We start from the raw sequence: 112,405 nt of genomic DNA on the forward strand, positions 1-112,405 counted from the left end.
CCTGGGCGCCAGCACGTGGAACCGCTACCGTCTCGTGGTGCTGCCCATCGCCCGTCCGGGCATCGCCGCCGGTGCCTTCTTCGCCTTCAACATCTCGTTCGACGATGCTGTCATCGCCCTCTTCCTGCGCACCCCGCAGCTGGAGACGCTGCCCATCGCCATCTACGGCCAGCTGGAGTTCAGCACGTCGCCCACCGTGGCGGCCGTCTCGACCCTCATGGTCCTGCTCACCGTCGTCCTCATGATCGTCCTCGAACGCATCATCGGCCTGGGAAGGTTGTTCGTCTGATGACAACGCTCACCATCACTGCTCTCACCAAGGACTTCAAGGGGACGAAGGTGCTCAAGGGCATCGACCTCTCTATGCGGTCCGGCGAGTTCGTCTCGCTCCTGGGCCCTTCGGGCTGCGGGAAAACGACGCTGCTGCGCTGCATCGCCGGTCTCGAGTCGCCCACGAGCGGCACGATCGAGATCGCGGGGCAGGATGTCACGAAGCTGCCGCCGGAGAAGCGTCATCTCGGCATGATGTTCCAGAGCTACGCCCTCTTCCCGCACATGAGCGTGGTCGAGAACGTGCGCTTCGGTCTGCGCATGTCCGGCGAGAAGCCGAAGGCGGAGCAGAAGGAGCTCGCCGTCCGGGCGCTGGAGCGCGTGCAGATGGGCCATCTCGCCGACCGGATGCCGGCGCAGCTGTCGGGTGGCCAGCAGCAGCGTGTGGCCCTGGCGCGGGCGATCGCGTTCGAGCCGCGTGTGCTCCTCCTCGACGAGCCGCTGTCGAACCTCGATGCCCGCCTCCGCGAGGACATGCAGGTCGAGCTGAAGGAGCTGCACCGCACGCTCGGCCTCACCACCGTCTTCGTCACCCACGACCAGGAGGAGGCGATGAGCCTCTCCGACCGCATCGTGCTCATGAACGGCGGGGTGATCGAGCAGGAGGGCGCCCCGGCGGAGCTCTACAGTGCGCCGCGCACCCCGTTCGCCGCCGACTTCATCGGGGCAGCGAACCTCCTCCCCGCGACGCGGTCCGGTGCGGTCGCGACCATCGACGGCACGGGCGTGCAGGTGCCCCTGACGGGCGCCGGCCCGGACGGTTCGGGTGAGGTCGTGCTGCGGCAGGAGGATCTGCACCTGTCGGCCGTCGCCGGCCCGGATGCGCCGGTTCCGGTCGAGGTCATCGCGCACGTGTACCGGGGCGCGGACGTGGTCTACATCGTCGAACTCGCCGGGCGCCGGCTCCGGGTGGTGCGCCCTCGGCACGAGGATGCCCTGCCGGAAGGGACCGCCGGGCTCGGCTGGCGCGACGGCGCCGTCCTCTGGATCTCGGCCGCGTGAACACCGGAGGGCCCGGTCGGCAGTGCCGGCCGGGCCCTCCCCTGTCGGGATCAGCCCGCGGTGATGACGTTCGCGTCCCACGCGAGCCAGCTGCGGCCGCCCTCGGTCGGCTGCACGGTCACCGAGTTGTTGAGGTTGCCGAGGGTCGACCTGATCTTCGCCTCCACGGGGATCGTGACCGTCTCCCCGGCGGGCACGACGACCGTTCCCGTCGCGCCCGTGGCGGTGGCGGTGAGGCCACCCGCGTCGACGACCGTGGCACGGTCGGACTGCAGGAAGGCCTGCTTCACCGCGACCGTCTCGGCCTGCGCGCCGTCGTTGCGGACCACGATCGAGAACTCGTACGAGGAGCCGGATGGCACCGTGACGGTGCCGTCGACGATGCGCGCCGACACCTGGTGCGCGACGGTGGTGGAGGCCGTCTCGGCGGCCTGGGCAGCCGGCGCGAGGGCGACGACAGCGGTGGCGGCGAGGCCGGCGGCAGCAATGGACAGGAACTTCTTCTTCATCATTTCCCACTTTCTTTGGATGGTGCGGACGGCCACGGTACGTCCGGCGTGCGGCGTCCGTCCGTGATCTGGCTCACACGGGACGAGATCGTCCGGCCGTCAGGCGACGAGGCCGGTGCTGCGGTGGTCGGCCGCCCGCTCGAGCTCGCGGGCGTGGGCGGCCAGCAGACGCCGGTCGAGCACGATGACGCTTCCCCGCCGGATGAGGAGCCCGGATGAGGCGAACTGAGCCAGGATCCGGCTCACGCTCTCCCTCGTCGCCCCGAGCAGATCGGCGAGCTGCGACTGGGTGAGGCGGACCAACGTCCTGTCGCCGCGCCGGTGATCGCCCGCCTCGATGAGCGCGTCCGCGATCCGCGCGGCGAGGGGTCGGAAGGAGACGTCGGCTAACCGGGTCTCGAGTCCCTCGATCCGCTGGCTCAGGAGCGTGACGATCCGGAGGGCGATCCGTCCGTCCGACAGCAGGAGTCTGCGCACATGGGCGGTGTCGAGCACGCAGACTTCCGCCGCCTCCAGGGTCTCGGCCCCACTTCCGCCCATGTGCTGCCCGAGCAGCGACATGTCGCCGAAGATCGCCCCCGCCCCGAGAATCGCGATGGTGAGTTCTCGTCCGTGCTCCGACCGTCGGAAGATGCGTACGCGCCCGCTCCGGACGATGAAGAGGGCCTGCATCACCTGCCCTTGACCGGTCACCGTCTCCTGGGGCAGGTACTTCCGCGCGTGGAGTCGCCGGTGGAGGTCGGCGAGTTCCGTTCCGGACAGCTCCGCAAAGAGGTCCACATCCTGGAGACAGTCGAATCCACAATCGCTCATGATCTCTCCCTCTGGGCGCCGCGGAAGATGCGGTCACCACCGTGAGAGACGCGGAGATTGTGGCATCTCTGACTGGGACCTCTTCACTCACAACACTGCGTACGCGATGGCCTACGCATCCGAAGAGCTGATCGAGCACTGGGCGCGCCACCCGCGGCCGACGTTCGCCGCGTACGAGAGGCAGATGCTCGACTGCTAGCCCTTGCCCCGGTTGCTCTGTCGTCTGATCTCTCGGCGGCGCTTGAGCTTCCGATACTTCCAACGCACGAAGTCCCACGGCGGGATATGTCGTCGCAAGTAGTGCGCTCCAAGGAAGTACCCCGCGCGTTCGTCGCGGTCCACCCGTAGATACTTTCGTTGGTTCGACGGATCGTCGAACTGCCCCTCGACGCGATACCAGAACTTAATGCGCCGTTTGCGTCCGTCTGGCTCCATCCAGGAGATCCGAATGAAGCGCCACTCGCGGCAATCGCTGACGAGCTGCTGGGTCAGTTCTACCGTGGCCCCGGGCGCAAGCGGCATAGGGATACTGTCCCCGAGGTGATGGTCGAAGTCGTAGGTTGCCACCAGCGGCGAGGCTGGGCCGCGATTGTATGCGTAGAGATGGATCATCGGCCGGTAGTCATCATCGCCACCAAACGCCGACACTGACGTGTTCACGATCGCATCCATGTTGCAGCGCTCTCGGCGTCGGGAGTGCCTGATGCTGACGAATGCTGCAAGAGCGGCAGCCGCGGTGAAGACCGCGCTGAGGATGGCAGCCAACGCACCTATCGCCCCACTGTTGGCGTTGAGCCACGCGATCACTTCCGAGAGCATGCTGTCACTGTAGCGAGGGCGATCGATGAAAGCTGTCGCCCGTCAGTCGCGCGTAATGGCGATCCGGCCGGATTCGATTCCGAGGGCGAGGCTGCGGTGGTGGACGCTCATGCGGTTCTCGCGGAAGGCTCGCTGATTGGCAATCTTCGACCGGGCGGGGGCGGCGCGGCGCATCGGCTAAGACCTACGAACGATCTATCAATGGGAGCAGCGCGGCGAGTTGCGGTTCGTGCTCGATCGGATCCGCGAGGCCGATCTGCTCGAAGCCGATAAGCGCATGCGCTCGCGTCGCGGGCGTCCGCGGAAAGTCATCGAGTGATGTCAGCCGGGGTGGCCGATATGGTTACCTCGTGCTGCATCGTCGCGTAGAGAGAATCCGCCTTCGTCGAACATCGACGCCTGACATGGTGCTGCTGCCGTCGCTGGTCACTGATCTTGAAACGCTCTTGGACGTGTTGGATGTCACCGGCAAGCGGTGGCAGGGGTCGCAGCCGTTCGGCGGCACCAACCTGTTGCCGATCGACTACTCCTTCCAGGTAACAAGCGGGGAGGTGACGCGGGAAGAGCTCTCCGCGTTGAGCGTGCACGAGCGCAACTCGCTGAGCGCGTCCGTTCGGGTAGCCGACAGAAGCCTCAACTTGTACTGCCCCGCAGGACACCTGAGCGTCTCACCGGAGAACACGCCCGACGTTGCGGTAACTGAATCCGAGGCGATTCGCATTCTGTTGCAGGGCAGTGCGTGGCGGCCAACGTGGCATCGGTGGCGTGCCAAGCTCCCGCTGGCACCCGCGCTGCTCGTCCTCATCGGTAGTGTCTGGCTGATCGCGAGTTCGTACCTGCCGGCGGCGGCGGTTGTCGCGTTGGTCGGAGGCTGCGCCCTGCTGGTGGCCTTTGCTGTCCAATGGAGCCGAGAGCTGAGCCGAGCCAGCCGATTCCGCGGAGGTGCAGTCAAATTCCGTGCGCAGTCCCGGCAAGAGTTGTACGCCTCGAGGGCGGATCGGTGGGCGAACCTCAAAGTTGCCTTGATCACCGCTCCGGTGTCGATCTTGGCGGCTCTCTTCATTGCCTGGGCGACGGGGTTCATCTCGCCTTGATGGCTCGACGCTCAAAATGTGTCAAATGTGTCATGGGAATGTGTTAGGCTAGCGCAAGCGCGATCAGACTCGGAAGACCTCACGGAGGTTCCGGGTCTTTTTTCTTGCGCTCATGCGGCGGGGCGTTGCCCCCGTCCCGCCGCTCTCATCTCTTCCCCGCCGCAGCTCGCCCTCACTATAGGCGCGCACTGCATCGGACTGACCGCGAGTACCGCGGCGACCATGAGCACGGACTGCAAGGCAGCGTGCCGGGTGCCGCCCGAAACCGGCGACTCGATCTCGTGACCGACTGGCGCATGGGCGGCGGGGCAATCGTGAAAGGACGATCCATGTCTCTGAAGGATCAGCTACTCACCGGCCCGACGCCGCGTGAGTACCCCGACAAGGTGCGCTCGTGGCGCTCCACCCTCGATGACGAAACGCGCGAGGCGTTCGACGCCGCCGTGAACGATCCGCGCTGGTCGGATTCCGCGCTCGCCCGGATGCTCACGGGTTCCGGGTTCAAGGTGTCCGAGCCGACGATCAAGCGCTACCGCGACAACCAGCGGGTGACGCCTTGACGCTGGCTGAAGACCTCGGCAATCCGCCGGAGCCGGAGAGCACGCCCACTGAGTCGGCGGATATCCACTACGGTGACGACGGCGCTCCCGATGGTGGCACGTTCGAAGGCATCCGCTCCGACGAGCCGCTGACCGACTGGACGCACGTCTTCAAGCAGTTCAAGCTCAACCCCAGCGATTATGACGCGAAGGGCGGTATTCCGCAGCCGCCGCGGCACTCGGCCCCCGCCAGGACGGGGCACTTCCCCACGAGATCGCAGGGATTCCGGGAACCCGTGCGGCCCCGGTGCGAATCTGCGACCGCGCGCCGGGGCCTCAGTCCTCGCGGGTGAACGTGACGTGGGTGACGCCGGACTCCGCGACCTCGCTGGTCACGCGATAGCCGGCCTCGAGGCCGCGGAGGTCGTCCCAGAGCCGGATGCCGCTGCCGGTGAGGATCGGGGTGATGCCCACGTGCAGGTCGTCGACGAGCCCCGCGCGCAGGAATTCCCGGACCGTGGTCGCACCGCCGCCGACGCGGACGTCACGCCCTCCGGCCGCGGCCACGGCTTCCCGCAGCGCCTCCTCCGCGGTCGCGGAGAGGAAGCGGAAGCTCGTACCGTTCGCGAACTCGATCGGCGGGCGTGGCGTGTGGGTGAGGACGAACACCGGAACCTCGAACGGCGGCTCCTCGCCCCACCAGCCGCGCCACTCCGGGTCGTCGGGGTTCGCGTGCAGCCCGAACATCCCGGCACCCATGATCTCCGCGCCGACGCCCTGGAAGTACCGGGCCGCGTACTTCTCGTCGACTCCTGCCGTACCCGCGCCGCTCGTGTCGTGGAGGACGCGCTCCTGGAACGTCCGGGTCGCGGTGTAGGCCGCGGTCAGCCGCCCCCAGTCCTCGCCGAAGGGGTTCTCCGGGGTCTGATCGGTCGTCGTGGCGAAGCCGTCGAGAGTGATGTTGAGGTCGACGCGCACGCGGGTCATGGTGCCTCCGATGCGGTGGGGACGGGCGCCGGTCGGCGCACCGTCCCCAGAGTCGAGGGTGCCGGAGCCGCTGTCAAGAGCGGAGCACGGCGTCGGAAGCCGACTCAGGCCACGGGGTCGCCCTGGACGGGACCCTCCGTGTTCGGCTTCCACCCCAGCGCCGGGGCGACGTGTTCCGCGAACGCCTCGAGCACGTGCAGGTTGTACTCCGGTCCGAGCTGGTTCGGAATCGTCAGCATGAGGGTGTCCGCGGCCATGACGGCCTCGTCCTGGCGGAGCTGCTCGATGAGCACATCGGGCTCCGCGGCGTAGGTCTTGCCGAACGTGGAGCGGAAGCCGTCGATGATGCCGATCTGGTCGGCGTTCTCCTCGCTGCGCAGTCCGAAGTAGGCGCGGTCCATGTCCGACACGAGCGGGAACACGCTCCGGCTGACCGACACCCGCGGCGACCCGGTGTGGCCGGCGTCACGGTAGGCGGAGCGGAACAGCTCGATCTGCTCGCGCTGCAGCTCGTGGAACGGCTGGCCGGTGGCCTCCGTCACGAGCGTGGAGCTCATCATGTTGAGCCCCTTGCGACCGGTCTCCTCGGCCGTGGCGCGCGAACCTGAGCCCCACCAGATGTGGTCGCGCAGCGTGGGCGACTGCGGTTCGATGGCGAGATACTGTCCCGCACCCACCATCCGGGGGTCGCCGGGAGCCAGGCGCTCCCCGTCGATGGCGCGGAGGAAGATGTCGAACTTCTCCCGCGCGAGCACGCTCCCGCGCTCCGGGTCCTCCTCGTCACGGAAGCCGAACGTCTCGTAACCACGCAGTGCGGTCTCGGGTGACCCACGGCTGACGCCGAGCGCGACGCGGCCGTCGGCGATGAGGTCGAGGGCGGCCGCCTCCTCCGCGAACTGGAACGGGTTCTCGTAGCGCATGTCGATCACGCCGGTCCCCACCTCGATGCGCTCGGTCCGCGCGGCCATGGCGGTCAGCAGCGGCATCGGGGAGGCGGCCTGGCGTGCCCAATGGTGGACACGGACGTACGCCCCGTTGACACCGAGTTCGTCCGCACCTTCCGCGATCTCGATGGTCTGCTTCAGCATGTCACCGGCCGTGCGGGTGGCCGACCCTGGCACGTCGGCGTAGTGCCCGAACGAGAGGAATCCGAAAGCCTTCATGGTGTATTCGAACGCATAGAAGCGTCCACTATTCCCCCGGCAGCAGGAAGCCGTCGAGCACGAGCCCCCGGATCCGCGGCTCGAGCTCCGCCCACAGCTGCGGGAAGGGCACCTCGAAAAGGTCGGCGAGGGCGGGGGCGATCTGCAGCACCTGCAGTTCACCGTCGCACGCGCCCACGAATCCGGCCAGCGCCGGATCCACCGCGACCGTCCGCGCGAACCCGCCGCCCTGCCGCAGCTCGATCACGCTCGGGTCATCGTTGCCCGGAAGGAGATGACGGGCCTCCGTCACATCGGCCGCGACGACAAGCGTGTCCGGCAGTCCCGCGGCGAGCGCATCGTGGGCGGCGAGTCCGAGCCCGAGCGCCGCACCCACGTTCGCCACCGGCTGCGACACCCGCTCCGACCGCCTGAGCGGCTCTCCCTGGCCGCGACGCAGCAGCACATACCCGAAGCCGACCGCGGTCACGCCGCGCGCCGCGAAATCGTCGAGCCAGGCGGTGAGCAGCGGCGTGAAGGCCGGGTCGCGCGGTGTGATGCCGCCGTCCCTGATCCACAGCTCCGCGTAGGCGAGGGGCGAGAGCTCCTCGCGCTCCACCACCCAGAGGTCGAGGTCGGAGGGAACCCACGCGTCGAGGCGCGCCAGGCCCGTGACCCCCGTGCGCGACTCCCAGTTGCCGAGCAGCTGGGCGATGCCGCCCGGGGTGAGGTGCGACGGCACGGTGCGTACGAACTGCTCGACGAGCGCGTCGCCGACCAGTCCCCCGTCGCGGTACTCGTAGGCCGGGACGCCCTCGGTGCGCGGGGTGATGACGAACGGCGGGTTCGAGACGATCAGGTCGAAGGCCTCCCCCGCGACCGGGTCGAACATGCTCCCGTGCCGGAGGTCGATGTTGGTGACCCCGTTGAGCCGCGCGTTCAGTTCCGCGTAGGCCAGAGCCCGGCGGGAGATGTCGGTGGCCACGACGGTACCGGCCCGCCGCGCCACGAGCAGGGCCTGGATGCCGCAGCCGGTGCCGAGGTCGAGGGCGCGGTCCACCGCGAGCGGCACCACCGTCTCGGCGAGCGTGCGGGAGGCCCCACCCACTCCGAGGACGTGGTCGGCGGGCAACGGTCCGTCGAGGGCGACCTCGTCGAGATCGCTGGCGATCCACCACTCCCCGACTCCGTCCTCGTCGACGAAGGACTGCGGGCGCAGCAGCGCCACCGGGGTCACGGTGTCGTCGTCGACCGTCGCCAGGCCCAGGTCCGCCAGGCCCTCGACGCCCAGAGCCGGGAGCGCACGCTCGACCGCCGCTCGAGGTTGCGGAAGGCCGAGCACCAGGAGACGTCCGAGTGTGGCGAGCACCCCCTCGTCCCCCGCGATCGCCCGGAGGATGGGCTCGCGGAGGCCGCGGCCCAGGGCGTCGTCTGCCTCTTCGCCCCAGAGGCGCCGCAGCGGCTCGGATCGGAGGTCTGCGGCATCGAGGTCCGCGGCGAGCGCGGCACTGCGGAGGGGATCGGGGCGGGGGGGCGGGGGTGGCGGACACGGCCGTCACTCTACGCGTCTTCAGGGTTCTCCTCCCTCCGGCCTCCTAGAATCACAGGGTCAGTACTCACGATCCGCCTCCTCCCCGGCGTTCGAGGAAGACCTTCATGACCGCGACCACTCCCGACACGGGCCTCCGCGCGCGCGTGCGCCGGCTCGCGGCGTTCGCGGTCGCCGCGGGCGTCTGCGCCCTGGGCGTGCCCGGTCCCGCGATGGCGGCGGGCCAGACCGCGGCGGACGACGATCAGCGCGTCGAGCTGCACGTGTCGGCCGGGCTTCGTGGCACGGTCGCCCCCGGCACGTCGACGTCGGCCGTGGTCACGATCGACAACGACACCGACACCGAGCTCTCCCCCGGCCGGGTCGAGATCGAGCTGGGGAGCACACCGCTCGCCGACGACGATGCCGTCACCGACTGGCTCGACGACGCCCGCGCCGCCGGGTCCTTCCTCCCGCTCGGCGATGAGACGACGAAGACGGCCGAGGCGGGCGGAACGGCCACCACCACGGTGTTCGTGCCGCAGGAGACGCTGGCCGGCCTCACGCCGGGTGTGTACCCCCTGCGGGCCGCTCTGAGCGACGCCAGCACGGCGGACACGGAGGGGCAGCGCGCAACCACCTGGGACACGACCGCCACGAGCGTCCTCGTCGTCACGTCCAGCCCGACGAGCCCCGTCGGCGTCCTCGTACCGATCACCGCCACCCCCGCCGGCGGCGCCTTGCTGAGTGCCGAGGAGCTCACCGAGCTCACCGCCCCGGACGGCGACCTCACCGCGCAGCTCGACGGAGTGGCCGGGACGACCGCGGTGCTCGCGATCGACCCCGCCATCCTCGCCTCCATCCGTGCTCTGGGCACCGCGGCGCCGTCCTCGGCGACGGACTGGATCGCGCGGCTCGACGAGCTCCCCAACGCCCGCTTCGCTCTGCAGTTCGGAGACGCCGACCTCACCGTGCAGGCGCAGGCCGGTCTCACCGAGGCACTGGCGCCGCTGCCCCTGTCATCCCTGCTCGATCCCGCGGCCTTCCCGCAGCAGCGCGCCGTCACGCCGACGACGGCACCGAACGCCACGGCTCTTCCCTCGCCGACGCCGACCGACGGTCCGGCCCTGCCGACGGACGACGAGCTGGCGGAGATCGATGGCGCGCTCCCCGGCATCGTGTGGCCCGAGAGCGACCTGTCGCAGGCCGACCTCACGGCGTTCTCGGGCTACCTCGGGCGGAACGCCACGACGGTGGTGTCCTCCGAGACGGTCGGCGGACAGAGTGCCGCCCATGCGACGGCCGGGGGTCAGGATCTGCTGGTCACCGATGCCGCGACCTCCGCGGCGCTGACCGCCGCAGCGGCCGAATCCAGGTCCGCCGCCCGCCAAGGGCTCCTGGCGGAAGCGTCGGCGCGCCTCTTCCTCGCCGGCGCGCGGGCACCCGGTGCGCCGCTGCTCATCGGCCTGGACCGTGATGAGAACCGCTCCGCCGAGGCCCTCCGCGATGCGATCTCGGCGGCGGACTCGGTCGGGTTCGAACTCTCCACCGTCCGCGCCACGAAGGCCGTCTCGGTCACGGTGCCGGAGACGGCCGCCGCGACGCGCGCGCCCGACCTCGCCAACCTCCTCACGGACGAGCGCTCCCTCACCGCGTTCTCGACCATCCTCAGCGAGCCTCTCGTGCTGCTGAGCCCGGAGCGGATCCGGATCCTGCGCACCGTCGCGGTCGGCTCGTCCGCGACAGCGTTCACCGAGAAGGTGGCGAACCACCGCGCACGGACCACCGAGACCCTGAACGCCGTCAGCATCCCGGCGTCGAGCACCATCCAACTGCTCACCGCCAACGCCGACCTGCCCATCGGGGTGCGCAACGACCTCCCCTGGCCGGTGACCGTCCGTCTGTTCGCCTCCCCCAGCGATCCTCGTCTCGAGGTCACCCCCGTCATCGATGTGGCCGTGCAGGCGAACTCGACCACGAGGGCCAAGGTGCCGGTATCGGCGCGCGTCGGCAGCGGTGAGCTCGACCTTCGACTCAGCCTGACCAGCCCGACCGGGGTGCCTATCCAGTCGGAGCAGACCGTCCGAGTCGCGGTGCGGGCGGAGTGGGAGACCATCGGCCTCGTCGTCTTCGGCGGTCTCGCCGTCCTCCTCATCGCTCTCGGGGTCGTCCGCACCGTGCGCCGGAAGCGTCGGGAGGCGATCGAGGAGCACGCCGTGGAAGCCGCGGTCGAGGAGCTGATCGAGGAGAAGGAGGCGGAGGCCGCCGTGCAGGAGCACCTCGAAGGCCCGGACGCCCCGTCGACGAAGGAGTCGCGTGAGTAGTCTCGGGCGCGCCAGCGCGATCATCGGCGCCGGCACCATGGTGTCTCGCGTGACCGGGCTGCTGCGCAGCATCGTCCTCGTCGGCGTCCTCGGTGCCGTCGGCTCCGAGGCCGCGGATGCCTTCACATTCGCCAACACGCTGCCGAACAGCGTGTTCTCACTCATCTCGGTGGGAGTGCTGACGGCCGTGATCGTGCCGCAGATCGTCAAGGCGACGGCCGATGCCGACGGCGGCAACGCGTTCATCTCCAAGCTCTTCACCCTGGGCACGGTGGTCCTCGTCGCCACCACCGCCGTGGCGACGCTGGCCGCGCCGTGGCTCGTCGTGCTGGTCGCCGGACGTGCTCCTCTCGAAGCGCAGGCCCTGGCGACGGCCCTCGCCTACTGGTGCCTCCCCCAGATCCTGTTCTACGGTCTGTACGCCCTGCTCGGCGAGGCTCTGAACGCCCGGCGCATCTTCGGGCCGTTCACCTGGGCGCCCGTGGTCAACAACATCGTGTCGATCATCGGCTTCCTCGTCCTGGGGGCCGTGTTCGCGCCGGTTCCGACCCAGGCGGAGGAATGGACGCCGGCCATGATCGCGACGCTGGGCGGCACCGCGACTCTCGGCATCGCGTTGCAGGCCCTCGTGCTGCTCGTCTTCTGGCGCCGTACCGGGCTTGCTCTGAAGCCGGACTTCCGGTGGCGCGGCGTCGGTCTCGGTGCCGTGGGCAAGCTCGCGGGGTGGACGTTCCTGATGGCCTTCGCCAGCCTGGCGGCGGGAGTGCTGCAGGGCAACATCGTCAGCGCGGCCTCGGGTTCCGGCGCCTCCGCGACGGTCACGGCCAACGCCTGGCTGATCTTCATGCTCCCGTACTCGGTCATCGTGCTGTCGATCGGCACCCCGTACTTCACCCAGATCAGCGAGCACGCGGCCGCAGGGCGCGACGACGAGGTGCGCGGCGACATCTCCCGGAGCATCCGCACGCTGCTGTTCTTCATCGTCGCCGCGGTCGCCGCGGTCGCCGCCGCCGCGATCCCCGCCTCGCGCGTGTTCACCAGCTCGGCGGAGGACGCCGAGGCCGCCGCACTGGTGCTCCTCTGCTACCTGCTCAGCCTCATCCCCCTCACGATCCTGTTCATCGTCCAGCGCACCTTCTACGCCTACGACGACACACGCACCCCGTTCTGGTTCACGATCTTCCAGTGCGTCCTGATCGTCGCCACCGCGCTCCTCGCCGGCGGGCTGCTGCAGGCGGAGGTGATCCCGATCACCGGCCTCGCGGCCGCCGTCGCCCTGGGCCAGTCGGTCGCCAGCACGCTCCAGACGATCGTGGCGACCTGGCTGCTGCACCGCCGCCTCGGAGGTCTCGGACTGCGGTCCTGGGCGAGCGCGACCGGGCGGTTCCTCGTCGCCGCCGTCCCCGCCGGTCTAGCGGGCTGGGGCGTCTTCCTCCTCTTCGGCGGTACCGAGGGCTGGGCCGCGTCGGACAAGATCCAGGGCGCACTCGGCACCGCTGTCATCGGCGCCGTCGTGGTCCTCGTCTACGTCGCGATCCTCGCGCTGTTCCGCGCCCCGGAGCTCAGGGCCGCGAGCGGGCTCGTCCGCCGCTTCCTGCCAGGCCGCTGACCCCGGGAATGCCCCGCGGTTACCATGGGTTGAAGCAGTCGGACGTCTTTCGACGGCACCGCCTTTCTAACGGAGATCACATGCGTCAGGTCATCATCATCGGCTCCGGCCCCGCCGGATTCACGGCTGCCATCTACGCGGCGCGCGCGAACCTCGAGCCGCTGCTCATCGCCAGCTCGGTCGAGGTCGGCGGAGAGCTCATGAACACGACCGAGGTGGAGAACTACCCCGGCTTCCCGGAGGGCATCCAGGGCCCGGAGCTCATGGCGAAGTTCCAGGAGCAGGCCGAGAAGTTCGGCACCGAGGTGCTGTACGACGACGTGACCGAGCTCGACGTCGCCGGCCCGGTCAAGAAGGTCACGCTCGGCTCGGGCGCGAGCCACGAGGCGAAGACGATCATCTACGCCACCGGTTCCGCCTACCGGAAGCTCGGCATCGAGGGCGAAGAGCGCCTCTCCGGCTTCGGTGTCTCGTGGTGCGCCACCTGTGACGGCTTCTTCTTCCGTCAGAAGACCATTGCGGTGGTCGGCGGCGGCGACTCGGCGATGGAGGAGGCGACCTTCCTCACGCGCTTCGCGGACAAGGTCTACGTGATCCACCGCAAGGACACGCTGCGAGCCTCCAAGATCATGCAGGAGCGCGCGTTCGCGAACGAGAAGATCGAGTTCGTCTGGAACAGCGAGGTCGTCGAGATCCTCGGCGACAACGCCGTCTCCGGCGTGCAGCTGCGCTCCACCGAGGACGGCTCACTGCGTGACCTCCCGCTCGACGGCCTGTTCATCGCCATCGGCAACGACCCGCGCACGCACCTCGTGCACGAGAAGCTCGAGCTCACGCCCGAGGGCACCATCTGGGTGGATGGCCGCTCCTCGCGCACGTCCGTCCCCGGTGTCTTCGCGGCCGGCGACGTGATCGACCCGACCTACCGGCAGGCCATCACGGCGGCGGGGACGGGCACGATCGCCGCCCTCGACGCCGAGCACTTCCTCGCCGACCTCGAAGACCAGTCGGTCGAGGTCCCCGCGGCCGAGGCCGCCGAGGTCATCACGGCCTGACCGGCCGGGAACACTTTCCCCTCGCCCGTTGTTGCAACAGGCGAACCTCGAACAAGGAGAACTCTGATGAGTGCAAAGGCAACGAGCCAGGCGACCTGGGAGCAGGACGTGCTGCAGGCCGACGGTCCCGTGCTGGTGGACTTCTGGGCCGAGTGGTGCGGTCCGTGTCGTATGGTCGCGCCGGTGCTGGACGAGATCCAGTCCGACAACCCCGACAAGATCACCATCCTCAAGCTCAACGTGGACGAGAACCCGGAGCTGGCCATGAAGTACCAGATCACGTCGATTCCGGCGATGAAGGTCTTCCAGGGCGGAGAGGTCAAGACGACGATCATCGGCGCCAAGCCGAAGTTCGCCCTCGAGCAGGATCTCGCCGCTTTCCTCGGCTGATCCCCCACGACGACCAAGGGCCGCACCTCCGGGTGCGGCCCTTTTCGCATGCCCCGGCCCGCCTGCGCCGGGTCAGCGCTTGTCGTACACGTCCGAGGGCTCAGGCCGCGCGCTGCCCGCGCTCTGTCGACGATCTCCTGGATGACCGCGGTCTTTCCCGCGTTGTAGGCTACGCCGCCGGTCGCCGCCGCGCGCGGCGTCGTGCTTGGCGTGTTCGTACCGCTCCACATCGGCCGGATGCGCGCGCAACCAGTCACGCAGCAGGCGTTGCGGGGCGAGGTCCCACTCCGCGGCACCGAAGAAGTGCGCGATGGCGAGGCGCTCCCCCGCCGATTCCCAGAGCATCACCGGATGCGTGCGAATCCCGCTGCCGACGTGCCATCCTGCGGCCTCCAGTCCGGCTCGGTGCGCGTCGAACTGCTGATGTTCCTCGATACGCACCGCGAGGTCGATGATCGGTTTCGCGCTGATCCCGGGAACGGCCGTCGAGCCGATGTGCTCGACGATCCAGCCCTCCGCCCCCGCCGTCCGGATGGATGCAGCGAACTCCTCGAATCGTTGCGGCCATGACGGGTCGTACGGGACGAGGATCATCGGCGTCAGGAGGCGTCGGCGATGCGCGGGTCCCAACGACGGTGGCGCTGCTTCTCGTCCAGAAGCCCCCACACCGCGGGCGTGAGCTCCGGGTACTCGAGTGCGATCTGCCGCAGCACGCGATAGTGCCGTGCAGCGTTGGGACGCACGCCGTCGTTCGCAGCGATGTTGTCCGCGCGAAGCAGGTAGACGACGAGTTCGTCGACGCTGGGGAGCTCCTCCATGAACTCCCACGGATCCTCGCCGCCGAGGAGACGCTCCTGCACGAGGACGGCGAGTTCGTCCGACGCCTCGGCGCGCAGCACTTCCAGGCTGGCACGGCGGGGCACGGACTCGGTCATCCCTCCAGCCTACGCGCGTGCGCGGCGGGGTCGGCGCTCCACCTTTGCGTCCTCGCTCATGTCCTCGAGCTCGCGTCCCTTGGTCTCCGGCACCTTGAAGAACACGAAGAAGAACGACAGCAGTGCGAAGAAGGCGTAGAAGCCGTACGCGAAGGTGAGTCCGATCTCCGCGAAAGCGGGGAACGTCGTGGAGATGAAGAAGTTCGCCACCCACTGCGCGGCGGCCGCGACGGCGAGGGCGCCGGCACGGATGGAGTTCGGGAAGATCTCGCCGAGGAGGACCCACACGAGCGGTCCCCAGCTCGCCCCGAAGAACACGACGAAGCCGTTGGCGCAGATGAGCGCCACGGTCGCCCAGGGGTCGGGGAGCGTGGCCGTCCCCGAGGAGTCGAGGGTGCCGAACGAGAAGGCGAGGGCCATGAGGCCGAGCGTCACCGTCATGCCGACGGAGCCGACGAGCAACATGATCCGGCGGCCCACCCGGTCGACGAGCAGGATCGCGACGATCGTGACGACGATGTTCGTCACCGACGTGATGACCGAGGTGAGGAGAGCGCTGGACTCGTCGAAGCCCACGGACTGCCACAGCGTCGTCGAGTAGTAGAAGATCACGTTGATTCCGACGAACTGCTGGAAGACCGACAGCAGGATGCCCACCCACACGATCGGCTTGAGGCCCAGGCGGCTCCCGCGGAGGTCGCGCAGCGACTCAGAGCGCTCCGTATCGATCGTGCCGGTGATCTCCTTGATCTTGGCTTCGGTGTCGATCGTCCCCGTGACGGTCTCCAACACCTCTGCGGCGCGTTTCATCTCGCCCTTGCGGACCAGATAGCGCGGAGACTCCGGGAGCCGCAGCGAGACGAGGCCGTAGACGAGCGCCGGGATCGCCGCGACCATGAACATCCACCGCCAGGCCGTCAGGCCCCAGAGTGGCTGGTCGGCCTCCCCCGCGATACCCGCGAGGAGGGCGTCGGACAGGAGGGCGGCGAAGATGCCGAGCACGATGGCGAGCTGCTGGAGTGATCCCAGACGGCCACGGATCGCGGCGGGCGAGACCTCCGCGATATAGGCCGGTGCGATGACCGAGGCCGCGCCGACGCCGAGGCCGCCGATGACACGCCAGATGATGAGGTCCACGACACTGAAGGCGAGGCCCGAGCCGATCGCGGAGGCGAAGAACATGGCCGCAGCGGCCACCATGACCGGGATGCGGCCGAACTTGTTGGACACCGGACCCGCGAACCAGGCGCCCACCGCGCACCCGATGAGTGCGGACGAGACGGCGAAGCCTTTGAGCCCGGTACCGAGGTCGAAGCCGGAGACGTCTCCTGCCAGCGCGTCGACCGCTCCGTTGATCACCGCGGTGTCGAACCCGAAGAGGAATCCGCCCAGAGCCGCCGCGATACTGACGGCGATCACGCGACGCTTGATACTCGCTGGATCAGCTGTTCTGGACATGACATCCCCTCGCATCGTCAAGATGACGAGTCTATGTCACCCCCGCCTGGCGGCGGCGTCACCGCGCGGAGCCGTACCCTTCTTCGCCGAGCTCCTCGAGAATGCGGTTGAGGTCCTGAATGGACGCGAAATCAATCGTGACCTGGCCTTTTCGAGCTCCGAGCGAGATACGGACACGAGTGTTGAGCCGGTCGCCGAGCTTTCCGGCCACCTCGTCCAGGTAGGCCCGGCGGGCGCCAGGGGTCGGCTTCGGCGTCTTCCCCGCGGAGGGCTGCGACTTGGCGGCCTCCTCCGTGGCGCGGACCGAGAGATCTTCGTTCACCACCTTGTCCGCCAGCCGCTGCATCGACTCCGGAGAGTCGAGGCTGAGGATCGCACGCGCGTGGCCCGCGGTGAGGACACCCGCGGCCACACGCTGCTGCACCGGAACCGGGAGCTTCAGCAGGCGGATGGTGTTGCTGATCTGCGGCCGGGAACGGCCGATGCGCACGGCCAGCTCCTCCTGCGTGATGCCGAAGTCATCCAGAAGTTGCTGATACGCGGACGCCTCCTCCAAGGGGTTCAGCTCCGAGCGATGGAGGTTCTCCAGCAGCGCATCGCGCAGCAGGTCCTCGTCGGCCGTGTCACGGACGATCGCGGGGATCGATTCGAGTCCGGCCTCTCGAGCGGCCCTCGTGCGTCGCTCGCCCATGATGAGTTCGTAGTCGCCGTCGCCGTTCTTCCGCACGACGACGGGCTGCAGCACGCCGAACTCCCGGACGCTGTGCACCAACTCCGCCAGATCCTCTGGGTTGAAGTGCGTCCGGGGCTGACGGGGGTTGGGGACGATCGCGTGCGGGTCGACCTGGATCAGCTGGATCCCGGGCACCGCCTCGAGTTCGGCCACCGGGGTCCCCGCGGCCTCGTCCGGTGCCGCATCGGAGGTCGGCGCGATCTTCGCGCCGGGGAAGAACACATCGACGGGGCGTTCGGTCTGTTCGGCGGTCGGGATGAGGGCTCCGATGCCCCGGCCGAGTCCGGTGCGCTTCGCCATTATTTCTCCTTGCTCTGCGTCTGACGGGACGCGATCTCGACGGCGGCCTCACGGTAGGCGATCGCCCCGGCCGACTGGCCGTCGTAGGCGATGACCGTCTGGCCGAAACTGGGGGCTTCCGACACACGGACGGACCGCGGGATCACGGTATCGAGCACTTGTGACGGGAAATGAGAACGCACTTCCTCCGCCACCTGCTGCGCGAGGCGTGTTCGTCCGTCGAACATGGTCAAGAGGATCGTGGACAGGTGGAGTGCAGGGTTCAGATGCTTCTGGATCATCTGAATGCTCCCGAGCAGCTGGCTGAGGCCCTCCAGTGCGTAGTACTCGCACTGGATCGGGATGAAGACCTCATTCGCCGCGGTGAAGGCGTTGATCGTCAGAAGCCCGAGAGACGGCGGGCAGTCGATGATGACGAAATCGACCGGATTCTCCGCAAGGTAATCCTCCAGCGCACGCCGGAGGCGATGTTCGCGGGCCACTTGGGCGACGAGTTCGATCTCGGCGCCCGCGAGATGGATGGTGCTCGGTGCGCAGAAGAGGTTCGGGTTCTCCGGGCTCGGCTGGATGATCTCGGCGAGGGGGAATTCGTCGATGAGAACGTCGTAGACGCTGGGTGTATCCGCGTTGTGCGGAACCCCGAGGGCGGTGGACGCGTTCCCCTGCGGATCCAGGTCGATGACGAGGACCTTGGCGCCCAGTCCCGCGAGAGCGGAAGCGATGTTCACAGCGCTGGTGGTCTTCCCGACGCCGCCCTTCTGGTTCGACACCGTCAGGATGCGCGTGTCCCCGCTGAACTCCACGCTCACCTTGTCGAGCGCGCGCCGCCGAACGGAGAGATCCGCGAGTTCTCGCGCGAGGGGGGTATCCATTCCGAACGAATCGTTCGACGATGCCTTCTCGGACTGTTTCACGTGAAACATCCACTCCTTTCGGGGCCGCGTTCCACTCTAATCGCAGGGACCGACCTCGGCTTGCCAGCACCGCGATTCGCGCAGGATTGGACCCCTCGACATCGCGTACCACGCGTGCCCACGCCGATCGCTGCTGGAGCAGCGACGGCGCGACGACCGTTTCACGTGAAACCTGGGGCTCTGTGACTGCGCTCGACCGGCACGAGATGCCCGCTTTTCTCCACCCCCATCACCACGTCGAGCCGGCGCCGCGCCTACCTCGGCACAGCTCATGCAGAATCGGCCTCTTGGACCTCGCCCACCAAGCCCCGAACGCCGACCCCTGCGGGAGTGAAAGACGACGCGGCCGGCCGTTTCACGTGAAACGTGGACCTCCAGGACTGCGCCCAGCGAGCACGGTCTGCCCGCTCTTCTCCACCCATTGCGACGTGGGCCGGGCCCGTGCTTTCGCCAAGCTGACAGGTCTCTTCCCTTGCGATTCCCCGTCCCTTCGGGAGGGGCTGACCGGCCGGCAGAGGCGACGCTCACGCAAGCCACGTTGGCACCGCTCTCCCCCGTCCGCGGCGGCGCTCCAGGCCGTGCGCCCGACGGGGGCTCCGCTGCTCCCCGGTCGCCGCCGAGCGAACGGCGCTCCGTCCGGGCCGTCCGTTCTCCGCGCGCTGCATCGCACCCCTCGCCGCATTCGTCTCCGGTGACCGTCCCCGCACCCGCGCGTGCCGAGGACAATTGTTCCGCGCGTCCTTCCGTGTGACAGAACGGCCGGACACCACCGGGATCGGATCCCGGAGAGCCGCCAGCTCGACCGCTCATCGAGCCCGGCTCCGAGCGCCTGCCCACCCCGCGAGGAGCGTGAGCGGCGTTGACCTCACGGCTGTCGCCTCCCCTCCACTCGGAACTGCGTCCAGGGGGCCTCCAGCGCCGGCGATGCTCGGCCCGTCTCACAGGCCTCGGTGGGTGCGCGTCCGCATCCGGAGTCGAGCGCCCTCAGGTCGATGGCGCGCTCACCCTCCGACCGACTCCTGTCGGGGCGATGCTCGGCGCCTCGACGGCACGCACAGGTCGCCGCGTGTCCGTTCACCCCTGCCCCTTCGCATCCTCCGCCGTCTCGTCGAGCGGCGTCGATCTCGGACAGCGATCTCGCCCCCGTCGAATACCACCTCTCGGCCGACCGCGTCGATCACAGCAGGGAGGGACGACGGCCAAGCGGTCATTTTCCTGCGGACGCCACTGCTCTCCAGCGGTGCCCTCTCCACCGCACGAGAACGCCCGCAGCGACCGGGACGGGTGGGCGCAACGGGAAGATCTGGCCCCTCCGTCCGCTACGCCGGACCGGAGCCCGATGCGCAGACCCGCCCTCCCTCGGAGAGGTCTGTGTTCGTGTCGGAGGCTCGTCCTCGCGTCGAGAGCTGGCTCTGACGTTTCACGTGAAACCACCGGTCACCAGAGCGGCGGTGCCGGAGAGTGAACGGATCGTAGCCTTCGTCGCGAGGAGGCGAGCCGTCGTCCTCTTGGTGCCTTCGCGCCGCGTACAGCGTGGTCACCCCCTAGCCGGCCCCGACCCCGTGCCCGCGCGCCCGCATTCACATCCGGGTCGAGTACGCGGCCGCGCACCCCGGAGCCCTCCTGCTCCCTGACACGCGGTAGGACTGCCTCCGCGACGGTTGACGCCAATCTGGGGAGAGCGGCACTGTTTCACGTGAAACGGCCACCTTCAGCACCACCGCACGGCGGAACGGACCCAGCCGCCGCTCTGAGCCGGACACCACCGCGCGCGAAGCGCTCACGTTTCACGTGAAACGCTGGTCAAATCGGGACCATGATCGGTTACTTCTTCTGCAGCACCCACCAGCCGAGCACGGTAGTCCCCCTCGTCAACCGGCCCGTCGACGCCTGCCACAGCATGGATAGTACGGGCACCCGTTCGTTGATGTTCCCCAGGCCATCTCCCCGCAGCGCTGGCCCTATCCGCCCGTTGGAAACGATGGGCAAAGGTCAGGAGTGGATTCCAGCGTCGGACGTCGCATCGCATCGCATCGCATGGGCATCGCCGAGATGCTGCCGCCTCGATCACTGATCCGATCGGGAACGTCGACGACAACCCCACGACCGATGGACGGCAGGGCCGCGAACTCGTTGGTGGCCGTTGCCGGCTTATCAGCTTCTTGACCTCGCCCACAGCCCTATGAGGCCGCGTGTGGGTCTTGGGGAGACACAGGTGGCCTACGGTCGAGCGGACCCGAGCTGTCACCGTTTCACGTGAAACACACAAACCAGGCAGAGGGGCGCCACCCGTACGACCTCGAGCTCGCACCCAAGAACCGGCGCATCGCGGGGATAGGCGCTCATCCTGCGCCCCCGGCGCGCATGAGAGGCATGTTTCACGTGAAACACACGTGACGGGCCGGGTTAGCGGACGCGTGCCCGGACGACACGCGTCGTCTCGGGGAGGACTCCCTCTCCAAGAATCTCAACCCGCACGTCTGAAAGACGGAACTTTGCTATCTGCTTACGCGCCGCCTCGATCTCATTCGCCGCGTTCGCGCCCTTGAGGAGCGTCAGCTCTCCCCCATCCCGGACCAGGGGTGCGGTGAGAGGGATCAACGTCCGTAGCGCACTCACGGCGCGCGCCGTCACCACATCGAACGCACCTCGCGCCCGCACATCCTCCGCGCGCGAGCGGAGGATGGTGACGTTCGAGAGCCTTAGGTCAGCGACCTGCTCCGTCAGCCAGATGATGCGTCGCTCCATCGGCTCGATGAGAGTCCACGACACATCCGGCCGCGCGATCGCGAGAACCAGGCCAGGGAGTCCGGCACCGGACCCGATGTCCGCCACCGATCCATGGAAGAGCGGTGCGGCGATCGCGCTGTTGAGGATATGACGGGTCCACAGGCGCGGAAGCTCGAGCGGTCCGATCAGGCCCCGCTCCTCCCCCTCTCTCGCGAGGGAATCCGTGAATCGACGAGCGAGGTCGATGCGCTCCCCGAAAAGCTGGGCGGCGACAGCCGGTTCCTGCTCTACGGCCTTGTCACCCGAATCCATCGTTTGGGACACGCGCCGGCACCCGACTGCGGGTCAGTGACGACGCAGAACCGTGTGACGGTCCGCGCCCTCGCCATACGACTCGGAGACCAGGCCACGCTCGGCCGCGATGTCGTGCACCAGCTTGCGCTCGTAGCTCGACATGGCAGGAAGCGACGCCTGCGACGACCCCTCATCGAGCTTGGCGGCCGCGGCTTCGACGAGCGTCTCGAGCTGCCGACGACGCGCGTCACGGGAGCCGCCGATATCGAGGATCAGGCGCGAGAACGAGCCGGTCTTGTTCTGGACGGCAAGACGGGTGAGCTCCTGCAGTGCCTGCACGGTGTCGGGCGCCGACAGGAGCGCGAGGCCGTCTCCCTCGGCCTCCACCGAGACGTATGCCCTCCCCTGACGGACGTCGAGGTTCAGGTCGCCATCGATGTCGGCGATGTCGAGCAGCTCTTCGAGGTAGTCGGCGGCCACGTCACCCTCGTGCTCGAGATCCGCCACGGTCGGCTCGGTGTTTCCGGTCACGACCTCGCTCATGACGCGTTCCCCTTCTTCTTCGCGCGCTTCTTGCCGACCGGCTGCTGCCGCTTCGGCGCTTCGGCCTTGGCCTTCTCGGCCTGCTCCAGCAGACGCTGCTGCTCGGCCTCGTACACGGAGATCGGGACGACCTTGCCGGAGGAGTCGATCGCCTTGCCCTTGCGCGCCAGGCGCTCCTCACGGGCCTTGGCCGCCTCGGAGCCCGGCGTCGGCATCTCGCGGATGACGAGGAACTGCTGCCCCATGGTCCAGAGGTTCGAGATGAACCAGTAGACGACCACGCCGAGCGGGAAGAAGATGCCCGAGAAGATGAAGCCCAGCGGCAGCACGTAGAGCATGATCTTCTGCATCTGGTACGCCTGACCGGTCTTGGCTTCCGGCGACAGGTTCTTCGAGATGATCTGCAGCTGCGTGATGAACTGCGACGCGATCATGAGCACGACGAGAGTGATCAGGATGATGATCGCCGTGACGTTCTGCGCGTCGATGGCGTTGCCGAGCGTCTCGTGCAGGGACGCCACTCCGAAGAGCTTCGCGTCGTAGAACTCCTTCGTGAGCTCCGGGCTCAACAGTCCGACGCCACCCACGTTGTCCCGGGCGTGCTTGCTGACGTCGCTCAGCACGCTGTAGAGGGAGAAGAAGATCGGCATCTGCACGAGCAGCGGCAGACAGCTCGACATCGGCGTGGTGCCGTGCTTCTTGTACAGCGCCATCGTCTCGCGGCTCATCGCCTCACGAGAGAGCTGGTCCTTCTTGCCGCGGTACTTCTCCTGAACTTTTCGCAGTTCAGGCGCGATTTCCATCATCTTTCGCTGGCTCTTGATCTGCTTCACGAACAGCGGGATGAGCGCCGCGCGAACCACGATGACCAGACCCACGATCGAGAGGACCCAGGTGATGCCGGAGGCCGCGGGAAGCCCCACGGCGGTGAGCAGCCAGTGCCAGGCGACGAGGATGAGCTCGACGACCCACTTCAGCGGCCAGAGGATCGTGCCGAGCAGGTCGAATCCGCCGGATGCCGGTTCCGGGCTGGGGGTGGCACTGGCGAACAGAAGGTCAAGACCCACCGATCAGTCCTTTCGGGAGGGGACGACGAAACCGTGTGCGGTCAGGTCGTAGCGGAAGTGTCGATGCGGTGTGACGTCGTCGACGCCTCCGCGAGACCAGGGATTGCAGCGGAGGATGCGCCAGGCGGAGAGCAGAGTCCCCCGCACGGCGCCGTGCTGCTGCACCGCACCTACAGCGTAGGCGGAACAAGAGGGGTAGTACGCGCACACGTCTCCGTACATCGGAGAGATGACCTTGCGGTATCCCGCCAGAAACGCGAGGACGGCATTGCGCGGGAGGAGCGGGATGCTCCGGAGCGCATCGCGGCCGTGCCACGACCCCGTACCCACCGACGAAGCCGGCAACGCGGTCATGATGCGGCCTCGACCGGCGTGAGCCGTCCCAGGCAACGGTGCACGTCATTGCGGAGTTCCGCATACGACGCTGCCGCGGACGCAGGAAGGGCACGGATGACGACATCCGTGCCCTGTGGAACACCGGGAAGCGCCTCCGCACAGACGGCCTTGAGTCGCCGACGCACGGTGTTGCGCACCACAGCGGTACCCACCTGCTTGCTGATGATGAAACCGAACCTCGCGGCCCTGCTCTCGCCCGTCGACAGCATCGAGGTGACGACGCGCGCCCCGCCACAACGCGATCCGCGTCGAACGACCAGTCGGTAGTCGCTCCCGCGGGTCAGACGGAACGGGCGGGCGAGCACAGCTACTTACGCGGAGAGCTCGGTACGGCCCTTCGCGCGGCGTGCCGAGAGGATGGCACGGCCGGCGCGGGTGCGCATGCGGGCACGGAAACCGTGCTTCTTGGCGCGACGACGGTTGTTGGGCTGGAAGGTGCGCTTGCTCATGAGATCACTCCGGGAATGCTGCCACCGGATTCACTTCGACCGGAGACATGGGGAACTGCCATACAGGCATAAGTCAACCGACTAAGGGTACGTCCTGGCGGCGCACAGGGCAAATCTGCCACCTGTAGCGCTGCTCATCCCTCGCGTACCGCACAGCCATTATCCACAACCGGGAAGAGCCCGACAGTTTCGACACGCGCGCGTGTTTCCAAGGGCAGGTTGCCGTTCGGACGGCGTGTGACTACCGTGGCATCCGAAGTTATCCACAGGGGATCAGCATGTCGACCCCGACCCGATCCGTCGTCCGGAGCACCATGTCCTCACCTGCCCAGCCCGACGTCCCCATCTGGACCACGGTGCAGGAGCTGCTGGAAGCCGACGACCGGGTCACTCCGCAGCTCCAGGGCTTCCTGAGCCTCGCAGTGCCGGCGGGCGTGATGTCGGCGACCCTCTACCTCGAGGTGCCCAATGACCTCACCGCGGCGCAGATCAACAAGCGCCTCCGCCTGCCCATCATGGAGGCCCTGGCCCACGTCGGGGAAGAGGTCACCTCGTACCGTGTGGTCGTGAACCACGAGCTGGCCGAACAGCCCACCGCACCGATCGCCGTCGCGGACTTCGGTCGGCAGGAGCCGGTCCGCGCCGAATCGCCGATGGAGCAGCCGACCCCGCTGCGGCACGAATCGCGTCTCAACCCCAAATACACCTTCGACAACTTCGTCATCGGTCAGTCCAACCGGTTCGCCCATGCGGCGGCGGTGGCCGTGGCCGAAGCGCCGGCGAAGGCCTACAACCCGCTCTTCATCTACGGCGACTCCGGACTGGGCAAGACCCACCTCCTCCACGCCATCGGCGACTATGCCCAGTCGCTCTACGCCGGGGTGAAGGTGCGTTACGTGTCGAGTGAGGAGTTCACGAACGACTTCATCAACTCGATCGCCAACAACCGGGGTGCCGCCTTCCAGGCCCGGTACCGCGACGTGGACATCCTCCTCATCGACGACATCCAGTTCCTGCAAGGACGCGCGGAGACGCAGGAGGCGTTCTTCCACACGTTCAACACTCTGCACGACCACAACAAGCAGGTCGTCATCACCAGTGATGTCGCGCCGAAGCACCTGACCGGCTTCGAAGACCGTATGCGCAGCCGGTTCGAGTGGGGCCTCATCACCGACGTGCAGGCACCCGACCTCGAGACCCGGATCGCGATCCTCCGCAAGAAGGCGCAGAGCGAAGCGCTCCACATCCCCGACGAGGTGCTCGAGTACATCGCCACCGTCGTGTCCTCGAACATCCGCGAGCTGGAGGGGGCGCTCATCCGCGTCTCGGCGTTCGCGAGCCTGAACCGGTCGGCCCTCGACATCTCTCTCGCGCAGACCGTGCTGCGGGACATCATCGACACGGCCGAGGACAACATCATCTCGCCGACCGACATCATCACGGCGACCGCGCAGTACTTCAAACTCACCGTCGACGATCTCTACGGCTCGAGCCGTTCGCAGCAGATCGCGACCGCTCGCCAGATCGCCATGTATCTCTGCCGCGAGCGGACGAGTCTCTCCCTGCCCAAGATCGGGCAGCTCTTCGGCAACCGCGACCACACCACGGTGATGTACGCCTACAAGAAGATCAGCGAGCTCATGAAGGAGCGGCGCTCGATCTACAACCAGGTGACCGAGATCACCACTCAGCTCGGCCGTCGCTGACCGCCACGACGCCCGGAGGGACGCCGCATCCGACACCGGACGGCGTCCCTTCTGGGTTTGACAGGCGCATGACGCGTCCGATAGATGCGTCTATGCACATGTGGATAACTTGTGGATGACCGTGGAACTCGCCGTCGCGGATGTGTGCCAATCGGGGAAACCTGTGGATAACCCGGGGAGGGCGAAACGGTGGGCGACCCTCGTCCACCCGCGGATTCCTCAGGGTCTCCACAAGTGACAAGTGTGTAGTTCCCTACTCACGCTTGCTTTCCACCGACTTATCCACAGTATCCACAGGTGTTAACACCGTTAAGGAGTTAAGTCATTCAAGGTGCGATCCGATCACCAGACGGTGGGGAGAGCCGGCCGGAGCACGACACCTCCTCCGGCGTAGGGAACCGCAGGACTGTGGGGCTAGCATGGGAAGCCCTGCAGTGGCAGGACCCGACGACGACCCGTCATGTTCGACGACAAGGGAGCACCCGTGAGGTTTCAGGTCAACCGCGATGTCTTCAGCGAGGCTGTGTCCTTCGTCGTCAAGCTCCTCCCCCAGCGCAATCCTCAGCCGATCCTCGCGGGCGTCCTGATCGAAGCCGACGGTGCCGGGCTCACGCTCTCCGCGTTCGACTACGAGGCGTCCGCACGCACGACGATCGAGGCGACCGTCGAGACACCCGGCACGATCCTCGTCCACGGTCGTCTGCTGTCCGACATCGCGAGCCGTCTTCCCAACGCGCCGATCGAGATCGCCGTCGAGGATGACGGCGGCATCGCCGTGACCTGCGGCTCGGCCCGCTTCACGCTCGCGGCCATGCCGGTCGAGGAATACCCGTCGATCCCCGAGGTGTCCGGGTCTTCAGGCGTCGTCCCGGCCGACGAATTCGGCACCGCGATCGCACAGGTCGGATTCGCGGCGTCCCGCGACGACGTCACCCCCGTGCTCACCGGCGTTCAGCTCGAGGTCACGGGCCAGACCCTCAGCCTCGTGGCGACCGACCGGTACCGCGTGTCCCTCCGTGACGTGCCGTGGGACGGCGAGGCCGTCGAGGCCACCGCCCTGGTCCCGGCGCGCACGCTCGTCGAGGTCGGCAAGACGTTCGGTCACGCCGGCACGATCCAGATCGCGTTCTCCGGCGCGGGAGACCGAGAGATCATCGCCTTCACGGCGGGCAACAAGACCGTGACGTCGCTGCTCATCAAGGGCAACTTCCCGCCGGTCCGCCGCCTGTTCCCGGAGCAGACCGACCACTACGCGGTCGTCAACACGGCCGACCTCATCGAGGCCGTCCGGCGTGTGTCCCTCGTCCTGGACCGCGCGGCGCCGCTGCGCTTCACGTTCTCGACCGACAGCGTCACCATGGACGCGTCCGGCAGCGAGCACGCCCGCGCCTCCGAGTCGGTCGACGCGATCCTCTCCGGTGGCGACGACGTCACGCTGGGCCTCAACCCGCAGTACCTGATCGAAGCCCTCGGCGCCGTGAAGAGCGAGTTCGTGCGGGTCACCTTCACATCCAGCGACAACGCCAACAAGCTGAGCCCGGTCCTCATCACGAGCCAGACCTCGGTCGACCAGGCCGGCCTGGACTCGTTCAAGTACCTCCTCCAGCCCAACCTCCTCCTGCGCTGAGCATCGCTTCTCGCCCCGAAGGAGTGTCCGAGCCGACGGGTAGGCTGACTCCGTGATTGTGGAGCACCTCAGCCTGGTCGATTTCCGCAATTACGCGACCGCAGAACTCGCGCTGCATCGCGGGCCGAACGTGCTCGTGGGGCGGAACGGACAGGGAAAGACGAACCTCGCCGAGGCCGTCGTGTTCCTCGCGACCCTCGGCTCGCATCGGGTCTCCTCCGACGCACCGATGGTGCGCGACGGCCAGGAGTTCGCCGTCATCCGCGCCCGGCTGTCGCACGGTGAGCGGCGTGTGCTCGTCGAGGTCCAGCTCAACCGACAGGGATCGAACAAGGCGAGGATCAACGGCTCCCCGTCGAAGACCAATGAGCTCCCCCGCTACGCGCACGTGGTGTTGTTCGCCCCGGAAGACCTTCAGATCGTCCGCGGGGATCCCGCCGCCCGCCGCCGATTCGCCGATCAGCTCCTCATCCAGCGCACTCCGCGACTGGCCGCCGTGCTGGGCGACTACGACCGGGTGCTCAAACAGCGCAACGCGCTCCTCAAGTCGGCGAGGGCACGCGGCATCCGCGGCGAAGCGCTGAGTACCCTCGACGTCTGGGACGACAAGCTCGTCTCCCTCGGCTCGGAGATCATCACCGCGCGCCAGCGGCTGGCCGCCGATCTGCAGCAACCGGTGGCCGATGCGTACGCGGCGATCGCCGGAGCCGACCACCGTCCCCGTCTGGACTGGGCGCTGTCGGTGGCGGGCAGCGACCCGGAGGACGATGAGGACCGCGACGGCGCAGACGGCGCGACCGCGGCGGATGACCTGCGCGGGGATGCCCGGCGCATCGCGGAGATGTTCCGGGCTTCCCTCGCTGCGAAGAGGTCGAACGAACTCGACCGGGGCCTCACCCTCACCGGACCTCACCGCGACGATCTGGTCCTGCGTGTCCGCGACCTCCCGGTGAAGGGTTACGCCTCGCACGGCGAGTCGTGGTCCGTCGCGCTCGCTCTGCGGCTGGCGTCGGCCGAGCTGCTCCGCAGCGAATCACCGGCCGGCGACCCGGTGCTGATCCTCGACGACGTCTTCGCCGAACTCGATGCGGATCGGCGACAGAGGCTGGCGGCGCTCACCGCCGGCTACGAGCAGGTGGTGGTCACGGCGGCGGTGGAGGAGGATATCCCGGACGTGCTCCATGCCCATGTCGTCCGGATCGCCGCGGGCACGATCACCGACGAGCGGGACGGTCCGCAGGGAGAGAAGGGTGCGCAGGATGACTGATGTCGTCGCCGAGAGCGCGGCCCCGACGGAGGCGCCGGAGACGGTCGCCACGTACCTGCGGCTGCGTGGGCTCAAGCCGAGCGCCAAGAACTGGAAGCGCAAGCGACGGATCTCGGTCGATGACGACAACGCTCCGTTCACGCCCGGGCGCGACCCGGGAACGCTCGGCGCGGTCCTCGACACCCTGAGCCGCGAGGCCGGGTGGGAGACGACACTCGCCCGCGAGGACCTCGTCCGGCAATGGGCGGATCTCGCCGGTGCCGACACCGCGAGGCACTCGGAACCGGTGTCGCTCGAGCGCGGTCTGCTCACCGTGAAGTGCGATTCCACGGCGTGGGCGAAGAACCTCCAGTTCATGCGAGCGACCATCCTCACAGAGATCGGGCGCCGGTATCCGGAGGCGGGGGTGGAGAACCTTCGCTTCATCGGACCGGACGTCCCCTCGTGGAAATGGGGCCCCAGAGCCGTTCCAGGGCGGGGCCCGCGCGATACCTACGGGTAGGGCACCACGCAAGGGGTCAGAAACGCTCAGAGGCCCACACGCGGCCGTTGAGCGGCATTTCGCCTCGAAACCCGGCTAGACTGGGAGTTCGAGATATCGATCTGGAGACTGCCCTCTGATGACGCCTGAATCCCCTGTTGACGAGACGGAACCGAACAACGACGCTTCGTCGGGCTCACAGGCCGGAGGATCGGGAGCACCCGCAGCGAAGAAGCAGCAGCCCGGCGAGTACGGTGCCGACTCGATCCAGATCCTCGAAGGACTCGAGGCCGTCCGCAAGCGCCCGGGTATGTACATCGGCTCGACCGGTCCGCGCGGTCTGCACCACCTCGTCTACGAGATCGTCGACAACTCCGTGGACGAGGCGCTGGCCGGCTACGCCGACACGATCCTCGTCACCCTCCTCGCCGACGGCGGCGTCCGCGTCGTCGACAACGGCCGCGGCATCCCGGTCGACCCGCACTCCTCCGACCCGACGAAGTCGACCGTCGAGGTCGTCCTCACGATCCTGCACGCCGGTGGCAAGTTCGGCGGCGGCGCCTATGCCGTCTCCGGCGGTCTGCACGGTGTCGGGTCGTCGGTCGTGAACGCGCTGTCGACGCGCTTCGACGTGGAGGTCAAGCAGAAGGGCTTCGTGTGGCGGCACAGCTTCGCCGACGGCGGCGTCCCGCAGCAGAAGCTCGAGAAGGGCGAGGCCACCGAAGAGACCGGGACGAGCATCACGTTCTGGCCCGACGCCGCGATCTTCCAGGAGACGGTCGAGTTCGACTACGACACGCTCCGCACCCGTTTCCAGCAGATGGCGTTCCTCAACAAGGGACTGCGCATCGAGCTGTCCGACGAGCGGCCGGAGTCCGCGTATGAGACCGAGGAGGACGGGCAGGCGGTCACGAAGCAGCCGAGCGACGTCTTCTTCTACGAGCGCGGTCTCGTCGACTACGTCGAGTATCTGAACAAGGTCCGTCACGCCGAGGTCGTGAACGAGGAGATCATCGCGTTCGAGTCGGAGGACACCGCCCGCAAGATCTCGCTCGAGGTCGCGATGCAGTGGACCACGTCGTACACGGAGAATGTGTTCACCTACGCGAACACGATCAACACGCACGAGGGTGGTACGCACGAGGAGGGTTTCCGGGCGGCGCTCACCACGCTCGTCAACCGGTACGCGCGGGCGAACAACCTCCTCAAGGAGAAGGACGACAACCTCTCCGGCGACGATGTGCGCGAGGGGCTCACGGCCGTCATCTCCATCAAGCTCGGCGAACCCCAGTTCGAAGGTCAGACCAAGACCAAGCTCGGCAACACCGAGGCGAAGGCCTTCGTGCAGAAGGTCGTCGGCGACCAGCTCGGTGACTGGTTCGACCGCAACCCGAACCAGGCGAAGAACGTGATCCGGAAGGCGATCGATGCGGCAACCGCGCGTCTCGCCGCGCGCAAGGCCCGCGAGACCGCCCGGCGCAAGAGTGTCTTCGAGTCGGCGGCGATGCCGGACAAGCTCAAGGACTGCACGAGCAAGGACCCGTCGATCAGCGAGATCTTCCTCGTGGAGGGCGACTCGGCCGGTGGCTCGGCCGTGCAGGGGCGCGACCCGCACACGCAGGCGATCCTGGCGCTCCGTGGAAAGATCCTCAACGTCGAGCGCGCGCGCCTCGACAAGGCGCTCGGCAACAAGGAAGTCCAGGCGATGATCCAGGCCTTCGGGACCGGCATCGGCGAGGAGTTCGACATCGAGAAGGCCCGCTATCACAAGATCGTGCTGATGGCCGATGCCGACGTCGACGGTCAGCACATCACCACCCTGCTGCTGACCCTGCTGTTCCGGTACATGCGCGGGCTCATCGAGGCCGGGTTCGTGTACCTCGCGATGCCGCCGCTCTACCGCCTGAAGTGGTCCAACGCCGCGCACGAGTACGTGTTCAGCGACGCCGAGCGCGACGCCCTGCTGGCCTACGGGCTGGAGAACGGCAAGCGCATCCCGAAGGACGCGGGCATCCAGCGCTACAAGGGTCTCGGCGAGATGAACGCCAAGGAGCTGTGGGAGACGACGATGGACCACACCACGCGGACGCTCCGCCAGGTGACCATCGAGGATGCCGCTGCGGCGGACGAGATCTTCAGCGTGCTGATGGGCGAGGACGTGGAGTCGCGCCGGAGCTTCATCCAGCGCAACGCCAAGGACGTCCGCTTCCTCGACATCTGATGACCACGGGTCCCTTCGCTCGTCGTCGGGAACCCGGATGCTTCGACAAGCTCAGCCAACCAGGAAAGACACATGACTGACGAAGAACGCCCCGACATCACCGAGGGCCACGAGCACGGCAAGATCGACCAGGTCGATCTGCAGTCGGAGATGCAGCGCAGCTATCTCGACTACGCCATGGCGGTCATCGTCGGCCGCGCGCTTCCCGACGTCCGCGACGGTCTCAAGCCGGTGCACCGCCGCGTGATCTACGGCATGTACGACGGCGGCTTCCGTCCCGACAAGTCGTTCTCGAAGTGCGCCCGCGTCGTCGGCGAGGTGATGGGTCAGTATCACCCCCACGGCGACTCCGCGATCTACGATGCCCTCGTCCGGCTCGTGCAGCCGTGGTCGCTGCGCTACCCGCTCGCGCTAGGTCAGGGCAACTTCGGCTCCCCCGGCAACATGGGCGCGGCTGCACCGCGGTACACCGAGACGAAGATGGCCCCGCTCGCGCTCGAGATGGTGCGCGACATCGAAGAGGACACGGTCGACTTCGCCGACAACTACGACGGCCAGACCCAGGAGCCGACGGTACTCCCGTCGCGATTCCCGAACCTCCTCGTCAACGGCTCCGTCGGCATCGCGGTCGGCATGGCGACGAACATCCCCCCGCACAACCTGCGTGAGATCTCCGACGCCGCGCTCTGGGCGCTGGACAATCCGGATCTCCCCCGCGAGCAGCTGCTCGACGGCCTGATCCAGCGCATCCCCGGCCCCGACTTCCCGACCGGCGCGCAGATCCTCGGCACCAAGGGGATCCACGAGGCGTACCGGACGGGCCGCGGCTCCATCACGATGCGCGCGGTCGTCAACGTCGAGGAGATCCAGGGCCGCACGTGCCTGGTCATCACCGAGCTTCCGTACCAGGTGAACCCGGACAACGTCGCGGTCAAGATCGGCGACCTCGCGCGCGACGGCAAGATCACCGGCATCGCCGACATCCGTGACGAGTCCTCCGACCGCACGGGTCAGCGTCTCGTCGTCGTGCTCAAGCGCGACGCCGTGGCGAAGGTCGTGCTGAACAACCTGTACAAGCACACGCAGCTGCAGGAGAACTTCGGCGCGAACATGCTCGCGATCGTCGACGGCGTTCCGCGCACCCTGGCGATCGACGGCTTCATCACGAACTGGATCGCACACCAGATCGACGTCATCGTGCGACGGACGCAGTTCCGCCTGAACGAGGCCGAGAAGCGGATGCACATCCTCCGCGGCTATCTGAAGGCGCTCGACGCGCTCGACGAGGTCATCGCGCTCATCCGTCGGTCCCAGACGACCCAGGATGCGAACGAGGGTCTGCAGAAGCTGCTCGACATCGACGAGATCCAGGCCGACGCGATCCTGCAGATGCAGCTCCGTCGCCTCGCCGCCCTCGAGCGTCAGAAGATCATCGACCAGGCGAACGAGCTCGAAGCGCTCATCGCGGACTACAAGGCGATCCTCGCCGACGAGGGCCGGCAGCGGACCATCATCCGCGAGGAGCTCACCGCGATCGTCGACCGGTTCGGTGACGAGCGGCGCACGCACATCCTGCACGGCTTCGACGGCGACGTCTCGATGGAAGACCTCATCGCCGAAGAGGAGATGGTCGTCACCGTCACGCGTGAGGGCTACATCAAGCGGACCCGTAGCGACAACTACCGCTCACAGCACCGCGGTGGCAAGGGCGTGAAGGGTGCGCAACTCCGCGCCGACGACATCGTGGAGCACTTCTTCGTCACGACGACGCACCACTGGCTGCTGTTCTTCACCGACAAGGGCCGCGTCTACCGCGCGAAGACCTACGAGGTGCCGGAGGCCGGGCGCGACGCGAAGGGGACCCATGTCGCGAACCTCCTCGCGCTGCAGCCGGACGAGAGTATCGCCCAGGTGCTCGACATCCGCGACTACGCGGTGGCCGACTATCTCGTCCTCGCCACGCGGGACGGTCTCGTCAAGAAGACCCGTCTGGACAACTACGACACCAACCGCCAGGGCGGTGTGATCGCGATCCGGCTGAACGACGAGGACGAGCTCGTCAGCGCCCTGCTCGTCAACGCCGAGGACGACATCCTGCTCATCAGCTGCAAGGGCATGTCGGTGCGGTTCCAGGCCACCGATGACGCCCTGCGCCCGATGGGTCGCGCCACCGCCGGCGTGAAGGGCATGAAGTTCCGCGAGGGCGACAGCCTGCTCTCGGCTTCGGTGGCCGCACCGGGAAAGTACGTGTTCGTCGTGACCGATGGGGGCTACGCGAAGCGCACCGCCGTCGAGGAATACCGTGTCCAGGGACGCGGCGGATACGGCATCAAGGTCGCCAAGTTGAACGACGATCGGGGCACGCTCGCGGGCGGTCTGATCGTCTCCGAGGACGACGAGGTCTTGGTGGTTCTGTCCAGCGGCAAGGTGGTACGCTCTGCCGTGGCCGAGGTCCCCGCCAAGGGTCGCGACACCATGGGAGTGGTGTTCGCCCGCACGACGGAGGCCGACCGCATCCTCGCCATCGCCCGGAACGGCGAGCGTGGTCTCACCGAAGAGGAGACCGAGGCGGATGCCGAAGCCGCGGCCCCCGACACGACTGAGACACCCGAGGATACAGACGCATGAGCACAGTGGCCGACAAGCTGGCGAAGAAGTCGACACGGAAGACCAGCGGCAAGCAGGTCCGCCTGCGTCTCGTCTACGTCGACTTCTGGTCCGCGGTGAAGCTGTCGTTCCTCGGAGCGGTCGCCCTCGCCGTGGTCACCATGGTGTCGTTCTTCCTCATCTTCCTCGTCCTGCAGGCCACGAGCATCATGTCCACCGCGGATGAGTTCGTCCGCAGCTTCACCGACGGTGCCATCCCGCTGTCCGAGCTGGTGGGCCTGCCGCAGGTCATGGCGTTCGCGGCCGTCGTCGCGATCCTCAACCTCATCGTGTTCACGGTGCTCGGCGCCGTCGTCGCGGGCATCTACAACCTGGCGGTGAAGGTCACCGGCGGGCTGCTCGTCGGCTTCATGTCGAACTGACCCGAGACCCCGTCTTTCCGCCGAGACCCCGCCCCGCACACCGATGCAGGCCGGGGTCTCGGCGATAGGGCGGGGTTTCGGCGTACCGGGGTAGGGAAAACCCGAACGGTAGTGTCCGGCTGACTCGGTGGGCGGCATCGCGGCACGGCCCTACCGTGGAAGCATGACCACACAGACTGCGACCCCGGGCACCGCCTCCGCGGCGAAACCGCCGTTGCGTATCCCGCTCACGATCCTGCATCTCGCCGGCGTCGGCGTGCTCGGCGGGGCCCTCTTCGGGATGCTCGCCGGACTCCTCGGCACCGGACTCGGCCTCCTCTTCGTCTTCGGCATCGGGATCGTCGTCCTCGTCGGGCTGGTGTACGCGCTGTTCGGCATCGGCTGGTTCGAGATCGCTCGGGTCGCCGCACTGTATCGGGTACCGAACACCCCGCTGCGGCTGCAGCCGCGCGACCGCCCCGGCTTCGGCGGCTGGCTCCGCGCGCTCGGTCGACAGGCGATCGACGGACGCATGTGGCGCGCGGTCGCGAACGTCGCGATCACCGCGGTCCTCGGCTTCGTGGTGCTCCGGCTGTTCTGGGCGCTCCTCTGGTCGATCATCATCGCATTCGCCCCGCTGACGCCTGCCGAGACGATCGTCGGACCGTTCGGCGGCGGACAGATCCCGGTCTCCTGGGCGCCGCTGATCGGCATCCTCGGTGCCCTGGTCTCGGCAGCCGGCATCATCGGTCTCGCCCTCCTGGGCCGCACGCTCGCCCTCGCGATCGTCGCCCGCGCACGAGAGGTGGAACTCACCGCCCGAGTGCAGGCGTCCACGGCCCAGCGCGAGGGTGCCGTCCGCGCGGCGGACGTGGAGCGTACGCGGATCGAGCGTGATCTGCACGACGGCGTCCAGCCCCGGCTCGTGTCCGTCGGCATGACGCTCGGCCTCGCCCAGCAGAAGATCGACACGGACCCTGCCGCTGCGAAGGAGCTCATCACCGAGGCGCACACATCGACGAAGGCGGCGATCACCGAGCTGCGTCAGCTCGCCCGCGGGATCCACGCCTCCGTACTCGACGACCGCGGACTGGATGCGGCACTGTCCGCGCTGGCCAGCCGCTCCCCCATCCCGGTGCAGTTGGACGTGCGGATGGACCCGTCGACGAGCTCAGGGACCCAGGGTGGTGGCTCCGCGAGCCCGCGGGCAGGGCGCACCGCGGAGGCGGCGGTGTACTTCGCGATCGCCGAATCGTTGACGAATGCGGCGAAGCACTCTCGCGCCAGCGAAGCACGGGTCACCGTCCGCCTCCGTGAGGGGAACACGCTCTGGGCGCGGGTCGAGGACAACGGTATGGGCGGCGCGCAGGTGCTCCCGGGCGGCGGCCTCGACGGTATCGCCAACCGGATCCTCGCCGCCGGCGGGACCTTCCGTCTCGACAGCCCGCAGGGCGGTCCGACCAGCCTGGAGGTGAATGTGCCATGCGCATCCTGATCTGCGAAGACTCCGTCCTGCTGCGCGAGGGCCTCGCGCGACTGCTCGAGGACGCCGGCCACGAGGTGGTCGCCGCTCTCACCGACACGGCCGGACTCCGCGAGTCCGTGGCGTCCGCGACACCGGACCTCTGCATCCTGGATGTGCGGCTGCCCCCGACGTACACCGACGAGGGCATCCGGGCGGCGCTCGACCTCCGGGTGGTGCACCCGTCGCTCGCGATCCTCGTGCTGTCGCAGTATGTGGAGGAGCGTTACGCTTCCGACCTCATCGCCGCACAGGGCGGACCCCTGGGCTACCTGCTCAAGGACAGGGTGGCCGATGTCGCCGAGTTCGTCGATTCGGTGCAGCGCATCGCCGACGGCGCGACCGTGCTCGACCCGGAGGTCGTCGCGCAGCTGCTCACCCGACGCAACCGCGACGACCGCATGATGCGGCTCACCGAGCGGGAGCGCACGGTGCTCGCCCTCATCGCCGAGGGCAAGTCGAACCAGGCGATCGCCGGTCTCCTCTTCCTCTCGGAGGCGAGCGTCGAGAAGCACATCACCTCCATCTTCCAGAAGCTGGGCTTCGAGCAGGACGAATCCGGCAACCGCCGGGTCCTCGCCGCTCTCGCTCACCTCGAGAACAGGGGCGGCACGACGCCGTCGAACGGCCAGACAGGAGCCTCACGATGACCACCGAGAACACCGGAGCGCACGGCGGGCACACCCCGCTGACGCCCCCGCCGTCGCAGCCCACGTCGCCTGCGCCGACAGCGGCGCCGGGCGCCCCCGAGCCCGCGCGCTCGCCCGGGGCAACCGCCATCCTGGTCGTCACCGCCGTCGTCGGTGGAATCGCGCTTCTGGGCGCCGGCGGCACGGCGGCCGTGGCGGCGACGGGTAACCTCCTGTCGTCGAGCCGTCCGGACTCCATGCAGACCGTGGACGTGGACGGCGTCGACACGATCGATCTCGACGCTGACGCGAGCATGGTGCGCATCGAGTTCGGAGACGTCGACGAGGCCGAGCTCTCCGTGACGAACGGGCGGGACACCGCCTGGACGTTCGAGCGCGAGGGCGACGAGCTCGTCGTCCGAAGCCCTCGGCCCGTCTTCGGGTGGTGGTTCGGCAACTGGTTCGGCGAGGAGGAACGGGTCGTCCTGACTCTGCCCGAAGAGCTGGGTGGGTCCGGTCTGGATGCGAACCTGACGCTCGATGCGGGTTCCCTCGACGTCTCCGGTGACTTCGGCACCCTGGAGGTGCAGGTGAATGCCGGGTCGCTCGACGTCGAGGGCGCGGCTGTCACCCTGGACGTGCAGATGAACGCCGGCCGTGCGGATGTGCTCCTCGACGGGGTCACCGAGTCGGATCTCGGCATCGCCGCGGGCGATCTGACGGTCGAGCTCACCGGCGAAGGCCCGACGGCGACGACCATCGACGTGAGCGCGGGCTCGCTGGATCTCACTCTTCCCGATGTCGAATACCGGATCACCCAGGATGTGAACGCCGGCTCGCTGGATGCGCGCGTGGACGAGTCCTCCAGCGCTCGCCGGACGATCGACGTCTCGCTGTCGGCCGGAAGCGTGAACATCGAGCCCGGGCGGTGAACCGGCGAGGGCGGGGGCCCGTACCGGGTCTCCGCCCTCGATTCGGATTTTCGCCGAATCTCCGGTAAAGTTCTGGAGGTTGACGGGGCTATAGCTCAGGCGGTTAGAGCGCTTCACTGATAATGAAGAGGTCCCAGGTTCAAGTCCTGGTAGCCCCACCCTTTCAATTCAAGAATTCCCTCACGGGGCCTTAGCTCAGTTGGTAGAGCGCCTGCTTTGCAAGCAGGATGTCAGGAGTTCGAATCTCCTAGGCTCCACCCTCCTCTCCCCTGCCTCACCGGCCGGATGCCGTGAGCTCGTGCGGTGCCGTGTTGAGGCGCTCGGCGCCGTCGGCGGTCACGACCACGATGTCCTCGATGCGCGCGCCCCACTCACCGGCGAAGTAGATCCCCGGCTCGATGCTGAACGCCATGCCCTCGCGCAACACGAGGTCGTTGCCGGGGGCGATGTAGGGCTCCTCATGCACGGAGACGCCGATGCCGTGACCGGTGCGGTGCAGGAAGGCCTCGCCGAGCCCGGAGTCCGTCAGTACCGAGCGGGCAGCCGCGTCGACCTCTGCCGCCGTGACACCGGGGCGCACCGCGTCGACCGCCGCCTGCTGTGCCCGCACGAGCGTGGCGATGCGGTCCGCGGCAGTCGGATCAGGCGTACCCACGACGTACGTCCTCGTGCTGTCCGAGTTGTAGCCGCTCGGGACGGCGCCACCGATGTCGACGACCACGATATCGCCGTCCTCGATCACGCGGTCGGACACCTCATGGTGCGGGTCCGCCCCGTTCGGCCCCGAGCCGACGATCACGAACTCGACGGTCCGATGGCCCTCCGCCACGATCGCCTCGGCGATGTCGGCGGCGACCTCGCGCTCGGTGCGTCCGGCGCGCAGCCACGAGGGCACGCGTCGGTGCACGGCATCGATCGCCGCGCCCGCTCGGCGCAGCTCGGCGATCTCGTTGGCATCCTTGATCATCCGTCCCTCGCGGAGAACGGGCGTCGCGAGCTCGAGCCGCACCCCGAGCCGCTCGCCGATCGGCACGACGTGCAGGGCCGGGAGCGCGTCCGACACGCCGACGCGGGACACGGCTCCGGCGGCGTCCGCGAGCAGGGCATACGGGTCTTCGCCGTCGACCCAGTCCGCGAGGTCGAGGCTCAGCTCTCCGACAGCCGTGTCGCGCACCTTCGCGAGTTCCATCCGCGGGACCACGACCGTCGCCGCACCGTCGGCCGGAACCACGAGGGCGGTCAGCCGCTCGATGGTGTCCCCTTGGACGCCGGTGAGGTACTGGAGGTCGGGACCCGGGCCGACGATGACCGCGTCGAGACCCGCTTCCCTCGCGAGGTCCCGTGCGCGATCGAGGCGGATGGCGTATACGGAGGCGGGGAAGGGAGGGGTGCTCACAGCACCACGCTAGTCCGCGAGCCCCCTGCCTGTCCCGTCCGTCTCCGGATCAGCTGATCGCCTGACGGATGCGACCGGCGAGGAAGTCGAGGTCCTTCTCGGTGAGGTCGGTCACCGCGTACGCGGTCGGCCAGACGGTGCCGTCGTCGAGGTTGGAGATCGGCTCGAACCCGAAGGTGCCGTAGCGGACCTTGAACTTGCTGGCCGGCTGGAAGAAGCACAGCACCTTCCCGTCACGACCCCACGCGGGCATGCCGTAGTACGTGCGCGGCACGAGGTCGGGAGCCACCTCGGAGACCAGCGCGTGCAGCTTCTCAGCGAGGGCCCTGTCCTCGTCGGTGAGCTTGGCGACCGCCTCCTTGAGGTCCGCCTCTCCGGCTGCCCGCAGTTCCTCCGGCGATTTCTTCGCGCGGGAGCGGCGGGTGCGCGCCTCCTTCGCGGCGGCCTGCATGGCCTCGCGTTCCTCGGCGGTGAAGTTCTTCTCAGTGTCGGCCATGATGGTCCTCTCGTGCGGCCTCGATGATGCTCCCAGCGTAGGGACGCCAAGCGACGTGGTGCTTCTCGATTCGTGATCGATCGGCGGTGACGCTCGCGGGGCGAGACGCCCGCCGAGACCCGGATAGGGTGTGACCCATGGACCTGCGCGTCGCGGCATACGGGGTCGTCACCGACGAGGGTGGACGTCTCCTGCTGGCGCGATGGACGGAGGGGCGACGGCTGGCCTGGACCCTGCCCGGTGGCGGGCTGGAGCCGGGCGAGGCGCCCGAGGACGCGGTGCGGCGGGAGATCCGTGAGGAGACCGGCTACACGGTCCGCGTCGGGGAGCTTCTCGGCATCCACTCGCGGGTGATCCCGGCCGGACGGCGGGTGCAGAAGGCGTCCGAACCCCTGCACACCCTGCGCGTCGTGTACCGCGCCGAGGTGACCGGCGGGAAACTGCGGTACGAGACCGAGGGGTCCACCGACCGCGCCGAGTGGTTCTCGCTCCCCGCTGTGGCCGAACTGCAGCGGGTACGACTGGTCGACATCGCCCTGCGGATGGCCGGCATCCTCTGAGGACGCGACGGGAAGGAGCTCAGCGCTCCTCCGGCACGGAGATGTCCGCCACCGTAGCGTCGTACGCGGCGATGAGGTCGTCCGCGTCGACAAACAGGCTGTACCCGTGCGTGCCGGCGCCCATCGCCACGCGTTGACCGACGATGGACTCGTCCGCGTAGACGGGCCAGTCGGTCGTGCTGCCGATCGGGACGATGGTGCCGCGCTCGTAGCCGGTCGCGGCGAGAGCCAGTTCGGGCTCCGGCAGGCGCAGCTTGTTCACGCCGACGAGGGCGCGCAGCTTGGGCCACGAGATGGCCCGTCCGCCGGGGACGAGCGCGAACAGGTAGGTGTCGTCCGCCCGCTTCACCACGAGGGTCTTCACGATGCCGGATGGTGGGATGCCGAGGATCTCGGCGGCCTCGACCAGGCTACGCGCCTGCGGCCGCTCGCGGATCTCGATGTCGAGTCCGCGGGCGGCCGCAGCATCCCTCACCCGCGCGTGCGGGTCGGGAGCGGTCACGCGTCGGGAGCCGACAGCGGGTCGTCGGCAACCCACAGCTCGTCATCGGCACGCAGCGCCTGCCAGGCGGCGTAGAGCACGCCCACCGCGGCGGCGGCACCGAGGACGATGGCGATGACAGACCCGAGACCCGGGCCCTTCTTCTGCGGGGTGGCCTTGCGCGCCTTGTAGGCGACACCGTGACGCTTCGCGTTCGCGACGTCCCAGGCGGTCAGTGCGGTGCCCACGACACCACCGACGATCGGGACGACCTTGTCGTCCACGACGTGCTTGCCCATCTTCACCGAGCGGTCCACGACCGGCGCGACGCGACGGTTGTAGGTGTCCTGAACCACCGGCACGATCTGCTCGCGGTTGAAGTTGCCGAGCTGCCGGCCCGCCTCACGCGCGACGTCGGCGGCGTGACCGACGAGCACCTGCTGGTCTTCCCAGAGCTGGTTCGCGTCCTTCTGAAGACGACGAAGCTGCTTCTTCCGCTTGCGGCTGAGGCTCACGATGCTCTCCTGTCCATTGGAGTACGGGTTCCCCATCTTGCCACGAGAGGCTGGATGCGGCGAGGGAATCGCCCGCCCCTTGCACGATCGGCCCAGGGGATGTACGCACCCGGCCCGCTCCCCGGAAGCTCTGCGAGAATGAACGCATGGTTCACGCTTCCCACGTCGCAACTCTGCACACCAACCACGGTGACATCGTCATCAACCTCTTCGGCGACCACGCCCCGAAGACGGTCAAGAACTTCGTCGGTCTCGCCGACGGCTCCCAGGAGTGGACGCACCCCGCCACCGGCAAGCCGGGCGAGGGTCCTCTCTACAAGGACGTCATCTTCCACCGCATCATCCCGAACTTCATGATCCAGGGCGGCGACCCGCTCGGCCAGGGCGTCGGCGGCCCCGGCTACAACTTCGACGACGAGATCAACAACGAGCTCAACTTCAACGAGCCCTACATCCTGGCGATGGCCAACGCGGGTCTCCGCCGCAACGCCATCACCGGCAAGGTCGAGGGCACCAACGGCTCGCAGTTCTTCATCACGACCGACCCGACCCCGTGGCTGCAGGGCAAGCACACGATCTTCGGCGAGGTCGCCGACGAGGCGTCCCGCAAGGTCGTCGACGCGATCTCCGCGGTCCCGACGGCGGCGGGCGACCGTCCCATCGAGCCCGTTGTGCTGCAGTCGATCGACATCGTCGCCGCCTGACGACAGCGACGGCCGATCCGGATGACGACGCCCGAGTTCACGAACAATCGTGAGAACTTCTGCTACCGGCATCCGGATCGGCAGAGCTTCGTGCTCTGCCAGCGGTGCCTGCGCACCATCTGTCCCGAGTGCCAGACGCCGGCCCCGGTCGGCGTCATCTGCCCGGAGTGCATGAACGCGGAGCGCAAGAACCGCACCCCGGCGCAGAAGAAGGCTGCGCGACGGTGGCGCGGCGGCGGTGCCACGACCATGGGCACCGTGCGCAGCGGCAAGCCCGTCGTCACCTACGTGCTGCTGGCGATGACGTCGTTCATCGGGTTGGTGCAGCTGATCCCCGGGCTCAACGCACCGATCATCCAGGCCCTCGGGTTCTATGCCCCGTTCCTGTACCCGAACCTCTCCCTCCTGCCGTTCGAACCGTGGCGACTTCTGACCGTGCTGTTCGTGCACGGGAGCTTCGTGCATCTCGCCCTGAACATGCTCGCCCTGTGGATGCTCGGACAAAGCCTCGAACCGATGCTCGGTCGCGTCCGGTATCTCGCGCTGTACCTCATCAGCGGCCTGGGCGGATCCGTCGCGGTGGCCCTCCTCGCGCCCACCACGTGGACGGTCGGCGCCTCGGGCGCGATCTTCGGGCTCCTGGCATCGCTGCTGATCATCGGGCGCCATATCGGGGCGAACGTCACCGGCATCCTCGTGATCCTCGGCATCAACTTCGCCTTCGGATTCTTCGCCGGCGGCATCTCGTGGCAGGCCCACCTCGGCGGAGCGATCACGGGTGCTCTCGTGGCCCTGATCTACGTCCGCACGAAGCGTCGGGATCAGCGGACCTGGCAGATCGTCGCCCTCGCGGCGCTGGTGATCCTGTTGATCGTCGTCGTGGCGGTGGTTCCCCCCGTGCTCCTTTTGGCCTGATCCCGAGTTGTTAACAGGGTTGTTAACCCCTGTGAATAACATCGGTGTAATTCTCCCCAGTGTGGGGATAACCTGTGGATAACTGTGTCTTCCCGCAGAGACGAAGAACCCCTCACCGGCAGGTGAGGGGTTCTTGTGTCGTGAGGTGGTCAGCGCCAGCGGGTGGTCATGAGGAACCCGATGAGGGCGATGCCCAGGCCGATGGCCAGGTTCCAGTTGTCGAGCCCGGGGATGGGGAACTGCATGCCCGAGATGTAGAAGACGAGGATCCACGCGAGGCCGAGCAGCATGAAGCCGATCATCACCGGCTTGAACCATACGGCGTTGGGAGCGGCGTCGCCTTCGGCGCGCTCGACGGCGGGTTCTTCGGTCTTGCGGTCACGTGCCATGCCGTCATTGTACCCGGCAGACCCTGGCGGCGACGAGGCGCGGGCGGTTCCCCGACCCGTGCCGCACAGACTGGGCCGCTATGATCGCGCCCATGACTGCATCTGTCGTGCCTGGGGGGCGACGCGGACGGCGGCAGCGACCACGGTCGCGGGCCACGTTCGCGAGCGTGCTCGGCGAACTCCTGCTGACGGCCGGCGTGGTCGTCCTCCTCTTCGTCGCCTGGCAGATGTGGATCGGCGACATCATCATCGCCGCGCAGAAGAACGAAGAGGGCGCGGCCATTTCTCAGCGGCTCGCCGCGGCCGAGGCTCCCGAGCCGCCGCCGCTGGTCGAGACGGACGATGGCGAGACGGTCTATCAGGCACCCGTCCCCACCGCTCCCGGCGACGGCGAGTGGTTCGGCCAGATGCACATCCCGCGCTTCGGGGATGACTACAACTTCGGTATCTACGGAGGGACGAGCCGTGCGCGCACCCTCGACCAGAAGGGGATCGGCGTCTACACACAGTCGAAGATGCCCGGAGAGGTGGGCAACTTCTCGCTCGCCGGTCACCGCACCACCTGGGGAAAGCCGTTCAACCAGCTCGACAAACTGCACGTGGGCGACGCGATCGTCGTGGAGACCCCCGACGGCTGGTACACCTATCGTTTCCGGACATTGGAGTACGTGAAGCCGAGCCAGACCGACGTGCTCGCCGACGTGCCGCAGATGCCGGCGCAACAGACAGGGGAGCAGTACATCACGCTGACGGCGTGCTCGCCGCTGTACTCGCTCGCCGAGCGCATCGTCGCGTACGGGGTGTTCGAGAGCTTCCAACCGCGGGCCGAGGGTCCTCCGTCCGCCCTCACCGATCCGCCACCGCCGCCGGCCGCGCCGTCCGTGTGACCCGCCTCCAGGAGAGAGAAGACCCATGTACGCCGCACTCTGGCGCCTGCTCCCCGGTCCGTGGTGGCTGCGGGTGATCATCCTGCTCGTGCTGCTCGCCGCCGTGCTCTACGCGCTGTTCTGGTTCGTGTTCCCCTGGGTGAGCCCGATCATCGCCCCGGGTGAGGTCGACGTCGAATGACACGCGTGCTCGTCGTGGACAATCACGACAGTTTCGTGCACACCCTCGTCGGTTACCTCCAGGAACTGGGTGCCGCCACCACGCTGGTGGAATCGGACGCCACGAGCCCTGCCGAGATCGAGCGGCTGCTGCACACGCATGACGCGCTCCTCCTCTCGCCAGGACCCGGGGCGCCCGCGGATGCCGGAGTCTCCGTCGAGGCTGTCGGGATCGCGATGCGGCGGGGCGTGCCGACCCTCGGCGTGTGCCTCGGTCATCAGGTCATCGGCGCGGCGCTCGGCACCGTCGTCGGGCCGGCCCCCGAGGTGATGCACGGAATGGTCTCTCCGGTCCGCCACGACGGGTCTGCGCTGTTCGAGGGCATCCCTTCGCCCTTCCAGGTCGGCCGCTATCACTCGCTCGCCCTGGCTGCGGGCGACCTCCCCGCCGAACTCACCGTCACCGCGGTCACTCCCGAGGGCACCGTCATGGCCCTCGCGCACCGGACGCTTCCGCTGCTCGGAGTGCAGTTCCACCCGGAGAGCGTTCTCACACAGCAGGGGTACCGGCTGCTCGCGAACTGGCTTGTGCTCTGCGGCGACGAGGAAGCCGTGACCCGATCCACGCACCTCGACCCCCTGGCGCGCTGAGCCGCAGGTGGGCGTCGCGCGTCAGGATCCGCTGCAGTAACGGAGCTCGACGGACGAGCCGACGGGCACATCGCCCGGAGCCACCGACATCGAGTGGACGGTCGCCGGATCCGTCGCCGGGCATTCCGGTGCCTCCGTCGGCACCGGCGTGAGCCCGAGGTCCTCGAGCGCCTGTGTCGCCGAGTCCATCGACCAGCCGACGACGTTGTTGAGCGTCACCTTGCCGCTGGCGACCTCCAGGTTCACCACGGTGCCCGGCGCGACCTCGGCGTCCGCCTCCTCGCTCGCCAGCATGACCGTGTTGGCGGCGAGACCCTTGTCGTTGCGCTGTGTGACCGTGCCGAGTTCCAGCCCCGCGGTCTTCAGCGCCTTGGTGGCCGCATCCAAGGACATGCCTTCGAGCTTCGGGACCACCACGGTCTCCTCGCCCGACGACACGTAGAGCGTGACGGTCGAGCCCTGCTCCACGGACACTCCTCCCTCGGGGTCGGTGCGGATGACGTTGCCCTCAGCGATGGTGGGACTGGACTCGATGACGATCTTGGAGGAGAGGTCGAGTTCCGCGAGGTCGTCCTGGGCGCGCTCGGAGGCGACGTTGGTCAGATCGGGGACCACCCGCGAGGTGCTGGGCACGTCGGACGGCCGCATGCTGATCGTCCAGACCCAGAACAGTACGGAAGCCAGGAGCACCGCCAGCAGCGCGACGCCTGCCCAGATCCAGGCCACCGGCGGCCCTGACTGCGTGCGAGCCATCGTGGTGTCGGTGCTGAGCTGTCGGAGCGACCGCGCGGTCTCCTGCGCCTGGCGCGGGCTTGGGCCGTAGAGCTCGCTGGTCAGGGCCCCGATCTGCTTGCGCGTGGGCGCGGCGCCGGTCACCGCGGTGTCGAGGGCGGCGCGGAAGTGCGCGGCATCCGGATACCGCTGGTACGGGTCCTTCGCCAGGGCGCGCAGCACGATCGGGTCGAGAGCGGCGGGCGATGCCTCGTTGACCTCGGACGGCGGCACCGGTGTCTCGCTGACGTGCTGGTACGCGACGGCCACGGGGGACTCGCCGCGGAACGGCTGCCGTCCCGTCAGGAGCTCGTAGAGCACGACTCCGGTGGAGTACAGGTCGGCACGCGCGTCGACCGGTTCACCCTTGGCCTGCTCGGGGGAGAAGTACGCCGCCGTGCCGATGATCTGCGTGGTCTCGGCGACGGTCGAGGATGAGTCGGACACGGCACGCGCGATGCCGAAGTCCATGACCTTCACCTGGCCCTTGTCGGTGACCATGACGTTGCCGGGCTTGATGTCACGGTGCACCACGCCCGCGCGGTGCGAGTAGTCCAGCGCTTCGAGGATCCCGTCGACGTAGCGGACGGCGTCTTCGACGGGAACGGGCCCGTCGGCGATGATCTTCTTGAGGAGCGTGCCCTTGACCAGCTCCATCACGATGTACGGCGGTTCGGCCGAGGAGCTGTCGACCGTGGAGGGGTCGCCGGCGTCGTACACGCGGACGATCGACGGGTGGGACATGCGCGACGCCGCTTGCGCCTCCAGCCGGAACCGCGTCCGGAAGCTGGTGTCCCGCGCGAGCTCCGGGTCGAGGATCTTGATCGCGATCTCGCGGCCCAGAGTCAGGTCGTACCCGCGGTAGACCTTCGCCATCCCGCCGTGCCCGATGAGCTCGTCGACGCGGTACCGGCCCGCGATGACTTGTGGCTCTGTGGACACGGATGACCCCCTGGAAAACGACTGTGGCTGAACTGGAACTTCAGGCTACCCTTCGGTGCCCTCTCCGCCGTCACCCTCGCCGTCCTGCGGAGCGACGATGGTGACCGACAGCGGCGGGGAGGCGTTCGACGTGCGCTGGTCGCCCCCGGAGCACAGGCCCTGGTAGGTGGCGATGAGCTGCTGCCCGACCGCGTCGCCGACGACGACCTGCGCATTGCGCTGGGTCGGCTGGAAGTTCGGGCCACCCGAGGCGAACGTGCCGTTCTGCAGCGAGACGACGTATCCGGAGAGGGTCGTGCCGCTGGGGCAGGTGAAGCCGGTACCCCAGGAGATCGTCACCGTGCTTCCCGCGATCGGGTCGCCGGTGATCGTCGGCTGATCGGTGGGCGTGGGAAGCGGCGTGCGGCCGGCGTAGACGGTGAGCGCGATCGGGGTGGTCGTCTCGACGTTGCCCGTGGGCTGCACCCGGTAGACCTTGCCGACGTCGCCGTCGGTCGGCGCGGGGTCACCGTCGCCGCACGTGATGTCGCTGAACCCGGCGTCCTTGAGTGTGGTCGTCGCCGTGGCGCAGTCCATCCCGTTCAGGTTGAGCGCCGTCACGTCGACGCGTGTCTCCTCCGGGGTGGGCTCCTGGGAGGGTGTCTGCGTCTGGGTCTGCGTGGGCGTACGGGTCGCCGATCCCGTGGGGGCCGGGTCGGCGTCCTTGCCCTGGTTGCCGAACAGCGCCCACAGCGTGCCGGCGACGACGATGAGCAGCAGCACGAGCAGGGCGATGAGCGGCCACGTCCACGCGCTGCGCTTCTTCTTCTTCTTCTCCTCCTCTTCCGCGGCCGCCGCGTCGGTGGGCAGCTGTGCGGTGGTGGGAAGGATGCGGGTCGTGCCGTCGTCTCCCGTGGAGGTGAGCATCCGGGTGGCGTCGTCGTCGCCGGCGATGCCCCCGGTCGCGATGGCGGGCACGGCGATGGCGGCGGAGTTGAGGTCGCCGCGGCGCAGCGCTTGGGCCGCGCGCGCCACCGTGGCCGACGAGGACGGACGGTCCGCCGGCTTCTTGGCGATCATCGCCATGACGAGGTTCTGCACGGGGATCGGGACCGTCGGCGGCAGCGGCGGCGGCTGCTCGTTGATCTGCGCCATCGCGATCGCGACCTGCGACTCGCCGGTGAAGGGACGCTTGCCCGCCAGGCACTCGTACGCGACGATGCCGAGCGAGTACGTGTCGGTCGCGGGGGAGGCCGGGTGACCTGACGCCTGCTCCGGCGACAGGTACTGGACGGTTCCCATCACCTGACCGGTCGCGGTGAGCGGCACCTGGTCGGCGATGCGAGCGATGCCGAAGTCGGTGATCTTCACACGGCCGTCGGGGGTGATCAGGAGGTTGCCCGGCTTGATGTCGCGGTGTACGAGGCCCGCCGCGTGAGCGGCCTGGAGGGCGGAGGCGGTCTGCGCGACGATGTCGAGGGTCTTGTCGGCGCTCAGCGAGCCGTCGCGCTCCAGGATCGTCGAGAGCGCCTCGCCGGGAACGAGCTCCATGACGAGGTAGGCGCTGCCGTTCTCCTCGCCGTAATCGAACACGCTGGCGATGCCCTCGTGGTTGACGAGCGCGGCGTGACGCGCCTCCGCACGGAAGCGCTCGAGGAACCCGGGGTCCCCCATGTACTCGTCCTTGAGGATCTTGATGGCGACCGTGCGTCCGATGACGTGATCCGTCGCCTCCCACACTTCGCCCATGCCGCCGATCGCAATCCGCGACTGCAGCTCGTAGCGACCACCGAACGACACACCCTGCGTCGGTCTCATCTGCCCAGCACCGCCTCTATGACCTTCTTCGCAATCGGAGCGGCGATGGTGTCCCCGCTTCCTGATTGACCCTGTCCGCCGCCGTTCTCGACGACGACCGCTACTGCGACCGCGGGGTCGTCCGCGGGGGCGAACCCCGTGAACCACAGCGTGTGCGGCCTGTTTCCGTTCTCCGCCGTTCCCGTCTTACCGGCCACGTCGACCCCGTCTATTCTTGCACCCTGTGCTGCGCCGTTTGAGACGCTGGCGACCATGGCGGAGGTGACCTCGTCGGCCACGTCGGCCTCCATCGCGCGGCCGAACTCGGTGCTCTCGAACGACCGGACCACCGAGAGGTCGTTGCCGATCACGGCGTCCACCATCTGCGGGTTCATGACCACGCCGTCGTTGGCGATTCCCGCCGACACCATGGCGATCTGGAGCGGCGTCGCGGTGACCTGACCCTGCCCGAACCCGGTGAGGGCGGTCTGCGCGTCGTCGAGACCCTGGGGGTAGCTCGACGGCGTCGAGGTGAGCGGCGTGTCGAAGCTGCGGTTGAACCCGAACTTCTCCGCCATCTCCCGAATCCTGTCGTCGCCGAGCTCGACCGCGAGCTCGGCCATGGGGATGTTGCAGCTCAGGCGGATGGCCTCGGCGATCGTGACCGTCGGGCCGGAGCCGCAAGTGCCGCCCCACGCGTTCGAGACGCGGCTCGAGGATCCGGGGAGCGTGTACGAGGCCGGGTTCGGCAGGGTGGACTCCGGGGTCCACTCGCCGCTCGCGTACGCGGCCGCCGCCACGACGAGCTTGAACGTCGAGCCCGGCGGGTTGAGGTCACCGGCGATCGCGCGGTTCGACAGCGGCTTGCCGGGATCCGCGACGAGCTGATCGTACGTGGCGTTGGCCGCGTTCGCGTCGTGGGTGGCCATGAGGTTGGTGTCGAAGCCGGGCGTGGAGGCCATCGCGAGAATGCGCCCGGTCTTCGGGTCCATCGCGACGACGGCACCCTGCAGCCCGTCCAGCGCCTCGGTGGCAGCGCGCTGCGCAGCGGTGTCCAGGGACAGCTCGACGCTGAACCCGCGCTGGGGCTGACCGGAGAGGATGCGCTCGATCTCCGCGAAGAAGGCGTTGGAGCCGGTGCCGGACAGGTCGGCGTTCATCGCCTCCTCGATCCCGGTGCTGGAGCCGAGTGCGGGGTTGAAGTAGCCGGTGACGGGCTCCCACATCGCCGGGTCGGTGTAGACGCGCTGGAACCGGTACGTGTCGTCGCTCGGGACCGAGCTGGCGATCGCGTTGCCGTCCACGATGATCGCGCCGCGCTGGATCTCGTAGCTGTCCAGCCGCGTGCGCTTGTTGTGGGGGTTCTGGGCCAGCCCGTCCGTCTCGACGACCTGGATCCAGCTCGTCGCGGCGAACAGCGCGATGAACATGAACAGCATGACGATGCTGAGTCTGCGGAGCTCTTTGGTCATGTCAGCCGATCACCACCCGGGGCTGACGGCGGACGCCGTCGGAGATGCGGAGCAGGAGCGCGACGATGAGCCAGTTCGCGACGAGGGAGGACCCTCCCGCGGCGAGGAACGGCGTGGTCAGACCCGTCAGCGGGATGAGCCGCGTGACGCCCCCGACCATGATGAACACCTGCAGGGCGATCGTGAACGACAGGCCCGTCGCGAGCAGCTTGCCGAAGTCGTCCTGGCCGGCGAGGCCGATGCGGACTCCGCGGCTGACGAACACCATGTAGAGACAGAGGATGGCGAAGAGGCCGATGAGGCCGAGCTCCTCGCCGAGGCTCGTGATGATGTAGTCGCTGTGCGCGAGGGGGGTGATCTCGGGGCGGCCCTGACCCCAGCCCGTGCCGATGAGGCCGCCACGGGCGAGGCCGAACAGACCCTGCATGGGCTGATAGCCGGGTCCGTCCGGGTCGACCTGCGAGGAGTCGAACAGGAACAGCCAGTTGACGAACCGCCCCTGGACGTAGCTGAGGACCTGGGTCGCCGCCGCGACACCGGCCACCACCAGGCCGAGACCGATGAGCACCCAGCTCGTCTTGCCGGTGGCGACGTAGAGCATGGCGACGAACATGCCGAAGATCAGTGTTCCGGTGCCGAGGTCGCGCTGGAAGACGATGATGCCGAGCGAGACGAGCCACACGACGAGGACCGGTCCCAGTTCGCGCATGCGCGGCCAGGTGATGCCGAGCACCCGCTTGCCGACCGAGGTGAGGCTCTCCCGCGTGCGGACGAGGTAACCGGCGAAGAAGATCGCGAGGCAGATCTTGGCGAGCTCGCCCGGCTGGAAGGCGAACATACCGCCGAGGGACACCCAGACCTGGGCGTTCGCGTCCGGGATCCGCAGTCCGGGAACGAACGGCAGCAGAAGCAGGAGGATTCCGGCGAGGCCGAAGATGTAGGTGTACCGGAAGAGGATCCGATAGTTGCGCAGCAGGATGACCACGGTGATCGCCCCGGCCAGCGAGATGGCCGTCCAGGCGAGCTGCTTGGTGGAGTACGCGTTCCACCCCGTGTTCCCGTAGGCGATGTCGATCCGGTAGATCATCGCCACGCCCAGTCCGGTGAGCAGCGTGGCGATCGGCACGACGAAGGGGTCGGCGTCGGCGGCGACGAAACGGAGCACGATGTGCAGGGCGAAGGCGAGAGCAGCGAGTCCGCCGCCGATCGCCAGGATCATGGGGTCGATCGTGCCCAGGGCGCCCAGTTGGACGAGGGTGAGGGCCGCGCCGCTGATCGCGCAGGCGAACAGCAGCAGCCAGAACTCGCGGTTGCGCTGCGTCTGCGGCATCCGCAAGCGCCGCAGTGCCTTGATGACGGTGGTGTCCGCCTGCACATCGGTGCTCATCCGGCACCTCCCGACGGTGTGGCGCTCGGGGAGGGGAGCGGTGTGGGCAGCGGGGTCTGCTCGATGACGTTGGCCTCCGCGCCGGTGCGGAGGCGGTCCACGATGGCCATCGCGTCCGAGAGCGACCGGGCGCTGATCGTGCGCTCGACCGATGCCCGCTGGTACGGCGGGAGGTCGGCGAGGAGGATGTCGGTGTCCTCGACCGGGGTGGACAGGGTGATCGGACCGATGTTCTGCTGCACGCCCTGGAAGATCACGACGCTGTCCTCGTCGGCGCCGATGAAGTACCGCGTCTGCGTCCAGCTGTAGGCGGCGAACGCGGCGAAGCCCAGCATCGCGAGCACGACGAGGGTTCCGGCGATCCAGCCGAGCCGGCGGCGCTTGGCGCGACGCCGGTCCTCTTCGATCAGCTCTTCGAGGTATTCCGGCGCCGGCTCGAAGTGGCTCGGCTCGTTCGCGGCCTGTCGCACCGGGTGCAGCCAGTTGCTGCGCGGCGCCCGGACCGGCGGCACGTAGACGCCGGACGGGTTCGACGCGGCGCCGACGATCGTCGCGGTGCCGGAGTGGACGGGGTGCTGGCCGCCGACGTCGACGATGACGATCGTCACGTTGTCGGGGGCGCCGCCGTCGAGAGCCTGCTTGAGGAGGTTGTCTGCCGTGCGGCCAGGGGCGAGCCCGAGTTGCATGGTCTTGAGGATGCGCGCCTCGTCCACGACACCGGACAGGCCGTCCGAGCACAGCAGCCACCGGTCGCCCGGCTGCGCGTGCATGACGAACATGTCGAGCTCGGGGTCGGCGTCCATGTCGCTCAGCACTCGCATGAGCACGGAGCGGCGGGGGTGGTAGCGGGCCTCTTCGGGCGTGATCCGGCCGGAGTCGACGAGCCGCTGCACGAAGGTGTGGTCCGCGGTGATCTGCGTGAGGGCGTCGTCGCGGTAGAGGTAGATGCGCGAGTCGCCGATGTGCCCGATGACCGCGTACTCGTCGACCATGATGATGGCGCTGAGCGTGGTGCCGAGGCCGGCGAGCTCCGGCCGGTCCTTGGCGGCGCGGATGAGGTCGCCGGCGGCGGTCGTGGCGGCCGCCTGGAGCGCGGCCTGCGCGTCTTCCGTGGAGGAGTAGGGGTGGTCCAGCGGCTCCATGCGCTGGATCGCGAGGCTCGAGGCGACGTCGCCGCCCGCGTGACCGCCCATGCCGTCGGCGACGACGAACAGGTTCGCCCCGGAGTACCCGGAGTCCTGGTTGTTGGAGCGGACCTTCCCGGTGTGGGAGATCGCGGCGCTCGAGCCTTCGAAGACCATGCCGGCGTCAGGCCCTCAACTCGAACGTCGTGGCGCCCACCTTGACCGGGGTCCCGAGGCTGAGGGACACAGGGCCGCCGGTCACGCGCTGGCCGGCCACGAACGTGCCGTTCGTCGAGTCGAGGTCCTGGATCGCCCATGTGTCGCCGCGGAGCAGGAGCCGGGCGTGATGGCTGGACGTGTAGTCGTCGCGGATCACGAGAGCCGATTCGCTCGAGCGGCCGATCGTCATCGCCTCCGACCCGAGGGGGAGCTCGAGACCCGCCTTCGGCCCGGACGTGATCACGAGGCGCTTCGCGGTGGCGACGGTCGCCGGGCCGGACGACGGCCGTGACGACGAGGGGCGCGGGGGCGCGGCCGGTGCCGCTGCGGCAGCCGGCGCTCCGGCGGTGGCCTCGACCGGAAGCTTGCGCGCGCGGACGCCGAACAGGTCGGCGCGGAGGGAGTAGACGACGCCGAAGACGAAGAACCACATCAGCACGAGGAAGCCGATGCGGAGCAGGAGCAGGACCAGTTCACTCATCCGAGGGCTCCGAACGCGCGGGTCGCGTCGTCGCCAGGGCGCGAAGACCGGGACGGGGTGGCGACGGGGACGATGCGGAACACGAGGTCGGTGCGACCGATCGTGATCGTGGTGTCGGAGGGGAGGGCGGCCTCGCGGAGCTTCTGCCCGTCGACCTTCGTACCGTTGGTGGAGCCCATGTCCCGGAGCATGGCGCGCTCGCCGTCCCAAAGGATCTCGGCGTGGCGCCGGCTCGACCCCGCATCGGCGATGGTGATGTCGGCGTCCGACCCGCGACCGATGACGGTGCGCGCACGGGTCAGCGCGTGCCGGCGTCCGTCGACGTCGACCACGGCCTGCCAGTTCACCCGTCCCTCGACGGCGCCCGACGTGACACGCACGGTTCCGGTGGCGACCTTCTCATCCGCGTCGAGCGTGATCGACAGCGGTCCGGCGAAGCTGTATCCCTGCGACTTCGCGTGCTTCGTGACGAGGGCATGCAGTTCGTCCGTCAGTGCGCCACCGAGCCCGCGCATGCGCTCCGCGTCGTCGGGGCTGAGGCGCACGACGAAGTTGTTCGGCGCGATGATGCGGTCACGGCTCACCACGGCCGCCGTCGTGTCCGCCTCGCGACGCAGCGCGGAAGCGATCTCCACGGGCTGGATGCCGCTGCGGAAGGTCTTCGCGAACGCGCTGTTCACCGCGCGCTCGAGACCCTTCTCAAAGCTGTCAAGTAGTCCCACTGGGCTCCTCTGGCATGCCGACCGTTAGCGACATCGTAGCCAGGTGACCTGGGGGAACGCCGCCGACGCCCCTTCCGGGGTGTGCATCGGGGGCGAAAACGCGTGATATCCTCGGAAAGTTGAGTTCTTCGGAACGAGACACTCGCGCGAGTGGCGGAATGGTAGACGCGCTGGCTTCAGGTGCCAGTGTCCGTATGGACGTGGGGGTTCAAGTCCCCCCTCGCGCACAGCGGGGCTGTCTAGATGAAGACAGCCCGTAGTGGTCCTCGAGGGAAAAGGCCGGTCAGACATGACCGGCTTTTTTCGTTGCCGGCGTCGACCGAGGCAGCCCTCGCCGCCGTGACGAAAGTCGGCGCGCTCTAGACGAAAGTCACCCTGGTGTCCGGCTGGACCCTCCAATAATCTCTCCGGTATCTCAGTTCGGAGGGCGGGCCGACTGAGCGATGCGCGGGAGTGCTCATGCGGTTTTCACTGCGTCTGCTGTCGGACGACCGAGAAGGGGAGAAGGGCCGGAGGCGGCGGAAATCGCCATCCCGGCGCGCACCGTGGGCGGTGGCGACGATGCTCGCTCTCGTCCTCGGATCGCTCGTCGCACCGGCGATGCCGGCGGTCGCGGCTCCCGGCGACCCGGCGCAGCTCTATCTCGGACCCTCGTACGAGGGGACGACGATCGGCTCCGACAAGGACTTCAACGCCCCGACGGAGTGTCCGGCGAACTCGCTGCTCACCGGTGTGCAGACGGAGAACCGGCAGAACGTCAGTCCGACGAACGCCAACTCGATCCTCGTGCGGATGAGTCTCCAGTGCGCCACGATCACCGTCTCAAACGCCGGTGCGATCACCCCGGTCGTGAACCCCACGTGGATCACCGGGCCCACGTTCGACGAGGGGCGAGGCGACCTCCAGACCGCGGTGTGCCCGGCGAACACCTACGTCCACCGCATCACGGGCACCACCTTCGTCGGCGACGGGACCAACCGGTGGCCCTCGTCCGTGCAGATCACCTGTCGGCCGCTCGTGTTCACGGCGGCGGGCGAACTCCGCATCGACCTCTCGGCCACGCCGACGGTGCTCACGGCGGGCGAGAACCTCAACACGACCGGAGGTCTGGACACGCCTGCACCGCAGTGCGGCCCCGGAGGGACCACCGGCACGAGTGACATCCTCGTCCGCGGCTATCGGGCACAGGGCGGTGGCGAGGGCATCGACGGGTTCACTCCCTCCTGCACGACGATCGCCGACGACTTCGGTGACGCCCCGGCGAGCTATGGCTCGGTGTCTCAGGAGCTGAATGCCGCGACCTACCTCGGCTGGTCGGCCGACGCCGAGACGGCGATGCAGTCGAACGGCTCGGCCACCGGCGACGACGCCGTCGGGGGAACGGCTCCGAACCAGACCATCGACGATGAGACCGCCGTCTCCGCGTTCGGGGAGATCATCGCGGGCGTCACCGATTCCTACTCGGTCTCCGTGCTGGCCTCGAACAAGCTCTCCGGGGTTCCAGCCACCCTGGTCGGTTGGGTGGACTTCAACCGCAACGGCGTCTTCGACGCGAACGAGGGCGCATCCGTCGTGGTGCCGGCGGGGACGCCGGACGGGTCGTCGTTCACGCTGACGTGGTCGGGCATCGCTCCGCAGACGGTCGCCGGACAGACGTTCGCGCGATTCCGGATCGGCGCGGGTTCGACCCTCACGACCTCGACGCCTACCGGCACCGGCGGCCCCGGTGAGGTGGAGGACTACGCCCTCTCGATCACCGCTGCGGCGCCCGTGCTGGAGTTGACGAAGACGGCGTCCCCGACGACGATCGCCGCCGCCGGCCAGACCGTCACCTACAGCTTCGCCGTCGCCAACACGGGGAACGTGGCGATCTCGGACATCGGCATCACGGAGACGTCTTTCAGCGGCACCGGTACGCTCGGCCCGATCACCTGCGCGGCCACGGCACTCGCGGTGGGGGAGAGCACGACGTGCACGGCCACGTACGCCCCGACGCAGGCAGATGTCGACGCCGGCACCATCACGAACTCCGCGCTCGCCACGGGAACCTCCGCCGCGGGGAGCGGCGTGGAGAGCAATGTGAGCAGCGCGGTCGTCACGGCGTCGCAGTCCACCTCGCTCACCGTCGTGAAGTCCGCGACCCCGTCCGGCCCGGACGACTTCGTGGTCGGCCAGGTGATCGACTACTCCTTCGTCGTCACCAACACCGGAAACGTGACGGTGACGAACGTCTCGATCGACGAGACCGCGTTCGACGGATCGGGCTCCCTCTCACCCGCGGTGTGCCCGACGACGCCGCTCGCGCCCGGGGCGCAGGTGACCTGTACGGCCAGCTACACCCTGACCCAGGCTGACGTGGACAACGGATCGGTCAGCAACACCGCCACCGCGACCGGCGTGCCCCCCGGGTCGCTGGTCCCGCCCGTCTCCCCACCGTCGACCGTCCGCGTGCCGGTCGACCCGGCGCCGGCGATCACCCTCGCGAAGTCCGCCGACACGACGGCCATCACGGAGGCGGGACAGGTCATCGCCTACTCCTTCCTCGTGACCAACACCGGCAACGTGACGCTGACCGACGTCACCGTCGATGAGGGCGCCTTCACGGGAACCGGACCCCTTGAGGTCACGTGCCCGGCCGGTGCGGCGTCGCTGGCCCCGGGTGCGCAGGTGACCTGCACGGCGGACTACACCGTGACCGCAGCGGACTACAACACGGCCGCCCTGACGAACACGGCGACCGCCACGGGGACCCCGCCGGACGGCACGCCGCCTGTCTCCCCGCCATCGACCGTCGAGATCCCGGTCACGCCCGCTCCGGCACTGACGGTCGCGAAGACCGCCGACCGCAGCGAGATCACCACGGCAGGGCAGACCATCACGTACTCCTTCCTGCTCACCAACACGGGCAACGTGACGCTCACCGACGTCGGGGTCGACGAGGTGTCCTTCTCCGGCACGGGGACGCCGCCCGTGGTGACCTGCCCCGCGGGTGCCGCGTCGCTCGCTCCCGGTGACACGGTCACCTGCACGGCTCCGTACGTGGTGACCCAGGCCGACATCGATGCGGGACAGCTGACGAACACGGCCACGGGCACCGGCAACCCGCCTGGAGGCGGTGAACCGCCGGTGTCACCCCCGTCCACCGTCGTGGTGCCGGCCATCGAGTCGCCCGCCATCACGGTCGTGAAGTCGGCCGATCCCGCCACCGTGGCGACGGTCGGCACGCCCATCACCTACTCCTTCCTCGTGACGAACACAGGCAATGTGACGCTCACCGACGTGACCGTGACCGAGACGGCCTTCACCGGGACGGGAACGGCGCCGGCCATCACCTGTCCTGCGGGTGCGGCGTCTCTCGCGCCCTCTGCGCAGATCACCTGCACGGCGACGTACACCACCACGCAGGCTGACATCGATGCGGGCCAGATCACGAACACCGCGACCGCCACCGGCACGCCTCCCGGGGAGATCGAACCGCCGGTCTCGCCGCCGTCGACCGCGATCGTCACGGTCCCGCCCGCTCCGTCCCTGACCGTCGCCAAGACCGCCGACCGGACGGAGATCACGGCCGCCGGACAGACGATCACCTACTCCTTCCTCATCACGAACACGGGCAACGTGACCCTGACCGATGTCGGCGTCACCGAGGTGACGTTCACCGGGACGGGGACGGCACCGGTCGTGACGTGCCCGGCGGGGGCGGCGTCACTCGCTCCGGGAGCCACGGTCACGTGTACCGCCCCGTACGTGGTGACGCAGGAGGACGTGGACGCCGGTGGCGTCACGAACACCGCCACGGTGACGGGCGACCCGCCCGGTCCCGGCACGCCGCCGGTGTCGCCGCCGTCGACCGTGGTCGTGCCCTCGATCGAGTCGCCGGGCATCACGGTCGTGAAGTCGGCGTCTCCGAACACCGCGGCAGACTACGACGTGGGCCAGGAGATCACCTACTCGTTCGTGGTGACCAACACGGGCAACGTCACGCTCACCGACGTGACCGTGGACGAGACGGCGTTCTCCGGGTCCGGCGACTTGTCGCCGATCACCTGTCCTGCCGGTGCGGCGTCGCTCGCTCCGGGCGCACAGGTGACCTGCACCGCTAGCTACACGCTGACCCAGGCCGACGTGGATGCCGGGCGACTCACCAACACGGCGACGGCGACGGGCACGCCGCCGTCCGGTGAGCCCCCGGTGTCGCCCCCGTCGACGGTGGAGCTCCCTGGCGACCCGGAGCCGGGCCTGTCGGTCGTGAAGAGCGCGGATCGGGCGACGATCACCGCCGCGGGTCAGACCATCACCTACTCGTTCCTCGTGACGAACACCGGCAACGTGACGATCACGGATGCCACGGTGACGGAGACCGCCTTCACCGGGACGGGGACGCCGCCGGTGGTGGAGTGCCCCGCCGGAATCGCCTCGATGGCTCCGGGCGCGCAGGTGACCTGTACCGCCGAGTACGTGGTGACACAAGCGGACCTGGATGCCGGGCAGATCACGAACGCCGCCACCGTCACCGGCAACCCGCCGGGCGGTGGGGAGCCTCCGGTGTCGCCCCCGTCGACCGTGGTGGTCCCCGGTGAGCGGACGCCGGCGATCAGCCTGGTCAAGTCGGCGAGCCCGGACAGCCCCGACACCTACGAGGTCGGTCAGGAGGTGACGTACTCGTTCGTCGTCACGAACACGGGCAACGTCACGCTCACCGACGTCACGGTCGAGGAGGGATCCTTCTCGGGAACGGGCACGCTGTCCGCCATCGACTGCCCGGCCGGCGCGGCATCCATGACCCCGGGAGCCCAGGTCATCTGCACGGCCACATATGAACTGACCCAGGCCGACATCGATGCGGGACAGGTGACGAACACGGCCACGGCGACCGGCGTGCCACCGGGAGATCTCGAGCCGCCGGTGTCCCCGCCTGCGGAGGCCAGGGTGCCCGCACTTCCGGCTCCGGGCCTGAGCATCGTCAAGTCCGCGACGCCGGCCGCGATGACCACGGTCGGGCAGGTGTTGCAGTACAACTTCGTCGTGACCAACACGGGCAACGTCACCCTGACGGATGTCGCGATCGACGAGGGCGAGTTCTCCGGAACGGGCGACCTGTCGCCCGTGGACTGCCCGGCGGAGGCCAGCAGCATGCTCCCCGGGCAGACGGTGACCTGTACCGCGAGCTACACGACCACGCAGGCCGATGTGGACTCGGGCGCGCTCACGAACACGGCGACGGCGACCGGAGACCCGCCGGGGGAGGGAGAGCCGCCGGTATCCCCGCCGTCGACGGTGCGCGTGCCCTTCGAGGGGACGAACGGGCTGGACATCGAGAAGAGAGCCATCGCCGTCGACGTGAACGGCAACGGGCGCACGGATCTCGGTGACCGCGTGGAGTGGACGATCATCGTCACGAACATCGGGGCGCAGACCGTCGACGACATCGCCGTCACCGATCCGACCGCCGGACCCGTGACCTGCCCGGCGACGAGTCTCGCCTCCGGAGCGCAGATGACGTGCACGGTGCCTCCCCACACCATCGACGAGGACGACGTCCGCCGCGGCGGGGTTCGCAACGTCGCCACGGTCACGGGGAACACTCCCGGAGGCCCCATCGATCCGCCGTCATCGGAGGTCTTCACCCGAGTCCTTCCTCCGCCGCCGACCGGACTCGCGGTCACCGGCGGCACGCTCTCGGCAGGCGGGTTGCTCCTCGGCGGGGTCATGGTCCTCGCCGGGCTCGGCCTCGGACTCACCCGAGGCGTGCGACGACGGGACCAGGAGCAGCAGTAGTCGAGTCCGCCGTCCGTGACGAGTCCACGGCACTCGTCACGGACGGCGGCACCGAGAGGAGGACCCGTGTCTCGCAGAGCCCGGCCCCGCAGGACGGCGGCAGCACTCGTGGCGCTCGTGGCCACCGGGATCGCGCTCGCCGCCTGCACCGGGGAGCCGACCGAGCCGGAGCCCACGCCCACGATCGCCTCCGGTGCGCCGCAGATCCCCGGCGAGAAGCCCGGTGTGGTCGCCGCCACCAGCGTCCCGGACGAGGTGCCCGACAGCCCCGCGGTGCGCGCGGGCACGCAGATCACCTCGTGCGAGTCCGGCGGCGGTGCGGGAACGGCCCAGGGCGTGGTCGGCAACGCGACGGACGACGACGCCACCTATGTCGTGACGGTGTTCTTCACGACCGATGCCGCCACGGTCGTCGGCTCCGGCCAGACCACGGTCGATGTCGCCCCGGGAGAGGAGGCGGAGTGGACGGTCACCGCCGACTTCACCGCGCCGAGCACGACCCTCTGCGCCCTCCGCGGCGTCGGCCCGGCATCGTGACCCCGCCTCAGCTGAACAGGACGAGGACGTAGACCCCGAAGGTCACCAGGTGGGCGGCACCGTGCATCGCGGTGACCCGCTTCGCCGCGAAGGTGGTGACGGAGAGCAGCAGCGTCACGGCGAGCATGAGGAGGTTCGCCGGCGACTCGGCGAGCACGACCTCCTGCCCGGTGAGCATGCCGATCAGGAGGACCGCCGGGATGGTCAGGCCGACCGTCGACACGAGCGCGCCGTGGCAGAGGTTGTTCACTCGTTGCGCCTCGCCGTTCAGGGCCGCGCGGATCGAGGTGATCGACTCCGGGAGGAACACGATGCCTGCGATCAGGAGGCCCGCCAGAGCGACGGGGGCGCCGAGCCGTCCGAGACCGTCGTCGAGGAGCGCCGCCATGTCGTGCGAGAGCAGCACGATGGGGAGGACCGTCACGACGAGGAGGGCGAGGCGGGTCAGCACTTCGACACGATGGGTGGCGAGCACCTGCCGGACGGGGACCCGCGGCTCCGCTGTCGCGGTCGGACGGCCCGCGGACCGCAGCCGCTCGTCGACCTCGGTGAAGTCATCGGCCTGCGGACCCATCTGGCGGATGAGGAAGAACGCGTACAGCGCGAGCGTGAGGACGATGATCGGGATCTCCTGGCCGACCGTGTACGCACCCGCGTCGCCGATGAGCCCAGGGAGCCCGAACGCCAGAGCGACGAGGACCACGAGCATCGACAGGTACGCCGACGTGCCGGTACGGTTGTGCGCCATTCCGCGATGGCGCAGGCCGCCGAGGAGGAGGGCCAGACCGATGACGAGGTTGAGGATGATCATCGACACGGCCATGACCGAGTCGCGCGCGATCGTGGCGTGCTCGCCCGGGCCGAGCATCACCGCCGAGATGAGGATGACCTCGATCAGCACGATCGACAGGGTCAGCACCAGCGATCCGTAGGGATCCCCGAGCCGGTGCGCGAGAGCCTCGGCCTGCTTCACGACCCCGAACGCGCACACGAGGATGACCGCGACGATCGCCGCGAGGGTGAGGACCAGCAGCGGACCGGGGACCGGGGGCGCGAGTACGGGGTGCAGGACGAGCAGGGCGACGAACGCCCCCCACCCCAGGGCCACACGCAGGAGATCGCTCGGTGCGATCAGCTGTCTCATCGACGATCCGGACATGGAGCGCTCCTCGACGATCGGGGCCGTCCCCGAATGATCCTTACGTCAGGTCGTCCTGCTCGCAGCGCTGCGCGGGTGCGCAGACTTCGATCGTACGCGCCGGGGTCTTCACGAGCTTGAGTCCGATGACGGCCGCCACGATCCCGGCGATGAACACGGCCTTGCCTGCGGAGAAGGTCTCCTCGCCGGTGAGCATCGCCCAGGAGACGGTGAGCACCGCCCCCAGGCCGACCCACACGGCATAGGCGGTGCCGATGGGGATCGTCTTCATCGCCGAGCCGAGGCCGATCATGCTCAGCGTCAGCGCCGCGAGGAAGACCACCGTCGGCAGGGGCTTCGTGAAACCGCCCGAGGCCCCCAGCGCCGTCGCCCAGACGGCTTCGAGGACGGCGCTGGTCACAAGGACCGCCCACGCCATCTCAGCTCACCACCTTGAGTCCGACCACGCTTCCGACCAGCAGCAGGAGGAGCAGGATGCGGGGGAGCGAGGCCCGCTCCGTGCCGGTCACCATGGCCCAGATGACGGTGAGCGAGGCTCCGATCCCCACCCACACCGCATAGGCGGTCCCCGTCGGCAGGTCGGTCATGGCCCACGCGAGGCCCAGCATGCTGAGGGTGAGCGCGACGACGAACAGCACCGTGGGCCGGGGCCTCTTCAGCCCCTTCGAGGCGGACAGCGCGGTGGCCCACACCGCCTCGAGGACGCCGGATGCGACGAGGATCACCCAGGACATGACGACTCCTTCTGAGTCAGTCGTCGTGTGCGGGTACTGCTCCCTCGTCCGCTGCTCCGGGGGCCGGAGTACCGCCAGGCTAGCTCGTGAACCACAACATCACCTGTGCAGGCGCGCGCGGGCTGTGGCTGGCGACGGCGAAGCGCTCTCTGCTACGGTGGCCCCAGGTTCGCAATCCGAACCTGCGGACGAGGGCGCAGTACCCGCAGAGCGACAAGACTGACCAAGAAGGTCGTCTCGTGTCGCATCTCGCCGGTGGAACCGCCCCCGCAGCCTCCGCCCCTCCGTGCATGCCGGCCTTCTCGGTTTCCCGCCCTTCCGCCGACCGCATCGCCGCATCCTCGGAAGGGAGGTTCCGTGGACGCGCTCTTCGGAACGATCATCGGGCTGGCCATCCTCACCGTCATCCTCGGGCTGGCGCGTGCCTTCACGCGCGGGTACGACCACGCCGTCCGCTACGACGACCTGAGCCACGAACGGCTGCACGCGCTGACGGAGGGCGACCTGGCAGCGCTCGAGATCCGCGATGTCGATGCCTGGCTCGAGCTGCGCCGGGTGGAGCGTCGGATGACGGCCCTGCGCGCGCGGGCCGCGTCCGTGCGCAGCGAGCGCTGACGCCGCTCGAGCCGTTTCCCGACACCACCCCGACCCCGACCATCTCCTGACCGATCCCGAAGAGGACACGCATCATGGCCACGACCGGCACTCGCGACCAGACCCCGCCCGACGCCCCGCCGAAGCGGGGTGCACGCTTCGTCGGTGCCGCGTCGAACTACATCGACGAGCGCACCAGCATCTCCGGGCTCGTGAAGGAGCTGGGGCGGAAGGTGTTCCCCGATCACTGGTCGTTCATGCTGGGGGAGATCGCGCTCTGGGCGTTCGTGGTCGTCTTCATCACCGGCACGTTCCTGACCTTCTTCTTCCAGGCGTCCATGGTGCCGACCCACTACACCGGCGCCTACGCCCCGATGCGCGGCATGGAGATGACGGCCGCGTTCGACTCCGCTCTCCGGATCTCCTTCGATATCCGGGGCGGGCTGCTCGTTCGACAGATGCACCACTGGGCCGCGCTGGTCTTCGTCGCGGGCATCGGACTGCACATGCTGCGCGTGTTCTTCACGGGCGCGTTCCGCAAGCCGCGTGAGTTGAACTGGGTGATCGGCTTCGTCCTGTTCATCCTCGCGATGGCCGAGGGCTTCACCGGCTACTCGCTGCCCGATGACCTGCTCTCGGGCAACGGCCTCCGCATCATCGACGGCATGATCAAGGGCCTTCCGCTGATCGGCACCTGGACCTCGTTCCTCCTCTTCGGCGGCGAGTTCCCCGGTACCGACATCGTCGGGCGCCTGTACACCCTGCACATCCTCATCCTGCCGATGCTGGTGATCGCACTCATCGCGGTGCACATGCTCCTGATGATCGTGAACAAGCACACGCAGTTCGCGGGCCCCGGCCGCACGAACGCGAACGTTGTCGGCTACCCGATCATGCCGGTGTACGCGGCGAAGATGGGCGGGTTCTTCTTCCTCGTCTTCGGGGTGATCGCGGTGCTGGGAACCTTCTTCCAGATCCTGCCGTTCTGGATCTACGGCCCGTACGACCCGTCACCGATCTCGGCGGGGACGCAGCCGGACTGGTACATCGGGTTCGCGGACGGCGCGCTCCGTCTCGCTCCGCCGAACTGGGACATCGTGCTGTTCGATCGCACCTGGTCGTTCGGCATCATCGTCCCGGTAGCCGTGATGGGTCTCTTCATCCTCACGGTGCTCTTCTACCCGTTCATCGAGGCGTGGGTCACCGGCGACAAGCGCGAGCACCACATCGCCCAGCGTCCGCGCAACGCGGCCACGCGCACGGCGATCGGCGTCGCCGGCGTCATCTTCTACGCAGTCCTGTGGGCGGCGGCGTCGTCCGACCTCATCGCGACGCACTTCATGCTCACCATGGAAGGCGTCATCCACACGCTGCAGGCGCTGCTGTTCCTCGGGCCGATCATCGGCTACTTCGTCACGAAGCGCATCTGTATCGCACTTCAGAAGAAGGACCGTGAGATCGTCCTCCACGGCTTCGAGTCCGGGCACATCGTCCGCCTCCCCGGCGGCGAGTTCATCGAGGTGCACCAGCCGGTCGACACCTACGACCGCTGGAAGCTCATCGACGTCGACGGCTACGAGCCCCTCGTGGTGCGCCCGAACGCCAAGGGCCGAATCCCGTGGACGGAGAACCTCCGCTCGGCGATGTCGCGCTGGTTCTTCGAGGACCGTCTCGCCCCGCTCACACAGGCCGACATCGACCGCATCGATGCCGGGCACACGTCGCAGGCCCCCGAGCCGGACGGCGAGATCGAGAGGGACGGCCGGACGCATGGGTCGCTCGAGGACCGCTGAGCCTCTCGCGGGCCGCAGGGTCGGCGCGGGTGTCGGACTCGCCGTCGTCGTGGTCGCCTTCCTCCTCGCGGGGCTCCCCTGGGCCGGAGGTGCGCTCGCCGTGGCCGCGGGGATCGCCATCGTCCGCCGCTCCTCTCCGTCGCAGCGGGCGGAAGGCAGAGAGCCGACATTTCTGTTCGTCCTCGTCGCCCACGGCGATCGGCGCGCCCCCGGCTTGGTGCTGCGGCTCCCGGCAGGAGGAGGCGACGCCCGGCGGCTGCGGGCCGGCGGCTGGAGCGTGCTGGAGCCTCCGGTCAACGGTCCTCTGGCGCCGCCCGGGCGGGTGGCGGTGGAGTTCGACGGCGACGATCGCCTGCGGGTGCGCGACCTCGCGGAAGTGTGGGGCGCGCACACCGAGGCGGCGCGGGAGAACGCGGTACCGCACGGGTGGGGGAACGCGGCGGAGGAGCTCGGCTACGTCGTGCTGCTCGCGGTGCACGAGGGGGAGGAGCACCCGCTCCGGCAGGACGGGGCGGTGCGGTCCCCCACCCTCGGGGCCTACGCCATCCTCCGCGGAACGCCGTCCGGGCGTCGGCGAGGATGACCGGGCGGGCTCAGCTCCGCGGGGCGTCGTTCCAGGACCAGATGTCGTCGCCGCGCAGCACGGCATCCGCCCCGCCGTCGCAGTAGATCGTCTGGCCCGCCATGTGGGTGTTGACCGGGCTGGTCAGCCACACGAGGAGCTCGGCGATCGAGGACGCCGGCTGGTGGTAGTTGAGGGGCATGGGCACGGCGGCGTCCACCATCGCCAGGCCTTCGGGCGAGTCGAGCAGACCGGCGGTCATGGCCGTGGTGACCGTGCCGGGTGCGACGGCGTTGAGGGGGATGCCCGCGCCCGCCCACGCCGGGGTCACGCTCTCGCGACGGACCCAGCGCGACAGAGCGCGCTTGCTGGACGAGTAGTTCAGGAAGCCGGCTTCCGGCGACGCGGCCAGCCGGTCGCCGATCTCGATCGCACGCGCCTCGTCGCCGGCGAGGGCGGCCTCGACGAGTTCTGGCGAGACCGGCTGCAGCGAGGCCATCGACGACACCACGGCGGCGCGCGGCGCGTCTGCCAGGCTCAGGGTGGGCTGCAGTGCTGACAGGAACTCGGTGACGCCGAAGAAGTTGATGGACATCGTCTTGGAGATCGGGGCCGAGATGCCGGCACAGGCGATGACGGCGTCGATCCCGTCGTCGGCCATCTCGACGGCGGCGCTCGCCGCAGCCAGGCGCCCTCCGTGAGTCGACAGATCGCCCTCGACTTCGGCACCGGCGAGGTCGACGCCGATGACGGTGTGGCCCTGCGAGCGGAGCAGTTCGGTGGTGGCGGCGCCGATGCCGGATGCGGATCCGGTGACGACATAGGTGCGGGTCATGGGGTTTCCTCCTTGATGGACATCACCGGCGGCGTGCCGGACAGTGCGGTGACGAAGCGAGTGAGCTGACGACGGAAACCGTCGATCTCGTCCGGCGACCAGCCGCTGAGTGCGTCGTCGACCATGCGGTGGCCGGCATCGACGAGCCGCGAATAGGCGCGTCGGCCCGCGTCCGTCAGCCGCACCTCGACCGTGCGCCCCGAGCGCACCGGGTCGACGACACCCTGGGTCGCCATGCGGGCGACGAGCTTCGACGTGGTGGGCCGCGACAGCGTCGCATGCGTGGCCAGATCGCCGAAGCCCATCGCCCCCCCGTTCACCCCGAGGAGGTAGAGCGCGCGGATGGTGGACGGATCGAGAGCGACGTCGACGGCCTCCGCGACCTGGCGCTGCAGGTCGCTCTCGCTCCATTCCGAGACCACCCGGACGAGCGCCACGTGGATGTGGGCGACGTCTTCGCGGGTGGTCATGCCTCCAGGGTACGCCTCAAAGTTGCCTCAGGCAACAGTAGTGACGTATCCCTCGCTGGCCGTGTCCTCCGCGAGCGTGAAGAAGGGCCGGCCGCCCGCGCGCCGCGCGCGCCGCCACCGGCGCTGCTGTCCGTCGGCGTAGTCGAGCACGATCCACGCGGGCGGCGGAGTGCCCTGTGGACCGAGCACGAACGAGCATGCCCCGAGAGCGGGGGAGGCGAGCTCGGCGACGAAGCGGTCGCCTTCCGCGGCGAGCGGCGGGGTGGCATGCAGTTCCGCGGGATGCAGCCGCAGGATGGCGTCGGTCTCTGACATCGGGATTCCTCTCTCGGGGTGGGCAGGCTCGCGCGGAGGGATGAGATCCCTCGCGGTGCGCGCACCCGAACGCGGGGCGGGTGCCCCGGTTTCGGTGTGCGGTCTGCGGCGGCGCGTCTCCACGGACGTCGGTCGGAGTCCTGCGGAGTGCTCGGCCTTGCCGTGCGCTGCCCTCCGACCGTACCACGTTATTTTTAGTGATTCAAAATAACGCGGAACAGGGAACGCTCGGCGGGACCCGTCGAGCGGCGCGACCACGTACGCTTTTCCCCCGTTCAGCGGGAAATTTGACTTCTCTGTGCTTCCGGGTATGGTCGGGGGTTACGCCAGCCAGTCACAAAGGGGAAGCGCCATGTCAGGAAAGTCCACACCGGGTCGCGCAGGGAAGAAGGCGCCGCAGCTCTCGCTCAAGGAGAAGCGGGCGGCGAAGCGCGCGAAGAACGCCCCGGACGAGTTCCTCAAGCCTCGCAAGGGCGCGAAGAGCTGAGGACTCCGGCCCGGCGGGGCGGCGGTCTTCCGCTGCGCCCGCCGGTGCGCGGGACGGGGCTACCGGGGCGGCGGCGCCCTGTCAACGGGCCTTGTCCTGAGCGCGGATCCGACGCACGCTGGAGTCCTGCCACGAGAGGAGCGCGTCATGTCGAATCCCGAAGCCTTCATGTACCCGGACGAGCCGTTGGAGCCGGAGGAGCCGTTGCGGCCGGAGGAGGAGGACCTCGTCGAGTCCGGCGACGGGCCCTCCAGGCAAGGCGTCGCAGCGCATCTCGCCGAACGCGGTGGCGACGATCCGGACGGCCTGCAGGACGTGCCGGCCGGCGGTGCCGGGGCCGACGCCGGAGCCGGCAACGCCGCCCGCGTGGACCCCGCCTCGAAGAACCCTCCGGAGCCCGCGTACGAGTCGACCCACAGCCAGGAGCCGGGGATCGGTCCGCGGCACGAGGACGACTGAGGAGCCGGTCAGCGGAAGACGCGGCTGATCCCGCTGTCGATCTGGACGAGCTGGACGAACACCAACCCGCGAAGCAGGGGGAGCAGAAGTCTCCGCAGCGCACGCCGAAGCGGCCCGCGGCGACCCGTTTCCCACGTCAGCTTCGCCCGGAGCTGGGTCCCGCCCGCAGCGGGTTCCAGCGCGAGGGTGAGGAGGCGGGGGTTCGAGCGCGGCGCGTCGGGGTACTCGAAGCGCCAGGTGACGAGCGCGGATTCCTCCCGCTCCACGCACAGCACGCGCTGACGCCGGAGCACCGGCTTGTGGCGGAGAGGTCGTCCGTCGGGGGCCGTCGTCGGAGCGAACGCCTCCCAGCCGCCGGAGCCCGGCGCGGGAGCCACGGCGCCGACGCTCTGTTCCCATTCCGGTAGGCGTTCGGCGACGCTGAGCAGAGCCCAGACATCCTTCACGGCAGCCGGCACGAACATGGAGCGAGAGCCGCTGATCCCGGAGGCGCCCTTCGGTGGCTGGACGGCGGCGGCGGCTGCGACGTCGTCGAGCTGCCGCGCGAGTTCATCCGCCGTCACGGCGAGGCGGTCGAGGATGGCGGCGACGAGGCCGCTGGGCTCGGCGAGGAGCGCTCGGAGCACGGCGGCCGAGTCTCCGCGTCGCTCCCCGCTGGAGGCGGCGCGGAGCACCGCGAGGGCGCGGTCCGTCCAGTCGTAGCCCTCTGTCTCGTGGAACACGATGCGACCGGGGCCGACCGAGAGGGCGTCCACTCCCACCGTCTGAAGCTGTGCGGCGTGCTGTGCTTCGACCGCGGTCCGTGCCGCCTCGAGGTGGACACCCGCTCGCCGCAGCACCTGTCCGCCGGTATCCGCGTCCAGTGTGAGGGCGAGGAGCAGGTGGTCGATGTCCGCGTCGTGCATGCCGAGGCGCGACACCTCTTCCATCGCCGCAAGCGACAGGGTGTGCATGGTCGCGGCGGCCTGAGTGAAGCGGCTCATGCGTTCCTCCGCGGAACCGGGATGGTCGGATCGATGCGGCGACTGTGCTTCTTGTGCACGGCCTGCCGCGTGACGCCGAGCGCATCCGCGATGGTCTGCCAGCTCATCCCGGCGCGCAGCGCGGCTTCGACCTGCCGCAGTTCGAGCGCGTCGGCGAGCGTGCGCAGCGAGGCCACGGCGCGCAGTCCGGCGCGGGGATCGGCAGTATCCGCAGCGACGCGGGCGATGTCGAGGGACTCCATGCCGTCAACCTACGTTGCTATCGACGCGCTGTCAACTCAGGTTGCTCACGGAGTCCCTCGTCGCATCACGCGGCGGACGGGTGCAGCACGACCTTGATGCAGCCGTCCTTCTTCTCCTGGAACGTCCGGTACAGCTCCGGTGCGTCTTCGAGGGCGGCGTGATGCGTCGTCAAGTCCATCACGCCGAGCGGGTCGGACGGGTCCTCGACGAGCGGCAGGATGTCGTCGATCCAGTTCTTCACGTTGCACTGCCCCATCCGCAGGCTGATCTGCTTGTCGAACAGGGTCTTCATGGGCAGGATGTCGGCGTCGCCCGCATACACACCGCTCAGCGAGACGGTCCCGCCACGACGGACCGCGTCGATCGAGGCGTACACGGCCGCGAGCCGGTCGACCCCGGCCTTGTCGAGCATCTGCCGCGCGGCGGGGTCGGGAAGCAGGCCGACTGCCTTCTGCACGAACTCCACGCCGCTGTTGCCGTGTGCCTCCAGGCCCACCGCGTCCACCACGGCGTCGGCCCCCCGCCCCTCGGTAGCGTCGCGGATCTCCTCGACGGCCGTGTCCGTGAGGTCGAGAGTCTCGATCCCGTGCCGTTCTGCCATGGCACGGCGCTCCGCGACAGGCTCGACGGCGATGACACGGTGGCCGCGGTGCCGGGCGATGCGGCTCACGAACTGCCCGACGGGGCCGAGCCCCATCACCGCGAGGGTACCGCGCTCCGGAAGCTGCGCGTACTCGACGCCCTGCCACGCGGTCGGCAGGATGTCGCTGAGGAAGAGGTACCGCTCATCGGGAAGGTCCGGCGCGACCGGGATGTGGTTGTAGTCCGCCAGCGGTACGCGCAGGTACTCGGCCTGCCCGCCCGGGACCTGGCCGTAGAGCTTCGTGTAGCCGAACAGCGCCGCTCCGCTGCCGTACTTGCGCACCTGCGTCGTCTCACACTGCGACTGCAGGCCCCGGAGGCAGAAGAAGCACACCCCACAGGAGATGGTGAAGGGGATGACGACCCGGTCGCCCGGCTTCAGCTTCGTGACGTTGGCGCCGACTTCCACGACGACTCCCATCGGCTCGTGGCCGAGGATGTCCCCGCGGTCGAGGAACGGGCCGAGGAGCTCATAGAGGTGGAGGTCGGACCCGCAGATGGCCGACGACGTGATGCGGATGATGGCGTCTGCCGGCTGCTGGATGACCGGATCGGCGACCTCCTCGACCGTCACGTTCCGCTTGCCCTGCCAGGTGAGTGCCTTCATCATGTCCTCCACGTCTCGATGTCTGTCGTCCCTCCACGCTCTCCGGCGTGCGCCGGCCTGGCCACCGGGTTGACAGCTCGCGGGCGACGTGCGACCCGGTCAGTGGAAGGGGCAGCCGCGCCCCGAGCCCGCCGCGCGCACGCGTCCGCCGGAGGAGGGCTTGGTGGGAAGGCGGCGGCGGTTGACCTCGAGACCCTCATCGAGCACCGTCAGTTCCGGTTCGCTCAGTACGGCGACGGCAGCGGAGAGGCCGGCGATGACGAGCTTTTCCCCGGGGCATCGGTGCCCGGTGACCACGTCGCCTCCACCCTGGGGGATGAAGGTCACGAGCTCCTCGTAGTCGTCCACGTCGGCGAATCGCTCCGGAGCGAAGCGCTCCGGATGCGACCACGACCGCGCGTCGGTGTCGGTGCCGAGGATGTCCAGCACGACACGGCCGCCTTCCGGGACGGTGAGGCCCTCGATCTCGACCTCCGTGGTGGTCCGGCCGGGCAGCATCGGCACGAACAGCCCGGTTCGCCGGACCTCCTGAGCGAACATCGTCGCGAGCGGTCCGCCGACGAGGGCGCCACGCTCGGCCGTCTCCGCGGCGATCCGCGTACGCCACTCCGGGTGATCGTGCAGCTGCTTCGCAGCGAAGGCCACGAAGCGCGCAGCGGCGATCATCGGCCGGATGCTGTTCTGCAGCTCGACACCGGCGACCTCGGCGGGCAGCACCGCGCCGTTCTCGTCGCGGTGCGCTGCCCACAGGGCGAGAGCCGTGCCGTCGGGAGCGGTGAGGGCCCCCGAGCGGACTGCTTCGATGAGGCGCCGTGCGTGACGGTTCGAGAAGATCCGGTTCGCGAAGGCCTCGAGATAGGCGGGGGAGTACGGCGCACCGAAACCGTCGACGATCTGCGCCAGTCGGGAGGCCCAGCGCGTCTGCGCGGCGGCCGTCCCGGGGAGGCCGGCCCAGCGCATCATGGCCCGTCCGAAGGCACCGACGGCCGCGTCGTACGCGCTCCGGGTGCCACCCGCCCGCCAGGCAGTCCGTTCCGCGGCCCATTCCTCCTCGAGGTACGGAACGAGCCGCTCGACCTGTGCATCCTCGTACGCCGCTTCCACGAAGGTGGCTTTACGGTGACGGTGCGCGGCGCCGTCGAGGGCGTGCACCGAGCCGTGCCCGAACAGCGGCTCGCGGATGACTCCCGGCATGGCCCCGACCCTGGCGATGCGACTCTCGTCATAGAACAGTTCCACGCCCTCGGCGCCGCGGACGAAGACGGCCGGATGGCCCAAAAGCCGCAGCGGGGCGGCGCGGGCGCCCGGGCGAGCGCGCCGCCAGATGCGCTCGCCGAAGTCATAGCCGCGGGTCAGCAGCGAGGGCGAGTCCTCGTGGAGCACCGCGTCGACGCTGTGGGACAGTCGGGACGTCAATCGCTCAAGCATGGCTCGACCCTGTCACGGCACGGCGACGGCTCCCAAGGGGGAGGCGTGCTCCCGTGGAGTGTGCTAGCCCGAGGGCCTGCCGCCGTGTCGGGCCGTCACGGACGCCGATGTCAAGCACCTGTGCGACGGATACCGGCCCGCGGAGGATGGGCGCGGAACGGAGGAACCATGGCCACCAACACCCGCGACCTGACGTGCACCACCCATGACGTGTTCCGCGTGCTGGCGAACGGCTGGCTCTACCCCTCGTGGGTGGTCGGCGCCTCGCGAATGCGTGACGTGGACGACTCCTGGCCGGCTGCCGGCGCACGACTGCACCACTCGGTCGGTACCTGGCCCGCGCTTCTCGACGACACCACGGAGCTCCTGGAATGGCATCCGCCCCACCGCGCGGTGCTGCGGGCCCGAGGGTGGCCGGTCGGCGAAGCCCAGGTGACGATCCGAGCGCGCACGACCCCCACCGGGTGCCAGGTGCGAATCGACGAGGAACCCGTGAAGGGTCCCGCCACCGTCGTGCCCCGGTTCCTCGCCACGCCGATGCTCCGCTGGCGCAACGCCGAGACCCTGCAGCGCCTCGGTTTCCTGGCCGAGGGGCGGGCGACCTGAGCCGCCGCGCTTCAGGCTCCGGAGCGCATGAACTCCTCGGCGGCGCGCACCTGCTCCGCGGTCGGACGGATGCCGGTGTAGAGGACGAACTGCTCCAGCGCCTGCCGCGTCGCGACCTCCGCGCCTGAGATCACGGTCGCGCCGGCGGCGCGGGCGGCGGCGATGAGCGGTGTCTCCGCGGGAAGCGCGACCACGTCGAACACCACGGTCGCCGCCTGAATCGCCGTCGTGGGGAAGGCGAGCTCGTTCTCCTCTTCGCCTCCGGCCATGCCGATCGGCGTGACGTTGACGAGCACCTCCGCCGTCGATCGTCCGACGTCGGGCCGCCAGGCGAAGTCGTACAGGTCGGCGAGAGCGCGGCCCGCGGTCTCGTTGCGGGCCACGATCGTCACCTCTGCGAAGCCGGCATCGCGGAACGCCGCCGCCGTGGCCTTGGCCATGCCGCCCGAGCCGCGCAGGAGCACCGAGGAGGCGGGATCGATTCCCCTGCTCGCGATGAGCTGCGCGATCGCGGAGTAGTCCGTGTTGTACGCGGTGAGCACGCCGTCGTCGTTCACGATCGTGTTGACCGAGTCGATGGCCCGGGCGGAGGGATCCATGCGGTCGACGAGCGCGATGACATCCTCTTTGTACGGCATCGAGATCGCGCACCCGCGGATGCCGAGTCCGCGAACACCCGCGATCGCCTGCGCCAGGTCGGTCGGGGCGAAGGCCTTGTAGATCCAGTTCAGCCCGAGGGCCTGATACAGGTGATTGTGGAAGCGCGTGCCGTTGTTGCTCGGCCGGGCCGACAACGAGATGCACAGCGTCATGTCCTTGTTCAACATGGTCACGGCTTCAGGCTACCGGCGTCGCTGTCAAGGTCCATGGCGGGAGCCACCGACCTCCTCTAGGGTGAAGGTGCGTGCACAGGGGATCGATCGTCTTCGCCTCTCCCCAGGAGGCGGCGGCCCTCCCCACGGGCCAGACGATCCGTGCATGCGACTGGGCCCTCTCGAGTAGTTCAGTCCCCAATGGGCTACTCGAGGGGGCCGCTCTCTGGCCGATCGTCCGGCGATTTTCGAGATTTGTCCCCCAAAAGGGGGACAAGAAGGCTGTGGAGGGGTTAGGCTGTTCTTGACGCACCCTCCGGTCGTCTTCGGCCCTCATCGCTCCCCCCGCGGTGAGGGCCACACCATTTTCCGGACCCAGGTCCTCATGCAACATTTGGATTACCTTCTCGCGACGTCTATTCCGCGGGGGGTCCCCTCCACTAGCGTTAGCGATGTCGGTGCACCCCTGCGTCGGCTTCTACATCAGCAGAACAGGCAGTACATGAGCACCCAGGGCACGGTCAAGTGGTTCAACTCGGAGAAGGGCTTCGGCTTCATCTCCCCCGACGACGGAGGCGCTGACGTCTTCGCGCACTACTCCGCCATCCAGTCATCCGGCTACCGCTCTCTCGAAGAGAACCAGCGGGTCGAGTTCGATGTGGCGCAGGGTCCCAAGGGCCTGCAGGCAGAGAACATCCGCCCCGTCTGAGGCGGACGGAACACCGGGAACTCCCCGTCGGATTCACGCGCAGGCGCTGATCCGGCGGGGAGTTTCGTCTTCCCCTGACGGACGGAGGCCGGTCAGGGCAGCAGGAGTGCGCGCAGCTCGTCGACGCTCGCGACCCGGAACGCCGCGTCGTCGCCCTCGTGCGGATCGCTGAAGCCCCAGCCGACGAAGATCACGGGCACGCCGTTCGCGTTCCCGCCTTCGACATCGTGATGCCGGTCGCCGACGAGGACGGGGCGCGAGATATCGACGCCGAGTTCCCGGAGCCGTCGGAGCGCCTCGGCCACGATGTCCGTCTTGGAGGCGAGCGTCGCCTCGTCCGGCGTGGCGCCCACCGTCGTGAGGAACGACGGCCGCAGTCCGAAATGGTCGACCAGGGCGTCGACCTGGTTCTCCGGCTTCGAACTCGCCGTGGCCTGGGGCACCCCGGCGGCGTGCAGGTCGTGAATCAGCTCGGGGACGCCCGGGTACGTCTGCACGTCGGTCGTGTACCCGTCGGCTTTGCCGAGGGTGCGGTAGAACGCGACGGCCTCGGTCGACTGCTCCGGCGTCATCCCCGCCTGCTCCTGGAAGGACTGGAACATGGGAGGGCCGATCCAGTGCACGAGCTCCTCCCGCGTCGGCGCCGGGTGGCCGAAGTGCGTCAGGGCGATGTTCAGGCGACGCAAGATCCCGACCGAGGCGTCGACGATGGTCCCGTCGACGTCCCAGAGCACACACGAGTAAGGCGAAGAGGGCATGCTTCCAGCCTAGGCTCCCGCGAACGGGTGCCCGCCCGTGCTGCACAGGTGTGCATGGAATGGGTTTATCCACCGACCACGGGAACGCCCTTCGCGCCGATCTAGAGTCGTGACAGCAGCGGGTTCACAGGTGAGAATGGGGGCATGTACGTGTCGGTGGAAGTCATCACGATGCTGGCGACGGCCGCGACGACTCTCGTCGCGATCATCAGCGGGTTCGGCTGGATGATCGGTCGGATGGACGCGCGGTTCGCCGCGATGGAGACGAAGGTCGATGCGAGGTTCGCGATCCAGGACGCGAAGTTCGACCGGATCGAGCACGAGCTCACCGAGGTGAAGATCGCGATCGCGCGGCTGGAGGGTCCGCGGCCGCGCCTGGTCCCGACGCGCTGAGGATCAGAAGAGGCGGGGAATGCCCGACTCGATGCCCTTCATGTCGTCGTAGTCGAGCACGAGGCAGCGGATCCCGCGATCCTCGGCGAGGACGCGGGCCTGCGGCTTGATCTCCTGGGCGGCGAACACGCCCTGCACCGGGGCGAGGTGGGGGTCGCGACCCAGGAGCTCGAGGTAGCGGGTGAGCTGCTCGACGCCGTCGATGTCGCCGCGGCGCTTGACCTCGACCGCGATCGCCACGCCGTTCGCATCGCGGACGAGCAGGTCGACCGGGCCGATGGCCGTGGGGTACTCGCGACGGACGAGCGTGGCCCCGTCGGAGATGCGCTCCACCTGCTCCGCCAGGAGACGCTGCAGGTCGGCTTCGACGCCGTCCTTCTGCAGGCCGGGGTCGATGCCGAGTTCGTGGCTGGAGTCGTGGATGACCTCGTAGATCTGCACGCGGAGGGCATCGCCGGTCTTCTTGTGGGTGACGCGCCACACCTCGACGACGCCGGCGCCGGCCTCCTCCTCGCCGGGCTCCTCGGTCGAGAGGGCGCACGGCGGGCTCATCCAGTTCAGCGGCTTGTAACTGCCGCCGTCGGAGTGCACGAGCAGGCTCCCGTCACCCTTGTGCACGAGCAGGCGGGTGGCGAGCGGAAGATGGGCGTTGAGTCGGCCGGTGTAGTCGACCGAGCAGCGGGCGATGACGAGACGCACCCGACGAGCCTACTTCGTCGTCGCCGGTGCGACGGTCAGAGGAGCGCGTCGAAGAGCCCGAGCTCGGTGGCGGCCGAGCGGGCGATGAGGAAGCCGATGATGCCGATGATCCAGGCGGTGTTCTCGGCACCCGTCCGCTCCATCCAGGCGGCGAAGCGCTCCAGCGGTCGCTGCACGAGCGGGGCGGCCACGAGTCGGAGCAGGAGGAGAACGAGTGCCGGGGCGATCATGAGTGCGCAGTACCCGGCCAGCGACAGCACCCGGAGCGGCGTGTCGACGCCGGCGTCCGCGAGCATCGTCATCGCCACGATGTAGGGGAGCATGGTCGCGACCTCCACGAGGCCGGCGGCGATGGCGACGGCCATCACCGCGAACCCGCGCGTCTTCGGATCCAGTAGGCGCTCCCGCCAGCGGGTGATCCGGCCGGGGCGTGCGGCCGTCGCGGTGGTGGCGGACGGAGCGAGAGGGCGTGGCTGCGCAGCCGCCGCTGACGCGGGATCACCGCCCGGCATGCCGGGGTCGGTCGCCCCGCCCGGCGCCGCTTCCGCGGGTTTCGTCGGCATCACGAACGCGGTGATGAGCAGGGCGGCGCCGACCACGAGGCGGGTGATCATCCCCGCCGGCGAGCTCAGGAAGTCCGAGGCGACGTCGACGAGGTTTACCAGCCCCCACAGGAAGAGGAGTCCGATCACGAGATAGAAGACCGCGATCGTCGCGAGATAGAGGAGGATCCGTCCCGCGCGGACCCGTCCCGGGTGCAGCAGGAGGAAGACCGGGATGAGCAGTGTGCCGACGCTCAGGCCGTCGATGAGCGCGAGCACGGCGAGAGAGAGGGGCAGCGGCAGCCCGCCGAAGAGTTCCATGATGTCCACGATCCCGGTGCTCGACGCGGGACGGATCGGGCGAAAGTCGCGGCTGTGAGGGCGCCCTCATCCTTTCGTCGGATGCGATGCGCTCCTCGCCGTGATTGCATGAGGACATGCACGATCCGGCCGACGGAGGGCCCGCCGCCTGGTACCGGCGGCATCGGCGGTGGGCGGACCCGCTCGGGATGGCCGCCCTCGCGACGGTCATGGCGGCGCTCGGCTTCCACGGGATCTGGGGACCGTTCTCGCTGTTGCCCGAGGACGTCTCGCCGTGGTGGGCGTTGGTGCTCGCCCTCCCCGCCTGCGCGCTCGCGCTCGGCAAGCAGCGGCACCCGTGGACCGTGCTCGCCCTCGTCGCCGTGCTCTTCGTCACGGACCTCCTCACCGTCGGCGGTGTCGGGACGCTCGTGGTGCTGCTGGACGTCCTATGGACGGCGGCCTTCCTCGCCGGGCCCCGGGGGCGGCGCGTGCTGCTCGTGCTGCTCGGTGCGGCGACCGTCGCGCTGTTCTTCGCCGCGCTGCTCTTCTCGGAGGCGGAACCGCCGGTCGCGGTGCTGTTCGCTGTGCAGTTCGGGGCGATCTTCGGCACCGACTACTGGTGGGCTGTCGCGGTGTCCCAGGCGCACGAACTGGCCGAGCTGCACCGGCAACGCGCGGAAGACGCCGCGGCGACCGCCGCCAGGGAGCGGGCGAGGGCCGTGCAGACCGAACGCGAGGCGATGGCCAGGGAGCTGCACGACGTGGTGGCGGGGCACGTGATGGCGATGGCCATCAGGGCGGAGGCGGCCCTCGCCGCTCCGCCTGACCGGTCGGACGATCGCGCCGCGCTGCAAGCGGTGCGGGATGCCGGGCTGGACGCGCACGGCGCCCTGCGCACGATGATCGGAGTGCTGCGCCGCGGCGACGGCGCGCTGGCTCCGACGCCGGGGTGGGCCGACATCGACCATCTCGCCGCGGAGGCCCGTCGCTCCGGGCTCGACGTCCGGCTCATCGTCGAGGACCCGGGTGAGCTCGGGGGTGGCGGAGAGCAGGCGGTGGTGCGGGTGGTGCGGGAGGCCCTCGGCAACTGCGTTCGCCATGCGAACGGTGCTGCCGTGGACGTCACCATCGGCCGGGTGGGAGGAGCGGCCCGCGTCACGGTGCAGTCGCGGGGCGGCGTGCCGACCGCGACCGCCGGACAGGGCGGAGGGGGCTGGGGGCTGCAGATGCTGCGGGAGCGTGTCACCGCGCTGGGGGGGACTTTCGAGGCGGGGCCCGAGGCGGACGGCTGGCTCGTCGAGGCATGGCTGCCTGCGGGGGCACACGCATGACCGCGCCGACCGTGCTGCTCGCCGACGACCACGGGGCGATCAGGGCGGGCCTGCGCATCATGCTGGAAACGCACGACATCGTGGTCGTCGGCGAGGCGGCCGACGGCGATGTCGCCGTGCGCAATGCCGCAGCGCTCCGGCCGGACGTCGTGCTCATGGATCTGCGGATGCCGGGTCGCGACGGCGTCTCCGCCACCGAAGAGATCGTGCAGCGGGGGCTCGGCGACGTGCTCGTGCTGACGAGCTTCGACGAGGACGAGCTCGTGCTCGCCGCGCTTCGCGCCGGCGCCGTCGGGTTCCTCCTGAAGACCGTCGACGCGCCGACTCTCGTCCAGGCGGTGCGCGCCGTCGCCGCCGGAGACGGCGCGCTGGACCCCCGCGTCACCCGGCGTGCGCTCGCCGCGGTGGCTGCTTCCGCCCCGCAGCCGCCGTCGACCTCGTTCATGTTGCCCGAGTTGACTCCGCGGGAACGCGACGTCCTCGACGGCATCCTCCAGGGGTGGTCGAACGCCCAGCTCGCCGCGCGTCTGCGGATCTCCGTCCCGACGGTGAAGACCCACGTCTCCAACGTCCTCACCAAGCTCGGGGCGCGCAGCCGGTCGCACGCGGCGGCACTGGTCCGCGGCGTCGAGGACTGAGGTCAGCCCTCCGTCCTCGACACCGCCGGCGCCTTCTCCTCCGCGCGGAGCGGTCGGGCGGCCCCGGAGAAGAGGCCGGAGAGGACCACGAGCGCGACGAGGATGAAGAGCGTGTTGAGCAGACCGATGTGTTCGCTGATGACGCCGAGGACGGGCGGGCCGCCGAGGAACGCCACATAGCCGATCGTCGCCGCCGCACTCACCCGCGCCGCGGCCTTGGCGGGGTCGTCCGCCGCCGCCGACATGCCGAGGGGGAAGCCGAGCGAGGCGCCGATGCCCCACAGAGCGGCGCCGACGAGGACGAGCGGCAGCGTGGGAGCGAGGATGAACAGGAGGATTCCGGCGGCGGCGGTCGCGGCCAGGATGCGCAGCACGAGCACCCGGCCGAAGCGGTCGACGAGCGGGCCGCCGAAGAGCCGCACCACCGTCATGCCGACGGAGAAGACCGCGAGGGCGACGGCCCCCGAGCCCTCGGTGAAGCCGTGGCCCTGCTCGGTGCCGAGGGCGATCCAGTCGTTGGCCCCACCCTCCGCGAAGGACATGCCGAGCATGACGGTTCCGAGCAAGTACGTGCGCGGTTCCCGCCAGGCCTCGAGCGCGCTGTGCAGCCGGTCGCGGAACGGGGGCTTCTCGTGCTGCTCCGGGTCGAGCGCCCCCTCGCGCACGGGCACCTGGAAGAAGCAGACGACGGCGATCGCCGCGATGAGGATGCCCATCGAGACGGCGTGCGTACCCACGTCCACCTGAAGGGACGCCGCCAGGGCGCCGATCCCCGCGCCCAGGACGGTACCGAAGCTGAAGAAGGCGTGGAAGACCGGCAGGATCGTGCGGCCCATCTGCTGTTCGATGGCGGTCGCCTCAACGTTCATCATCACGTCGACGCAACCGTTGCCGAAGCCGAACAGCACCATGCCGACCAGCACGACGGGCACCGAACCGAACACGGTGGCCCCGAGGCCCACGAGCGCGATGCCCGTGGCGAACGTCAGCATGGCCAGGAGCATGCCGCGACGCGCGCCCGTCCGGGCCATGACCGCGGGGCTCGTGGAGATGCCGAGGATGGAGGCGACGCCCATGCCGAGGAGGATCAGCCCGACCTGCGCGTTGTCGAGGTCGAGCGCTGCTTTGATCCCCGGCACCCGGGAGGCCCAGGTCGCGATCGAGAGGCCGCTGGCGAGGAAGATCGCGAAGATCGCGGCACGCCAGCGCACGAACTGCGAGCGGGTGAGGGCGGTGTCCATGGTCGACAGCCTATCGAATCGATTCGACCTTGCGGAACCGAACCGGGCTATCCTCGGAGTATGACCAGCAGGGAGACCCCGCGCCGACCCACCATCGCGGACGTCGCGCGCGAGGCCGGGGTCGCGACGTCGACCGCCTCCGTCGTCTTCAGCGGCAAGGCCAAGGTCGCCCCCGCCACGCGCGACCGCGTCCTCGCCGCCGCGACCGACCTCGGCTACACGGGGCCGGATCCTCGCGCCGCCTCACTCCGCCGCGGACGCAGCGGCATCGTGGCGGTGGTCCTCGAAGGACACCTGCGCGCAGCCTTCCTCGACCCCGTGACCACCGCGATGATGGACGGCCTCACCGACGGTCTGGCAGAGCTGAGCGCCGGGATCCTCCTCATGCGGGACGAACCGGGCGAGGACGGCTCGGCCATCGCGAGCGCTCCGGTCGACGCGGTGGTGCTCATCGGCTGCTCCGGGCGCACCCGTGCGTCGCTGGAGATCGTGGTCGGCCGGGGGCTTCCGGTCGTCGTCATCGAGGGGGATGCGGGGCTCGACGTCCCTCGCATCACGCTCGACAACATCGCCGCCTCCGCCGACGTCGCACGCCATGTGCGCGACCTCGGCCACCGTGACGTGGCGCTCGTGACGCTCTCCCTCGACGCCGAGCGCGAGCGTGCGCTCATCACGCCGGAACGGCTGGCGAACGCCACCGTCGACGTCACGGTCGACCGCCTCGCCGGCATGCGGGAGATCTTCCCGGATGCGCCGGCGATCTCGGCATCGGGAAGCCTCATCGACGAAGGCATCCTCATGGGACGGATGCTGCTGACCGATCCCGCCACCCGACCCACCGCCGTGCTCGCGCAGAGCGATCTGCTCGCGGTCGGCGTGATCCGCGCGGCGGAGGAGCTCGGGCTCCGCGTCCCCGAAGACCTGTCGGTCGCCGGCTTCGACGGGATCCCCCTCGACGGCCTCGGCGACCTCGCTCTCACCACGAGCGTGCAGCCTGCGGTCGAGAAGGGCAGGGCGGCCGGAGAGCAGGTCGCCCGGATGTTGCGCGGCGAACCCGGCGTCACGCAGGACCTGCACTGCGTCTTCCGCGCCGGCACGACGACCGCACCCCCGCCGTCGCGGTGATCGCTCGCGCCGATCAGGAGTGGGCGGGACCGATCGGAAGCGACCCCGGGGCGTAGTCGAGGATGCGGTAGCGCCCGCACTCCACGATGGTGGTGGGTTCCGCGTCGACCGGGAGGTTCCAGGGGACGGTCTGCGCGTCGTCGACGAGGAACGACACCGCCCCCGCCGCGAAGTCGCGACGATCGACGAGCCACGCGTAACCGTGCAGCTCGTGGTCGACCTGCACGAGCCGGGCCGGATCAGCCGCGTGCAGCTTCGGGAGCCGGACCGTCCAAAACTGCCCTGCTCCGGTGCGGCCGGAGGCGTCCACCCAGTCCCTGACACAGGACAGGTCACGGTCGGGTGCGCTCGCCGCATGCACGATCCGGGGCACCGCCACGGTGCCGCCGATGGCGAGGATCGCGGCGACGGCGCCGGTCACGATCCGGACGGCGACTGCAGGCAGCGGGGCGGCGCGGGGGGGTGGCCACGAGTGCGAGGACGGGGGGGCGAAGGCGAGGGGCTGCAGGTACCGGGCAGCGTGGGTGCCCGCCGCGATGGCACCGACGAGCACGACGACCGGGAACGCCCAGGCCGTCAGCGCCACGACGCGACCGCCGGGATCCGTCGGCCGTATCGACCGGATGACGGCGAGCACGACGAGAGTCAGCCCGACGACTGTGCCGAGCGCCCCAGGGGGAGTGGACAGTCGCTCGACCGCGAGCCCGGCATAGTACTCCGCTGCGGAGAGCCACTCCGACGGCTGCACGTAGCCGGCGCCGGAGTTCGCGATCCATGCCGAGAACGGAATGCGACCAAGGAAGCCGGCGGTGCTCCCACCCAGGAGGACGGCGATCAGCAGCAGCCCGCGGCGACGGACGGACGGCACGGCCGCCACGAGGCCGCCGAGGACGAGAGCCAGAGGCACCGAGGCCCACGCGACGAACAGCGGATTGGACACGGTGGAGACGATCGCGGTCATGCCGAGGGCGACGGCAGCACCCGTGCCGCCGGCGACGCGGTCGAGGAATCGCCGGGACAGGCCGACGGCGAGGATCGTGGCGACGACCGTCGCGGAGTAGTAGGTCGTCGTGGGCAGCAACGACGCGAGCTCCAGCGCGTCGCGGGACGGAGAGGATTCCGTGACGACGAGGACCCCGAAGACCGCGAGCGCCGTGACCGACCAAGCGACGGGAGCCCCGCCGTCCCTTCGTCGTCCGGCAGCGACTCGGATCGCACCGTACAGCGCGAGCACGTTCACCACCGCGTTGACCGCCAGCAGGCCGTCCACGCCGAGGGGGAGCAGGGCATCGAGCGCCGTGAACACCGCGATCTCGGGGAGGAAGAGGACGCTGGACATCGCCCAGTCCCCGCCGCCCCCCTCCAGGAGAGACCGCGCCACGAGTACGACGATCAGCGAGTCCCCGTCGTCGAAGAGCAGGGTCGACCGCGGGGAGGCGGCGAGCTGCCCCACGACCACGAGCGCCAGTGCCAGGGCGGCCGTCCATCCCGCCAGCTCGCGCCCCCAGACCCGCCGCATGCGTCCACTCTGGCACGCCTCTAGAGACCGCCGGGGCGGACAGGCGTCCCGAGCCGGTAAACTGGACGGACATCGCCCGCCTGAGCCGCAAGGCCGACGAGCCCCCGAGGAGCCGCGTATATGCTGATGCTCCTCGCAGTGTTCCTCATCGGGTCGCTCTTGATGCCCGTTCTGGTGCGCTGGCTGGGAGCTCAGGCTTTCGCCGTCGCCGCCCTCGTCCCGGCTGCGGCGTTCATCCACGCGCTGGTGCTCACACCGCACGTGCTCGACGGTCCGGTCCCGTACGTCTCCGTGCCGTGGATCCCGCAGCTCGGCCTGAATCTGTCGATGAACATGGACGTCCTGGGGTGGGTCCTCACCCTGATCGTCACGGGCGTCGGCGCGCTGGTGCTGCTCTACTGCCGCTGGTACTTCCACGACGAGGCGGCGGGCATCGGGCAGTTCGCCGGTGTGCTCCTCGCGTTCGCGGGGGCGATGTACGGCCTCGTCCTCACCGACGACCTCGTGATGCTCGTGATGTTCTGGGAGGCCACGAGCATTCTCTCCTACCTCCTCATCGGTCACTACCGCCGCCGCGCCGCCAGCCGCCGTGCCGCCCTGCAGGCGCTCCTGGTGACCACGCTGGGCGGGCTCGTGATGTTCGTCGGCGTCGTGCTGCTCGTCGTCGACACCGGCACGTCGAGCATCCGGGAGATCCTCGCGATCGCGCCGACGGGCCCGATCGTGGACGCGGCGATCGTCATGCTCCTGATCGGTGCCATCAGCAAGTCGGCGCTGTTCCCCTTCCACTTCTGGCTTCCCGGCGCCATGGCGGCCCCGACCCCGGTCAGCGCCTACCTGCACGCGGCGGCCATGGTGAAGGCGGGGATCTACCTCATCGCGCGCTTCGCGCCGATCTTCGCGTTCAGCCCGACCTGGCGACCGATCATCCTCACCCTCGGCATCGTCACCATGCTCCTCGGCGGCATCCAGGCGCTGCGCGAGACCGACCTCAAGCGCGTGCTGGCGTTCGGCACCGTGAGCCAGCTCGGGTTCTTCGCCGTCGTCGTCGGGTACGGGACGCAGGCCGCGGCACTGGCCGGCATCGCCCTGGTGATCGGCCACGCGCTGTTCAAGTCGGCGCTGTTCCTCATCGTCGGCATCATCGACCGTCAGCTCTCCACCCGAGACGTGACCGAACTGTCCGGCGTCGGTCGGCAGGCACCCGTCATGGCCACCGCGGCATTCATCGCCGTGGCGTCGATGGCGGGAGTCGCTCCGACGATCGGGTTCGTGGCGAAGGAGTCCACCCTCACGGCACTCCTCGACGATGCGCTCGGCGGCTCCGTCTGGGGTCTCGTCGCTCTCATCGGAGTCGCCCTCGGATCCATGCTCACCGCGGCATACGGCGTCCGCTTCCTGTGGGGAGCATTCTGGACCAAGCGGGACGCCGACGGCCGACGGCAGCCGGACACGCACTGGCCCGACCCGCCGGTCGGCTTCCTGTCCGCGCCGATCATCCTCGCCGGTGTCACGATCGCCGCGGGGATCGGCGCCCCCGCCCTCGACGTCGCCCTCCAGCCCTACGCGCTCACCGCGACGCCCGGCCTCGACCACGACGGCGCGGCCGTCGAGGGCCCCGGCCACCTCGCGCTCTGGCACGGCCTCGAGCCTGCCCTCGGCATCTCGATCCTGTCGATCCTTCTGGGCATCGGTCTGTTCCTGCTGACCAGACGCACCGGGTGGGACCGTCGTCCGCGGATCCTGCCCTTCACCGCCGCCGACGCCTACTACGTCGTCGTCCGCGGGGTCGACCGGCTCTCGGTGCTGAGCACGTCTCTCACCCAGCGTGGTTCGCTGCCCGTCTACGTCGGAACGATCTTCGTCGTGTTCGTCGCCGCCGAGGTCACGGCGCTCGTCGCGAGCGACATCGACCGCTATCAGCTCTCGCTGTGGCACACGCCGGCTCAACTGGCGGTCGCGCCCATCATGGCCGTCGCGGGCGTCGTCGCCGTCCGCGCCCGCAAGCGGTACACCGGCGTGGTCCTCGCCTCGGTCACCGGTCTGGGCATGGTCGTCCTCTTCGCCACGAGCGGGGCCCCGGATCTCGCCCTCACGCAGATCCTCGTCGAGACGGTGACGATGGTGACCTTCGCCCTGGTGCTGCGCCGGCTCCCGGCGCGGATGGGCGAGCACAACGCCTCGGTGAGCCGGATCCCGCGCGCCCTCCTCGGTATCGGTGTCGGTCTGACCATGGCCTTCGTCGCCGTCGTCGCGACCCAGTCCCGCGTCGCCGACCCGATCTCGGCGATCTTCCCCGAGATCGCGTACGAGATCGGCCACGGCAAGAACGTCGTGAACGTGGCCCTGGTCGACCTCCGCGGCTGGGACACGATGGGGGAGCTGTCCGTGCTGGTGCTCGCGGCGACCGGTGTGGCCTCGCTCGTGTTCGTGACGCACCGGGCCGACCTGCTGGCCGCCACGAAGACCCTGCCACGATCGCTTCGCAAGTCCGCCCGCAGTCGACCGCTGGTGGAGACCACCGACGGCGTGCGCTTCCAGACCGCGGAGAACCGCTCGGCGCCCCGCGCCTGGCTCGTCGGCGGCCAGCGGATGAAGCCCGAGAACCGGTCGATCCTGCTCGAGGTCATCGTCCGGATCCTGTTCCACACGATCATCGTCGTATCGATCTTCCTGCTCTTCGCCGGACACAACCTCCCCGGCGGCGGCTTCGCCGGCGGGCTGGTCGCGGGCATGGCGCTCGTCATGCGCTACATCGCCGGCGGCCGCTGGGAACTCGGCGCGGCGGCCCCCACCGACGCCGGACGCCTGCTCGGCACCGGACTCATCCTCGCCGTCGGCACCGCCGTCGTCCCCCTGTTCTTCGGCATGGCTCCGCTCACCAGCACCTTCTGGGAGTGGGAGATCCCCGGCATCGGGCACATGGAATTCGTCACCTCGACGATCTTCGACATCGGCGTGTACCTCGTCGTCATCGGACTCGTCCTCGACGTGCTCCGCAGCCTCGGAGCGGAGGTCGACCGGCAGGCGGCGCTCCGCCCCGGTGAGAGCACCGCGGTCGACTTCTCCTCGCGGACCGGGGGGAACAACTGATGGACGTCTCCCTCGCCCTCATCGCGATCATGGCCGTGCTCTTCGCCTGCGGTGTGTACGCGATGCTGGAGCGCAGCCTCACGCGCGTCCTCATCGGTTTCCTGCTGCTCGGCAACGCGACGAACCTGCTGCTGCTCATCGTGATGGGCGTGCCGGGCAACGCGCCGTTCTTCGGCACCGAAGGCGACCTCAGCGACCCGCTGCCACAGGCGCTGACGCTCACCGCGATCGTCATCACGTTCGCGGTCTCCGCGTTCCTGCTCGCGCTCATCTACCGGTCGTGGCAGCTCGGTCAGGCGGACACGGTCGAGGACGACGAGGCGGACATCGCGCTGCGCGAGCGCACCGATGCCGACGAAGACCTCATGGACGACGAGTCCGAGACGGACGACGACGACGCCACGACCGACTTCGTGGGCGTACAGACCGCGCCCATCACGGTCCTGCACATGCGCGACAACCCCGCGATCCACGACGACGCCCCGTACGACGCGCCTTACGTGCCCGAAACGGAGCCCGAACCCGACCGTGCGGACGACGCCGCGGCGGACCGAGACGACGAGACCACAGACGGGGAGGGCAGGCCATGACCACGCTCGTCCCGCTCCTCGTCGCCCTGCCGCTCCTCGGTGCCGCGATCACCCTCGTCTTCGGTCGCAATCCACGACTGCAGGTGTTCGTCTCCGTCGCCACGCTCGCGGTGGTGTCGGTCATCGCCGCAGTGCTGCTCGTGGTCGTCGACGCCGGCTCACCCCTCGCGGTCTCGGTCGGCGGGTGGCCGGTACCGTTCGGCATCGTCCTGTACGTCGATCGGCTCGCCGCGCTGCTGGTTCTCGTCTCCAGCATCGTGCTGCTCGCGGTCCTCCTCTTCTCGATCGGTCAGGGCGTCGCCGACGGCGCGGACGAGACCCCGATCTCGATCTTCAACCCCTCGTACCTGATCCTCGCCGCCGGCATCTTCAACGCCTTCATCGCGGGCGACCTCTTCAACCTCTACGTCGGTTTCGAGATTCTCCTCGTGGCCTCGTACGTGCTGATCACCCTGGGCAGCACGGAGTCCCGCATCCGCACCGGCGCGGTCTACATCGTCGTCTCGCTCGTGTCGTCGATCCTGTTCCTCGCCTCGATCGCGATGATCTACGGCGCCCTCGGCACGGTCAACATGGCCCAGATCGCCGAGCGGATGTCGGAGCTCCCGCAGGACACCCAGCTCGTGCTGCACCTCATGCTCGTCGTCGCGTTCGGGATCAAGGCTGCGATCTTCCCCGTGTCCTTCTGGCTGCCGGACTCCTATCCGACAGCCCCCGCCCCGGTCACGGCCGTCTTCGCGGGCTTGCTGACCAAGGTCGGCGTCTACGCGCTGATCCGCACGGAGACGCAGCTCTTCGCCTCGAACAGCATCGACACGCTGCTGCTGATCATCGCGCTGGCGACCATGATCGTCGGCGTCCTCGGAGCCGTCGCGCAGGCCGAGCTGAAACGGATCCTGTCCTTCACCCTGGTGAGCCACGTCGGGTACATGATCTTCGGTCTGGCGATCGCGACACCCGCGGCGATCGGCGCGACGGTGTACTACATCGTCCACCACATCGTCGTGCAGACCACCCTGTTCCTCGCGGTGGGACTCATCGAACGGCGGGCGGGGAGCACGTCCATCCTGCGCGTGAAGGGCCTGCTGAAGATCGCCCCCGTCATCGCGCTGCTGTACTTCATCCCCGCGATCAACCTCGGCGGACTGCCTCCGTTCTCCGGGTTCATCGGCAAGTTCGCGCTGTTCGAGGCCGCCGCCTCCGTGGGCACACCGCTCATGATCGTGCTCATCTTCGGTGGCATCGTCACCTCGCTGCTCACCCTCTACGCCCTCATGCGGGCCTGGAACCTCGCGTTCTGGCGCGAGGAGGAGGACTCGACAGAGACCGAGGGACGCATCTCCCACCTGACCGGGGCCCCCGCCGCGGACGAGCAGCAGGAGCGGCGGCACATCCCCAAGATCATGACCGTGGCCACCGCCGGCATGGTCACGGTCACGGTGGCCCTGACGATCTTCGCCGGACCGCTGTACGCTCTGTGCGATCGCATCGGGGCGGGCCTGCTGCAGCCGGTCAACCTCGTACAGCTGGAAGACGAGGTGGCGGGATGAGACCCGAGACCAAGCGCGTCTGGCGGGACATCGGCATGCAGCTGCCCTTCCTCGCCTGGCTGATCGTGCTGTGGATGCTGCTGTGGGCACAGTTCACGGTGCTGTCGTTCCTCACGGGACTCGTCGTGGCGATCTTCGTGACGCGGGTCTTCCGTCTTCCCACGGTCGAGCTCTCCGGGCGCATCAACCTCTGGTACGGGGCGCTGTTCGTCGCGCAGTTCCTGTTCGCGATCCTGCGAGGCGCGCTCTCCGTGACCGCCCAGGTGTTCGACTTCCGCCGTCAACCGGGAACCGCCATCATCGCGGTGCCGCTCCGGTATGCCGACGACCTCGTCATGACGCACGTCGCCGTCGTGTCGTCGCTCATCCCGGGGTCGCTCGTCGTCGAGGCGGACCGCGACCGAGGAATCCTGTACCTGCACGTGATCGGCGTGCGCAACAGGGAAGACGTCGAGAAGCAGCGGCAGGGCGTCCTCGGCTGGGAGAAGCGCATCGTCCGCGCGCTGGGGAATCCCACGCAGTACCGGGCGCTCAAGGCCGACGAGCGCGCCGGCCGCATCGACCCCGCGACGATCGGCGGTGCCCGATGAACACCCTGCTCCTCATCATCCTCGCCGTGTTCGGTGTGGCCGCGATCCTCGCCGTCATCCGCATCGTCCGCGGTCCATCGATCCTCGACCGCGCCGTGGCCGCCGACGTGCTGCTGACCGAGGTCATGTGTGTGCTGGGTGCCGAGATGGCGATCAACGGCCACACCCGCAACATCCCCGTGCTCCTCATCATCGCGGCGGTCGGTGTGTTCGGGTCGATCGCGGTCGCCCGGTTCGTCGCGAGAAGGGACAACACGACACCATGAACGTGTTCGGTCTGATGATCCCGGACGCCCTCGTCGACGGGGCGGTGCTCGTGCTGATCCTGCTCGGGGCGATCCTCTGCCTCTCGGCCTCCGTCGGGCTCCTGCACTTCCGCGATGTGCCCACGCGCCTGCACGCCGCGACGAAGCCGCAGGTGCTCGGGCTGCTGCTCATCTGCCTGGCGATCGCCCTGTCGCAGCGGTCGGTCGGGGGCGTGTTGCTCGGGCTGGTGCTCGTGGCCCCCGTGGTGCTCATGCAGTTCGCGACCGCGCCCCTGTCGGCGCACATGGTCGGGCGGCAGGCGTACCGCAACGGCACCATCGAGCAGCGGGGCCTCGTCGTCGACGAGCTCGCCGAGTCCAAACAGACTCCGCCCGCCGCCGGCTGACTCCGCTCCCCGGTCAATCGCTCGGACTGCCGCTCCATAACAGCCGAGCCTTCCACGAAGGATGGGCGAGCCAGCAGCGGGACCGTGCGCGCGACATGGCGGCTGCCCGTCTCGGCTACGTCTCGGTTCGGCCGCTCGCCGCCGACATCCTCTCCGACCCGGTGGGGACGCGGGAGGCGCTCCGGGAGGTTCTGGACGTGCTCGGGCCGAAGTTCACCGGCGTTCACGGTTCACAACGCAGGAGAAACCGTCGGCAGACCGTCCTGTGACCGCCGAATCGGCCGTCCGAGCAGAGGAGTCCTGAGTTGTGAACCGCGAACGCGAGCGACTCGAATCAGGTGCGGGCGGCGAAGGCCTCGATGAGGCGCGCGGCGGGCTCGGAGTCGCTGATGAGGGTGCCGTGGCCGTGGTCCGGGATCACGGCGAGCTCGGCCCCCGGAATCGCGTCGAGGATGTCCTGGCACCAGCTCATCGGTGCCAACGGATCGTCCTCCCCGCGGAGCACGAGCACGGGGCACTCGATGCGGACGAAGGCCTTCTCGGGCTCATGCACGATGGTCGCGCGCATCTTGCGGATCAGGTGCGGGCCGCCACGGAGGTATTCGCGGGCGCCGCGCCAGATGACCAGGGGGCGCTCACCCAGGAGGTCCTGCAGGAGATACCGCGCCTGGGCGCCGATGTTCCGCTCGGCCTTGTCGACGGTGGGACCTGCCAGCACGACCCCCGCGACGAGGGAGGGGTGCCGGGCGGCGAGCTCCGCGGCGATCTGGCTCCCCATCGAGTGCCCGATCACCACGACCGGACCCGCGTCCACGTGGCGGAGGTATGCGGCCACGAGGTCGGCGTGCCGTGGCATCGTCAGGGTGCGCGTGGGCTCGGGGGCCTCGCCGAAGCCAGGGAGGTCGAGCGCGATCACCCGTCCCTGCAGGCGCTGGGTGAGGTCGAGGTAGACGCTGCGCCCCATGCCGATGCCGTGCAGCAGGAGGAAGGTGTGCGGTCCGTCGCCGAAGGTCTCGGCGATCAGGGTCGCTCCTGCGTGCTCGAACTCGAGGAGGGTGGCCGGCGTCCCCTTCGGGGCGAGGTAGCTGGTGGGCACCTGTCCACGCTAGCCGAGCACCCTCCGTGCTCCTGTCAGTCGGCGGGGGTCAGGGTGAGGGTGTCGACGGCTGCCGCCGTCACGGCCTTCGTGGTGAAGGACCACGGCCGCTGCACGCCCGTCGACCAGTCCTCCGTCTGGTCGACGTAGTGCTGGTGGAAGGCGTGGCCGGAGGCTCCGGTGAGGTGGATCCAGGTCGAGTCGTCGAAGTCGGACAGGTCGATGACCATCCGCATGGAGGGGACGGTGGTCGTCGCATACGAAACGCCGAGCTGCCAGCCGGTCGCATCGACCACCGACGCTCCGCCGCCGACGGGGTACGGGCCGCGGTTGAAGAGCGCCTCGATCGGGGCGATGCCGGACGAACCGAACGTGTCGCTGGTGAGCGTGAGCGCGTGCAGTCCGCCCCAGTTCCACCGCGCGACGTCCGTGCCCTGCAGCCCGGACAGCTCCTCGTACGCCTCCTCGGCGGACAGCGCGAGCATGTCCTCCCTGCTGTCGACGTCGAGCCGCGGGTTGCTCCACAGGGGGTCTGCGGGGTCCTCCAGCATGGCGCCGACGACCGTGAACAGCCGCCCCTGGCCGTCGATCGGCAACGGCTGCTCGCGCTCGCTGAAGATGTTCTGCACGAGGTTGGACCACAGCACGTTCGCGTACGCCGCGGCGGGCGAGGACGCGCTGTTCTGCGCGCCCCACCCTCGGAGCAGCTCGACCGCCTGCTGCGGGCCCGCGCCCTCGACCTCGATGTCGGCCATCGCGGCGGCGAGCTGCTTGCCGATCCACATCTCGCCGTCCATCTGGATCTCGCGCATGTCCTCGGAGGTCAGCGGGCCTGCGGCGGCACGGCGTTCGATGAGGTGCGCGATGCGGGCGGCACGGTAGCCCTGATCCCAGTCCCGGGAGAGGAAGTGCTCGTAGTCGTCGGTGACGATCGCGTTGTTGGCCGTGACGATGTACCCGGAGCTCGGGTTGTACGACACCGGCAGCTCCTCGAACGGGATGTAGCCGGACCAGTCGTAGCCGCTGTCCCATCCGGGCTGCGGCATCCAGCCGTCGCCCGCCCCGCGGATCGGAAGCCGACCGGGCGTCTGGTAGCCGATGTTGCCGTCGACATCCGCGTAGATGAGGTTCTGAGCCGGCACGTCGAACAGGGAGGCGGCTCGGCGGAAGTCCTCGAAGTCCTGCGCCGTGGACAGCGCGAAGATCGCGGTCGCGGTGGTGCCGGGGTCGAGCGCCGTCCATCGGAGGCTGACGGCGTACTCCGCGGCATCGGATCCGGGTGCGGCGGGGACGGACCCCTCGGCGGCGAGACCGGGGGTCGGGTTCTCCGCGATGCCGGTGAAGTCGTCGGTGAGGCCGGAGATGATCGGTCCGTGCACGGTGGAGCGGATCGTGAGCTCGATGTCGTCCCCGCCAGCGACCTCGATGGTCTCCGTGCTCTCCTCGAGCGGGACGAGCGCGCCGTCGCGCCAGTACGAGTCGCCCTCGATGCGTTCGACGTACAGGTCGGTCACGTCGGTGGTGAGGTTGGTGAAGCCCCACGCCACGCGCTGGTTGTGGCCGATGACGATACCGGGCAGCCCCGAGAACGAGAATCCGCCCACGTCGAACGGGCAGTCCTCGTCCACCGTCGAGCACTTGAGCTGCACCTGGTACCAGACCGAGGGGAGGGAGGCGCCGAGGTGCGGGTCGTTGGCCAGCAGCGGCATCCCGGACTCGGTGAGGTCGCCGGAGACGACCCAGGAGTTCGAGCCGATGCCCTCGCCGACGTCACCGACCAGCACGCTCGCCGCCTCGATCACGGAGGACGCCTCCTCCCACTCGACGGTGGTCATGGCCTGCTGCGCCTCACCGTCGTCCTCGGTCAGGGTGAAGGCGGCGGGCTCGGCGCCGGTGTCGAGCGGGGCGACGGTCGAGATCGTGGGGACGATCACGGGGTTCCGGTCGAAGGGGTAGTCCGGGTACAACGTCCCGAGAACGGACTCCACGTCCACCTCCGGATCCTCGGCGAGCTGCCCGGCGAGGAGCGCCCGCTCCGTCTCGTCCTCGACGTTGGTGCGGAGGTCCCAGGCCATCGCCTTCAGCCACGCCACCGAGTCCGCGGGCTCCCACGGCTCCGGTTCGTAGTCGGGGTTCTGCAGCCCGAGGACCGCGTACTCCAGGGACAGCTCGGCGCCGGACCGCGACGACAGGTACGCGTTGACACCGTCCGCGTAGGCCTCGTAGTAGCCGCGGGTCACGTCGTCCATCGCCTCGACCTCGGCCTCGGCGGTCTTGCGCCAGCCCAGGGTGCGGAGGAACGCGTCGGTGCCGGCCTGGGAGGCGCCGAACAGCTCGGCGACCCGGCCCGAGGTCACGTGACGACGGAAGTCCATCTCGAAGAACCGGTCCTGCGCGTGCACGAAACCCTCGGCGAAGAACAGGTCGTCCGAGGAGTCGGCGGTGATGGTGGGCACGCCGCTGGCATCGCGCTGCACCGTGACGTCGGCCGTCAGCCCCTCCAGCGCCGTCGAACCGGAGGTCTGGGGAAACGAGCGCTGGATCGTCCACGTGACGAAGAACGCGCCCGCGACGGCCACCACCACCAGGGCGGCGACCACGACGAACGCGATGCGTCCGATGCGAGCACCCAGGGAGGGGCGCGGGGGAACGGCGGACGCCGGCGAATCGGTCATCATCGTCGAGAACTCTTTCGGGTAGCCAGGTGGAACTCAGTCCCACCGAGCCCCAGTGCGCGTTTCACGGGTGCGCGCCTTCGCATCATAGCCCCCCGCGCGCACGGCGGGTGCGCGCGGGGTGTGTGGCGGCCTCAGCCGATGAGACTCGGCTGCAGATCCCGAAGGGTCCGACGATGCGTCATGCGGGTGACTCCGATCATCGCGAGCAGCAGCGCGCCGGCCAGCCAGGTGCCGAGCACGGCCAGGTCCCATCCGGCACGGGCGTAGTCACCGCCGTACATGAGCTGACGCATCGCATCGACCACGTAGCCGAGCGGCAGCACGTGGTGCAGCGCCGCGAGTGGGGCAGGCAGGGTCTGCCACGGGAAGGTGCCGCCCGCGGTGACGAGCTGCAGCACCATGAGCACGAGTCCGAGGAACTGCCCGACCGAGCCCAGCCAGACGTTGAGGGCCAGGATGATCGCGGCGAAGGTCGCCGAGGCGAACATCATCACCCCGAGCGTGCCGAGCGGGTGGTCGAACGCGAAGCCGAGGGTGAGTGCGAGGATCCCCATCAGCCCCAGCATCTGGACCGCGCCGAGCATCGCCGGGGTCAACCACCCCGCGAGCGTGATCCGGATCGGGGAGTGAAGCGCGGTGACGGCACGGCGCGAGATCGGCTTCACGATGAGGAACAGCGCGTAGATGCCGATCCAGGCCGAGAGGGCCGCGAAGAACGGGGCGAGGCCGGCGCCGTAGTCCTCGGCGGAGGCGACCTTGTCGCTGGACACCTTCACGGGGTCCGCGATGGTGTCGGCCTGCAGGGAGCGCAGGTCGGGAGTGGAGGCGGGGATGGCCTGGACGCCGTCGGCGAGGCCGTCCCGCAGCTCCGCGGTTCCGGAGGACAGGGTTTGCAGGCCGTCGCGCAGCTGGGCCGCGCCGGTGTTCGCCGCGGCGGCGCCGGTGGCGAGGGTGCCCGCGCCGCTGGCGAGCTCGCTCGCTCCGGACGCAACGGACGCGGAGCCGGCGGCGAGCTGATCGACCTTGTCGACGGCGTCCTGCACCTGCGCGTTTCCCTCCTCGATCCGAGTGCCCAGCGGATCCAGGCGGGCGAGCACCTCGTCGATCTCCTCCGGCGTGAGTCCCCGCTGCGTCAGGAGGTCGGCGATGTCCGACCGCACCTGCGGGAGAGCGTTCGTCGCCTCCTGCACCGCGGCTCCCGCGCGGTCGGCGACGTCGGCGAGCTGGCGGTTGCCTGCGCTCACCTGCTGGGCGCCGTCGGCGAGCGTCCGGGCGCCCGAGGCGAGCTGAGCCGAGCCGTCGGCCAGCTTCGCGGTCCCGTCGGCCAGGGTGGTGCTGCCGGAGGCGGCCGTGCTCGCGCCGTCGGCGAGCTGGGTGGCACCGTCGGTGGCCGAGACCAGGTTGTCCCGCACCTCGCTGAGGCCGGTCAGCAGTCGTTCCGCGGCCTCGCTGCCGACCATCTCGGCGACGGAGCTGCGGATCTTCTCGACGGCCTGCGATCCCATCGACGAGGCGAGGTAGTTGTTCGCGTCGTTGGTCTCCAGCTCGATGCGGGCCTGATGCGGATCGTCGCCCGCGGCGGACGTGAGCGCGGCGGAGAAGTCGGCGGGAATGGTCACGGTGAAGTCGACGTCGCCGTGACGCAGCGCGTCCGCCGCCTGGTCCTCGTCCATCCGCTGCCAGTCGAAGGCGTTCCCCTCGATTAGATTCTCCGCGACGTCCTCGCCGTAGTTGACGGTCTCGCCGCTTGCGGGCTCGGTTCCGGTCGTGGGGGCGGGCGCGCCCTCGTCGTCCACGACGAGGGCCACGGGGACCTCGGAGAACTTCGCATACGGGTCCTGGTTCGCCCAGAGGTAGAGGCCGCCATAGAGGATGGGCACGCAGATGAGGGCCACGAGGGCGAGGATGCCCATGCGGCTCGCGGTCAGGCGGCGGAGTTCGGCGGCGATCATGGCGGGAACCTTCATCGCACTTCTCCTTCCTCGCCGGTGCCGGCGGTTTCGTCCTGGGAGTCCTCGGAGTCCTCGGACTCCTCGGGTGCCTCGGATTCGTCGGGGTCGGCGACGTCTTCGGGGTCGGCGACGTCTTCGGGGTCGGCGTCCTCTTCGGGGTCGGCGTGAGCGGGGCGCTCGAGGACGAGCGGCTCGATCGGGCCGGAGGCGTTGATCGCGTCGAACTCGTGCATGCGCTCGAGGGCGACCGCAGCCGAGCCGCCGACGATCACGAGCATCGCGTAGCCACGGTCAGCGAACTCGGCCGCGATGCGCCACCAGCCGTCCGGGCTGCCGCCGTGGCGGTCCGGGGCGACGAGCACGATGCCGCCGACGCCCTCGCGGAGGACCGCAAGCTCACAGAGGATGCGCACGCGCGCGGCCGGGTCGACCGAGCCGATCGGCACGGCAGCGAGTTCCTCGAAGCCCATGCGGCCGAGCCAGCGGCGGGCGTGGAGCGGCGTCGCCCCGCGGCCCGCGAACATCAGCTCCTCGCCCACGACCCCCGCGAGGGTGATGTCCGGGTGCGGGTCACTGACGTCCGGGGCGTCCACGAGGGCGACGCGACGGCGCAGCTCTTTCGGGCTCGCGGCGGCGTCGATCGTGACGCGGCCGGTGTCCGGGCGCATCCGCCCGCTCGCGATGAGGCCGAGGACGGTCGGTCGCTGCTCGGTCTCCGCGAGCGCGTACCGGACGGCGCCCGAATGGAACTCGAGACTCATCGCCGGGAGCGCCTGGCCGGAGCGGCCCTTGCTCACGTCGTGCAGGGCGATCCTCATGCGGGCACCTCCTGCTCCTCGGCCACGAGGTCGGGATGGGCGGCGAGGAGGTCGTCCGCCTCCCGCCAGGAGAGCCCGGCGATGCTGAGCACGGCGCGGACGGCGATGTTCTCTGCGCCGCTGCTCTGCGCATCGGTCCGGGCGACGACGGTGCGGGCCATCTCCTCGATCAGGCGCGCGAGCGTGGGCGCCGTGAGGTCCGTGCGGAAGCTGCCGTCCTGCTGCCCCCGCCGTACGAGTGCAGCGACGCTTCGGCGCAGCGGGGCGAGGGCATCGGCGGTGTGCTGGACGTGCGTCTCATCGAGAGCGAGGGCGGCGGCAACCTGGATGTGCGCGGCCTCATCCCAGAGCCGTGCGGCGAGACGGGCGAGGGCGAGGCGGGCGTCCGGGTCGTCGATCGAGGCGGCGATGGCGTTGAAGCGCTGGGCGCCGGTGGAGACGAGCTCGCGGATCAGGGCGTCGCGATCCTCGAAGTGGCCGTAGAGGGTGCGGCGGGAGAGGCCGGCGGTCCGGGCGATCGCGTCGATCGAGGCGTGGGGGTCGGAGGCGAGGGCGGCGCGGGCCGCGGACAGGATGCCGGCGCGGTTCTCCACGGCGTCGCGACGAAGAGCACGAGGAGTCATCCCTTCATCGTAATAACCTGCACATCAATGTGCAAGATCACTCGGCAACCTCTCAGCGCCCCCGCGAGGCCCTCGGCTGCTCCACAGCCAGAAGTGTTATGTTACGCGTCGCGCTACGGCGCATTTCTCAGTGGAGAGACCGGTCCGAGCCGGGCGCTCCGGTGAGATCGGTCCAGTGATCGGCGGGGGGACGCCATGATCGAGACGAACGACGATACGCGCGCGTGCAGCGGGGCATCGGGGGACGCGAACGCACACCGCGTCCTGCAGAGCCGGCTGGCCGACGCCATCCTGACGGGCGAGCTCGCTCCGGCGGCACGTCTGGACGACGCACGGCTCGCGGCCGCTTTCGGCGCGGCGAGACCAGAGGTCCGCCGCGCGCTGGACGGGCTCGCCGCGGCCGGGCTGATCGCGGTGCGCCGAGACGGCACGCGATCGGTGACCGTGCTGGACGGCGACCGCGCGCGGGACGTGGTGGCGATGTTCGGCGACGTCTGGATCGGTTCCGTCCGACACGCGATGAGCCTGCTCCACGCCGACGATGTCGCCTATCTGCAAGAGCTCATGGACGACGTAACGCTCGCGGTCGGGGCCAGGGACGTCGCTGCCTTCGCGGCGGCGGTGCGCGTCTTCGCGGTCGCATTCGCCCGGATCGAGGGGAACACGGAGCGTGCGGAGCTGCTCGCGAGTCTGGGGGCGCTCCTCGGGTGCATCACCCGGCGCGCGGGAGGGTCCTTCGACTGGTCCGACGTGAGCGCGGCGGTCGCACGGATCGCGGCTGTCCTGCCCGACCGCGACGCCGCGGCGATGCGCGCCGCTCTCATCGCCCTGTTCGACGACGTGCTGCCGAGCATCGTCGACCACGCGGTGGCGCAGGCGCGTCCCCTCGCCGCGGCCTGACGACCGCAGAGCGCGAAACGGGCACCGGGCGCGTGCCCGAACCGTGCTCTCAGTCGGTGCCGGAGTCGAACGCGGCGCGCTCGGAGGCGGTGTCGACGGCGTCGGCGAGGTTCTCGTCGGCCTCGGAGATCGAGCCGTGGACCGACTCGGTGATCTCGGCGGACTCGCCCGCGGTCACGCGGCCGACGAGCTCGCCGGTGGCTCCGCCGACGAGGCCGAGGCCCGCGTACTGCTCCAGACGCGCGCGGGAATCGGCGATGTCGAGGTTTCGCATCGTGAGCTGACCGATCCGGTCCACCGGTCCGAACGCGGCGTCCCCGACGCGCTCCATGGACAGCTTCTCGGGTCCGTACGACAGGTTGGGGGAGACGGTGTCGAGGATCGTCCAGTCGTCACCGCGGCGCAGGCGGATCGTCACGGTGCCCGAGATCGTCGAGCCGACCCAGCGCTGGATGGACTCGCGGAGCATGAGCGACTGCGGCTCGAGCCACCGACCCTCGTACATGAGGCGGCCCAGGCGGCGCCCCTGCTCGTGATAGGTCGCGAGGGTGTCCTCGTTGAGGATGCCGTTGACGAGACGTTCGTACGCGATGAACAGCAGCGCCATGGCCGGAGCCTCGTAGATGCCGCGCGACTTGGCCTCGATGATGCGGTTCTCGATCTGGTCGCTCATGCCGAGGCCGTGCCGTCCGCCGATCGCGTTCGCCTCCTGCACCAGGGCGACCGGGTCGCTGAACTCGACGCCGTTGATCGCGACGGGACGGCCGCCCTCGAAGGTGACCGAGACGTCCTCGGTCTCGATAGCGACGGACGGATCCCAGAACTTCACGCCCATGATCGGGTCGACGGTCTCCAGCGAGACGTCGAGGTGCTCGAGCGTCTTCGCCTCGTGCGTCGCGCCCCAGATGTTCGCGTCGGTGGAGTAGGCCTTCTCGGCCGAGTCGCGGTACGGGAAGCCGTGCGCGACGAGCCACTCGCTCATCTCCTGGCGACCGCCGAGCTCTGTCACGAAGTCCGCGTCGAGCCAGGGCTTGTAGATCCGCAGCCGCGGGTTGGCAAGCAGCCCGTAGCGGTAGAACCGTTCGATGTCGTTGCCCTTGTAAGTGGAGCCGTCGCCCCAGATGTCGACGCCGTCCTCCCGCATCGCGCGCACGAGCAGCGTGCCGGTGACCGCCCGGCCCAGCGGCGTGGTGTTGAAGTACGTCTTGCCGCCGGAGCGGATGTGGAAGGCGCCGCAGGACAGGGCGACGAAGCCCTCCTCGACCAGCGCCGTCTTGCAGTCGATCAGCCGCGAGGCTTCGGCGCCGTACTCCAGCGCGCGGCCGGGGATCGACGCGATGTCGTCCTCGTCGTACTGTCCGAGGTCGCCCGTGTAGGTGAAGGGGACAGCACCCTTGTCGCGCATCCACGCGACGGCGACGGAGGTGTCGAGTCCTCCGGAGAAGGCGATGCCGACGCGCTCGCCGACGGGCAGGGACTGGAGGACCTTGGACATGGCTCTCAGTCTATCGGCGAGCGACCCGCCCCTTTTCGTGCCGTCCGGCCTCTTTCGTGCGCACGCAGGGGGTGGCTCGCACGAAAAGGGGTGGGTCGCGGGAGGATGGGGGGGTATGGGTGGAGCGATCCTGTGGGGAGCCGTCGCCGCGGCACCGCTGTTCGTGGGGGCGGTGCTTGCCCTCGTGCGCACGTGGCCGCCGCGGTGGCTGGGCATCGTGCTGGGTTTCGGTGCCGGCGCCCTGATGGCCTCCATCGCGTTCGAGCTCTGGGAGGAGGGCCTCGATCGCGGCGGCCCGGTCCCGCTCGTCACGGGCGTCGCCCTCGGAGCGCTCAGCTACTACATCGCCGCCCGGATCCTGGACGCCAGGGCCGCCAAGACGAAGGGGAAGGCCGGGGGAGGACAGCTCGCGGTGGGGGCCCTCCTCGACGGCATCCCGGAGCAGCTCGTCCTCGGCATCGGCCTCGCGTCCGGAGAACCGGTCAGCATCGCGCTCGTCGTCGCCATCCTCGTGTCGAACCTCCCCGAGTCCATCGGCTCCGCCGCCGACCTCCTCGACGACGGCATGCGGCGGTCTCGGGTTCTTCTCCTGTGGGCCGGCGTCGCCGTCCTCTGCGCCGCCGCCACCGTCGCCGGGTTCGCGCTCGCCAGCGTGACCGGAGAGGTCTTCCGCTCCGGCGCGAGCGGGTTCGCGGCCGGAGCGCTGCTCGTCATGCTCGTGGACTCGATGGTGCCAGAGGCCCAGTCGAAGGCCAAGGAGTCCACCGGCCTCGCGACCGTCCTGGGATTCGCGCTCGCCGCAGGGCTCGCGTTCGCATCCTGAGCGCCGCCGCCGTGCGACGGGTCAGACGCCGCCCTCGCGGGCGTCGCGTCGAACGCTGCGCCCCGTGATGCTCTCGATGCGGAACGACAACGGAAGGTCGCGGTCGTCCCCGGCCCACGGGTTCACGCGCGCCGCGGCGCCCGCTGCCCTGTCGTCCGCCACCCGGGCGAGGGTGCCGTGCATCAGCACGCTCCAGCCCAGACCGCCGATCGGATCGTGGTAGTCCACCTCGAACGACACCTCGGCCGGTTCGACGGAGAGAGCCGCCAGCCGGCCGTCTGCAGACGTGCGCAGGAGCAGCTCCTGACCCGAGACCGCGAAGTTCACCGGATGGATCTGCACCCGACCGCCGTCGAGGTACCCGATCCGGCCCACTGTCGTGGTCGCCAGCAGCTCGTAGGACTGTTGTTCGTCGAGTTCGTGGATCACGCGGACACTCCCTCCCCTGTGCGGCCAGTGTAGCCGCGACGAAGGCGGTCATCGAGGGCCGCGAGGCGGAATCACCCGGTGAGGACTCAGGCCCGCCAGGTCGTCAGCTCGGCGGTGAGCTGAGCGAGATACTCGGCGGGGCCGGCCTCCGCGAACCACAGCCACAGCTCCGCCGCGTGGATCGGGTACCACGCCCGGACGCGGGCGGCATCGGCGCCGTACCCGTCGATGAGCGCTCGCTCGCTCCGCGGATCCTTCCGGGCGGCGCCCCACGCGGCGCGCGCCAGCTCGCGCAGCGGATCTCCGCGGTGGGCAGCCTCCCAGTCCACGACCCCGGTGATGCGTCCGTGCTGCCCGAGCAGGTTTCCGTCGGTCCAGTCGCCGTGGCAGAAGACGCTCCCGGAGGCCGCGGGGATGGTGAGCGGGAGGGCCGGAGCGTCGGAGGTGCGGTAGCGCTCGATGATCGCGGCATCGTCGGGCGCGGGAAGGAGGTCGTCCGGAGCGTCGAGCCGATGAAGTGCGCGGAGCAGCGGCGCCGAGGCTCGGAGAGTCGCGATCCGGGTGTCCGCGTCGGCATCGTCCAGGCGCGATCCGGGGAGTGCGGTCATGAGGATCATGCCCGGTCGTTCCTCGATCACCTCGGGCACGGGGAGTCCGGAGCCCGCGAGAGCGCGCAGTGCCCGCAGCTCGTTGCGGTGCCGCGCGGGGTCGGACAGACGCTTCTCGACCAGCCGCTGCCCCCCGCGCTCGACGAGCCGCACCGCGCCGACCGCACCCTGCCTCATCCCGTCATCCTCGCACCCGGGCAGGCACGGTCACTCGAAACCGGGGTAGTCTCGCAGTCGCTCCTCGAACTCGGCGCGGTCGGCCTCGCTCAGCACCTTGCCGGCGATGACCACGAGCTGCAGTCCCTCGATCGGCTCGCCGGTGCGAGCGCTCTGCGCTTCCCGCGACGTGCGGAATCCGCCATCAGCGTCGTTGGACAGGTCGTAGATGTTCGCGTAGAAGCGCAGCGGGTCGGGGTAGTTCTCGGTGTAGTACTCCCACGTCGTCTGCGCGCGTGGGTCGTCGCTGCCGTACAGCTTGGCGATCATGGACGGGTCGATGCCGGAGTTCGTCGGATCGTTGAACGAGTAGAGGTTCCACAGCCCATGCTCGACCACGACCTCGTCGATCGCCGCCATGACCTCGGACTTGCGTGCGTAGCCCTGCAGCGGCTGCTCGGTCGCCCAGGCCGGTGAGGTGTACTCCGACAGCATCGACTCGCCGCCGTAGCCGTTCCGCTCCGGCCGCAGGTCCTCTTCCCCGACCTGGACCCATGTGAACCCGAAGTCCGCGGTCAGCCGGTCCCGGATATCGGAGAACAGTGCGTCGGCTTCGGCGCGCACTTCCTCGATCGACTGCTGGGTGAGCGCCTCCTGCGGATCGGTGCCTTTGATTCCGGGGTAGGCCTCCGCATGGCGCTGCTCCGCCGTCTTCGCCCCCTCGTAATCCCCTGACGCCGACGTGCGCAGCGCGCTGAGGGCACCGACGGTGGCGACGTTGAACAGGAGGGTGAGGGCGAGGGCGATGACGCCCAGGCGCCGTCCTCCGGGGACGAAGAGCGCGGCGACGATCAGTCCGAGCACCACGAGCTGCAGCGTGATCATCGTCACTCCGTACAGCAGATCGGTCCCGCCGACCACGAGCGTGCCGAACAGGATGAGCACGAAGAGGATCGCGGAGACCAGGGCGATCCATCCCAGCGCGTTGGTCGGCGCCTTCGACTCATCGACGGGCGGAGCGGGAAAGGCGGGCGGCGTGAGGTCGACCTGCTGCTGCCGACGCGCCCCGCGGTAGCCGCCGGGCGGAGGGACGGGAGGCGCTCCCTCGGTGCCGCCGATGTAGCGGGCACGCTGCCGCTCGCGGTCGCTCACCACGGCTTGTCCGTCCCCGTGCCGCCGGGCTCGTCGCCCTGCCGCTGATCGCGTTCCTGCGTGCCCTGCTCGAGCTTGTCCTGGAGGTCCTGCAGCTTGTCGTCCGACGGCTGCGGCTGTTCCTCCTCGTCCTGCGGCTCCTGCGGCTGCTCCTGCTGTTCCTGTTCCTGCTGCTTCTGCTTCAGGCGGTCCTCGGTGTTCTGGAGCGTGTCCGACATGTCGCGCTCGGGGTCGGGGGACTGCTGCTGCGCCTCGTCACTGTCGCACTCTTCGGGGGTCTCGACGGTGACGGTCAGCGCCTCGCCGTAGAGGGCGGTCGCGGCTGCTCCGTCGCCGTCCGCGCGTGCCGCGTCACCCAGGCGCTCGATGACGAGGGCGAGGTTGATCCGGACGGCGCACACCTCGAGGCCGCTCGCGAGATCAAGGGCCCGCTCCAGTTCGACGCGGGATTCGGCGAGCTGCTCGGCGCCTGCGAGGGCCGTGCCGACGTTGTACGGCGCTTTGTAGGGCTCGAACCAGTTCAGGACGTCTTGCCCGCGTGCGGATGCCTCGGAGCCCGCGAAGTCGTCGACGACATAGGCGGTGATGGCCTGGTGGGCGAACGCGTACATGCTCAGGAGCTTGCCGACGAAGAGCAGGGCCGCGAGGGTGAGCGGGATCGTGCCGATCACGACCCAGCGGCGGATCAGACGGCGACGGCGGTTCGCGTGGAGGAGGGCTGCGGCGGCGTCGTCCTGCGCAGGCGTCACGACGCTCCTCCTCCCCTGTCGTCGGCGTCTGAACATCCTATCCGCGACGGCGGAGCGCGACGCCGTGTGCGATGAACGCCGGCCCCGGAGGTCGAGGCCGGCGTTCGTCGCGGTGGAACCGGTTCGGCTACTGCGCCGCCGTGACGCGGAACGTGTCAAAGGACACGTCGAGCGGCGCGGTCGCACTGGCCGAGCGACTGCCGCTCAGCCCCACGCCTCCTGCGGGCAGGGGAGCCGTGTCGGTCGCCCGCAGTTGCCAGTCGGCGGGCTCGGTCGTCTCCGTCGCCCACAGCTTCGCGACGAGCGAGGTCTTGTCCGCCCCCGTCACGGCGACCTTGAGCGTGTAGGCGGTGCCCGGCGTGACGGCGACGCCGCTCAGCGCCCGGGTCGCGAGGACCGTGCCGTCGCGGTGCGCCACGAGCCAGACGGTGCCGTCCGGGCGGAGCCACGCGCGGACGAGATACCTGCCGGCCGACGAGTCGCGGGCGATGACCCCGATGTAGGAGCCTCCGGTGCTCGCGGGCTGGTCGATGCGGAAGGTCGTCTCCAGGGCGGGGTCGGGCACCGACGGCGCGTTCAGCGTCGCGTGACGGGTGTCGCCTGCCGGCAGCTTCAGTCGGCCGAACCCGTCGGCGCCGGTGGCCGCGGCGGCGGAGCCGCCCGCGATCTTCCAGGCGCCGCCCGCGGGGGCCTCGCCCCAGCCGGGACCGGCGGTGCGGTCGAAATCGTCGCCGGCGAGCGGGGCGGGCTCGGTCGTCACGACCTCCCGAGTGGTGCTCGCCGAGCCACCGCCGTCATCGGTCACCGTGAGGGTGACCGTGCGCGTCCCCGCCGTGGCGTAGGTGTGGCTGGTGGTCGCACCTTCACCTGTCGTGCCGTCGCCCCAGTCCCAGCGGTAGCTGCGGAGGGTGCCGTCGTCGTCCGACGATGCCGAGGCGTCGGCCGACACCGTCAGCCCCGACGCGGCGACCGTGAACGATGCCGTGGGGAGCGCATTGGCTCCCTGTACCGTGACGGTCTTCGCAGCGGATCCCACGAGATCCTGACTGTCGGTGACCGTGAGCTTGACCTGATACGTGCCGGGCTTGGCATACGTGTGCTTCGGCGTCTTGCCGGTGCCCGTCGAACCGTCTCCGAAGTCCCAGCGGTATCCCGAGATCGTGTTGTCACCCGGCGGCACCGAGGTGCTCTCGAAGGTCGCATCGAGCCCGTCGGTCGTCGCCGTGAAGGCAGCAGCCGGCGTGGCAGAACCCGTGCCGACCGCGTAGTGGGTCTTGACCTGTCCCTCGGTCAACCCGGAGGAGTACACGGCGAACTCGTCGACGTTCCCGGTGAAGGAGGTCGTCTTCGGCACGTTCGGCCAGTTGGCGAGCTTGCCGCCGCCGATCTTCCAGAAGCCGGCGTAGTCCTGTGCGTTCGTCACGCCGGAAAGCTGCTCCTCGAGCCGCCCGTCGACGTAGAGCTTCATGCCGTCAGGGCTCACCGATGCGACGACATGGTGCCACTTGTTGTCGTTGTAGGCGGCTTTCGTCGTGATGACCTTGGTGCCGTTGCTATAGACCCCGAAGTTCAGCCGACCGTCGGCGGACATGTAGACGTTCCGGTCGTAGTTCCTCGACACACCGGCGGCGTTGCTCTCGAAATCGAACAACAGACCGCCCGTCGTGGTCGACGTCTGGAACCACAGCTCGGCGGAGGAGGCGGACGGCGCCGCCAGCTTCGTGGTGGAGTCGATCCGGCCGGTCTGGGTGCCGTCGAGGGCGGTGGCGCCCGCCACGCCCTCCGGCACGCCGGCTGTCAGAGGCTTCGTCCCCGCCCGGAAGATCGGACTGTTCGTGCCGGCCACATCCTGCGCGATGGTTCCCAGCGGGTAGTAGAGCTGGGGTTCGTCGGCGAGGACGGCGTCGGCATACGGCGGAGCGGTCCCGGCGACGGTGACGGTCGCCGTCTTGCTCGAGACGGTGTTGCCGTCGCCGTCCGTGGCGGTGAACGTGTAGTCCTGCTGCGAGCCGACCGGAGCCGTCGTGTCCTCGAACGTCACGGCGGGCAGGTTCCACCAGGTGGAGTCCATCGTCGTGGTGAACAGCGGCGTCTTCGAGTCGCCGCGGCGCAGTTCGTAGGTGAGGCTGAGGTCGTCACGATCCCAGTTGGCGGGGATCGTGACCTTCACGCGACCCGGGACGAGGGATGTCGCGGTGGGCGCCCATCTATCGCCGGAGAGGCGTGGTCCGTCCTTCGGCCCACCGGGAGGAGCCGTCGAGAATCGCACGAGTCCTTCGAACCGGCCGTTGTTGACCGAGCGGAACTCGCCGCCGATCGAGATCATGTCGCCCGTCCCCGTGATGGACAGGCCCGCCTGACCGAGACCGGTGGTCACGCCCACAGCCCAGTCCGGCGTCCACGCGTACGGCGACGGGGCCGGGCTCCCGCCCCAGTCCTTGCGGCCCGGCGCGCCCGGCTGGGGAGCCAGGGTTCCCCGGGCGTCGGCGGTGTAAGCCTCGGAGTAGCGGTGCACCCGCGGAGCCTGCTCCGGGTGGAGGCCTAGCGTCTCGCAGGTGTGGGTGTGGCTGGTCGTGTAGACCACCTTCCCGGTGGAGTAGACGCCGTAGTGATCGCCGATGCAGTCCGCGATCCAGCGGACCTTGCCGGTGCCGGCTTCGGCCGCGAAGGTGCCCTCGAGGGTGCCCGTCGCCGCGTCGGCGTAGCCCCACCCGGTGCCGTACACCCCCGTGGCGTCGGTGGCGAGCCCGAAGGTCCCGGCCTTGCCGGCATAGATGCCGGATCCGGCGCCGTTCTTGACGGTCTTGGCCAGCTCCCAGTCCGTGTTCAACTCGCCCGTGGTCTTGTCGACGGAGGCGCTGCCACGCATCTCGGTGTTGCCGTTGACCTGGGAGAAGCGCCCACCGATGATGGTGTCCTCCCCCGCGGGGTCCATCACCATGGCGTCGACCTGGAGGTCGGTCCGCGGTGCCCAGGGCAGCAGCGCACCGTTCGTGGTGTCGAACGCGGAGAGGTTCTTCCGCGGCGTCCCGTTGGCCTGCGTGAAGAGACCGCCGGCGTAGACGGTCGTCCCGGACGTCGCCAGGGCGTAGACGCCGGATCCACCGATCGACGGGACGAATCCGGGGACGAGCTCGCCGGTCTTCGCGTCGACCGCGGCAATGTTCCAACGGTCCTTGCCGTTGACCTTGTTGAAGGAGCCCCCGATGTAGATGCGGCTGCCGTCGGGTGAGGCAGCCACGGCCTTGATGACACCGTTGACCGTCGGCGCGAACGGCAGCAGCGCACCGGTCTCGATGTCGTAGGCGAGCACGTTGGACCGTGCCGTCAGAGCTGTACCGGGGGCGGCCTTCGGTTCGCGAGCGTTGTCGAACTTGCCGACCGCGTACACCGTCGAACCGATGGTGGTCTGCGCCCAGACGTAGCCGTTGTCGATCTGCACGGTCGGAATCGGGTCGGAGGTGACCACGTTCTCGTCGCGTTGGAGCAACGGCGGCAGGGTGTCCGGCTCCTCGGCCGCCGCGGCGGCGCCGCCTCCCAGAGCGACCAGCCCCGTTGCGACCATCACCCCCGCAATCACTCCGGCGACGCCCGTGCGGGCGCGCTTCCAGACGCGTCTGTTCCCCATATCGCTTCCCCAGTCTTTTCGATGGCCGACCCCACGTCGGCACGACATCGCCGGGCGACCGCTCGCGAATGCTCCCCCAGAGAGCGTTCGAATCGCGACGGAACGCGCCGGCGAACCCCCGTCGGCGACACGAAAGCCTCCGACCGGTAACACAATACCATCCGAAACGGTCGCGACACGCCGCCGCGAGTCGACGCGCCAGGTCAGAGGTTGTCGGAGCGGGGAGACCGACCGGTGCCGGGGGAACGGAGGCCGCGAAGGCGTGCGAGCAGGGTCGCACCCCGGGCCAGTTCGATGCCGAGGGCGCAGAGGACGACGAGAGCGGCGATCCAGGAAAGCTCGGTGACATCACCCACCTCGCCGGCGTCGGCGTAGGCGGTCGTGCTCGACGGAGCCTCGGGAAGCCTGGGTGCGGTGCCGGCCTCGCGGTGCTCGTAGTCGACGCCGAGCTGCCCGGCGATCGTCTCGAGGTTCCCCTCGTCGATGACCGAGAGCGCGCTCCCACCCTCGTATTGGATGTACTCCGAGCCTCCCTCGCCGAGACCCCCGGTCGTCACGCGCATCGGCCCGCCCTCGGCCGTGCCGTAGCCGAAGACCGCGCCGGCGTCCGTGTAGCGCGCACTCTCGGCGAACGACTCCGGCGTGGAGCCGGTCGTCTGCTCGCCGTCGCCGAAGTAGAACACCATGCGCGAACGGTCCGGTGACGACTCGGCGGCCGAGGCGAGCGTCTCCCGGAGCAGCGGTGCCGCGACACCGATCGAGCTGCCGCGTGACTGGCTCGTCACCTCGGGCCGCAGGACATCGAGGGATCCGAGGAGGGCGGTCGTGTCCGTCGTCAGCGGCATCCGCACCTCCGCCGCCGCATCCGACGTGAGGAGGGCGAACCGGGCTCCCGGGTACTCCTCCACGAGGGCACGCACGTCGGCCCGTACGCCCTCGAGCCGAGGAGCATCGTCGTCCCAGTCTTCCGCCACGATGCTCGCCGTGGTGTCGACGACGAGCACGATGTCGGTGTCGGTCGCCAACGTCTGCGTCGTCCCGCCGGGGAGACCGGGCCGCAGCAGCATCGTGGCGCAGGCGAGGACCATCACGAGCCGCAGGACCCAGAGGGACCGGTGGACGGCGAGGGTTCGACGATCGGTCACGACCTCGCCGCCGACACGAGGCGCCCGCACGAGCATCGCCACGGCGACGGCAGCCACCCCCGCGCACAGCAGCACGATGAGGAGAGGGGGCACGACGGGCTGGAAGATCACAGGCGCACCCTCCACACCAGGATGACGAAGCCGAGCGCGAGGACCGACAGCACGGCGATCCACAGGTTCGGGGTGTCGGTCCAGACGACCTGCGCCTCACCACGCAGCACCGTGGCCTCCTGCTGCTGCACCTCGTCGACGATGTCGCCGACCGTGGTCGTGTCGCGCAGTCCGTAGGCGGCGCCACCGGTCGCCTCGGCAGCAGCCGCGAGCTCCGCGCTGACGTCGGTGTCCTTGCCCTCGACGGGATTGATCGCGAACACCCGGACGCCCTTCGACGCCGCATAGGCCGCGGCCTCGTCGAGCGTCACGATCGAGGCGCCGTTGATCTCGTTGTCCGTGGCGAAGATCACCGAGCGCGACCGATCGTCGTTCGGGTGGTCGAAGCCCATCGTGCACGCCGCGAGGCCGTCGCCGATCAAGGACGCGCCGTCGCCGTTGAGCGTGCCCAGCCAGTGCTCGGGAACCTCGTCCACATAGTCGAAGCTCGACATCATGCTCGCGAGGTGCTCGCGGATGAAGTCGTAGTCGTCGGTGAGCGGGAAGATCTGCACGGGCGAGCTGTTGAAGATCGTCAGGCCGATGCGCTCGCCCTCGAAACCGTCGAGGAGTTCGTCGAACACGGACAGCACCTCCACGTCCACCTCCGACATCGAACCGGAGACGTCCAGACAGAGCATGATGTCGCGGCTCGTGTTCACGGGCTGGACGGTCTGCGCAGACATCGGGCGGGCGGCCACGACGCCGGCCACGAGCGCGGCTCCCGCGCCGAGGGCGACGACCCCGGTCAGCGCCAGGAGGCGACGGGACAGCGCCTGACGGAACGCGGGCAAGGCGCGCAGCCGCTCGGCCCTGGCGACGCGGGCCGTGTCGCCGGCGTGACGGTCTCGATGACGGCGCAGTCCGACCACCAGTCCGATCACGATGGCCACGACGACCACGGCGGCGGCGAGGACCAGCATCCACACGTTGGCTAGTGCCATGCGCGCACCACCGTCCGGGCGGCCGCGGCGCCGGCGACCGGGTCGATCGCGGGTCCCTGCCGGAAGATGCTCGGGTAGTAGTGGCGTCCCATCGCGTCGATGAGGGCGGGATGCACACCGCGAGCGATGAGGTCGTCGAGCGCGAGCACGGGCGCCTCCAGCCCGCTGTACTCGTTGACGAAGGTGCGCACGACGCGGCTCAGCTCCAGGTTGGCCTGGCGGGCCGAGAGGCGCCGGTCGCGGTAGTCGTGCTCGACGCGATCGATGCGTTCGAGGTACTCGGAGCGCAGGGCGGACAGCACGTCGAGGGTGGACGGGCGACCGCCGTCCTCCCGCGCTCCCGTCCCGGCGGGGCGCGGTCGGGTGAGCCGGAACAGCAGCCAGGCGCCGAGGATGAGCAGCGCCAGGATGCCGAGGGCGAGCAGCATCCATCCCCACCCGTACTGCGTCGGGGGGTAGAGCTCGTCAGAACCGGGCATCGGACCTCCGGTTCAGCAGTCGCAGGAGCTGGGGGACGGCGTCCTCCTGGCCGTCGAGCGCGGTGTGGCTGATCTCCATCCGCGTGAGCAGATCGGCGAGGCGCGCGGAGTCGGCCTCCCGCTGTGCGGTGAGCTCGCGCACGATGGCGCGGTCGCCCTGCACGAAGTCCGGCACCTCCCAGAGGCTGTCGACGTCGGCCCGCCGCCGGGTGGAGCGACGGTCCAGCACGGGTTCTGCGTCGCGCAGAGTGAGCCACAGCAGGTCGTGCTGCACCCGCAGCCGTCGCAGCAGCCGCTCGGTCTCGGTCGACACGGGCGCTTCATCGGTGAGGATCACGACGATCATCCGCCGCGCGATGGTCCGTGTGACGAAGGAGAGCAGAGCATCGCGGTCGCTCGGAGCCGCGGCGTCGTCGACGGCGCGGTCGATCGTCCGCAGCGCGTGCTCGAGGGCGCCCTCACTGCGTCCCGGCGCCAACCGACGGACGCGGGAGGAGTCGCCGTACACGACCGTGAAGTCGTCGCCGTGACGGAGTGTGAGGACGCCGAGCGCTCCGGTCGCCAGGATCGCCAGCTCCTTCTTCGACCGCTCGTCGGCGGCGAGGGCGGTCATCGAGCGGCCGGTGTCGACGACGAACAACACCGTGTGCATGCGAGTCGCCCGCGATCTCTTGACCAGCGGCGTACCGAGGCGGGCGGTCGCTCTCCAGTCGATGTCACGCACCTGATCGCCGTACTCGTACTTCCGCAGGTCCTCGAAGTCGAGGCTCCGCCCGTGCAGCAGCGACGCGTACGCGCCGTCGAGCGCGTGCAGCGACTTGCGGTTCGAGTGGATGAAGAGCTTGCTCTTCACCTGTGTGATGAGGCTGGGCATTCGGCGCGTGATCCCTGAGCGTGTGGACGGATCAGGGGGTGGGCACGGCGGCGAAGATCTGGTCGATGATCTCCTCGCTGCGGATGCCCTCGGCGTCGGCCTCGAACGTCAGCAGCACGCGGTGGCGCAGCACGAGGTGGCGGAGGGCGCGGATGTCCTCTGGCAGGACGTGGGTGCGGCCGCTGAGGAGGGCGAGGGCACGGGAGGCCTGCAGGAAGGCGATGCTCGCTCGCGGGCTGGCGCCGTACTTGATGTACCGCGCGCGCTCCTCGCCGATGTACGGCGCCGGATTGCGGGTCACGTAAGCCAGCGACACGATGTAGTTGCGGATCGCCGGGTCGACGTAGATCCGGCTCGCGACGTCCTGCAGCAGATGCACGTCGTCCAGCGTGACGGCGCTGTGCACGTGCCGGTCCGGGTCGAGCACGCCGGAGTCGATGCGGCTGAGGATCTCGAATTCCTCCGCCGGGCTCGGGTATTCGACGATCTCCTTGAGCAGGAACCGGTCCATCTGCGCCTCGGGGAGCTCGTAGGTGCCCTCCTGCTCGATGGGGTTCTGCGTCGCGATGACGAGGAACGGCTTCGGCAGCGGGTGGATCTCGCCGCCGATGGTCGTCTGGTGCTCCTGCATCGCCTCGAGCATGGCGCTCTGGGTCTTGGCGCTGGAGCGGTTGATCTCGTCGAGCAGCACGAAGTTCGCGTGCACGGGACCGAGCACCGTGCGGAAGCTGCCCGTCGCGGCGTCGTAGATCTGGTTGCCCGTGATGTCGCTCGGGAGGAGGTCGGGCGTGCACTGGATGCGCTTGAACTTCGCCTTCACGGTGTCGGCGAGCGTGCTGGCCGCGGTGGTCTTGGCGAGGCCGGGCACGCTCTCCAGGAGAATGTGGCCGCCGGCGATGAGCGCCACGAGCAGGCTGGTGCGCAGACGCTCCTGGCCGACCATCTTCGCGGAGTACGCGTCCGAGATCGTCTGGAGCACGGCGGTGGCTCGCGCCAACTCGGCATCGGTCGGCGCAGGCTTCGCGGCGGCGGGTGCCGGAGCTGCGGTCGGCGCGGGGGGCGGCGGGGGCGCGGAGATCGTCGGCGGGGTCTGCGCGTCGGCGTCGGTCATCGGTCTTCGTCTCCCTCGGTCACACGCGGGCCCGCACGGCGCGCCCCTCCGCCGACCAGCGTAATCGCATCCGCGCGGACCGACCTGGAGGGTGGGCGGCGCGCTCAGCGCGAGTGCCGCCCACGCAGACGCGTGATGAGCACGCCGAGCAGGCACAGTGCGCCGCCGACGAACATGAGCGGAGTGGGGACCTCCCCGAGGATCAGCCACGACAACAGGATCGCGAGGGCCGGGACCACGTACGTCGTCGCGGACGTCTTCCCGGCGGTGCTGCGCTGCAGCACGTAGGCCCAGGTGGTGAAGGCGACGGCGGTGGGGAAGATGCCGAGGTAGACCACCCACAGTGTCGCGTCGAGGGGCGCCGTCTGCACGTCCGCGATCAGCGCGCCGAGCCAGGGAAGCAGGGCGATCGTGCCCGCGGCCGCCCCGAGCCAGGTCAGCGTGGTGGCGTCGACACCCGAGGTGAGCAGGTGTTTCTGCAACAGGGTGCATCCGGCGTACATGACCGCGGCGAGAAGAGCCAGCAGGAGGCCGGTGATGTCGGGGCCGGTGCTGCTGGTGGAGTTCATGCCGATGAGGACCACGCCGAGGAAGGCGATGGGGGCGCCGATCACCAGGGGTCGCGGGAATCCCTCTCGAAGGAAGAGACCGCTGAAGACGACGACCATGAGCGGCGCCAGGTTCACGACCATCGCGGCGGTCCCGGCGTCGAGTGTCCGTTCGGCGCTGTTGAGGGCCAGGTTATAGATGCAGAACCATCCGACTCCCCACACGGCGATCATCAGCCAATGGCGGCGCTTCGGGAGCCGGATGCCGTGCCGCAGCGCGATGATCGTCAGCACGAGGGTGCCCACCGCCATGCGCAGCAGCGCCAAGGCCCCGGGGTCGTAGTGCGGCCCCGCGCCACGGATCCCGATGAAGGCCGAGGCCCAGAGCACGACCGTCACCGCGGCGGCGAGCAGGACCAGTGCGCCGTGCGATCGCGCCGGCGAGCCCTGTGGGTCGAGCCGCTCCAAGGCCCCGATGTCCTGTCTCACCATCCGATCCTGGCACCGGCCGCCGACATCGGCGATGCGCGGAAGCGACAGCCCTCGTCGCATTCCCGCCACCATGCGCTCCCCCCGCGTGGTGCGGGATCGAAAACGCCCCTCCCTGGGCGCGCGGAGGGAAACTTTCGATCCCGCGTTCGGTGTCCGAGTAGTCAGGCCGTCCGGGGTGCGGCACGACGCCGCCCGGCGCCCACGACGAGGGCGGCGGTGGCGAGGATGATCGCGGCGATGAGGAGCACCCAGAGCGCGACGCCGCCGTAGCCGCCGTTCAGCGCGGGATCGAGGAAGGGGTACGGGTACCACCACGGGTTCCCGGTCGCGGGAGCGATCACGAGGTTCGCACGGAGGAGTGTGTAGACGACCCAGACGATCGGGAAGATCGCGGCGATGGCCACGGTGCCCCAGCCGAGCGCGCGACGGCGCGGGGCGACCAGCACGTCGGCGAGCAGGACGAGCGGGATCACGACGTGCAGCACCTCGTTCGACCAGGCGACCGTGGCACCTTGCGGCAGCGCGATCCCGCGGAGCAGCGTGTTGTAGACGACGCCCGTGACGATCATGTAGGTGCTCGCGCACACGAGCAGCGTCGCCAGCCAGGTCGGCTCCACCCTCGCGTCGCGGTGCCTCAGCCCCCTGATCCCGCCGATGGCCAGCACCACCGCGGCGAGCACGTTGGAGAGGATGGTGAAGAAGCTGAAGAAGTTCGCGGCCACGGTGGGCAGGTGCCCGCCCCACGCGGTGTCTGCGGCGAGGGCGATCTCCAGTGTGCGCACGAGCTGCGCCACGATCGCCGCCGTCGCGAGCGCCGCCGCCGTGAGCCGGACGTAGGGCCACCACCGCCTCATCGCCACCTCCGCCGCCACTGTAGCGGGCGGCGCGCCCGTCGCGCCGGTGCGGGATCGAGATGGTGCCTCCCGAGACCCGAGCAGGCGCGTATTCCGTCCCGTACCGCGATCCTCCTGCCAAGGAGGGCGCTCGCCCTTCCATTCTCCACGCGTTCTTCGCCACGAACGAGGGCGTTGAGCTCTCAAAGTATGTCAACGTGATCCCCTTCACTTGCGGGTATCGGCGTCAAGTAGGCCGTTTGGGGGACAGACAGAATCCACAGCTCACCGATAGAGTCCGAGCGAGTACCGCCGCAAGCCCTCGGTCGAAGCGTGACGGTCCCGTTCGATCTCCGGCATGCAGGCGTGATGTGATGGCGCGCGCTCGCTCGCTGTGTTCGTCGGGACGACGTGATCCGACCGCTGCGCACCCCGATTTAGCGTCCACCAGCTCGGACAATGGGCGGAGCGTCAGGTCGGGATCAAGCCTGGAGCGCCCATCAACCAGATCGAGTCGCTGGGGGGCACCGCACAGTATCGGAAAC

At 69.3% G+C, this 112,405-nt stretch carries 110 protein-coding genes, 3 tRNA genes, 1 pseudogene and 1 riboswitch (2 of these 115 only partly in view); of the genes and pseudogenes, 51 read left to right on the plus strand and 63 right to left on the minus strand.

Annotated elements, in window-relative coordinates; genetic code table 11:
• Both FY549_RS04265 and FY549_RS04270 read left to right on the plus strand, forming a co-directional pair.
• Nucleotides 1–289, plus strand: partial view of an ABC transporter permease gene (locus FY549_RS04265; protein ID WP_246878225.1) — the 3' portion only. The gene continues 512 nt to the left of window position 1, outside the view; 289 of the gene's 801 nt are visible here — the last part of the coding sequence; its start codon lies off the left edge, out of view; it ends in the stop codon at nucleotides 287–289.
• Entirely contained in the window at nucleotides 289–1,332 is a 1,044-nt protein-coding gene (locus tag FY549_RS04270) for an ABC transporter ATP-binding protein (RefSeq protein ID WP_149083978.1), read from the plus strand. Before FY549_RS04265 ends, FY549_RS04270 begins: the two co-directional genes overlap by 1 nt.
• Nucleotides 1,333–1,382: 50 nt before the next feature.
• Here FY549_RS04270 and FY549_RS04275 read toward each other — a convergent pair whose 3' ends face one another.
• From FY549_RS04275 to FY549_RS04285, 3 genes are all read right to left on the minus strand, one after another.
• Complete coding sequence (locus FY549_RS04275) at nucleotides 1,383–1,844, minus strand: hypothetical protein (protein ID WP_149083979.1); 462 nt, start codon at nucleotides 1,842–1,844, stop codon at nucleotides 1,383–1,385.
• 96 nt (nucleotides 1,845–1,940) lie between these two features.
• The gene (locus FY549_RS04280; RefSeq protein WP_149083980.1) at nucleotides 1,941–2,654 is read right to left on the minus strand and encodes a Crp/Fnr family transcriptional regulator; all 714 of its coding nucleotides are present in this window, start codon (nucleotides 2,652–2,654) and stop codon (nucleotides 1,941–1,943) included.
• Between the two features lie 195 nt (nucleotides 2,655–2,849).
• The gene (locus tag FY549_RS04285) at nucleotides 2,850–3,473 is read right to left on the minus strand and encodes a hypothetical protein (RefSeq protein ID WP_149083981.1); all 624 of its coding nucleotides are present in this window, start codon (nucleotides 3,471–3,473) and stop codon (nucleotides 2,850–2,852) included.
• 404 nt (nucleotides 3,474–3,877) lie between these two features.
• Here FY549_RS04285 and FY549_RS04290 point away from each other — a divergent pair, with 404 nt between their 5' ends.
• The 3 genes from FY549_RS04290 (at nucleotide 3,878) to FY549_RS04300 (ending at nucleotide 5,459) form a co-directional block, all read left to right on the plus strand.
• The gene (locus FY549_RS04290) at nucleotides 3,878–4,567 is read left to right on the plus strand and encodes a hypothetical protein (protein WP_149083982.1); all 690 of its coding nucleotides are present in this window, start codon (nucleotides 3,878–3,880) and stop codon (nucleotides 4,565–4,567) included.
• A gap of 329 nt (nucleotides 4,568–4,896) precedes the next feature.
• A complete protein-coding gene (locus tag FY549_RS04295; protein ID WP_149083983.1) occupies nucleotides 4,897–5,127 on the plus strand; it encodes a hypothetical protein in 231 nt (76 codons plus the stop codon).
• A complete protein-coding gene (locus FY549_RS04300; protein WP_149083984.1) occupies nucleotides 5,124–5,459 on the plus strand; it encodes a hypothetical protein in 336 nt (111 codons plus the stop codon). The genes FY549_RS04295 and FY549_RS04300 overlap by 4 nt, the downstream gene beginning before the upstream one ends.
• Here FY549_RS04300 and FY549_RS04305 read toward each other — a convergent pair.
• The 3 genes from FY549_RS04305 to FY549_RS04315 form a co-directional block, all read right to left on the minus strand.
• Nucleotides 5,443–6,093, minus strand: a complete 651-nt coding sequence (locus FY549_RS04305; RefSeq protein WP_149083985.1) for a dihydrofolate reductase family protein — start codon at nucleotides 6,091–6,093, stop codon at nucleotides 5,443–5,445. The genes FY549_RS04300 and FY549_RS04305 overlap by 17 nt on opposite strands.
• A 104-nt stretch (nucleotides 6,094–6,197) precedes the next feature.
• Entirely contained in the window at nucleotides 6,198–7,256 is a 1,059-nt protein-coding gene (locus FY549_RS04310; protein WP_149083986.1) for an LLM class flavin-dependent oxidoreductase, read from the minus strand.
• A gap of 28 nt (nucleotides 7,257–7,284) precedes the next feature.
• Nucleotides 7,285–8,604 (minus strand): methyltransferase, encoded by a 1,320-nt coding sequence (locus tag FY549_RS04315; protein WP_262381136.1) that lies wholly within the window; start codon nucleotides 8,602–8,604, stop codon nucleotides 7,285–7,287.
• A gap of 287 nt (nucleotides 8,605–8,891) precedes the next feature.
• Here FY549_RS04315 and FY549_RS04320 point away from each other — a divergent pair, with 287 nt between their 5' ends.
• The 4 genes from FY549_RS04320 (at nucleotide 8,892) to trxA (ending at nucleotide 14,141) form a co-directional block, all read left to right on the plus strand.
• Complete coding sequence (locus FY549_RS04320; protein ID WP_187614922.1) at nucleotides 8,892–11,087, plus strand: DUF6049 family protein; 2,196 nt, start codon at nucleotides 8,892–8,894, stop codon at nucleotides 11,085–11,087.
• Complete coding sequence (murJ, locus tag FY549_RS04325) at nucleotides 11,080–12,696, plus strand: murein biosynthesis integral membrane protein MurJ (RefSeq protein WP_149083988.1); 1,617 nt, start codon at nucleotides 11,080–11,082, stop codon at nucleotides 12,694–12,696. The genes FY549_RS04320 and murJ overlap by 8 nt, the downstream gene beginning before the upstream one ends.
• Before the next feature lie 80 nt (nucleotides 12,697–12,776).
• On the plus strand, nucleotides 12,777–13,751 hold the full coding sequence (gene trxB, locus FY549_RS04330; protein WP_149083989.1) for a thioredoxin-disulfide reductase: 975 nt from the start codon (nucleotides 12,777–12,779) through the stop codon (nucleotides 13,749–13,751).
• 66 nt (nucleotides 13,752–13,817) lie between these two features.
• A complete protein-coding gene (gene trxA / locus FY549_RS04335) occupies nucleotides 13,818–14,141 on the plus strand; it encodes a thioredoxin (RefSeq protein WP_025102859.1) in 324 nt (107 codons plus the stop codon).
• A gap of 72 nt (nucleotides 14,142–14,213) precedes the next feature.
• On the opposite strand, the gene FY549_RS04340 is transcribed toward trxA, so the two are convergent.
• The 11 genes from FY549_RS04340 to rpmH form a co-directional block, all read right to left on the minus strand.
• A complete protein-coding gene (locus FY549_RS04340) occupies nucleotides 14,214–14,735 on the minus strand; it encodes a GrpB family protein (RefSeq protein ID WP_149083990.1) in 522 nt (173 codons plus the stop codon).
• 5 nt (nucleotides 14,736–14,740) lie between these two features.
• A complete protein-coding gene (locus FY549_RS04345; protein ID WP_025102860.1) occupies nucleotides 14,741–15,076 on the minus strand; it encodes a hypothetical protein in 336 nt (111 codons plus the stop codon).
• A gap of 9 nt (nucleotides 15,077–15,085) precedes the next feature.
• Complete coding sequence (locus tag FY549_RS04350) at nucleotides 15,086–16,534, minus strand: sugar porter family MFS transporter (RefSeq protein WP_187614923.1); 1,449 nt, start codon at nucleotides 16,532–16,534, stop codon at nucleotides 15,086–15,088.
• 58 nt (nucleotides 16,535–16,592) lie between these two features.
• Entirely contained in the window at nucleotides 16,593–17,567 is a 975-nt protein-coding gene (locus FY549_RS04355; RefSeq protein WP_149083991.1) for a ParB/RepB/Spo0J family partition protein, read from the minus strand.
• Complete coding sequence (locus FY549_RS04360) at nucleotides 17,567–18,439, minus strand: ParA family protein (RefSeq protein ID WP_316247120.1); 873 nt, start codon at nucleotides 18,437–18,439, stop codon at nucleotides 17,567–17,569. The genes FY549_RS04355 and FY549_RS04360 overlap by 1 nt, the downstream gene beginning before the upstream one ends.
• 2,448 nt (nucleotides 18,440–20,887) lie before the next feature.
• Nucleotides 20,888–21,523, minus strand: coding sequence for a 16S rRNA (guanine(527)-N(7))-methyltransferase RsmG (gene rsmG / locus FY549_RS04365; protein ID WP_149085989.1), 636 nt, complete (start codon nucleotides 21,521–21,523; stop codon nucleotides 20,888–20,890).
• A 33-nt stretch (nucleotides 21,524–21,556) separates the two neighbouring features.
• Complete coding sequence (locus FY549_RS04370; RefSeq protein ID WP_149083993.1) at nucleotides 21,557–22,048, minus strand: protein jag; 492 nt, start codon at nucleotides 22,046–22,048, stop codon at nucleotides 21,557–21,559.
• Complete coding sequence (gene yidC / locus FY549_RS04375) at nucleotides 22,045–23,115, minus strand: membrane protein insertase YidC (RefSeq protein ID WP_149083994.1); 1,071 nt, start codon at nucleotides 23,113–23,115, stop codon at nucleotides 22,045–22,047. The genes FY549_RS04370 and yidC overlap by 4 nt, the downstream gene beginning before the upstream one ends.
• 3 nt (nucleotides 23,116–23,118) lie before the next feature.
• Nucleotides 23,119–23,469: a membrane protein insertion efficiency factor YidD gene (gene yidD / locus FY549_RS04380; protein ID WP_149083995.1), complete on the minus strand. Its 351-nt coding sequence runs from the start codon at nucleotides 23,467–23,469 to the stop codon at nucleotides 23,119–23,121.
• Nucleotides 23,466–23,816: a ribonuclease P protein component gene (gene rnpA / locus FY549_RS04385; RefSeq protein ID WP_149083996.1), complete on the minus strand. Its 351-nt coding sequence runs from the start codon at nucleotides 23,814–23,816 to the stop codon at nucleotides 23,466–23,468. The genes yidD and rnpA overlap by 4 nt, the downstream gene beginning before the upstream one ends.
• Nucleotides 23,817–23,822: 6 nt before the next feature.
• A complete protein-coding gene (gene rpmH / locus FY549_RS04390) occupies nucleotides 23,823–23,960 on the minus strand; it encodes a 50S ribosomal protein L34 (RefSeq protein ID WP_022879826.1) in 138 nt (45 codons plus the stop codon).
• A 314-nt stretch (nucleotides 23,961–24,274) separates the two neighbouring features.
• Here rpmH and dnaA point away from each other — a divergent pair, with 314 nt between their 5' ends.
• From dnaA to FY549_RS04450, 12 genes are all read left to right on the plus strand, one after another.
• The gene (dnaA, locus tag FY549_RS04395; RefSeq protein WP_149083997.1) at nucleotides 24,275–25,666 is read left to right on the plus strand and encodes a chromosomal replication initiator protein DnaA; all 1,392 of its coding nucleotides are present in this window, start codon (nucleotides 24,275–24,277) and stop codon (nucleotides 25,664–25,666) included.
• Nucleotides 25,667–26,150: 484 nt separating this feature from the next.
• Nucleotides 26,151–27,293, plus strand: coding sequence for a DNA polymerase III subunit beta (gene dnaN / locus FY549_RS04400; protein WP_149083998.1), 1,143 nt, complete (start codon nucleotides 26,151–26,153; stop codon nucleotides 27,291–27,293).
• 52 nt (nucleotides 27,294–27,345) lie between these two features.
• Nucleotides 27,346–28,560, plus strand: a complete 1,215-nt coding sequence (gene recF / locus FY549_RS04405; protein WP_149083999.1) for a DNA replication/repair protein RecF — start codon at nucleotides 27,346–27,348, stop codon at nucleotides 28,558–28,560.
• Complete coding sequence (locus FY549_RS04410) at nucleotides 28,553–29,062, plus strand: DUF721 domain-containing protein (protein ID WP_149084000.1); 510 nt, start codon at nucleotides 28,553–28,555, stop codon at nucleotides 29,060–29,062. Before recF ends, FY549_RS04410 begins: the two co-directional genes overlap by 8 nt.
• Nucleotides 29,063–29,180: 118 nt before the next feature.
• On the plus strand, nucleotides 29,181–31,262 hold the full coding sequence (gene gyrB, locus FY549_RS04415; RefSeq protein ID WP_149084001.1) for a DNA topoisomerase (ATP-hydrolyzing) subunit B: 2,082 nt from the start codon (nucleotides 29,181–29,183) through the stop codon (nucleotides 31,260–31,262).
• Between the two features lie 72 nt (nucleotides 31,263–31,334).
• Nucleotides 31,335–33,890 (plus strand): DNA gyrase subunit A, encoded by a 2,556-nt coding sequence (gene gyrA / locus FY549_RS04420; protein ID WP_149084002.1) that lies wholly within the window; start codon nucleotides 31,335–31,337, stop codon nucleotides 33,888–33,890.
• Nucleotides 33,887–34,291 (plus strand): DUF3566 domain-containing protein, encoded by a 405-nt coding sequence (locus tag FY549_RS04425; protein WP_149084003.1) that lies wholly within the window; start codon nucleotides 33,887–33,889, stop codon nucleotides 34,289–34,291. The genes gyrA and FY549_RS04425 overlap by 4 nt, the downstream gene beginning before the upstream one ends.
• A gap of 163 nt (nucleotides 34,292–34,454) precedes the next feature.
• Entirely contained in the window at nucleotides 34,455–35,765 is a 1,311-nt protein-coding gene (locus tag FY549_RS04430; RefSeq protein WP_149084004.1) for a sensor histidine kinase, read from the plus strand.
• Nucleotides 35,753–36,442 carry a LuxR C-terminal-related transcriptional regulator gene (locus FY549_RS04435; RefSeq protein WP_149084005.1) on the plus strand — a complete coding sequence of 230 codons (690 nt, stop codon included), beginning with the start codon at nucleotides 35,753–35,755 and terminating at the stop codon, nucleotides 36,440–36,442. Before FY549_RS04430 ends, FY549_RS04435 begins: the two co-directional genes overlap by 13 nt.
• The gene (locus tag FY549_RS04440; RefSeq protein ID WP_149084006.1) at nucleotides 36,439–37,353 is read left to right on the plus strand and encodes a DUF4097 family beta strand repeat-containing protein; all 915 of its coding nucleotides are present in this window, start codon (nucleotides 36,439–36,441) and stop codon (nucleotides 37,351–37,353) included. The genes FY549_RS04435 and FY549_RS04440 overlap by 4 nt, the downstream gene beginning before the upstream one ends.
• Before the next feature lie 84 nt (nucleotides 37,354–37,437).
• Nucleotides 37,438–37,511 (plus strand) — tRNA-Ile (locus FY549_RS04445).
• Nucleotides 37,512–37,537: 26 nt separating this feature from the next.
• Nucleotides 37,538–37,610, plus strand: a tRNA-Ala gene (locus FY549_RS04450).
• Between the two features lie 17 nt (nucleotides 37,611–37,627).
• Here FY549_RS04450 and FY549_RS04455 read toward each other — a convergent pair.
• On the minus strand, nucleotides 37,628–38,749 hold the full coding sequence (locus FY549_RS04455) for a M24 family metallopeptidase (RefSeq protein WP_149084007.1): 1,122 nt from the start codon (nucleotides 38,747–38,749) through the stop codon (nucleotides 37,628–37,630).
• Between the two features lie 49 nt (nucleotides 38,750–38,798).
• A complete protein-coding gene (locus FY549_RS04460; protein WP_149084008.1) occupies nucleotides 38,799–39,245 on the minus strand; it encodes an iron chaperone in 447 nt (148 codons plus the stop codon).
• Nucleotides 39,246–39,382: 137 nt separating this feature from the next.
• Here FY549_RS04460 and FY549_RS04465 point away from each other — a divergent pair, with 137 nt between their 5' ends.
• On the plus strand, nucleotides 39,383–39,805 hold the full coding sequence (locus FY549_RS04465; protein ID WP_149084009.1) for an NUDIX hydrolase: 423 nt from the start codon (nucleotides 39,383–39,385) through the stop codon (nucleotides 39,803–39,805).
• A 19-nt stretch (nucleotides 39,806–39,824) separates the two neighbouring features.
• Here the strand turns inward: FY549_RS04465 and FY549_RS04470 are convergent, their stop codons facing one another.
• Nucleotides 39,825–40,307 (minus strand): aminoacyl-tRNA deacylase, encoded by a 483-nt coding sequence (locus FY549_RS04470; protein WP_259614124.1) that lies wholly within the window; start codon nucleotides 40,305–40,307, stop codon nucleotides 39,825–39,827.
• Nucleotides 40,304–40,801: a DNA helicase gene (locus tag FY549_RS04475; RefSeq protein WP_101847878.1), complete on the minus strand. Its 498-nt coding sequence runs from the start codon at nucleotides 40,799–40,801 to the stop codon at nucleotides 40,304–40,306. Before FY549_RS04475 ends, FY549_RS04470 begins: the two co-directional genes overlap by 4 nt.
• Nucleotides 40,802–40,947: 146 nt before the next feature.
• Here FY549_RS04475 and FY549_RS04480 point away from each other — a divergent pair, with 146 nt between their 5' ends.
• Together FY549_RS04480 and FY549_RS04485 are read left to right on the plus strand one after the other, a co-directional pair.
• Nucleotides 40,948–41,505, plus strand: coding sequence for a peptidylprolyl isomerase (locus tag FY549_RS04480; RefSeq protein ID WP_149084010.1), 558 nt, complete (start codon nucleotides 40,948–40,950; stop codon nucleotides 41,503–41,505).
• A gap of 21 nt (nucleotides 41,506–41,526) precedes the next feature.
• A complete protein-coding gene (locus FY549_RS04485) occupies nucleotides 41,527–42,420 on the plus strand; it encodes a rhomboid family intramembrane serine protease (RefSeq protein ID WP_149084011.1) in 894 nt (297 codons plus the stop codon).
• Between the two features lie 149 nt (nucleotides 42,421–42,569).
• Here FY549_RS04485 and FY549_RS04490 read toward each other — a convergent pair whose 3' ends face one another.
• Complete coding sequence (locus FY549_RS04490; protein ID WP_025102888.1) at nucleotides 42,570–42,809, minus strand: cell division protein CrgA; 240 nt, start codon at nucleotides 42,807–42,809, stop codon at nucleotides 42,570–42,572.
• 92 nt (nucleotides 42,810–42,901) lie between these two features.
• Between FY549_RS04490 and FY549_RS04495 the strand changes: the two genes are divergently transcribed.
• From FY549_RS04495 to FY549_RS04500, 3 genes are read left to right on the plus strand one after another with little or no spacing between them, the layout of a single operon-like run.
• Nucleotides 42,902–43,696: a class E sortase gene (locus FY549_RS04495; RefSeq protein WP_149084012.1), complete on the plus strand. Its 795-nt coding sequence runs from the start codon at nucleotides 42,902–42,904 to the stop codon at nucleotides 43,694–43,696.
• 25 nt (nucleotides 43,697–43,721) lie between these two features.
• Complete coding sequence (locus FY549_RS16450; RefSeq protein WP_187614924.1) at nucleotides 43,722–43,877, plus strand: hypothetical protein; 156 nt, start codon at nucleotides 43,722–43,724, stop codon at nucleotides 43,875–43,877.
• Nucleotides 43,874–44,506 (plus strand): anthranilate synthase component II, encoded by a 633-nt coding sequence (locus tag FY549_RS04500; RefSeq protein ID WP_149084013.1) that lies wholly within the window; start codon nucleotides 43,874–43,876, stop codon nucleotides 44,504–44,506. The genes FY549_RS16450 and FY549_RS04500 overlap by 4 nt, the downstream gene beginning before the upstream one ends.
• Before the next feature lie 21 nt (nucleotides 44,507–44,527).
• On the opposite strand, the gene pknB is transcribed toward FY549_RS04500, so the two are convergent.
• From pknB to FY549_RS04535, 7 genes are read right to left on the minus strand one after another with little or no spacing between them, the layout of a single operon-like run.
• A complete protein-coding gene (gene pknB, locus FY549_RS04505; RefSeq protein WP_149084014.1) occupies nucleotides 44,528–46,219 on the minus strand; it encodes a Stk1 family PASTA domain-containing Ser/Thr kinase in 1,692 nt (563 codons plus the stop codon).
• A gap of 45 nt (nucleotides 46,220–46,264) precedes the next feature.
• Nucleotides 46,265–48,016, minus strand: coding sequence for a serine/threonine-protein kinase (locus FY549_RS04510; protein ID WP_149084015.1), 1,752 nt, complete (start codon nucleotides 48,014–48,016; stop codon nucleotides 46,265–46,267).
• Complete coding sequence (locus tag FY549_RS04515; protein WP_149084016.1) at nucleotides 48,013–49,467, minus strand: peptidoglycan D,D-transpeptidase FtsI family protein; 1,455 nt, start codon at nucleotides 49,465–49,467, stop codon at nucleotides 48,013–48,015. Before FY549_RS04515 ends, FY549_RS04510 begins: the two co-directional genes overlap by 4 nt.
• Before the next feature lies 1 nt (nucleotide 49,468).
• Nucleotides 49,469–50,854 carry an FtsW/RodA/SpoVE family cell cycle protein gene (locus tag FY549_RS04520; RefSeq protein ID WP_149084017.1) on the minus strand — a complete coding sequence of 462 codons (1,386 nt, stop codon included), beginning with the start codon at nucleotides 50,852–50,854 and terminating at the stop codon, nucleotides 49,469–49,471.
• The gene (locus tag FY549_RS04525) at nucleotides 50,851–52,155 is read right to left on the minus strand and encodes a PP2C family protein-serine/threonine phosphatase (protein WP_149084018.1); all 1,305 of its coding nucleotides are present in this window, start codon (nucleotides 52,153–52,155) and stop codon (nucleotides 50,851–50,853) included. Before FY549_RS04525 ends, FY549_RS04520 begins: the two co-directional genes overlap by 4 nt.
• A 7-nt stretch (nucleotides 52,156–52,162) precedes the next feature.
• Nucleotides 52,163–52,678: an FHA domain-containing protein gene (locus FY549_RS04530; protein ID WP_149084019.1), complete on the minus strand. Its 516-nt coding sequence runs from the start codon at nucleotides 52,676–52,678 to the stop codon at nucleotides 52,163–52,165.
• A complete protein-coding gene (locus tag FY549_RS04535; protein ID WP_149084020.1) occupies nucleotides 52,675–53,400 on the minus strand; it encodes an FhaA domain-containing protein in 726 nt (241 codons plus the stop codon). The genes FY549_RS04530 and FY549_RS04535 overlap by 4 nt, the downstream gene beginning before the upstream one ends.
• A gap of 144 nt (nucleotides 53,401–53,544) precedes the next feature.
• On the opposite strand from FY549_RS04535, the gene FY549_RS04540 reads away from it, so the two are divergent.
• From FY549_RS04540 to FY549_RS04550, 3 genes are all read left to right on the plus strand, one after another.
• Nucleotides 53,545–53,627 (plus strand) — tRNA-Leu (locus tag FY549_RS04540).
• A 334-nt stretch (nucleotides 53,628–53,961) separates the two neighbouring features.
• Complete coding sequence (locus FY549_RS04545; protein ID WP_187614925.1) at nucleotides 53,962–59,178, plus strand: beta strand repeat-containing protein; 5,217 nt, start codon at nucleotides 53,962–53,964, stop codon at nucleotides 59,176–59,178.
• Between the two features lie 66 nt (nucleotides 59,179–59,244).
• A complete protein-coding gene (locus FY549_RS04550) occupies nucleotides 59,245–59,715 on the plus strand; it encodes a hypothetical protein (RefSeq protein WP_149084022.1) in 471 nt (156 codons plus the stop codon).
• Between the two features lie 7 nt (nucleotides 59,716–59,722).
• Here FY549_RS04550 and FY549_RS04555 read toward each other — a convergent pair whose 3' ends face one another.
• Genes FY549_RS04555 through FY549_RS04565 form a run of 3 tightly spaced genes read right to left on the minus strand, consistent with a single transcriptional unit; the run spans nucleotide 59,723 to nucleotide 61,608 of the window.
• Complete coding sequence (locus tag FY549_RS04555; protein WP_259614122.1) at nucleotides 59,723–60,859, minus strand: calcium:proton antiporter; 1,137 nt, start codon at nucleotides 60,857–60,859, stop codon at nucleotides 59,723–59,725.
• A gap of 55 nt (nucleotides 60,860–60,914) precedes the next feature.
• Nucleotides 60,915–61,292: a DMT family transporter gene (locus tag FY549_RS04560; RefSeq protein WP_149084024.1), complete on the minus strand. Its 378-nt coding sequence runs from the start codon at nucleotides 61,290–61,292 to the stop codon at nucleotides 60,915–60,917.
• 1 nt (nucleotide 61,293) lies between these two features.
• Complete coding sequence (locus FY549_RS04565; protein ID WP_149084025.1) at nucleotides 61,294–61,608, minus strand: DMT family transporter; 315 nt, start codon at nucleotides 61,606–61,608, stop codon at nucleotides 61,294–61,296.
• Between the two features lie 162 nt (nucleotides 61,609–61,770).
• A riboswitch (guanidine-III (ykkC-III) riboswitch) is annotated at nucleotides 61,771–61,835 on the plus strand.
• Between the two features lie 130 nt (nucleotides 61,836–61,965).
• Between FY549_RS04565 and FY549_RS04570 the strand changes: the two genes are divergently transcribed.
• From FY549_RS04570 to FY549_RS04580, 3 genes are all read left to right on the plus strand, one after another.
• On the plus strand, nucleotides 61,966–62,223 hold the full coding sequence (locus FY549_RS04570) for a hypothetical protein (protein ID WP_149084026.1): 258 nt from the start codon (nucleotides 61,966–61,968) through the stop codon (nucleotides 62,221–62,223).
• A gap of 74 nt (nucleotides 62,224–62,297) precedes the next feature.
• Nucleotides 62,298–63,995, plus strand: a complete 1,698-nt coding sequence (locus tag FY549_RS04575; RefSeq protein ID WP_149084027.1) for a cytochrome b — start codon at nucleotides 62,298–62,300, stop codon at nucleotides 63,993–63,995.
• Nucleotides 63,973–64,578, plus strand: coding sequence for a hypothetical protein (locus tag FY549_RS04580; protein ID WP_149084028.1), 606 nt, complete (start codon nucleotides 63,973–63,975; stop codon nucleotides 64,576–64,578). Before FY549_RS04575 ends, FY549_RS04580 begins: the two co-directional genes overlap by 23 nt.
• A gap of 10 nt (nucleotides 64,579–64,588) precedes the next feature.
• Here FY549_RS04580 and FY549_RS04585 read toward each other — a convergent pair whose 3' ends face one another.
• The 3 genes from FY549_RS04585 to FY549_RS04595 are packed head-to-tail and all read right to left on the minus strand — an operon-like array spanning nucleotide 64,589 to nucleotide 66,177.
• Nucleotides 64,589–65,392: an SDR family oxidoreductase gene (locus tag FY549_RS04585; RefSeq protein ID WP_149084029.1), complete on the minus strand. Its 804-nt coding sequence runs from the start codon at nucleotides 65,390–65,392 to the stop codon at nucleotides 64,589–64,591.
• Nucleotides 65,389–65,862 (minus strand): MarR family winged helix-turn-helix transcriptional regulator, encoded by a 474-nt coding sequence (locus FY549_RS04590; RefSeq protein WP_149084030.1) that lies wholly within the window; start codon nucleotides 65,860–65,862, stop codon nucleotides 65,389–65,391. The genes FY549_RS04585 and FY549_RS04590 overlap by 4 nt, the downstream gene beginning before the upstream one ends.
• Nucleotides 65,863–65,889: 27 nt before the next feature.
• Entirely contained in the window at nucleotides 65,890–66,177 is a 288-nt protein-coding gene (locus tag FY549_RS04595) for a hypothetical protein (RefSeq protein ID WP_149084031.1), read from the minus strand.
• A gap of 352 nt (nucleotides 66,178–66,529) precedes the next feature.
• Between FY549_RS04595 and FY549_RS16690 the strand changes: the two genes are divergently transcribed.
• Nucleotides 66,530–66,664 carry a hypothetical protein gene (locus FY549_RS16690; RefSeq protein ID WP_255218720.1) on the plus strand — a complete coding sequence of 45 codons (135 nt, stop codon included), beginning with the start codon at nucleotides 66,530–66,532 and terminating at the stop codon, nucleotides 66,662–66,664.
• A gap of 147 nt (nucleotides 66,665–66,811) precedes the next feature.
• Nucleotides 66,812–67,123, plus strand: coding sequence for a hypothetical protein (locus FY549_RS04600; protein ID WP_149084032.1), 312 nt, complete (start codon nucleotides 66,812–66,814; stop codon nucleotides 67,121–67,123).
• An 8-nt stretch (nucleotides 67,124–67,131) separates the two neighbouring features.
• On the opposite strand, the gene FY549_RS04605 is transcribed toward FY549_RS04600, so the two are convergent.
• From FY549_RS04605 to FY549_RS04620, 4 genes are all read right to left on the minus strand, one after another.
• On the minus strand, nucleotides 67,132–68,106 hold the full coding sequence (locus tag FY549_RS04605) for an SRPBCC domain-containing protein (protein ID WP_149084033.1): 975 nt from the start codon (nucleotides 68,104–68,106) through the stop codon (nucleotides 67,132–67,134).
• The gene (locus tag FY549_RS04610; RefSeq protein ID WP_149084034.1) at nucleotides 68,103–68,348 is read right to left on the minus strand and encodes a hypothetical protein; all 246 of its coding nucleotides are present in this window, start codon (nucleotides 68,346–68,348) and stop codon (nucleotides 68,103–68,105) included. Before FY549_RS04610 ends, FY549_RS04605 begins: the two co-directional genes overlap by 4 nt.
• Nucleotides 68,349–68,413: 65 nt before the next feature.
• Nucleotides 68,414–69,598: a zinc-dependent alcohol dehydrogenase gene (locus FY549_RS04615; RefSeq protein ID WP_149085991.1), complete on the minus strand. Its 1,185-nt coding sequence runs from the start codon at nucleotides 69,596–69,598 to the stop codon at nucleotides 68,414–68,416.
• Nucleotides 69,599–69,697: 99 nt separating this feature from the next.
• Complete coding sequence (locus FY549_RS04620; RefSeq protein WP_149084035.1) at nucleotides 69,698–71,026, minus strand: cytochrome P450; 1,329 nt, start codon at nucleotides 71,024–71,026, stop codon at nucleotides 69,698–69,700.
• A gap of 168 nt (nucleotides 71,027–71,194) precedes the next feature.
• On the opposite strand from FY549_RS04620, the gene FY549_RS04625 reads away from it, so the two are divergent.
• Nucleotides 71,195–71,632, plus strand: a complete 438-nt coding sequence (locus tag FY549_RS04625) for an SRPBCC family protein (protein ID WP_149084036.1) — start codon at nucleotides 71,195–71,197, stop codon at nucleotides 71,630–71,632.
• Between the two features lie 11 nt (nucleotides 71,633–71,643).
• Here the strand turns inward: FY549_RS04625 and FY549_RS04630 are convergent, their stop codons facing one another.
• A complete protein-coding gene (locus FY549_RS04630) occupies nucleotides 71,644–72,465 on the minus strand; it encodes a shikimate 5-dehydrogenase (RefSeq protein WP_187614926.1) in 822 nt (273 codons plus the stop codon).
• Between the two features lie 481 nt (nucleotides 72,466–72,946).
• Here FY549_RS04630 and FY549_RS04635 point away from each other — a divergent pair, with 481 nt between their 5' ends.
• On the plus strand, nucleotides 72,947–73,153 hold the full coding sequence (locus FY549_RS04635) for a cold-shock protein (protein WP_017203899.1): 207 nt from the start codon (nucleotides 72,947–72,949) through the stop codon (nucleotides 73,151–73,153).
• A gap of 92 nt (nucleotides 73,154–73,245) precedes the next feature.
• Here FY549_RS04635 and FY549_RS04640 read toward each other — a convergent pair whose 3' ends face one another.
• Nucleotides 73,246–73,911 carry an HAD hydrolase-like protein gene (locus tag FY549_RS04640; RefSeq protein WP_149084037.1) on the minus strand — a complete coding sequence of 222 codons (666 nt, stop codon included), beginning with the start codon at nucleotides 73,909–73,911 and terminating at the stop codon, nucleotides 73,246–73,248.
• A gap of 144 nt (nucleotides 73,912–74,055) precedes the next feature.
• On the opposite strand from FY549_RS04640, the gene FY549_RS04645 reads away from it, so the two are divergent.
• The gene (locus FY549_RS04645) at nucleotides 74,056–74,304 is read left to right on the plus strand and encodes a response regulator (protein ID WP_149084038.1); all 249 of its coding nucleotides are present in this window, start codon (nucleotides 74,056–74,058) and stop codon (nucleotides 74,302–74,304) included.
• A 3-nt stretch (nucleotides 74,305–74,307) separates the two neighbouring features.
• Here the strand turns inward: FY549_RS04645 and nucS are convergent, their stop codons facing one another.
• Together nucS and FY549_RS04655 are read right to left on the minus strand one after the other, a co-directional pair.
• Entirely contained in the window at nucleotides 74,308–75,003 is a 696-nt protein-coding gene (gene nucS / locus FY549_RS04650) for an endonuclease NucS (protein WP_149084039.1), read from the minus strand.
• Nucleotides 75,004–75,038: 35 nt separating this feature from the next.
• Nucleotides 75,039–75,866, minus strand: a complete 828-nt coding sequence (locus FY549_RS04655) for a GAP family protein (RefSeq protein ID WP_149085993.1) — start codon at nucleotides 75,864–75,866, stop codon at nucleotides 75,039–75,041.
• A gap of 116 nt (nucleotides 75,867–75,982) precedes the next feature.
• Here FY549_RS04655 and FY549_RS04660 point away from each other — a divergent pair, with 116 nt between their 5' ends.
• Nucleotides 75,983–77,179 (plus strand): sensor histidine kinase, encoded by a 1,197-nt coding sequence (locus FY549_RS04660; protein ID WP_149084040.1) that lies wholly within the window; start codon nucleotides 75,983–75,985, stop codon nucleotides 77,177–77,179.
• The gene (locus FY549_RS04665; protein WP_149084041.1) at nucleotides 77,176–77,817 is read left to right on the plus strand and encodes a response regulator; all 642 of its coding nucleotides are present in this window, start codon (nucleotides 77,176–77,178) and stop codon (nucleotides 77,815–77,817) included. Before FY549_RS04660 ends, FY549_RS04665 begins: the two co-directional genes overlap by 4 nt.
• A 2-nt stretch (nucleotides 77,818–77,819) precedes the next feature.
• On the opposite strand, the gene FY549_RS04670 is transcribed toward FY549_RS04665, so the two are convergent.
• The gene (locus FY549_RS04670; RefSeq protein WP_149084042.1) at nucleotides 77,820–79,058 is read right to left on the minus strand and encodes an MFS transporter; all 1,239 of its coding nucleotides are present in this window, start codon (nucleotides 79,056–79,058) and stop codon (nucleotides 77,820–77,822) included.
• A gap of 60 nt (nucleotides 79,059–79,118) precedes the next feature.
• Here FY549_RS04670 and FY549_RS04675 point away from each other — a divergent pair, with 60 nt between their 5' ends.
• A complete protein-coding gene (locus tag FY549_RS04675) occupies nucleotides 79,119–80,183 on the plus strand; it encodes a LacI family DNA-binding transcriptional regulator (RefSeq protein WP_149084043.1) in 1,065 nt (354 codons plus the stop codon).
• A 13-nt stretch (nucleotides 80,184–80,196) separates the two neighbouring features.
• Here FY549_RS04675 and FY549_RS04680 read toward each other — a convergent pair whose 3' ends face one another.
• Nucleotides 80,197–81,702 (minus strand): hypothetical protein, encoded by a 1,506-nt coding sequence (locus FY549_RS04680; RefSeq protein WP_149084044.1) that lies wholly within the window; start codon nucleotides 81,700–81,702, stop codon nucleotides 80,197–80,199.
• A 120-nt stretch (nucleotides 81,703–81,822) separates the two neighbouring features.
• On the opposite strand from FY549_RS04680, the gene FY549_RS04685 reads away from it, so the two are divergent.
• From FY549_RS04685 to FY549_RS16455, 7 genes are all read left to right on the plus strand, one after another.
• A complete protein-coding gene (locus FY549_RS04685) occupies nucleotides 81,823–84,795 on the plus strand; it encodes a Na+/H+ antiporter subunit A (RefSeq protein WP_149084045.1) in 2,973 nt (990 codons plus the stop codon).
• Nucleotides 84,795–85,385, plus strand: coding sequence for a Na(+)/H(+) antiporter subunit C (locus FY549_RS04690; protein WP_200839034.1), 591 nt, complete (start codon nucleotides 84,795–84,797; stop codon nucleotides 85,383–85,385). Before FY549_RS04685 ends, FY549_RS04690 begins: the two co-directional genes overlap by 1 nt.
• Complete coding sequence (locus tag FY549_RS04695) at nucleotides 85,382–86,935, plus strand: Na+/H+ antiporter subunit D (protein WP_149084046.1); 1,554 nt, start codon at nucleotides 85,382–85,384, stop codon at nucleotides 86,933–86,935. Before FY549_RS04690 ends, FY549_RS04695 begins: the two co-directional genes overlap by 4 nt.
• On the plus strand, nucleotides 86,932–87,525 hold the full coding sequence (locus FY549_RS04700) for a Na+/H+ antiporter subunit E (RefSeq protein ID WP_149084047.1): 594 nt from the start codon (nucleotides 86,932–86,934) through the stop codon (nucleotides 87,523–87,525). Before FY549_RS04695 ends, FY549_RS04700 begins: the two co-directional genes overlap by 4 nt.
• Entirely contained in the window at nucleotides 87,522–87,791 is a 270-nt protein-coding gene (locus tag FY549_RS04705) for a monovalent cation/H+ antiporter complex subunit F (protein WP_025105196.1), read from the plus strand. Before FY549_RS04700 ends, FY549_RS04705 begins: the two co-directional genes overlap by 4 nt.
• Complete coding sequence (gene mnhG, locus FY549_RS04710; protein WP_149084048.1) at nucleotides 87,788–88,177, plus strand: monovalent cation/H(+) antiporter subunit G; 390 nt, start codon at nucleotides 87,788–87,790, stop codon at nucleotides 88,175–88,177. Before FY549_RS04705 ends, mnhG begins: the two co-directional genes overlap by 4 nt.
• A gap of 95 nt (nucleotides 88,178–88,272) precedes the next feature.
• Nucleotides 88,273–88,446, plus strand: coding sequence for a hypothetical protein (locus tag FY549_RS16455; RefSeq protein WP_159463542.1), 174 nt, complete (start codon nucleotides 88,273–88,275; stop codon nucleotides 88,444–88,446).
• Nucleotides 88,447–88,511: 65 nt separating this feature from the next.
• Here the strand turns inward: FY549_RS16455 and FY549_RS04715 are convergent, their stop codons facing one another.
• The 5 genes from FY549_RS04715 to FY549_RS04735 form a co-directional block, all read right to left on the minus strand.
• Complete coding sequence (locus FY549_RS04715; protein WP_149084049.1) at nucleotides 88,512–89,273, minus strand: alpha/beta fold hydrolase; 762 nt, start codon at nucleotides 89,271–89,273, stop codon at nucleotides 88,512–88,514.
• A gap of 35 nt (nucleotides 89,274–89,308) precedes the next feature.
• The gene (locus tag FY549_RS04720) at nucleotides 89,309–91,948 is read right to left on the minus strand and encodes a penicillin acylase family protein (RefSeq protein WP_149085994.1); all 2,640 of its coding nucleotides are present in this window, start codon (nucleotides 91,946–91,948) and stop codon (nucleotides 89,309–89,311) included.
• 134 nt (nucleotides 91,949–92,082) lie between these two features.
• Nucleotides 92,083–93,918: a YhgE/Pip family protein gene (locus tag FY549_RS04725; protein WP_149085995.1), complete on the minus strand. Its 1,836-nt coding sequence runs from the start codon at nucleotides 93,916–93,918 to the stop codon at nucleotides 92,083–92,085.
• Entirely contained in the window at nucleotides 93,915–94,721 is an 807-nt protein-coding gene (locus FY549_RS04730) for a hypothetical protein (RefSeq protein WP_200839032.1), read from the minus strand. The genes FY549_RS04725 and FY549_RS04730 overlap by 4 nt, the downstream gene beginning before the upstream one ends.
• Nucleotides 94,718–95,344: a TetR/AcrR family transcriptional regulator gene (locus tag FY549_RS04735; RefSeq protein WP_149084050.1), complete on the minus strand. Its 627-nt coding sequence runs from the start codon at nucleotides 95,342–95,344 to the stop codon at nucleotides 94,718–94,720. Before FY549_RS04735 ends, FY549_RS04730 begins: the two co-directional genes overlap by 4 nt.
• A 195-nt stretch (nucleotides 95,345–95,539) precedes the next feature.
• Between FY549_RS04735 and FY549_RS04740 the strand changes: the two genes are divergently transcribed.
• On the plus strand, nucleotides 95,540–96,244 hold the full coding sequence (locus FY549_RS04740) for a GntR family transcriptional regulator (RefSeq protein ID WP_149084051.1): 705 nt from the start codon (nucleotides 95,540–95,542) through the stop codon (nucleotides 96,242–96,244).
• A gap of 49 nt (nucleotides 96,245–96,293) precedes the next feature.
• On the opposite strand, the gene argG is transcribed toward FY549_RS04740, so the two are convergent.
• A complete protein-coding gene (argG, locus tag FY549_RS04745; RefSeq protein ID WP_025105204.1) occupies nucleotides 96,294–97,739 on the minus strand; it encodes an argininosuccinate synthase in 1,446 nt (481 codons plus the stop codon).
• A gap of 115 nt (nucleotides 97,740–97,854) precedes the next feature.
• On the opposite strand from argG, the gene FY549_RS04750 reads away from it, so the two are divergent.
• A complete protein-coding gene (locus tag FY549_RS04750; protein WP_149084052.1) occupies nucleotides 97,855–98,562 on the plus strand; it encodes a ZIP family metal transporter in 708 nt (235 codons plus the stop codon).
• 21 nt (nucleotides 98,563–98,583) lie between these two features.
• Here FY549_RS04750 and FY549_RS04755 read toward each other — a convergent pair whose 3' ends face one another.
• The 12 genes from FY549_RS04755 to FY549_RS04810 form a co-directional block, all read right to left on the minus strand.
• On the minus strand, nucleotides 98,584–98,991 hold the full coding sequence (locus FY549_RS04755; protein ID WP_149084053.1) for a pyridoxamine 5'-phosphate oxidase family protein: 408 nt from the start codon (nucleotides 98,989–98,991) through the stop codon (nucleotides 98,584–98,586).
• 86 nt (nucleotides 98,992–99,077) lie between these two features.
• The gene (locus tag FY549_RS04760; RefSeq protein ID WP_149084054.1) at nucleotides 99,078–99,776 is read right to left on the minus strand and encodes a phosphotransferase family protein; all 699 of its coding nucleotides are present in this window, start codon (nucleotides 99,774–99,776) and stop codon (nucleotides 99,078–99,080) included.
• Nucleotides 99,777–99,806: 30 nt separating this feature from the next.
• Nucleotides 99,807–100,907: a hypothetical protein gene (locus FY549_RS04765; protein WP_200839081.1), complete on the minus strand. Its 1,101-nt coding sequence runs from the start codon at nucleotides 100,905–100,907 to the stop codon at nucleotides 99,807–99,809.
• Complete coding sequence (locus tag FY549_RS04770; protein ID WP_200839080.1) at nucleotides 100,904–101,656, minus strand: hypothetical protein; 753 nt, start codon at nucleotides 101,654–101,656, stop codon at nucleotides 100,904–100,906. Before FY549_RS04770 ends, FY549_RS04765 begins: the two co-directional genes overlap by 4 nt.
• Before the next feature lie 127 nt (nucleotides 101,657–101,783).
• Nucleotides 101,784–105,284: a PKD domain-containing protein gene (locus FY549_RS04775; protein WP_262381139.1), complete on the minus strand. Its 3,501-nt coding sequence runs from the start codon at nucleotides 105,282–105,284 to the stop codon at nucleotides 101,784–101,786.
• Nucleotides 105,285–105,487: 203 nt separating this feature from the next.
• Nucleotides 105,488–106,540, minus strand: a complete 1,053-nt coding sequence (locus FY549_RS04780; protein WP_149084057.1) for a vWA domain-containing protein — start codon at nucleotides 106,538–106,540, stop codon at nucleotides 105,488–105,490.
• Complete coding sequence (locus tag FY549_RS04785) at nucleotides 106,537–107,523, minus strand: VWA domain-containing protein (protein ID WP_200839078.1); 987 nt, start codon at nucleotides 107,521–107,523, stop codon at nucleotides 106,537–106,539. Before FY549_RS04785 ends, FY549_RS04780 begins: the two co-directional genes overlap by 4 nt.
• Entirely contained in the window at nucleotides 107,514–108,002 is a 489-nt protein-coding gene (locus FY549_RS04790; protein ID WP_149084058.1) for a hypothetical protein, read from the minus strand. Before FY549_RS04790 ends, FY549_RS04785 begins: the two co-directional genes overlap by 10 nt.
• Nucleotides 107,989–108,876: a DUF58 domain-containing protein gene (locus FY549_RS04795; protein ID WP_149084059.1), complete on the minus strand. Its 888-nt coding sequence runs from the start codon at nucleotides 108,874–108,876 to the stop codon at nucleotides 107,989–107,991. The genes FY549_RS04790 and FY549_RS04795 overlap by 14 nt, the downstream gene beginning before the upstream one ends.
• Nucleotides 108,877–108,907: 31 nt before the next feature.
• Nucleotides 108,908–109,987 (minus strand): AAA family ATPase, encoded by a 1,080-nt coding sequence (locus FY549_RS04800; protein WP_187614927.1) that lies wholly within the window; start codon nucleotides 109,985–109,987, stop codon nucleotides 108,908–108,910.
• A gap of 104 nt (nucleotides 109,988–110,091) precedes the next feature.
• Nucleotides 110,092–111,024, minus strand: a complete 933-nt coding sequence (locus FY549_RS04805; protein ID WP_259614118.1) for a DMT family transporter — start codon at nucleotides 111,022–111,024, stop codon at nucleotides 110,092–110,094.
• 164 nt (nucleotides 111,025–111,188) lie between these two features.
• A complete protein-coding gene (locus FY549_RS04810) occupies nucleotides 111,189–111,881 on the minus strand; it encodes a Pr6Pr family membrane protein (RefSeq protein WP_149084061.1) in 693 nt (230 codons plus the stop codon).
• A 445-nt stretch (nucleotides 111,882–112,326) separates the two neighbouring features.
• Here FY549_RS04810 and FY549_RS04815 point away from each other — a divergent pair.
• Nucleotides 112,327–112,405 (plus strand): annotated as a pseudogene (locus tag FY549_RS04815) (hypothetical protein) (its annotated part continues 371 nt past the right edge of the window); the annotation flags it as partial.

Source organism: Microbacterium sp. 1S1 (assembly GCF_008271365.1).
Classification (GTDB): Bacteria; Actinomycetota; Actinomycetes; order Actinomycetales; family Microbacteriaceae; genus Microbacterium.

Coding starts and splice junctions, on each gene's coding strand:
- FY549_RS04270 (WP_149083978.1), top strand. CDS start 289: ATGACAACGCTCACCATCACTGCTCTCACCAAGGACTTCAAGGGGACG.
- FY549_RS04275 (WP_149083979.1), bottom strand. CDS start 1,844: ATGATGAAGAAGAAGTTCCTGTCCATTGCTGCCGCCGGCCTCGCCGCC.
- FY549_RS04280 (WP_149083980.1), bottom strand. CDS start 2,654: ATGAGCGATTGTGGATTCGACTGTCTCCAGGATGTGGACCTCTTTGCG.
- FY549_RS04285 (WP_149083981.1), bottom strand. CDS start 3,473: ATGCTCTCGGAAGTGATCGCGTGGCTCAACGCCAACAGTGGGGCGATA.
- FY549_RS04290 (WP_149083982.1), top strand. CDS start 3,878: ATGGTGCTGCTGCCGTCGCTGGTCACTGATCTTGAAACGCTCTTGGAC.
- FY549_RS04295 (WP_149083983.1), top strand. CDS start 4,897: ATGTCTCTGAAGGATCAGCTACTCACCGGCCCGACGCCGCGTGAGTAC.
- FY549_RS04305 (WP_149083985.1), bottom strand. CDS start 6,093: ATGACCCGCGTGCGCGTCGACCTCAACATCACTCTCGACGGCTTCGCC.
- FY549_RS04310 (WP_149083986.1), bottom strand. CDS start 7,256: ATGAAGGCTTTCGGATTCCTCTCGTTCGGGCACTACGCCGACGTGCCA.
- FY549_RS04320 (WP_187614922.1), top strand. CDS start 8,892: ATGACCGCGACCACTCCCGACACGGGCCTCCGCGCGCGCGTGCGCCGG.
- trxB (WP_149083989.1), top strand. CDS start 12,777: ATGCGTCAGGTCATCATCATCGGCTCCGGCCCCGCCGGATTCACGGCT.
- trxA (WP_025102859.1), top strand. CDS start 13,818: ATGAGTGCAAAGGCAACGAGCCAGGCGACCTGGGAGCAGGACGTGCTG.
- FY549_RS04340 (WP_149083990.1), bottom strand. CDS start 14,735: ATGATCCTCGTCCCGTACGACCCGTCATGGCCGCAACGATTCGAGGAG.
- FY549_RS04345 (WP_025102860.1), bottom strand. CDS start 15,076: ATGACCGAGTCCGTGCCCCGCCGTGCCAGCCTGGAAGTGCTGCGCGCC.
- FY549_RS04350 (WP_187614923.1), bottom strand. CDS start 16,534: ATGTCCAGAACAGCTGATCCAGCGAGTATCAAGCGTCGCGTGATCGCC.
- FY549_RS04355 (WP_149083991.1), bottom strand. CDS start 17,567: ATGGCGAAGCGCACCGGACTCGGCCGGGGCATCGGAGCCCTCATCCCG.
- FY549_RS04360 (WP_316247120.1), bottom strand. CDS start 18,439: ATGGATACCCCCCTCGCGCGAGAACTCGCGGATCTCTCCGTTCGGCGG.
- rsmG (WP_149085989.1), bottom strand. CDS start 21,523: ATGGATTCGGGTGACAAGGCCGTAGAGCAGGAACCGGCTGTCGCCGCC.
- FY549_RS04370 (WP_149083993.1), bottom strand. CDS start 22,048: ATGAGCGAGGTCGTGACCGGAAACACCGAGCCGACCGTGGCGGATCTC.
- yidD (WP_149083995.1), bottom strand. CDS start 23,469: ATGACCGCGTTGCCGGCTTCGTCGGTGGGTACGGGGTCGTGGCACGGC.
- rpmH (WP_022879826.1), bottom strand. CDS start 23,960: ATGAGCAAGCGCACCTTCCAGCCCAACAACCGTCGTCGCGCCAAGAAG.
- dnaA (WP_149083997.1), top strand. CDS start 24,275: ATGTCCTCACCTGCCCAGCCCGACGTCCCCATCTGGACCACGGTGCAG.
- FY549_RS04410 (WP_149084000.1), top strand. CDS start 28,553: ATGACTGATGTCGTCGCCGAGAGCGCGGCCCCGACGGAGGCGCCGGAG.
- gyrB (WP_149084001.1), top strand. CDS start 29,181: ATGACGCCTGAATCCCCTGTTGACGAGACGGAACCGAACAACGACGCT.
- gyrA (WP_149084002.1), top strand. CDS start 31,335: ATGACTGACGAAGAACGCCCCGACATCACCGAGGGCCACGAGCACGGC.
- FY549_RS04425 (WP_149084003.1), top strand. CDS start 33,887: ATGAGCACAGTGGCCGACAAGCTGGCGAAGAAGTCGACACGGAAGACC.
- FY549_RS04430 (WP_149084004.1), top strand. CDS start 34,455: ATGACCACACAGACTGCGACCCCGGGCACCGCCTCCGCGGCGAAACCG.
- FY549_RS04435 (WP_149084005.1), top strand. CDS start 35,753: ATGCGCATCCTGATCTGCGAAGACTCCGTCCTGCTGCGCGAGGGCCTC.
- FY549_RS04440 (WP_149084006.1), top strand. CDS start 36,439: ATGACCACCGAGAACACCGGAGCGCACGGCGGGCACACCCCGCTGACG.
- FY549_RS04460 (WP_149084008.1), bottom strand. CDS start 39,245: ATGGCCGACACTGAGAAGAACTTCACCGCCGAGGAACGCGAGGCCATG.
- FY549_RS04465 (WP_149084009.1), top strand. CDS start 39,383: ATGGACCTGCGCGTCGCGGCATACGGGGTCGTCACCGACGAGGGTGGA.
- FY549_RS04480 (WP_149084010.1), top strand. CDS start 40,948: ATGGTTCACGCTTCCCACGTCGCAACTCTGCACACCAACCACGGTGAC.
- FY549_RS04485 (WP_149084011.1), top strand. CDS start 41,527: ATGACGACGCCCGAGTTCACGAACAATCGTGAGAACTTCTGCTACCGG.
- FY549_RS04490 (WP_025102888.1), bottom strand. CDS start 42,809: ATGGCACGTGACCGCAAGACCGAAGAACCCGCCGTCGAGCGCGCCGAA.
- FY549_RS04495 (WP_149084012.1), top strand. CDS start 42,902: ATGACTGCATCTGTCGTGCCTGGGGGGCGACGCGGACGGCGGCAGCGA.
- FY549_RS16450 (WP_187614924.1), top strand. CDS start 43,722: ATGTACGCCGCACTCTGGCGCCTGCTCCCCGGTCCGTGGTGGCTGCGG.
- FY549_RS04500 (WP_149084013.1), top strand. CDS start 43,874: ATGACACGCGTGCTCGTCGTGGACAATCACGACAGTTTCGTGCACACC.
- FY549_RS04510 (WP_149084015.1), bottom strand. CDS start 48,016: ATGAGACCGACGCAGGGTGTGTCGTTCGGTGGTCGCTACGAGCTGCAG.
- FY549_RS04515 (WP_149084016.1), bottom strand. CDS start 49,467: ATGACCAAAGAGCTCCGCAGACTCAGCATCGTCATGCTGTTCATGTTC.
- FY549_RS04520 (WP_149084017.1), bottom strand. CDS start 50,854: ATGAGCACCGATGTGCAGGCGGACACCACCGTCATCAAGGCACTGCGG.
- FY549_RS04525 (WP_149084018.1), bottom strand. CDS start 52,155: ATGGTCTTCGAAGGCTCGAGCGCCGCGATCTCCCACACCGGGAAGGTC.
- FY549_RS04530 (WP_149084019.1), bottom strand. CDS start 52,678: ATGAGTGAACTGGTCCTGCTCCTGCTCCGCATCGGCTTCCTCGTGCTG.
- FY549_RS04545 (WP_187614925.1), top strand. CDS start 53,962: ATGCTCGCTCTCGTCCTCGGATCGCTCGTCGCACCGGCGATGCCGGCG.
- FY549_RS04555 (WP_259614122.1), bottom strand. CDS start 60,859: ATGAGACAGCTGATCGCACCGAGCGATCTCCTGCGTGTGGCCCTGGGG.
- FY549_RS04560 (WP_149084024.1), bottom strand. CDS start 61,292: ATGGCGTGGGCGGTCCTTGTGACCAGCGCCGTCCTCGAAGCCGTCTGG.
- FY549_RS04565 (WP_149084025.1), bottom strand. CDS start 61,608: ATGTCCTGGGTGATCCTCGTCGCATCCGGCGTCCTCGAGGCGGTGTGG.
- FY549_RS04575 (WP_149084027.1), top strand. CDS start 62,298: ATGGCCACGACCGGCACTCGCGACCAGACCCCGCCCGACGCCCCGCCG.
- FY549_RS04580 (WP_149084028.1), top strand. CDS start 63,973: ATGGGTCGCTCGAGGACCGCTGAGCCTCTCGCGGGCCGCAGGGTCGGC.
- FY549_RS04585 (WP_149084029.1), bottom strand. CDS start 65,392: ATGACCCGCACCTATGTCGTCACCGGATCCGCATCCGGCATCGGCGCC.
- FY549_RS04590 (WP_149084030.1), bottom strand. CDS start 65,862: ATGACCACCCGCGAAGACGTCGCCCACATCCACGTGGCGCTCGTCCGG.
- FY549_RS04595 (WP_149084031.1), bottom strand. CDS start 66,177: ATGTCAGAGACCGACGCCATCCTGCGGCTGCATCCCGCGGAACTGCAT.
- FY549_RS16690 (WP_255218720.1), top strand. CDS start 66,530: ATGTCAGGAAAGTCCACACCGGGTCGCGCAGGGAAGAAGGCGCCGCAG.
- FY549_RS04600 (WP_149084032.1), top strand. CDS start 66,812: ATGTCGAATCCCGAAGCCTTCATGTACCCGGACGAGCCGTTGGAGCCG.
- FY549_RS04605 (WP_149084033.1), bottom strand. CDS start 68,106: ATGAGCCGCTTCACTCAGGCCGCCGCGACCATGCACACCCTGTCGCTT.
- FY549_RS04610 (WP_149084034.1), bottom strand. CDS start 68,348: ATGGAGTCCCTCGACATCGCCCGCGTCGCTGCGGATACTGCCGATCCC.
- FY549_RS04615 (WP_149085991.1), bottom strand. CDS start 69,598: ATGAAGGCACTCACCTGGCAGGGCAAGCGGAACGTGACGGTCGAGGAG.
- FY549_RS04620 (WP_149084035.1), bottom strand. CDS start 71,026: ATGCTTGAGCGATTGACGTCCCGACTGTCCCACAGCGTCGACGCGGTG.
- FY549_RS04625 (WP_149084036.1), top strand. CDS start 71,195: ATGGCCACCAACACCCGCGACCTGACGTGCACCACCCATGACGTGTTC.
- FY549_RS04635 (WP_017203899.1), top strand. CDS start 72,947: ATGAGCACCCAGGGCACGGTCAAGTGGTTCAACTCGGAGAAGGGCTTC.
- FY549_RS04640 (WP_149084037.1), bottom strand. CDS start 73,911: ATGCCCTCTTCGCCTTACTCGTGTGTGCTCTGGGACGTCGACGGGACC.
- FY549_RS04645 (WP_149084038.1), top strand. CDS start 74,056: ATGTACGTGTCGGTGGAAGTCATCACGATGCTGGCGACGGCCGCGACG.
- FY549_RS04655 (WP_149085993.1), bottom strand. CDS start 75,866: ATGGAACTCTTCGGCGGGCTGCCGCTGCCCCTCTCTCTCGCCGTGCTC.
- FY549_RS04660 (WP_149084040.1), top strand. CDS start 75,983: ATGCACGATCCGGCCGACGGAGGGCCCGCCGCCTGGTACCGGCGGCAT.
- FY549_RS04665 (WP_149084041.1), top strand. CDS start 77,176: ATGACCGCGCCGACCGTGCTGCTCGCCGACGACCACGGGGCGATCAGG.
- FY549_RS04670 (WP_149084042.1), bottom strand. CDS start 79,058: ATGGACACCGCCCTCACCCGCTCGCAGTTCGTGCGCTGGCGTGCCGCG.
- FY549_RS04675 (WP_149084043.1), top strand. CDS start 79,119: ATGACCAGCAGGGAGACCCCGCGCCGACCCACCATCGCGGACGTCGCG.
- FY549_RS04680 (WP_149084044.1), bottom strand. CDS start 81,702: ATGCGGCGGGTCTGGGGGCGCGAGCTGGCGGGATGGACGGCCGCCCTG.
- FY549_RS04685 (WP_149084045.1), top strand. CDS start 81,823: ATGCTGATGCTCCTCGCAGTGTTCCTCATCGGGTCGCTCTTGATGCCC.
- FY549_RS04690 (WP_200839034.1), top strand. CDS start 84,795: ATGGACGTCTCCCTCGCCCTCATCGCGATCATGGCCGTGCTCTTCGCC.
- FY549_RS04695 (WP_149084046.1), top strand. CDS start 85,382: ATGACCACGCTCGTCCCGCTCCTCGTCGCCCTGCCGCTCCTCGGTGCC.
- FY549_RS04700 (WP_149084047.1), top strand. CDS start 86,932: ATGAGACCCGAGACCAAGCGCGTCTGGCGGGACATCGGCATGCAGCTG.
- FY549_RS04705 (WP_025105196.1), top strand. CDS start 87,522: ATGAACACCCTGCTCCTCATCATCCTCGCCGTGTTCGGTGTGGCCGCG.
- mnhG (WP_149084048.1), top strand. CDS start 87,788: ATGAACGTGTTCGGTCTGATGATCCCGGACGCCCTCGTCGACGGGGCG.
- FY549_RS16455 (WP_159463542.1), top strand. CDS start 88,273: ATGGCGGCTGCCCGTCTCGGCTACGTCTCGGTTCGGCCGCTCGCCGCC.
- FY549_RS04720 (WP_149085994.1), bottom strand. CDS start 91,948: ATGACCGATTCGCCGGCGTCCGCCGTTCCCCCGCGCCCCTCCCTGGGT.
- FY549_RS04725 (WP_149085995.1), bottom strand. CDS start 93,918: ATGAAGGTTCCCGCCATGATCGCCGCCGAACTCCGCCGCCTGACCGCG.
- FY549_RS04730 (WP_200839032.1), bottom strand. CDS start 94,721: ATGAGGATCGCCCTGCACGACGTGAGCAAGGGCCGCTCCGGCCAGGCG.
- FY549_RS04735 (WP_149084050.1), bottom strand. CDS start 95,344: ATGACTCCTCGTGCTCTTCGTCGCGACGCCGTGGAGAACCGCGCCGGC.
- FY549_RS04740 (WP_149084051.1), top strand. CDS start 95,540: ATGATCGAGACGAACGACGATACGCGCGCGTGCAGCGGGGCATCGGGG.
- argG (WP_025105204.1), bottom strand. CDS start 97,739: ATGTCCAAGGTCCTCCAGTCCCTGCCCGTCGGCGAGCGCGTCGGCATC.
- FY549_RS04750 (WP_149084052.1), top strand. CDS start 97,855: ATGGGTGGAGCGATCCTGTGGGGAGCCGTCGCCGCGGCACCGCTGTTC.
- FY549_RS04760 (WP_149084054.1), bottom strand. CDS start 99,776: ATGAGGCAGGGTGCGGTCGGCGCGGTGCGGCTCGTCGAGCGCGGGGGG.
- FY549_RS04775 (WP_262381139.1), bottom strand. CDS start 105,284: ATGGGGAACAGACGCGTCTGGAAGCGCGCCCGCACGGGCGTCGCCGGA.
- FY549_RS04785 (WP_200839078.1), bottom strand. CDS start 107,523: ATGGCACTAGCCAACGTGTGGATGCTGGTCCTCGCCGCCGCCGTGGTC.
- FY549_RS04790 (WP_149084058.1), bottom strand. CDS start 108,002: ATGCCCGGTTCTGACGAGCTCTACCCCCCGACGCAGTACGGGTGGGGA.
- FY549_RS04795 (WP_149084059.1), bottom strand. CDS start 108,876: ATGCCCAGCCTCATCACACAGGTGAAGAGCAAGCTCTTCATCCACTCG.
- FY549_RS04800 (WP_187614927.1), bottom strand. CDS start 109,987: ATGACCGACGCCGACGCGCAGACCCCGCCGACGATCTCCGCGCCCCCG.
- FY549_RS04810 (WP_149084061.1), bottom strand. CDS start 111,881: ATGAGGCGGTGGTGGCCCTACGTCCGGCTCACGGCGGCGGCGCTCGCG.